Origin of the sequence: Enterobacter chengduensis (assembly GCF_001984825.2) — a bacterium.
Taxonomy (GTDB): Bacteria; Pseudomonadota; Gammaproteobacteria; order Enterobacterales; family Enterobacteriaceae; genus Enterobacter; species Enterobacter chengduensis.
Map to the genome: position 1 here is coordinate 4,003,074 of NZ_CP043318.1, position 115,343 is coordinate 4,118,416.

The 115,343-nt window shown below is 53.4% G+C and carries 102 protein-coding genes and 2 tRNA genes (2 of these 104 cut by a window edge); 34 read left to right on the forward strand and 70 right to left on the reverse strand.

Annotation, left to right across the window (positions count from 1 at the left end; genetic code table 11):
• Positions 1-377 carry the 5' portion of a putative holin gene (locus FY206_RS19345; RefSeq protein WP_125371957.1) on the reverse strand. It extends 13 nt beyond the left edge of the window, so the window shows 377 of its 390 coding nt (coding positions 1-377); it begins with the start codon at positions 375-377; its stop codon lies beyond the left edge, outside the window.
• Positions 378-632: 255 nt separating this feature from the next.
• Between FY206_RS19345 and FY206_RS19350 the strand changes: the two genes are divergently transcribed.
• The 5 genes from FY206_RS19350 (at position 633) to FY206_RS19375 (ending at position 5,189) form a co-directional block, all read left to right on the forward strand.
• On the forward strand, positions 633-1,487 hold the full coding sequence (locus FY206_RS19350) for a LysR family transcriptional regulator (protein WP_077064216.1): 855 nt from the start codon (positions 633-635) through the stop codon (positions 1,485-1,487).
• A 203-nt stretch (positions 1,488-1,690) separates the two neighbouring features.
• Positions 1,691-1,912, forward strand: a complete 222-nt coding sequence (locus FY206_RS19355) for a SymE family type I addiction module toxin (RefSeq protein WP_077064215.1) — start codon at positions 1,691-1,693, stop codon at positions 1,910-1,912.
• Between the two features lie 653 nt (positions 1,913-2,565).
• Complete coding sequence (locus FY206_RS19360; protein WP_167513854.1) at positions 2,566-3,474, forward strand: DUF2971 domain-containing protein; 909 nt, start codon at positions 2,566-2,568, stop codon at positions 3,472-3,474.
• A 37-nt stretch (positions 3,475-3,511) separates the two neighbouring features.
• Entirely contained in the window at positions 3,512-3,955 is a 444-nt protein-coding gene (locus FY206_RS19365) for a hypothetical protein (protein ID WP_131729090.1), read from the forward strand.
• 493 nt (positions 3,956-4,448) lie between these two features.
• Entirely contained in the window at positions 4,449-5,189 is a 741-nt protein-coding gene (locus tag FY206_RS19375; RefSeq protein WP_077064212.1) for a hypothetical protein, read from the forward strand.
• A gap of 25 nt (positions 5,190-5,214) precedes the next feature.
• Here the strand turns inward: FY206_RS19375 and FY206_RS19380 are convergent, their stop codons facing one another.
• Positions 5,215-5,823, reverse strand: coding sequence for a TIR domain-containing protein (locus tag FY206_RS19380; RefSeq protein WP_001549591.1), 609 nt, complete (start codon positions 5,821-5,823; stop codon positions 5,215-5,217).
• Positions 5,824-6,021: 198 nt separating this feature from the next.
• On the opposite strand from FY206_RS19380, the gene FY206_RS19385 reads away from it, so the two are divergent.
• The 4 genes from FY206_RS19385 (at position 6,022) to FY206_RS19400 (ending at position 8,518) form a co-directional block, all read left to right on the forward strand.
• Entirely contained in the window at positions 6,022-6,411 is a 390-nt protein-coding gene (locus FY206_RS19385) for a hypothetical protein (RefSeq protein ID WP_024203959.1), read from the forward strand.
• Between the two features lie 7 nt (positions 6,412-6,418).
• On the forward strand, positions 6,419-7,654 hold the full coding sequence (locus tag FY206_RS19390; protein ID WP_149067767.1) for a relaxase/mobilization nuclease domain-containing protein: 1,236 nt from the start codon (positions 6,419-6,421) through the stop codon (positions 7,652-7,654).
• A 252-nt stretch (positions 7,655-7,906) separates the two neighbouring features.
• Entirely contained in the window at positions 7,907-8,185 is a 279-nt protein-coding gene (locus tag FY206_RS19395; RefSeq protein WP_077064210.1) for a hypothetical protein, read from the forward strand.
• Positions 8,186-8,203: 18 nt separating this feature from the next.
• On the forward strand, positions 8,204-8,518 hold the full coding sequence (locus tag FY206_RS19400) for a cell wall-binding protein (RefSeq protein WP_077064209.1): 315 nt from the start codon (positions 8,204-8,206) through the stop codon (positions 8,516-8,518).
• 49 nt (positions 8,519-8,567) lie between these two features.
• Here the strand turns inward: FY206_RS19400 and FY206_RS19405 are convergent, their stop codons facing one another.
• From FY206_RS19405 to FY206_RS25655, 6 genes are all read right to left on the reverse strand, one after another.
• Positions 8,568-8,993, reverse strand: coding sequence for a hypothetical protein (locus FY206_RS19405; RefSeq protein ID WP_060612227.1), 426 nt, complete (start codon positions 8,991-8,993; stop codon positions 8,568-8,570).
• A gap of 102 nt (positions 8,994-9,095) precedes the next feature.
• Positions 9,096-9,479, reverse strand: coding sequence for a hypothetical protein (locus FY206_RS19410; protein WP_077064208.1), 384 nt, complete (start codon positions 9,477-9,479; stop codon positions 9,096-9,098).
• A complete protein-coding gene (locus FY206_RS19415) occupies positions 9,472-11,118 on the reverse strand; it encodes a hypothetical protein (RefSeq protein WP_077064207.1) in 1,647 nt (548 codons plus the stop codon). Before FY206_RS19415 ends, FY206_RS19410 begins: the two co-directional genes overlap by 8 nt.
• The gene (locus FY206_RS19420) at positions 11,105-12,475 is read right to left on the reverse strand and encodes a site-specific integrase (protein ID WP_077064206.1); all 1,371 of its coding nucleotides are present in this window, start codon (positions 12,473-12,475) and stop codon (positions 11,105-11,107) included. Before FY206_RS19420 ends, FY206_RS19415 begins: the two co-directional genes overlap by 14 nt.
• A complete protein-coding gene (locus tag FY206_RS25650; protein ID WP_243144144.1) occupies positions 12,426-13,211 on the reverse strand; it encodes a site-specific integrase in 786 nt (261 codons plus the stop codon). Before FY206_RS25650 ends, FY206_RS19420 begins: the two co-directional genes overlap by 50 nt.
• Positions 13,212-13,265: 54 nt before the next feature.
• A complete protein-coding gene (locus tag FY206_RS25655; RefSeq protein WP_243144145.1) occupies positions 13,266-13,709 on the reverse strand; it encodes a hypothetical protein in 444 nt (147 codons plus the stop codon).
• 347 nt (positions 13,710-14,056) lie between these two features.
• On the opposite strand from FY206_RS25655, the gene FY206_RS19430 reads away from it, so the two are divergent.
• Positions 14,057-14,632, forward strand: coding sequence for a hypothetical protein (locus FY206_RS19430; protein WP_077064205.1), 576 nt, complete (start codon positions 14,057-14,059; stop codon positions 14,630-14,632).
• 32 nt (positions 14,633-14,664) lie between these two features.
• Here the strand turns inward: FY206_RS19430 and FY206_RS19435 are convergent, their stop codons facing one another.
• From FY206_RS19435 to FY206_RS19450, 4 genes are read right to left on the reverse strand one after another with little or no spacing between them, the layout of a single operon-like run.
• Positions 14,665-16,512, reverse strand: coding sequence for a UvrD-helicase domain-containing protein (locus tag FY206_RS19435; protein WP_077064204.1), 1,848 nt, complete (start codon positions 16,510-16,512; stop codon positions 14,665-14,667).
• Positions 16,512-18,491, reverse strand: a complete 1,980-nt coding sequence (locus FY206_RS19440) for an ATP-dependent nuclease (RefSeq protein ID WP_001549608.1) — start codon at positions 18,489-18,491, stop codon at positions 16,512-16,514. Before FY206_RS19440 ends, FY206_RS19435 begins: the two co-directional genes overlap by 1 nt.
• A gap of 2 nt (positions 18,492-18,493) precedes the next feature.
• Positions 18,494-19,138 (reverse strand): hypothetical protein, encoded by a 645-nt coding sequence (locus tag FY206_RS19445; RefSeq protein ID WP_077064203.1) that lies wholly within the window; start codon positions 19,136-19,138, stop codon positions 18,494-18,496.
• A 2-nt stretch (positions 19,139-19,140) separates the two neighbouring features.
• A complete protein-coding gene (locus tag FY206_RS19450) occupies positions 19,141-20,604 on the reverse strand; it encodes a tyrosine-type recombinase/integrase (protein WP_077064202.1) in 1,464 nt (487 codons plus the stop codon).
• A gap of 147 nt (positions 20,605-20,751) precedes the next feature.
• Between FY206_RS19450 and mutS the strand changes: the two genes are divergently transcribed.
• Positions 20,752-23,319 (forward strand): DNA mismatch repair protein MutS, encoded by a 2,568-nt coding sequence (mutS, locus tag FY206_RS19455; RefSeq protein ID WP_032643073.1) that lies wholly within the window; start codon positions 20,752-20,754, stop codon positions 23,317-23,319.
• Between the two features lie 121 nt (positions 23,320-23,440).
• Here the strand turns inward: mutS and FY206_RS19465 are convergent, their stop codons facing one another.
• The 3 genes from FY206_RS19465 to FY206_RS19475 are packed head-to-tail and all read right to left on the reverse strand — an operon-like array spanning position 23,441 to position 25,692.
• Complete coding sequence (locus FY206_RS19465) at positions 23,441-23,662, reverse strand: non-oxidative hydroxyarylic acid decarboxylases subunit D (protein WP_003862116.1); 222 nt, start codon at positions 23,660-23,662, stop codon at positions 23,441-23,443.
• A 10-nt stretch (positions 23,663-23,672) separates the two neighbouring features.
• The gene (locus tag FY206_RS19470; RefSeq protein ID WP_032643075.1) at positions 23,673-25,100 is read right to left on the reverse strand and encodes a non-oxidative hydroxyarylic acid decarboxylases subunit C; all 1,428 of its coding nucleotides are present in this window, start codon (positions 25,098-25,100) and stop codon (positions 23,673-23,675) included.
• A complete protein-coding gene (locus FY206_RS19475; RefSeq protein ID WP_008499595.1) occupies positions 25,090-25,692 on the reverse strand; it encodes a non-oxidative hydroxyarylic acid decarboxylases subunit B in 603 nt (200 codons plus the stop codon). Before FY206_RS19475 ends, FY206_RS19470 begins: the two co-directional genes overlap by 11 nt.
• A gap of 172 nt (positions 25,693-25,864) precedes the next feature.
• Between FY206_RS19475 and FY206_RS19480 the strand changes: the two genes are divergently transcribed.
• On the forward strand, positions 25,865-26,272 hold the full coding sequence (locus FY206_RS19480) for a MarR family winged helix-turn-helix transcriptional regulator (RefSeq protein ID WP_032643077.1): 408 nt from the start codon (positions 25,865-25,867) through the stop codon (positions 26,270-26,272).
• On the opposite strand, the gene FY206_RS19485 is transcribed toward FY206_RS19480, so the two are convergent.
• Positions 26,269-27,156, reverse strand: coding sequence for a LysR family transcriptional regulator (locus FY206_RS19485; protein ID WP_032643079.1), 888 nt, complete (start codon positions 27,154-27,156; stop codon positions 26,269-26,271). The genes FY206_RS19480 and FY206_RS19485 overlap by 4 nt on opposite strands.
• Positions 27,157-27,263: 107 nt before the next feature.
• On the opposite strand from FY206_RS19485, the gene FY206_RS19490 reads away from it, so the two are divergent.
• Both FY206_RS19490 and FY206_RS19495 read left to right on the forward strand, forming a co-directional pair.
• Positions 27,264-28,466, forward strand: coding sequence for an MFS transporter (locus FY206_RS19490; RefSeq protein WP_032643082.1), 1,203 nt, complete (start codon positions 27,264-27,266; stop codon positions 28,464-28,466).
• On the forward strand, positions 28,463-28,840 hold the full coding sequence (locus tag FY206_RS19495; protein ID WP_032643084.1) for a DUF4440 domain-containing protein: 378 nt from the start codon (positions 28,463-28,465) through the stop codon (positions 28,838-28,840). The genes FY206_RS19490 and FY206_RS19495 overlap by 4 nt, the downstream gene beginning before the upstream one ends.
• A 52-nt stretch (positions 28,841-28,892) precedes the next feature.
• On the opposite strand, the gene rpoS is transcribed toward FY206_RS19495, so the two are convergent.
• The 13 genes from rpoS to cysG all read right to left on the reverse strand — a co-directional run bounded on the left by rpoS (position 28,893) and on the right by cysG (position 39,972).
• A complete protein-coding gene (gene rpoS / locus FY206_RS19500) occupies positions 28,893-29,885 on the reverse strand; it encodes an RNA polymerase sigma factor RpoS (RefSeq protein ID WP_008499600.1) in 993 nt (330 codons plus the stop codon).
• A gap of 59 nt (positions 29,886-29,944) precedes the next feature.
• A complete protein-coding gene (gene nlpD, locus FY206_RS19505) occupies positions 29,945-31,069 on the reverse strand; it encodes a murein hydrolase activator NlpD (RefSeq protein WP_032643085.1) in 1,125 nt (374 codons plus the stop codon).
• A gap of 116 nt (positions 31,070-31,185) precedes the next feature.
• Complete coding sequence (locus tag FY206_RS19510) at positions 31,186-31,812, reverse strand: protein-L-isoaspartate(D-aspartate) O-methyltransferase (RefSeq protein WP_032643087.1); 627 nt, start codon at positions 31,810-31,812, stop codon at positions 31,186-31,188.
• The gene (gene surE / locus FY206_RS19515; protein WP_032643089.1) at positions 31,806-32,567 is read right to left on the reverse strand and encodes a 5'/3'-nucleotidase SurE; all 762 of its coding nucleotides are present in this window, start codon (positions 32,565-32,567) and stop codon (positions 31,806-31,808) included. Before surE ends, FY206_RS19510 begins: the two co-directional genes overlap by 7 nt.
• Positions 32,548-33,597 (reverse strand): tRNA pseudouridine(13) synthase TruD, encoded by a 1,050-nt coding sequence (gene truD / locus FY206_RS19520; RefSeq protein ID WP_032643091.1) that lies wholly within the window; start codon positions 33,595-33,597, stop codon positions 32,548-32,550. Before truD ends, surE begins: the two co-directional genes overlap by 20 nt.
• A complete protein-coding gene (gene ispF / locus FY206_RS19525; RefSeq protein WP_029741541.1) occupies positions 33,594-34,073 on the reverse strand; it encodes a 2-C-methyl-D-erythritol 2,4-cyclodiphosphate synthase in 480 nt (159 codons plus the stop codon). Before ispF ends, truD begins: the two co-directional genes overlap by 4 nt.
• Positions 34,073-34,783, reverse strand: coding sequence for a 2-C-methyl-D-erythritol 4-phosphate cytidylyltransferase (gene ispD, locus FY206_RS19530; protein ID WP_032643093.1), 711 nt, complete (start codon positions 34,781-34,783; stop codon positions 34,073-34,075). Before ispD ends, ispF begins: the two co-directional genes overlap by 1 nt.
• Positions 34,784-34,802: 19 nt before the next feature.
• Positions 34,803-35,114 carry a cell division protein FtsB gene (gene ftsB / locus FY206_RS19535; protein ID WP_008499609.1) on the reverse strand — a complete coding sequence of 104 codons (312 nt, stop codon included), beginning with the start codon at positions 35,112-35,114 and terminating at the stop codon, positions 34,803-34,805.
• Positions 35,115-35,280: 166 nt separating this feature from the next.
• Entirely contained in the window at positions 35,281-35,607 is a 327-nt protein-coding gene (locus tag FY206_RS19540; RefSeq protein ID WP_032643095.1) for a DUF3561 family protein, read from the reverse strand.
• Between the two features lie 58 nt (positions 35,608-35,665).
• A complete protein-coding gene (cysC, locus tag FY206_RS19545) occupies positions 35,666-36,271 on the reverse strand; it encodes an adenylyl-sulfate kinase (RefSeq protein WP_032643097.1) in 606 nt (201 codons plus the stop codon).
• Entirely contained in the window at positions 36,271-37,695 is a 1,425-nt protein-coding gene (gene cysN, locus FY206_RS19550) for a sulfate adenylyltransferase subunit CysN (protein WP_032643099.1), read from the reverse strand. The genes cysC and cysN overlap by 1 nt, the downstream gene beginning before the upstream one ends.
• A gap of 9 nt (positions 37,696-37,704) precedes the next feature.
• Positions 37,705-38,613: a sulfate adenylyltransferase subunit CysD gene (gene cysD / locus FY206_RS19555; protein WP_006811770.1), complete on the reverse strand. Its 909-nt coding sequence runs from the start codon at positions 38,611-38,613 to the stop codon at positions 37,705-37,707.
• Positions 38,614-38,622: 9 nt separating this feature from the next.
• Positions 38,623-39,972 carry a siroheme synthase CysG gene (gene cysG, locus FY206_RS19560; RefSeq protein ID WP_167513863.1) on the reverse strand — a complete coding sequence of 450 codons (1,350 nt, stop codon included), beginning with the start codon at positions 39,970-39,972 and terminating at the stop codon, positions 38,623-38,625.
• Between the two features lie 246 nt (positions 39,973-40,218).
• On the opposite strand from cysG, the gene FY206_RS19565 reads away from it, so the two are divergent.
• Positions 40,219-41,262, forward strand: a complete 1,044-nt coding sequence (locus tag FY206_RS19565; protein WP_077064200.1) for an aminopeptidase — start codon at positions 40,219-40,221, stop codon at positions 41,260-41,262.
• A 117-nt stretch (positions 41,263-41,379) separates the two neighbouring features.
• Here FY206_RS19565 and cysH read toward each other — a convergent pair whose 3' ends face one another.
• Genes cysH through cysJ form a run of 3 tightly spaced genes read right to left on the reverse strand, consistent with a single transcriptional unit; the run spans position 41,380 to position 45,647 of the window.
• Positions 41,380-42,114, reverse strand: a complete 735-nt coding sequence (cysH, locus tag FY206_RS19570; protein ID WP_032643105.1) for a phosphoadenosine phosphosulfate reductase — start codon at positions 42,112-42,114, stop codon at positions 41,380-41,382.
• A 15-nt stretch (positions 42,115-42,129) separates the two neighbouring features.
• The gene (cysI, locus tag FY206_RS19575; RefSeq protein WP_032643107.1) at positions 42,130-43,842 is read right to left on the reverse strand and encodes an assimilatory sulfite reductase (NADPH) hemoprotein subunit; all 1,713 of its coding nucleotides are present in this window, start codon (positions 43,840-43,842) and stop codon (positions 42,130-42,132) included.
• Positions 43,842-45,647 (reverse strand): NADPH-dependent assimilatory sulfite reductase flavoprotein subunit, encoded by a 1,806-nt coding sequence (gene cysJ / locus FY206_RS19580; protein ID WP_032643109.1) that lies wholly within the window; start codon positions 45,645-45,647, stop codon positions 43,842-43,844. The genes cysI and cysJ overlap by 1 nt, the downstream gene beginning before the upstream one ends.
• A gap of 306 nt (positions 45,648-45,953) precedes the next feature.
• Here cysJ and queD point away from each other — a divergent pair, with 306 nt between their 5' ends.
• Positions 45,954-46,316 (forward strand): 6-carboxytetrahydropterin synthase QueD, encoded by a 363-nt coding sequence (queD, locus tag FY206_RS19585; protein WP_032643111.1) that lies wholly within the window; start codon positions 45,954-45,956, stop codon positions 46,314-46,316.
• Positions 46,317-46,404: 88 nt separating this feature from the next.
• On the opposite strand, the gene queE is transcribed toward queD, so the two are convergent.
• The 3 genes from queE to FY206_RS19600 are packed head-to-tail and all read right to left on the reverse strand — an operon-like array spanning position 46,405 to position 49,397.
• Positions 46,405-47,076 carry a 7-carboxy-7-deazaguanine synthase QueE gene (gene queE, locus FY206_RS19590; RefSeq protein ID WP_032643113.1) on the reverse strand — a complete coding sequence of 224 codons (672 nt, stop codon included), beginning with the start codon at positions 47,074-47,076 and terminating at the stop codon, positions 46,405-46,407.
• A 54-nt stretch (positions 47,077-47,130) separates the two neighbouring features.
• Positions 47,131-47,838 carry an N-acetylmannosamine-6-phosphate 2-epimerase gene (locus FY206_RS19595; RefSeq protein ID WP_032643115.1) on the reverse strand — a complete coding sequence of 236 codons (708 nt, stop codon included), beginning with the start codon at positions 47,836-47,838 and terminating at the stop codon, positions 47,131-47,133.
• Positions 47,838-49,397 (reverse strand): PTS transporter subunit EIIC, encoded by a 1,560-nt coding sequence (locus tag FY206_RS19600; protein ID WP_077064199.1) that lies wholly within the window; start codon positions 49,395-49,397, stop codon positions 47,838-47,840. The genes FY206_RS19595 and FY206_RS19600 overlap by 1 nt, the downstream gene beginning before the upstream one ends.
• Before the next feature lie 165 nt (positions 49,398-49,562).
• Here FY206_RS19600 and FY206_RS19605 point away from each other — a divergent pair, with 165 nt between their 5' ends.
• Together FY206_RS19605 and FY206_RS19610 are read left to right on the forward strand one after the other, a co-directional pair.
• Positions 49,563-50,387 (forward strand): MurR/RpiR family transcriptional regulator, encoded by an 825-nt coding sequence (locus FY206_RS19605; protein WP_032643119.1) that lies wholly within the window; start codon positions 49,563-49,565, stop codon positions 50,385-50,387.
• Between the two features lie 361 nt (positions 50,388-50,748).
• Positions 50,749-51,858, forward strand: coding sequence for an SDR family oxidoreductase (locus FY206_RS19610; protein WP_032643121.1), 1,110 nt, complete (start codon positions 50,749-50,751; stop codon positions 51,856-51,858).
• Between the two features lie 53 nt (positions 51,859-51,911).
• On the opposite strand, the gene eno is transcribed toward FY206_RS19610, so the two are convergent.
• From eno to rlmD, 5 genes are all read right to left on the reverse strand, one after another.
• The gene (gene eno, locus FY206_RS19615; protein WP_014885045.1) at positions 51,912-53,210 is read right to left on the reverse strand and encodes a phosphopyruvate hydratase; all 1,299 of its coding nucleotides are present in this window, start codon (positions 53,208-53,210) and stop codon (positions 51,912-51,914) included.
• An 82-nt stretch (positions 53,211-53,292) separates the two neighbouring features.
• A complete protein-coding gene (pyrG, locus tag FY206_RS19620) occupies positions 53,293-54,930 on the reverse strand; it encodes a glutamine hydrolyzing CTP synthase (RefSeq protein ID WP_032643123.1) in 1,638 nt (545 codons plus the stop codon).
• A 223-nt stretch (positions 54,931-55,153) separates the two neighbouring features.
• Entirely contained in the window at positions 55,154-55,945 is a 792-nt protein-coding gene (mazG, locus tag FY206_RS19625; protein ID WP_032643125.1) for a nucleoside triphosphate pyrophosphohydrolase, read from the reverse strand.
• A 66-nt stretch (positions 55,946-56,011) separates the two neighbouring features.
• The gene (gene relA / locus FY206_RS19630; RefSeq protein WP_032643126.1) at positions 56,012-58,243 is read right to left on the reverse strand and encodes a GTP diphosphokinase; all 2,232 of its coding nucleotides are present in this window, start codon (positions 58,241-58,243) and stop codon (positions 56,012-56,014) included.
• Positions 58,244-58,294: 51 nt separating this feature from the next.
• Positions 58,295-59,593, reverse strand: a complete 1,299-nt coding sequence (gene rlmD, locus FY206_RS19635) for a 23S rRNA (uracil(1939)-C(5))-methyltransferase RlmD (protein WP_032643671.1) — start codon at positions 59,591-59,593, stop codon at positions 58,295-58,297.
• 57 nt (positions 59,594-59,650) lie between these two features.
• Between rlmD and barA the strand changes: the two genes are divergently transcribed.
• On the forward strand, positions 59,651-62,410 hold the full coding sequence (gene barA, locus FY206_RS19640) for a two-component sensor histidine kinase BarA (RefSeq protein WP_032643128.1): 2,760 nt from the start codon (positions 59,651-59,653) through the stop codon (positions 62,408-62,410).
• A 97-nt stretch (positions 62,411-62,507) separates the two neighbouring features.
• On the opposite strand, the gene FY206_RS19645 is transcribed toward barA, so the two are convergent.
• From FY206_RS19645 to syd, 8 genes are all read right to left on the reverse strand, one after another.
• Positions 62,508-63,647: a glycerate kinase gene (locus FY206_RS19645; RefSeq protein WP_032643131.1), complete on the reverse strand. Its 1,140-nt coding sequence runs from the start codon at positions 63,645-63,647 to the stop codon at positions 62,508-62,510.
• 77 nt (positions 63,648-63,724) lie between these two features.
• Positions 63,725-65,062 carry a glucarate dehydratase gene (gudD, locus tag FY206_RS19650; RefSeq protein ID WP_032643133.1) on the reverse strand — a complete coding sequence of 446 codons (1,338 nt, stop codon included), beginning with the start codon at positions 65,060-65,062 and terminating at the stop codon, positions 63,725-63,727.
• A gap of 15 nt (positions 65,063-65,077) precedes the next feature.
• Positions 65,078-66,418 carry an enolase C-terminal domain-like protein gene (locus FY206_RS19655; RefSeq protein WP_032643673.1) on the reverse strand — a complete coding sequence of 447 codons (1,341 nt, stop codon included), beginning with the start codon at positions 66,416-66,418 and terminating at the stop codon, positions 65,078-65,080.
• Entirely contained in the window at positions 66,418-67,773 is a 1,356-nt protein-coding gene (gudP, locus tag FY206_RS19660; protein WP_032643134.1) for a galactarate/glucarate/glycerate transporter GudP, read from the reverse strand. Before gudP ends, FY206_RS19655 begins: the two co-directional genes overlap by 1 nt.
• 308 nt (positions 67,774-68,081) lie before the next feature.
• The gene (locus FY206_RS19670; RefSeq protein WP_032643137.1) at positions 68,082-68,531 is read right to left on the reverse strand and encodes a flavodoxin; all 450 of its coding nucleotides are present in this window, start codon (positions 68,529-68,531) and stop codon (positions 68,082-68,084) included.
• A 24-nt stretch (positions 68,532-68,555) separates the two neighbouring features.
• Entirely contained in the window at positions 68,556-69,332 is a 777-nt protein-coding gene (gene truC / locus FY206_RS19675; protein ID WP_032643139.1) for a tRNA pseudouridine(65) synthase TruC, read from the reverse strand.
• Positions 69,329-69,658, reverse strand: coding sequence for a YqcC family protein (locus tag FY206_RS19680; protein WP_032643141.1), 330 nt, complete (start codon positions 69,656-69,658; stop codon positions 69,329-69,331). The genes truC and FY206_RS19680 overlap by 4 nt, the downstream gene beginning before the upstream one ends.
• A gap of 631 nt (positions 69,659-70,289) precedes the next feature.
• The gene (syd, locus tag FY206_RS19685; RefSeq protein WP_077064198.1) at positions 70,290-70,835 is read right to left on the reverse strand and encodes a SecY-interacting protein; all 546 of its coding nucleotides are present in this window, start codon (positions 70,833-70,835) and stop codon (positions 70,290-70,292) included.
• Between the two features lie 69 nt (positions 70,836-70,904).
• On the opposite strand from syd, the gene queF reads away from it, so the two are divergent.
• The 6 genes from queF (at position 70,905) to FY206_RS19715 (ending at position 78,640) form a co-directional block, all read left to right on the forward strand.
• Positions 70,905-71,747 carry an NADPH-dependent 7-cyano-7-deazaguanine reductase QueF gene (gene queF / locus FY206_RS19690; RefSeq protein ID WP_032643145.1) on the forward strand — a complete coding sequence of 281 codons (843 nt, stop codon included), beginning with the start codon at positions 70,905-70,907 and terminating at the stop codon, positions 71,745-71,747.
• Between the two features lie 116 nt (positions 71,748-71,863).
• Complete coding sequence (ppnN, locus tag FY206_RS19695; protein WP_032643146.1) at positions 71,864-73,228, forward strand: nucleotide 5'-monophosphate nucleosidase PpnN; 1,365 nt, start codon at positions 71,864-71,866, stop codon at positions 73,226-73,228.
• A 513-nt stretch (positions 73,229-73,741) separates the two neighbouring features.
• Positions 73,742-75,031 (forward strand): HAAAP family serine/threonine permease, encoded by a 1,290-nt coding sequence (locus tag FY206_RS19700; RefSeq protein WP_032643148.1) that lies wholly within the window; start codon positions 73,742-73,744, stop codon positions 75,029-75,031.
• Between the two features lie 63 nt (positions 75,032-75,094).
• Positions 75,095-76,462 carry an L-serine ammonia-lyase gene (locus tag FY206_RS19705; protein ID WP_032643150.1) on the forward strand — a complete coding sequence of 456 codons (1,368 nt, stop codon included), beginning with the start codon at positions 75,095-75,097 and terminating at the stop codon, positions 76,460-76,462.
• 112 nt (positions 76,463-76,574) lie between these two features.
• Positions 76,575-77,330: a flap endonuclease Xni gene (gene xni, locus FY206_RS19710; protein ID WP_032643152.1), complete on the forward strand. Its 756-nt coding sequence runs from the start codon at positions 76,575-76,577 to the stop codon at positions 77,328-77,330.
• Between the two features lie 167 nt (positions 77,331-77,497).
• Positions 77,498-78,640 (forward strand): IS481 family transposase, encoded by a 1,143-nt coding sequence (locus tag FY206_RS19715; RefSeq protein WP_032644041.1) that lies wholly within the window; start codon positions 77,498-77,500, stop codon positions 78,638-78,640.
• A gap of 88 nt (positions 78,641-78,728) precedes the next feature.
• On the opposite strand, the gene rlmM is transcribed toward FY206_RS19715, so the two are convergent.
• From rlmM to FY206_RS19735, 4 genes are all read right to left on the reverse strand, one after another.
• Positions 78,729-79,829: a 23S rRNA (cytidine(2498)-2'-O)-methyltransferase RlmM gene (gene rlmM / locus FY206_RS19720; RefSeq protein WP_032643154.1), complete on the reverse strand. Its 1,101-nt coding sequence runs from the start codon at positions 79,827-79,829 to the stop codon at positions 78,729-78,731.
• Positions 79,822-80,217 (reverse strand): DUF423 domain-containing protein, encoded by a 396-nt coding sequence (locus FY206_RS19725; protein WP_023309031.1) that lies wholly within the window; start codon positions 80,215-80,217, stop codon positions 79,822-79,824. The genes rlmM and FY206_RS19725 overlap by 8 nt, the downstream gene beginning before the upstream one ends.
• Before the next feature lie 39 nt (positions 80,218-80,256).
• A complete protein-coding gene (gene gcvA, locus FY206_RS19730; RefSeq protein ID WP_032643156.1) occupies positions 80,257-81,174 on the reverse strand; it encodes a glycine cleavage system transcriptional regulator GcvA in 918 nt (305 codons plus the stop codon).
• Between the two features lie 349 nt (positions 81,175-81,523).
• On the reverse strand, positions 81,524-81,751 hold the full coding sequence (locus FY206_RS19735) for a YgdI/YgdR family lipoprotein (RefSeq protein WP_032643159.1): 228 nt from the start codon (positions 81,749-81,751) through the stop codon (positions 81,524-81,526).
• A 192-nt stretch (positions 81,752-81,943) separates the two neighbouring features.
• Here FY206_RS19735 and csdA point away from each other — a divergent pair, with 192 nt between their 5' ends.
• Positions 81,944-83,149, forward strand: a complete 1,206-nt coding sequence (csdA, locus tag FY206_RS19740; protein WP_032643161.1) for a cysteine desulfurase CsdA — start codon at positions 81,944-81,946, stop codon at positions 83,147-83,149.
• Complete coding sequence (gene csdE, locus FY206_RS19745; protein WP_032643164.1) at positions 83,149-83,595, forward strand: cysteine desulfurase sulfur acceptor subunit CsdE; 447 nt, start codon at positions 83,149-83,151, stop codon at positions 83,593-83,595. Before csdA ends, csdE begins: the two co-directional genes overlap by 1 nt.
• Here the strand turns inward: csdE and tcdA are convergent.
• Together tcdA and mltA are read right to left on the reverse strand one after the other, a co-directional pair.
• Positions 83,586-84,392, reverse strand: coding sequence for a tRNA cyclic N6-threonylcarbamoyladenosine(37) synthase TcdA (gene tcdA, locus FY206_RS19750; RefSeq protein WP_032643167.1), 807 nt, complete (start codon positions 84,390-84,392; stop codon positions 83,586-83,588). The two genes, csdE and tcdA, sit on opposite strands and share 10 nt — an antisense overlap.
• Positions 84,393-84,467: 75 nt before the next feature.
• Complete coding sequence (mltA, locus tag FY206_RS19755; protein WP_023309035.1) at positions 84,468-85,565, reverse strand: murein transglycosylase A; 1,098 nt, start codon at positions 85,563-85,565, stop codon at positions 84,468-84,470.
• 208 nt (positions 85,566-85,773) lie between these two features.
• Between mltA and FY206_RS19760 the strand changes: the two genes are divergently transcribed.
• Together FY206_RS19760 and FY206_RS19765 are read left to right on the forward strand one after the other, a co-directional pair.
• Positions 85,774-85,850: transfer RNA gene (locus tag FY206_RS19760), tRNA-Met, on the forward strand.
• A gap of 33 nt (positions 85,851-85,883) precedes the next feature.
• Positions 85,884-85,960 (forward strand) — tRNA-Met (locus FY206_RS19765).
• Between the two features lie 88 nt (positions 85,961-86,048).
• On the opposite strand, the gene amiC is transcribed toward FY206_RS19765, so the two are convergent.
• Positions 86,049-87,302: an N-acetylmuramoyl-L-alanine amidase AmiC gene (gene amiC / locus FY206_RS19770; protein WP_023309036.1), complete on the reverse strand. Its 1,254-nt coding sequence runs from the start codon at positions 87,300-87,302 to the stop codon at positions 86,049-86,051.
• A gap of 227 nt (positions 87,303-87,529) precedes the next feature.
• Here amiC and argA point away from each other — a divergent pair, with 227 nt between their 5' ends.
• Positions 87,530-88,861, forward strand: a complete 1,332-nt coding sequence (gene argA, locus FY206_RS19775) for an amino-acid N-acetyltransferase (protein ID WP_014885072.1) — start codon at positions 87,530-87,532, stop codon at positions 88,859-88,861.
• A gap of 34 nt (positions 88,862-88,895) precedes the next feature.
• Here argA and recD read toward each other — a convergent pair whose 3' ends face one another.
• The 12 genes from recD to rppH all read right to left on the reverse strand — a co-directional run bounded on the left by recD (position 88,896) and on the right by rppH (position 107,212).
• On the reverse strand, positions 88,896-90,716 hold the full coding sequence (gene recD, locus FY206_RS19780; protein ID WP_077064450.1) for an exodeoxyribonuclease V subunit alpha: 1,821 nt from the start codon (positions 90,714-90,716) through the stop codon (positions 88,896-88,898).
• Positions 90,713-94,255 (reverse strand): exodeoxyribonuclease V subunit beta, encoded by a 3,543-nt coding sequence (gene recB, locus FY206_RS19785; RefSeq protein ID WP_032643173.1) that lies wholly within the window; start codon positions 94,253-94,255, stop codon positions 90,713-90,715. The genes recD and recB overlap by 4 nt, the downstream gene beginning before the upstream one ends.
• Positions 94,252-97,119 carry a pitrilysin gene (gene ptrA / locus FY206_RS19790; RefSeq protein WP_032643175.1) on the reverse strand — a complete coding sequence of 956 codons (2,868 nt, stop codon included), beginning with the start codon at positions 97,117-97,119 and terminating at the stop codon, positions 94,252-94,254. The genes recB and ptrA overlap by 4 nt, the downstream gene beginning before the upstream one ends.
• 140 nt (positions 97,120-97,259) lie before the next feature.
• Positions 97,260-100,634 carry an exodeoxyribonuclease V subunit gamma gene (gene recC, locus FY206_RS19795; protein WP_032643177.1) on the reverse strand — a complete coding sequence of 1,125 codons (3,375 nt, stop codon included), beginning with the start codon at positions 100,632-100,634 and terminating at the stop codon, positions 97,260-97,262.
• A gap of 12 nt (positions 100,635-100,646) precedes the next feature.
• On the reverse strand, positions 100,647-100,970 hold the full coding sequence (locus FY206_RS19800; protein WP_032643179.1) for a prepilin-type N-terminal cleavage/methylation domain-containing protein: 324 nt from the start codon (positions 100,968-100,970) through the stop codon (positions 100,647-100,649).
• A complete protein-coding gene (locus tag FY206_RS19805) occupies positions 100,955-101,356 on the reverse strand; it encodes a DUF2509 family protein (protein ID WP_032643181.1) in 402 nt (133 codons plus the stop codon). The genes FY206_RS19800 and FY206_RS19805 overlap by 16 nt, the downstream gene beginning before the upstream one ends.
• Positions 101,353-101,913 (reverse strand): prepilin peptidase-dependent protein, encoded by a 561-nt coding sequence (locus FY206_RS19810; RefSeq protein WP_032643183.1) that lies wholly within the window; start codon positions 101,911-101,913, stop codon positions 101,353-101,355. The genes FY206_RS19805 and FY206_RS19810 overlap by 4 nt, the downstream gene beginning before the upstream one ends.
• Positions 101,907-102,368, reverse strand: coding sequence for a prepilin peptidase-dependent protein (locus tag FY206_RS19815; protein WP_032643674.1), 462 nt, complete (start codon positions 102,366-102,368; stop codon positions 101,907-101,909). Before FY206_RS19815 ends, FY206_RS19810 begins: the two co-directional genes overlap by 7 nt.
• A 184-nt stretch (positions 102,369-102,552) precedes the next feature.
• A complete protein-coding gene (thyA, locus tag FY206_RS19820) occupies positions 102,553-103,347 on the reverse strand; it encodes a thymidylate synthase (protein ID WP_014885081.1) in 795 nt (264 codons plus the stop codon).
• A 6-nt stretch (positions 103,348-103,353) separates the two neighbouring features.
• Positions 103,354-104,229: a prolipoprotein diacylglyceryl transferase gene (lgt, locus tag FY206_RS19825; protein WP_032643185.1), complete on the reverse strand. Its 876-nt coding sequence runs from the start codon at positions 104,227-104,229 to the stop codon at positions 103,354-103,356.
• 193 nt (positions 104,230-104,422) lie between these two features.
• Complete coding sequence (gene ptsP / locus FY206_RS19830; RefSeq protein WP_032643187.1) at positions 104,423-106,669, reverse strand: phosphoenolpyruvate--protein phosphotransferase; 2,247 nt, start codon at positions 106,667-106,669, stop codon at positions 104,423-104,425.
• 12 nt (positions 106,670-106,681) lie between these two features.
• Complete coding sequence (gene rppH, locus FY206_RS19835; protein WP_013098553.1) at positions 106,682-107,212, reverse strand: RNA pyrophosphohydrolase; 531 nt, start codon at positions 107,210-107,212, stop codon at positions 106,682-106,684.
• Between the two features lie 683 nt (positions 107,213-107,895).
• Between rppH and mutH the strand changes: the two genes are divergently transcribed.
• The 3 genes from mutH to FY206_RS19850 all read left to right on the forward strand — a co-directional run bounded on the left by mutH (position 107,896) and on the right by FY206_RS19850 (position 110,106).
• Positions 107,896-108,588 carry a DNA mismatch repair endonuclease MutH gene (gene mutH, locus FY206_RS19840; RefSeq protein WP_032643189.1) on the forward strand — a complete coding sequence of 231 codons (693 nt, stop codon included), beginning with the start codon at positions 107,896-107,898 and terminating at the stop codon, positions 108,586-108,588.
• 127 nt (positions 108,589-108,715) lie between these two features.
• A complete protein-coding gene (locus tag FY206_RS19845) occupies positions 108,716-108,934 on the forward strand; it encodes a YgdI/YgdR family lipoprotein (RefSeq protein WP_032643191.1) in 219 nt (72 codons plus the stop codon).
• Positions 108,935-109,065: 131 nt separating this feature from the next.
• Positions 109,066-110,106 (forward strand): NADP(H)-dependent aldo-keto reductase, encoded by a 1,041-nt coding sequence (locus FY206_RS19850; RefSeq protein ID WP_032643193.1) that lies wholly within the window; start codon positions 109,066-109,068, stop codon positions 110,104-110,106.
• Positions 110,107-110,198: 92 nt separating this feature from the next.
• Here the strand turns inward: FY206_RS19850 and lplT are convergent, their stop codons facing one another.
• Positions 110,199-111,392, reverse strand: a complete 1,194-nt coding sequence (gene lplT / locus FY206_RS19855; RefSeq protein ID WP_032643195.1) for a lysophospholipid transporter LplT — start codon at positions 111,390-111,392, stop codon at positions 110,199-110,201.
• Positions 111,385-113,544: a bifunctional acyl-ACP--phospholipid O-acyltransferase/long-chain-fatty-acid--ACP ligase gene (aas, locus tag FY206_RS19860; RefSeq protein WP_032643198.1), complete on the reverse strand. Its 2,160-nt coding sequence runs from the start codon at positions 113,542-113,544 to the stop codon at positions 111,385-111,387. Before aas ends, lplT begins: the two co-directional genes overlap by 8 nt.
• Positions 113,545-113,969: 425 nt before the next feature.
• On the opposite strand from aas, the gene galR reads away from it, so the two are divergent.
• Positions 113,970-114,986 carry an HTH-type transcriptional regulator GalR gene (gene galR / locus FY206_RS19865; protein ID WP_032643202.1) on the forward strand — a complete coding sequence of 339 codons (1,017 nt, stop codon included), beginning with the start codon at positions 113,970-113,972 and terminating at the stop codon, positions 114,984-114,986.
• Here the strand turns inward: galR and FY206_RS19870 are convergent.
• Positions 114,947-115,343 carry the 3' portion of a GNAT family N-acetyltransferase gene (locus FY206_RS19870; RefSeq protein WP_032643204.1) on the reverse strand. Its footprint extends 89 nt past the window's final position, so only the last 397 of its 486 coding nucleotides appear in the window; its start codon lies off the right edge, out of view; the stop codon is at positions 114,947-114,949. The genes galR and FY206_RS19870 overlap by 40 nt on opposite strands.

Consider the following 115,343-nt stretch of genomic DNA (forward strand, 5'->3'; position numbering starts at 1 on the left):
TCTCTTTTAAATCGATTTAGCGCTGTTAATGTCCTTGCGGGATAGATGCTCAAATACTTCAATAATCTGACAGATGCGGCAGCAGCAAGCGTTGCCCCTACCGGTGCTGGCGTAATTACCGAATGTTGAAGAAGTTTACTGAGTACAGAGGAAAGCAGCGACGCGGCGAATTCTGCCGAGGTAATCCCGGTAAGCATCGATGCTGTGAATAAAATCACCCTCGCCCATATCGCTTTATTACTCGCTGATACCGCAAAAATCAGGCTGCCAGCAAATGCCCCAATAATAATTCCAGATTCATGATGGCTGAGCCCCAAAATGCCTGCAATCAGCAATGCTGCCGTTTTCTCTGTATGTTCGGTAACAGGCATTGCCATAATGTCCTCTCTCACATTAACCCTTACCTATTGAACGCAAATCATACACAGCGAGGGGGTTTACATTATTCATAAAATGATACAGGGTTAGCTAAAAAAGATACCTGACGGGTTGTCGTTTTAACGTTTTATAACAGGAGGTTAAACATCACGAGATATTCATACACAATCCATTGAGGTGAACATAAATCCACAATGCCAATGATTCGTAAAATTTTAGCTATGTCTTATTTTGAATGACTACAAGGAATAAAAATGGGGACGTTTTTAGCAAAAAAAATGCATTACTTTATGGTTACAATGGAAGAACGTAACTTCACAAAGGCTGCGGAAAAATTGTGCATCACTCGCTCACCGCTGAGTAAAGTTATTTGTGAGCTGGAAGAAAGCCTTGGTGGGAAATTATTTCAAAGAACCTACAGCACCTTACAACCAACAGAGCTCGCCTTTGAATATTACAGCAAATGTAAAAACATTTATGATGAATTAATTAATATGGAATCTGAAATTCGGTGCAAAGATCCCTCTCCCGTGCATACATTAACATTCGATATTAGCGTACCGGAGCTTCTTTATCGAACCATCATCATGGGCCTGTCCGCTGAGAAGGTTAACATTATTCATCAACGCAAAATCGTTAACTATGAAGATATGAATAAACTCCTTAGCAGTCGTGATAACTACATTTTCTCTTTACGTGAGCTAAACAATAGCATGTGGGATTCTACGGACAAATGGCGAGGAGACGACATTGTCTTATTGTCCCCTAAGGGAATAGACCTGGCGTCGTCTTCTTTTCCACTGTTTATCTGGAATGATTCGCTATTAGATTATACCAAGAAAAAGTTCCTGAAGATTATCAACAAGCCTAATAGTGATATTACGTTTATTCCGCATAATTTTGATCTGTCAACTTTGTGTTACAATATTCATATTGGTCATGGGAGTGCATTAATGACCCGCAAATTAGCCTGTTTATATAAAATAGATGGGGTTGACATTCTGGAAACCCCGAACAATGCCCTGAACATTTATTTCTACCATGCAAAAAATGTCAAAACAAATAATACATTCTTAAACATAAAGAAGATTATCAATAAATTCATCTAAAACATCACGCTGAAATGTATTTATGTACCCAATGCGATACCTGCCACAAATGTATCGCATTATTTATTCTATTCGCCACCTCATCTCTGCATTGTTGTATTTAAAATTTGCGGCCCTCCTTCCAGTTTTTAATTCGCACCCGTGACATTTGATAATGACATGATTAACGTTGCCCACATGATTACCTGGAGCAACAGCCCGTTATGACAACTGCAAAAACTCACCGCTATTTAAAAGTTGGCTATTTCAGAAAGCGTCACGAAATTCGCAACACCAAGGTCCCTAAACGCTATAGCCTGCACGCCGCGCTTAGCCTCAAAGGCAACTGGCTCGAAGAGGCCGGGTTTACCACACATTCGCAGGTTTGCGTGCACGTAGAGCACGGAAAATTATTGATTGAGTTGATGGAACCCCGCGTGGATTAACGCCGGGGCTTTTTACACCACCCTGTTTTAGAACCCCAATCACGCTAAGCTCACCGGAAGATACTCTTCGCTGGATTACCTCTGTTTTTTTCGTCAAACTTACCTGACCCCGAAACCCGCTGGAGCTTCCCTGTGGTCATCGAAAACAACTTTTCCAGAGCTAATGCGTACAGACGTAATCCTTTACGCTTAACTCATTGATAATAAAAGTCTCTCTGAGAGTTATTTTCAACGAACCACCTTTGTTTGTAGCCCGAGAATGATGAGAAGAGCATTTACATTCTCCCGCTACACGTGAGCGACAAATTTGCGGGTTCATGTGAGTTTAACAGGGGTTTAAATGGGGCCGCATGAATACCTGAAAGGTTAAAAAAACGAGTAAAATCAATATGAATGAAGACATAGATAAGGACTTCTCCAGCCATACGCCCATGATGCAGCAGTATTATATAAATACAACAACACAATGATTTTTAATGATTTTATTTATAGAAAAGAACTATAGAATACAATTGGCATACTTATCAGGGAGCCTTCCCCTACAAAAAGTGGTATATCGGATTTTCATGCACCAGTCTTTAGATTAGACACTCAAAGTGATAACATATGGCTATATGAGGTTTATTAAAAATAAATAAAAGATGGTTGATATAATGGAAACACCATACAGTTTTTTGAAATTCGTTACACAAGATAGAATTGATATTTTAAAAGATGGATATATTAGATTCACTCCCCCTAAAGACTTGAATGACCCATTCGAAGTTAACCCTGTAGTAATTCCTCATGACCCTTACAATATTCAACTGATAGAATCCGAGTATGATTTTCAAAATCATGAATTCACAGAAAGTGATCATGAGTTTTCCTGGAAACGATTCAATAAAATTGGACACTATAAAACTGAATATTCAAAGTTCTGTAATAAATATGGAATTCTTTCTCTTTCCAGTTCTAACGATATGTGCTCAATACCATCAGTAGCAATTTTTAGTGAAGAAGATCCAAGACGTAATTTATTAATGTGGTCCCATTACACAGACGAACACAGAGGTTTTATTATTGAATTCCATCGTGACTTTATTGATGACACTGAAATATCAAAAATAACATACTGTCATGAAAGGCCAATGGTCACACAAGAAGACATAGAATCAGGAGTCATTTTTCCTTTTTTTGTTAAAGGTAAGAAATGGTGTTATGAAAAAGAGTGGAGGATCATAAAACCTTTGGAACAAGCTGATAAAATAGTACATTTGGACAATGGCAATACCATACATCTATTTAAAATAAAAAAGTCTCAAATTCGCTCTATAACTACAGGCTGTAACATGGACACGAATAAAATAGAAGAACTAAAAAAAATTGTATTCACTGATCCAGAATTAAAAAACTGTGTATTTTATGTTTCAAAAATAGACAATGAGGGGTTCGCTTTGGATTTCAGATCATATTCAGCCAATGGTTGGACTAATGATGATGTGTTTGGATTCCCAATGATATCCAGACATCCCTTATTGATAAACCCTGAGAATGTAAAAAACAAGTACAAGAATAATTAAAAAACACCTAAGAGCTAACTTAAGGATATTAATCGTTATGTTACATAAATTAATGAATATGAATGGTTTTTTATTTTGGGGTTATTTGATCAGCATATTAATGTCATCATTAATTTTGTTCTGGGTCTACTTCCAGCCCCTTAATTACATTATTTGGCTGTTTGTTCCACTAATTGTACCTATATTATTCTCTATTTGCATAATAATAACACGAAATAAGGAGCAACGTGATTTAATAAAATCCTTAAATGATTCAACATTGTTTTCAATTAGTGCTATTACAACAGCTTTGGTGATTATTAAAACTATAGATTTAACCCCATTAGATGCTTTTGACTTACTGATGAAAAACAGAGTCGGATATATTCTGATATGTGGGCACACGATTTTATATACAATAAAAGCCACCATAGCTATGTGTGAAACTTATGAAAACTGGATTAAAATATCAAAAGCAAAATATTTTATTTTTTTAGCATGACGGCAAAAAAAACAATCACAAGCGGAGTTGTGAAAAAAGAGACTATTATAGCACTATAAATTGCTATATATATTTCAGAAGCCCCCTCAACATTAAATATGTTAAACTCACTTGCATTGCACAATATAATAACAAAAAACATTATTAATATAAAATAAATTGCCACCATGGTTGCTACGATTATTTTATTTTTCATCTCTCTCTCTCTTTAACCTTATAATATATACATATCAATTATAATCTTGCTGTCAATAGCATTTGAGCATGTTAATATGCAAGGTATGACTAAGAGAAGCGGAGCTTCTCTTGTCCCTTGTTTTTCGCCCTTCGGTTGAAAAAAATGAAGCTAAAAACATTTTTATACGATGTGTATTCCCACAAAAATAACATCGTAGTATACTGACGGAGTAAAAATTGTGCAGACGGCTTGCATACAACTCTACGTTACATCGGCAATGAAATTTCAATGATTAGTTAAATACACTGGAATGTAATGATGAATATTGAAAGAATAAAAAGTAGCAAACCCTTTATTTACTTTTTATCAAAAAAAGAGATATTTTGGACACTTATTGTTTGTGTTTTCATAATAAGCCTACCATTCTATGACTGGTCTTGGTTGATTACCGAAAAACTAAAAAGTAACCTCCCAGTAATAATCACATTATTAACTTTTTTAATTGGTGTGTTTATAGTTTGGTTTGTAGTTAGGTCTATTATAGGAAAACGATACTCGTTAAAAATAGAAAAGCTTACTTTTGGCGGGATGAACATTCTTTTTAACACTACAAGCACATTATATATTAATAGTGTACTAAGTTTTCTTGATACTAAAAGAAGTTTATTTATTATCCGTGAAGAATATGACAATTTCTCTGAGGTTTTAGATTCTTATTATCAAACATACACATTCTTTCGACAAGAAATGAAAATACTAGATCCCATTAGAGATAAAGAGCTTTACGATTTTACTAATGATCTTCTAATGATAATTAACAAATTCCTAACCAAGCACCAAAATAATTACAGAAGATGGTATAAATTCATTTCAGAATCCAAAAATCCTTTACCTAATGAAGATGGTAAATACTTTTACGATACTCCAATAGGGTCAGTCCAGAAGTTATACTATGATTATGAAGTTATAATTAGTGGATTCAAAGAGGTTAATAATTTTTTTTCGGATCAAGTAAAAACAAAATTCAATGTGAATATTGAAAAGTGGGACTGGTAGTTCAATCCCACTCTAAATTTTATCCCTACCTATTTTTGGACATCATTGGTAGGGATAAATCATATTTGTTTTTTGCTCTATCATGGAAAGCACAATCTATCAGTGCATAAAGTTTTGCTGGGTTATCAACAATTTTATCCCACGGAATAACGGAGATATAAGCCTCAGGATTCCTCAGATTAGCGAGAATTCTGGCTGGCATGTTTGCAAAAACTTCACCATAACTTTCAGTAGCATTTACCCAAGAAGATATATCAGTATGAATTTTTTCTTTCTCTTCACTTCCATGTCCAGCATGGGTACGATTCATACCAGACTCAGGTAATGTAATAACCAATATTCCCGATTGTTTATTGACTTTTCCATTATACATGCTGGAATAAATTTCCCAGTCTATATGCTTTCGGTTTTTTGTTTCAGAACCAACTAATAGAATCAAAACAGAAGTATCTTTAAGGTAATTATCTCTAATTTCTTCGCGGATTTCTTGTGAAGGTAAGTCTTCGTCAATATCTCCTGTACCAACGGACATATCAATAAACAATCCGAACCTTTTGTTTATTGTAAGTAATTCTTCCTTAGCCCACTGATCATTATCATGATGATAACTGATAAACACTTTATGTTTTTCCATTTTAACCTTCTTACTGTTAGAGCAAACAGCTCTATTATTGTTAGTGTATTTTATCATAGAAACGAATCAAAAAAACAATGTTTGATCACACAATTATTTGACTTATAAATAATTTCAAATATAACTATAGTGAGAGTGTTGCAAAGGAATTGCTCACTATAAGCGAATACAAACATACACATATGAAAAGGAGTTTCTATGAGTAATACAATAACCTTATCCTATACAAATGATTTTAAACCAATCAACAATCATATCCCCACTGATCAATCTTTGCGAATACACTGTGTCAGTGTTCGATTTAATAAAGAAGAATTGGATATTCTCAATAAAAACAGAGGTGACAAAAGCAAAGGCGAATGGCTTCGTTTAACTTCCCTTGATAGGCTTCCTCCTGTTATCCCCTCCATTAACCTGGAGGCCTGGAAATCACTTTCTGACATAGCCCAAAAGCTAAACAAACTAATAAATCATCTTGACGCCAAAAGCAGCAATAGTGAGTTAACTAAAACAGAGATCTTTGCAGTCAAGAAACAGATCAAAGAGCTTCGTTTGTGTCTGACAGCTTCTGAATTACCTACCAGGTAATTTTTGCATGAAAGGAATGCAACGGATAAAGAGGCATAAGAACTTTATCAATGTCGTGAAGTATGTATTGAAGCCTGTTTCTCACCATAGAAGCACCCCAACGGTTATTGGGGGTAACATGACTGGTGATCGTGCAAAGGAACTTATAGCAGAGTTTGACACAGCAAGTAAGCTCAGAACTGACATTGCAAAACCAACCTGGCATAACTCGCTTCGCCTCCCTAAAGGTGAAGAGCTTACAAACGAACAATGGAACCTGATAGCTGACGATTACATGGATCAAATGGGGTTCAGTGACACTCATCTTCGTTGTTATGTATTACACGACGACAGTATGGGTCAGCACATACACATCATTGCTAATAGAGTCGATGCCGTGTCTGGTAAAGTTCATCTTGGTCGGCATGAGAGTTTAGTCAGTGGCCGAATAATTCAGGAACTTGAAATCGCTCATGGCCTTACTCAAACCCCAGCAGTAAGAGTACAACCGAAACAAACAAAGCGTAAGCTTTCACGTAATGAAGAGATGCTTTCTCAACGGACAGGCTTGCCCTGCCCCAAGAAATCCCTGCAACAGATCATTGATAAATGTTTGAAGGATAAACCCAATCTAGAAACTTTTATCAAAAGAATCAGAGAAGCTCAGGTTTCATGGACGGCGAATGTCTCAAAAACAGGAAAGATGAATGGATTCTCGTTCGAATATCAAAACATCGCATTTAAAGCCTCCCAGCTTGGGAAGATGTATTCATGGGCGAATCTTCAAAAGATCCTCAACTACGAACCTGAACGCGACAACCCACTTCTACTAAATGCCAAGTCAGTTGCTCCTGTTCCTGTTCCTGTTCCTGTTCCTGTTCCTGTTCCTGTTCCTGTTCCTGTTCCTGTTCCTGTTCCTGTTCCTGTTCCTGTTCCTGTTCCTGTTCCTGTTCCTGTTCCTGTTCCTGTTCCTGCAACAGTTTTAAAAACCACTGAGAGAAAGGAAAGTATCAGTGAAAAACTTGCTGAACTCGAACTGCAACTCCGAGAAGGCAAACGAAACGAGATTGTAGAAAAGATTCTTCAAAAGAATGCAGTACAACGGCAAAAGCATCACAGACTCAGTAGATGGGTTCCTTTATTACAACGGCTCATAGAGCTTCTCAGAAGTTATGGGAAGAGCATCCTTCATAAGACTCCTACAAACTTCTTAGAAGTCTATTCAGCACATCATCTTAAACCTGCAAGAAAAATTCATTTATAAACAGTCAATTACAAATGAATTCTGTAACCGCACTTTGCCTTCTAGTGAACAATTTGTGTTTAGTCAAGAAAATATTGATCGTTATTACAGATCGATATTGAGAGTATGATAGCCTATACCTATCACTACTTAGACATCGATCGGTACAAGTGATTTTACTAAAGATAATTATTCATCGAGAATCCCTGAAAAGAGCCTGATGATTTTTAAGCAATAGCAGTATCAGGAACCGATTGTAAAAATGGAGTTAATATGAATAACGAAACCATTAAGTGTCCGTTCTGCTTCAAAGAGAGCCAGTTTGGTGTCCGTGTTTGTACCGGCTGTCATTCAACCATCAAATATGGCGAGGTCTCACCTTGGTTATCTTTACTAATAGGATTTATTTTATTAGCCATTGCTTACATTATACTTTATATAAGTCAAAGTTTTTTAGTAGCTATCGTTATTTTGTTAACATTAATGATTTCTACAAGATTATATATTCGTAAAAAATTTTCACACAGAGCAGTTTTCACTCATCAACATTAAGAACAAAAGGGATTTAACATGAAAGCATATGCTATGCTAACGATCATTCTTTCTACTTTTCTATTAACAGCCTGTAATAGCGAACCATCAGAAAAAGATATTTATAATGCTTTCAAAAGTGTTGTGGATAGATCAAATGCAAGTATGAAAGCTCTTGACTCAAGAATTCCAGAAAAATATCTTTTAAGAATAGATTATGTGAAGAAAGTTAGCTGTTCAAAAGAAGCAAATAATGTATATAACTGCATTGTAGATGCTTCTATTCGCAACAATAAACAGACAAAGCCAATTAAATTAGTTAAAGCTGATGGTGTATGGAAAGAAGTTCAGTAACAGTCGCAACCAAACACTCTCTGTTAGCCCCTACTTAGGGGCTATTTTACTACAGCCTAACGGTTCTTACGCGAACCTCATGAGTCAACTCTTTCTCGATTATTTTCATTTCATATTGTGCTCTGACCGTAGCATAGATTTCTTCTGCTCGTTCTTGATTATTATCAATATAGTTAACGAGAGAGTTTAACTCACGAAGAACAGCTTCTTTATTATTTAATTGCCTTAATAAACCACTCGTCAGAGATTTATACACAGAACTAAACATCGTCATAATGTTATCTATATTACGATTTGACCGCGTATATTGTCTTCTGGGGTAAAAGTATTTTAAATGATAACCGACAAATATTAGGTAGAGTTGATGAGAGAAACTTTTATCGTGCGACAGGTACCGTCTTGATATGTATTTATCTACGATGACAACAAGCTGTTCTTCAAGTGTCATTACTGAATTAAAATTGTTTTTGTTCATAAGTTGCATCCTTGCAAAATTTGATTTTGTCTTCCTGACAATACATATATAATTACCACACATTTAAAAAATATCAATAGACAAAACCTATTAATATTAAAATTATTTTTTATTTTGGGAAAAAATTTGATCTTCTCTAAGACCTTTGCTGTATGCGACCATCTGAAGGTCTCTAACCATAATAAGAAGTCTATTATTCTCATTTAGTAATCTCGCATTTTCTTTTTCTAATTTATTTATTTTATTCGAAGCATAGGCAAGACTTTGAGCACTTTTAATATGCTTAACAGTTTCACCTTTAATTCTCTTTTTCTGCTGATATGCATAAGCTATTACTGTATGTCTTGAAAGAGCCTGTCTCGTTGGTTTTTTACCGAAATGTTCCTCTACGGAATCACAAAGACTAACCCAGGTTAAATCACCTTCCCAGCCATTTATTTTATCGAGAACGAATTCAATATCTTCCTTGTTAAACTTTTTACTCATTATGTTCTCCTCTAAGATAATAACTAACAATATGATTTATAATTCTACCAACTTCTTGAATTTCTCTTTCAACATAGTTTGCTTTCTGTGAATTATATTGGCTTCTGTATAAATTGTTTTTTTCTTCAAGCGTTTTTAAATGGTCCTTAAGTTTGCAAATGATTTCTTCCTTACTTCCTCCACCTAACTCCGAAATCATTTCATCAGCAAACAATACTCTTCGTTCGTTTTGTCTCAACTCCTCCCAAGTTCGGTTGTCATACACATTATTTTGTTCAACATTTTTCCTCCCTGACCAAAAAGCTATTTCTATATCAGAAAGCATAGCTCTTTGAGCAAGAGTATTTAAAAGGTGTCTTGGCTGATGACTACTAAAAATCTCTTTCATACCATTAGGATGTAATGCCTTGTGCCGTTGAAAAAAATTTAAAGTAGTCTCCTTTCCTGACCTTTTTTTAAAGTCAGAATAAAATATCTTATCACTTGTGGGCAAGATACAGAATAAATCGACTCCTTTTTTCAAATGTAATTGGTCTTTATTTAGGAGTAATAATCTATTACTAAGTTTTATCGTTTTTGAAAATATATCCCAGGGTTTAGTTTTATCATTATAATTAAAAACTTCATTCCAAAACTCCTTTGCACTAAGGACCCCACTCTCAACCCGCATTAAAATATTTTTGGTTTTAGCATTGAAGCACTTCTTACTATCTATATTTAAAAGTTCATACAACTTTTCATGAAAATATCTTCCATTCTCTTCAGTATCTAAACTATTATAGAACTCCAACTCCCCTTTTTCTCGTATGCTTGCTATACACCTTGCCATCCTTGATAATACCTTTAATCTTTGAATGGATAATTTTGCTATTGAGTGCATATTCCTTGGAACCCACTTGATATTTTCTCCATAGCCTTTTGCACTATGATAACGAATGCCATAGGTTCCTTTCCCCTCTTTATCTTTCCCTTCTACTTCACAATCAACTTCAAGGCTCAATACCTCAGATATTCGTGTTGGAGCACAAAGAAGCAGTGCGATGATAGATGTAGTAAATATATCTCTTTGACTTTTATCATTAGAACTAAAAACCCTACCAACAAGATCTATCACTTTATCTTCTGGTAATTTATTTTTAACTCTATTTTGTTCTGGAATATCTCTGATAGCTTTATTTCTATTTTTTCTCACTCTGGAGTTAAACTTACTAAGCTTTGGATTCACTATGTTATTGATAGCCAATACATCTAAAATATTTTTTAATGCTTTCTCAATAGCCCCTGCCCGATCATTTGAGAATTTCTTTTCACCTTGAAGTATTATATCGTTAATAATGTCTGGGTTAATATTGACAATGTGTGGCTCTATTTTCATATTAATAAATGAATATTCCATTATTTTTATTGTTGCTAAATAAAGCAAAGATTTGCCCACATTAGGGAAGCATTCTCTGTATATAATAACTTTAGATAATTGTTGAAAATGCTCTCCCATTTCGTTGTATCTTTTTATGTGATTGTTATTTTTAAATGAAACCCCTTTACCCCATGACAAATCATCCCAATTTATAATATTTTCTTTTTTTGCCTGTGTCTTTACTTCATTAGCTAAGACTTCATAATTCTTATAATAACTCATTATTCATGCCCTCCCAGTTGAGCAATTCAACTATTTTATTTATTTTGCATTCTAAGATTGAGGAAAAGTCCGTTAGAATTTCAAACTCTGCTTGCTTCGTATAACCTGCTATTAATTCTTTAGTAAGCTCTTTTATGATTATCAAATCGTCAACCAACCCAAGTGTAATGTCGTCACTTTTTTTTGAAAATGAAGCGATATAAGGACTTACTGAATCATTTATCGCCTGATCAATTCTGAATGAAAACTCTTCATTGTTTTTTGCATATGACAATACTGATTTCAAATTGCTATGATCTAAAGCTTTTGCTATCGTTCCTAATCCATAACCTTTAAGTGCAAGCCTTGTGGCTAATGTAACCCTAAGTTGACGAGAGTTAATTTTTTTATTTTTATCTTTACTTACTCTCTTGCAAACGGCCTGAACCCTACGGGTTATTCTCTTAGAACTCATATGCAAATTGAAGAAATTGTTTTCATATAATTCATCAAGCTTGTAAGCCGAATTAAAAAAACAAGGATCAATAAAGAGGGGTAAATTGTTTAATTCCTCTTCAGTTAATATATCTCCTACCTCACTCTGCACAAAAACTTTAACTACTGATTTTAGTTCTGATAGTGAATTGAACAAATTATCCCCTATACACAATTCGGAAAATTCTGTTCTGAAACTATCTCCTTGCTTTAATCTGGGTATGTTTAAATAATTACCATTTTTTTTGACATAGAGATCCTTCCTTTTTAATTGGGCTATCTGCATTGGTCTTCTACCTGAATATATCATTAGCATGACTAAAAGGTAGTCATTCATAGTCATACTTCCCTCCTTGTATTCCTTTGTCATACACCCGATTAGATTCTTCAATTCATACTCTGATAATGGTCTTAACGACTCTTTACGCTCAATATAGGCAGTTGTCTTGTTGGGCTTAGTTACTTTCCATTTGGAAATCAAATCCAGCATTTCTAGATCTAAGAATTCATCATTTAGCTCATAATGTTTTATTAAAAAGTACTTTAAACTTTCAACATGTGTATAACTTATTTTGTAATACGCATTGTAAAATCTATTTAGTAACCCATAATCAAATTTGTCCAACTTCCCTTGATTAAAAACAACAAGTTTCTTTATAGAAAAGAAAAACTTTCTGGCATAAGCTGAACTAAAATTAACAGCAGTATATGCAAGTGTATCTTTTATAGATGCTAATAAGTTAGCATTAATGTTGCTTTCAAAATATGAGAAATTTAATTTAACATCTTTGCTCAGAAACCAAACACTGTCATTTAAACTAAAATTATTTCTGCTATCTTTTGCTTTTAATACCAAGTAATTTTCTAACATTAATGCTTTCATCTATTTCTCCTTCAATTTTATTTATGATTTTATTATTTACCAAGTCTGCCTCTTCAAAAGCTTTTAAAGTTTCTTCGCTAATATAACGATTATTGTAAATCAAAGCCGTTTTGGAGTTCATTTTCCACCCCATTCTTATGCATCTGATTCTATCTAATTGGGTCAATCTGTATTGATCAGTGACCCCTATGTATTTCAAACTGTAAATATAGTTCCATGTATGCCGTAGACAATGCCCTGTGAAATTTTGAAAAGATACTCCATTGAATTCAATTCTACTTATTTGCTTAATTACCTTATGATATGCACTTATTGATAGAGGAAACCCTTCCGTAGGACCAGATTTTTGAGTAATAAATAAGTAATTATGATTTAAGCTTTTCGAATACAAAGACCTATCATTGTCTATATATGAAGAGATTTGCATAGACAATTTTTTGCTAATATTTAATTCTCGTTCAAATGTTTTAACAAGTGGTTGAAAAACCCTTGGATCTGCTGGGTCATTCACTCTTTTACAAACTTTAAGATATCTTTTCTCCTTGTTAAAATCAGAAATTTTCAAGTTCAATAGCTCACCCCCTCGCATTCCAGTTTCCTGAAGAATGAGGATTATGAGTTGATTTCTTTTACGGCAACTGATATCGACAAATGGATTGTATTGGCTTTCAGGTTCTAAACATTGCAATAAAATGTCTAAGCTCTCTTTTTCTAATGATTTAAAATCATTATTCAAATAGAGTTGAGAGTTTAATTTAGGTTTATGTTTACGAAAAAGTAAATTAACACTTTATAATATAATGTTTGTCTCATATATTGTAGTGCTAAAATATGATTCATAAATCCAAGAAATGTAGGAACTAATTACTGTCAATCTATAATGAAGATTTTCTTGATTGATCTTTTTATACTCTTTTATATCTATAACTTTTTGTTTTTTATTTTTAACTCTAAGTTGTTCTGACAATGAATAGATTTCAGTAAAGCTAAGGAAGGTCTTAGATTTAATTCTTTCGATAAGATTTATATTTGATTCTATTAGATAATTTTCAAAAGCAATCAAAGTGTAAGCATTTCTCAATACTGTATTAAATGACTTATTCTTTTGCTTATATAGCAAACCAAGATATATATTTTGATAATACAATGGCAAACCGTTTTTTGAATCCAAAATCATACAAAATCTGCTTCCATCACTCGCCATTAACTTCTTTACTGAATATCTCCTATTCATTATTACCCCACAATTTATTTTTTTATTTATAGGTAACATAATTTTTTAGCAAGTTACAAATTTATTTTCTATTATTTTCAATGACCTTATTACTCGTGGCTTTAATAAAGCAATCGGCCATATATTCACCTTAAGGTGAATATATAACCCCCTATATTTACTTTAGTTAGTAACTCATTGATATAAAATGAATAATAGAAAAGTGTAATTTGTTTTGTAAAGCACAAACAAGAAATTAGCAAATATTTAAATGTACAGTGTACGAAAACTTAACCAACTATGTTAATGGCAACTGTATGATGATAAAATTACTCATCTTACGATCTATATTATATGAGTAATGTTTCATGGTACGAAAAATCTCTGCCTTTTTAAAGATAATAGGAGTTATAGGTTCTTTATGCGGGATTATTGCGACAGTATTCGCAATCTATGCGTACTACAACCCGACCTCCCCTTCTACTCAGAGATATGACAGTATTGTAGGAAGCTGGCTATCTGATTACTCTTACACCGTAAAAGGGAATACCGTTAGGGTTAATGGAAAAACTACCTTCTTCTCTAATGGAAAATACAACTTTCATGGCAGTATCTCTATTAACTCTAATGCTCCAGGTGACCATATATTAATAGACTATCTTTCTGATGGTGCTGGTGATTGGGAACTATATGATAATGAGTTAATTACATCATTAAATAGCCTAAAAACAAAACCTATGAAGCTGGCTTTAAATAACGAAGATCTTGATCCACTGAAAATAGAGGTGATAAACAATAAAAAGTTACCAACTATTGAGGAGAATATGGCTGATGGGAAAAACCAATCCTATAAAATAATAAAATCTTCAAAAAGCCAGTTAACATTGGAGGTTATTAACGAAATCGGAAGCAATTTCAACTTTACTATGCAAAAAACAAAATAGAAATGATGGCGATCTGAAATCGCCATCATTTTTCAACCTTGATAATCTTCAGCCTCGATACCACAATAAGTTATCATGTTTGTTATTAACGGTATATCATTACAATTCTGCTTGAAAGACCTGCCATAACTATTGTTTCTTATTTTACAACGAGTCATTAATACTTCTTCAATGGCTCTTGAAAATGCCACAAAGACTGTTTTTTGATTTTCTATTTGCTCTTCTTCTTTACCAAAATAGGCACCAGGTTCAAGACCCACAACGATGACCTTCCTGAACTCTAACCCTTTACTTTTATGGATGGTCATAAGAGGTATTGTTTTATTGCCAAGTAATAAATCAATGGCTTCTGATGTGTTTTCTTTTACATCTAACTTATCGAGGTGGCGAGAAAGTAATTCTATGCTATATTCTAAACCATTCCCACTCATATACTGCGGAAAGTAAGACTTTATTTTATCGACACCAAATATACTTAATAATGAATATAAATAATCGACAATTTCTCCTTTAATTACCCGATGAGATTTAATAAACTGGCTAAGTTCTTTTTCTAACCGTGTAACATCACCTCTTTTACTTACTCCTCTTATATTACATAGAAGCTCCATTGTAGTGGCCCAGCTTTCTATGGATTTTCTATTACAGACAAACATTAGCATTTGTAAAAGTAACTGTACTACAGCTTCATTTAAAAGATCCTGATACTCGTTCTCAAGGCGACATTGTATTTTCAAATATTGCAATGCTGAAATGATATCGTCTGTATATTGTTTAGCCGGGTTTCTTAGCAGTATACATATATCTCTTTCATTTACTCCTTCAATAATCCATTGCTGGATACATAATGCTATATATGCCCCTTCAATACTACTTTCGTCAAATTGTAGTAACTTAGCTGAACCTTCATTTTCAATCAACATCATATCAGGCTTTATATCAGCATGATTCATAAAAGCTTCCATCATGCGTTGATAATTTATGAGGTTTTTTAATGACCTTCTATTGCTAACTAATTCATTAGGTTGTTCGATTCCAAAATCTTTTTTAAACACATCAAAAGCATTGTGCATTGCACCTGCCCAACCCATTATTCTTTGTTTTGTATCACCGACTGCTGTTATTTTTATTTTTTTACCCAAGAAAATGCTCTTAAAAATCTCATATTGCCTATATGTTGTGTCCTGAAACTCATCGATAAAAGCATAGTCATATGTTGAATTTATAGCATTAGATAAATATTGATTCCTACTAATAATATAATTAGCAAGAAAATTAATCATCTTGAATGAAAGCCTTGATTTTGGTTTTAATAAGTGTAACCACACAAACCGTCTTATCCTGCCATCAACAGAATGTTCTAATGCTTTATTATAAGGAGTTACTATATAATTCTCTTCAAAATTATAAGGTTGTAATTTATTTAATTCTTCAGATGTTAATCCTTCAAAGCCTACGGCCTCTCTTTTAATTTCTTCAACTAAATCATTATTATTTGGAAAGATTATTTCATAGTCATTTGATGGACGATAAGATTCCGGAATAGTGCTTTTAAAGCGATCAACAATACTTTTACAGAATGCATCAAATGTTGTTGATTCAAATTTGTGTCTATATTTTGTATCAAGCCGTGAGTTTACTCTATCTTGAAGATTTTTGGCCGCATCCTTTTTGAAAGATAATGCAATTATTTTTTTGCTTCTACACTTTCCTGTTTCAATTAAAAAACATGCTTTCTGAGCTAATAATTCTGTCTTACCAGCACCAGGTCCAGCAAGAACGAGGTTATGTTCTGTGCTATTTCGAATTACCTTCATAGCCTCGTCTTCAACTTCTTGGATATCCTTTAAAACCCAATCTGCATCTTTAATAGTCGGCATTAAAGTAATCCTCTAACAGTTTCGATAAGCTCATTAAGAACTTCAGGACTATTATCTCTTAACCTATCGTCTTCCATTTTGGATAGAACATAATTATGCGATAATGGCTTACCTCTTCCTAAAAATAAGTAGCGATACCAAAAGTATTTTTCAAAGTCATCGAACTTCTTAATATCAATGTCTTTTTCTTCTTTTTTCAAAACTGAAGCTATTGCTGCTTCCACTTTCTTGTTATATTCAGGGTCATCATCCTTTGGCAATCTTGGGCCTCCATTTACTGGAACAAATGTCTTATAATCCTCAAAGAATTTATTAAGCATTATCCAATCTAAATCATAGGGATAGGAAAAATAAACATTATAATCTTTCAGACACTCTATCCATCCCGATTCACTATCTGGATTCTCATCCCATGTATGCATTTCTTCAAGTTCTTCATCGCTTAAAGTTCCTGAAGTGACTCTTAATAATTCATTTTTATCCGCACCAATAGAAATTAATTGTTTGACTGCATATTTAATTCTTCCCCATCCACCACCGCCTCTTCTGAAATCGTAATCAAGAAGAGTTACATGAGGAATTGAAAGCTCATTTAAAAGTTTCCAAAAATGATTAACATATCGCCCACCTAATGGCGCAAATGTTATCAATGAAGTATCAAGCTCTATCCCATTTACTTGTGCTATTTTAGGTATTACAATTTCTTCGCTATCCCCTTCACCAAGTATGACAACTTTTGCAAAATATATTTCTGGATATGCTTTTACGGCCTCCTTAACATATGTGAAGGTATCAACATTTTCTGCATCACCTTCACCTTTGCTTGGTAATAATATTTCCTTGACTACTGTATTTTTATTATCATTAAGACGGAAATATCTTATATTCTCAGGTTCTACCCGATTAAGTAAAGATGGTGCATGTGTTGTTAAAACAACTTGTGCTCGATCATTTTCTGATATCTCTTCACACAGCTTAACTATTCTTCCTAAGTATTGTGGTGAAAGGTGGTTTTCGGGTTCTTCTATTAATATTATCGTTAAATTTGGAGGATCTAATGCTTCTACTGATATCGATAAATGTTTGCCCTCAGAATTTATTATCTCATCTTCAATATCAAATGCAGATTTAACTAAAGATAAATAAAATAATGATTTCATACCATCACTCAATCTTTCAGTTGGTAATGGTTGAGTATCTGGACTGGGTAAAAATACAGTATCGATATGTTTTAATACATCATCAATTCCATTCACTACTGGCTTGATTTGAAGTTCTTCGAAGTAACCACCAGTGAAAAGAGATTTCCAATTTCTGCCTAATGAAGATGTTATTGTCTGGACTCCAACTTCTTCTTGGAATTGATTTCCGATTGAAACAGCAACCTCATCAACTGTTGCCCCCATTTGTTCAGACCATTCGACTGCATTTATCAAACGGTGCATGATGGTTCCGGCTGTTTGCTTCAGTTGTTGGGCAGGATCTCGGTAAGCAGGGACATAGTGGACATGAATTTTTGATCTTTCATATGCCGTTATATTTTTTTCAGACTCCCCTATTTCCCATACCAGATCGCTTTCTATATCGCCTTCAGCAAGATTAGTCTTTGTCCATTTTGCTTTTAATTTTGCTATACAGAATGGGATCTCTCCTGCTTCACTTGAAATTAAATGCTTAAAGAAATCTGCAACCGAGTCGTCCTCACCGTCTTTTAGGTCTGCAAATTCGAATTTTACACGAACTGATAGCTCTCTTTCATCTTGAGTATCAATTTCATCTCCAGGAGGAACATAAAAATCATCAACTTGAATAATTCTATCTGAGCTTTTGACACCAAACATCCTTGTCAATGCGAGGAGAACAGCCGTTTTACCTGTTCCATTCCCTCCAATTAAGCTGGTGAATGAATTTATATTTATAGTTTGCCCTACATTATCAAAGCTCTTAAAGCCTTTGATCTCCATTTCAGTAATTTTCATTATCACCTCAATTGCTGTTTTAAAAAATTATAATCACTAATTACTTCTGCATTTGTAATGATTTCTTGTGAGCACTGCTTAAAACATTCTAAAAATATATTTTTATTATCGTTATGTTCCCAATGTTTTTTCAAAGCTTCTTCAATTGAAATCCAAATAACTTGCAAGTCGTTATTAGATATTTGGCTTGTTAAAACTGTTTCTTCCACACAGAGGATATGCCCTAAGATGACATCATCGTATATCTCAGTATCTGAATCTCTAACTCCTAACCTTTTTATTTTCCTTTTTTGGATGATTTTATTTTTAACAATAAAAGGTTGTTCTTCTATAAAATCGGTCAATGATGTAAAAGCCAAACCACGAACCTGAGCACCATGCATTGAACTACTTACTTTATGGATATCTCTCCAAACTCGCAGATCACCTAATACATAGAGAACCCGCTGATTTCTCGCTTTCGTATCTTCTGCTTGGTATTGGATATAAGGTGGTCCTCCCCCATTTTGTCTATATCGGGCAAGGGTTTTGATGCTTATGCCAAGAAAGGCAGAAGCAAGCTCACTATTTACAGTGGCAGAATCAGGCATTTGACCAAATAGTTTCCATACCTCTGAATACTCCCGCAAAACTTCCACCACACTCATCTTCACTCCCTCGTTTCAGGTAATGGAGGATACTTAGCCGAAGCAAGTAACACATTGTATAATTTAGGAGCAGTCATAAGCATATGCAACTCAATCCTTTGTAATGCTTCAAAAATCCGTTCTTGATCAGGTTCTGCATACCTTTCTGTTGGATCTGTTGTATTTCTGTGATTGAGCAGTCTCTTAACGACGGCATATGAAACAAGTTCTTCAGCAACCCTACCAAATGTCCTTCGTAGATCGTGCATACCAAGCTTCAGGATTCCCGCCTCTTGGCAGATATATTCCCTTAGACTTTTGCTATCGGAATAGTGACCAACTTTACTTCGAGAAGAACGGGCCGGGAAAACCCACTTCTGTTTGTCCTTCCGGGTTACCGTATCGTTTACTATGTCTCTTCTATCTTCCAAAATTCTTTTGACGGCATCACAAATCGGAAGCTCGTGATCGTTTCGATTCTTAGTGTCGTAAAAACGGATAGTTCTGTTACTCAGGTCAACATAGCTTGTCGTTTTTGCTTCTTCATTGGTGAGGGCTTCCCTCCAACATAAAGATGCTGTTTCTTCCTTACGAGCACCTAAGAGAATGGTGAGTAGCAGATAATCGCACCCAAGGCGGTTGAAGCTTCTCTTATTGTGTAATGCAGTCAAGAACCGACCAAGTGTATCTTTCGGAGAAAGTGGGTTTCGAACACCTTTCGCACGATAGCTATCCTCAAGCTCAGAACGAGTCCTAAACTTCTTCTGAACTTTCAAGATAGAGAATGGATTGTAGGACAAGGAGGGTTGTCGTTGCTGGGTCTGGGCATTGCTGGCTTCAATTTCGATTGCATGTCTGACAGCAACATTGGCCCAACGGAAGGTTTGTTCAGCAGCGGTTCTTGCTCTAATTGCGATTTCATCAAACTTACTAAGAATTTCATTACCGGTTAAATCCTTCACTCGAAGCCCTGACCATTCAGAAAGCCTGTTTTCTGCTTTGTTCAGGACATTAAGTGTGTTGGGTTTAGCTGGTTTAGACCTGCCAAGAAGGTGTTGACGATATTGAGCAAACACTTCACTGATAGTGAGCTCAGAAGCATCGGACTCCCGTTTTATATTGTTAGGGTTCCTTTTGGTCAACTTCATGGTTTGAACTAAATTGCGAGCAACCTCGCGGGCTTGATCGATGTTAGCGAAATCAGAGACATTGCCAATTGTAGACCTGATAACCTCCGATGGAGATTTCCCCCCTGTCTTTGGGCGATTGCCGGGAGAAGACACTCGTCGCTGAACGATATAGGTCTTTTTCGTTGCACTGATTTTGACACCGAAACCGACTGGTGAATCACGATGGCTGTCAGTGATAAGATAAGGTTTTCTATCTATGTTGGGTAAGTACACTACTCGCCCATCTTGATCGAGACCTGGTTTGACGTCGATAGATAACTTATTGATTATAATCGACTGATTGAGTGTCATTTTCATCGATGTATACCAGCAGTTCAAGTGTGTATACCAGATAGTAGCTAGAATACTTCTGGTATACAAATTTAACGATTCACATGGGTTTTAAAGGGTTTCACATGGGGTCACCTGAGTACCTAAAAGACTTAAAAAACGAGTAAAATCAATATGAATGAGTCTATTGACAAGGATCTATCTGACCATACGCCAATGATGCAGCAGTATCTGAAGCTGAAAGCACAGCATCCTGAGATCCTGCTGTTTTACCGTATGGGCGATTTTTACGAGCTGTTCTATGACGATGCCAGGCGTGCATCGCAGCTGCTCGACATCTCCCTGACCAAACGTGGCGCATCGGCAGGGGAACCCATTCCCATGGCAGGTATTCCGCACCACGCGGTGGAGAACTACCTGGCGAAACTGGTGAATCAGGGTGAGTCCGTCGCCATTTGCGAGCAGATCGGCGATCCGGCGACCTCAAAAGGCCCGGTGGAACGCAAAGTCGTGCGCATCGTCACGCCGGGCACCATCAGTGATGAAGCCCTGCTTCAGGAGCGCCAGGATAACCTGCTGGCCGCGCTGTGGCAGGACGGCAAAGGGTTTGGCTACGCCACGCTGGACATCAGCTCCGGGCGTTTTCGCTTGAGTGAACCGGCTGACCGGGAAACGATGGCGGCCGAATTGCAGCGCACCAACCCGGCCGAGCTGCTCTATGCCGAAGATTTCGCCGAAATGGCGCTGATTGAAGGCCGTCGTGGCTTACGCCGCCGCCCGCTGTGGGAATTCGAAATTGATACCGCGCGCCAGCAGCTAAATCTGCAGTTTGGCACCCGCGACCTGATCGGTTTTGGCGTCGAAAATGCGCCGCTCGGGCTGTGTGCGGCAGGCTGTCTCCTTCAGTACGTGAAAGATACCCAGCGCACCGCCCTGCCGCATATCCGCTCTATCACCATGGAGCGCCAGCAGGACAGCATCATCATGGATGCCGCCACGCGCCGTAACCTGGAGATTACGCAGAACCTGGCGGGCGGCGTCGAAAATACGCTCGCGTCGGTCCTCGACAGTACGGTGACGCCAATGGGCAGCCGCATGCTGAAACGCTGGCTGCATATGCCGATTCGCGATACCGGTACGCTGGTTTGCCGTCAGCAGACAATTGCGGCGTTGCAGGATCGCTATACCGAACTGCAGCCGGTTCTGCGTCAGGTGGGCGATCTGGAGCGTATCCTTGCCCGTCTGGCGCTGCGCACGGCGCGCCCACGCGACCTCGCGCGGATGCGCCATGCTTTCCAGCAGCTGCCGGAGCTGCGTGCGCAGCTGAGCGGCGTTGAAAGCGCGCCGGTACAGAAACTCCGTGAAACCATGGGCGAATTCGCCGAACTTCGCGAACTGCTGGAGCGCGCCATCATCGATGCGCCTCCGGTTCTGGTGCGCGACGGCGGCGTGATTGCCCCCGGCTACAATGAGGAGCTGGACGAGTGGCGCGCGCTGGCCGACGGCGCAACGGACTATCTTGATAAGCTGGAGATCCGCGAGCGCGAGCGTCTTGGGCTCGACACCCTGAAAGTGGGGTATAACGCGGTACACGGTTACTATATTCAGATCAGCCGCGGGCAGAGCCACCTGGCGCCGATTCACTACGTGCGTCGCCAGACGCTGAAAAACGCCGAACGCTATATTATTCCCGAGCTGAAAGAGTACGAGGACAAAGTTCTTACCTCGAAAGGCAAAGCGCTGGCGCTGGAAAAACAGCTTTATGACGAGCTGTTCGACATGCTGATGCCGCACCTGGCCGACCTGCAGCTGAGCGCCAGCGCGCTGGCGGAGCTGGACGTGCTGGTGAACCTGGCAGAACGCGCGGAAACCCTGAACTACAGCTGCCCGACCTTTACCGACAAGCCGGGCATTCGCATCACTGAAGGTCGTCACCCGGTGGTCGAGCAGGTGCTGAACGAACCGTTCATCGCCAACCCGCTGAGCCTGTCGCCGCAGAGAAGAATGCTGATCATTACCGGTCCGAACATGGGCGGTAAGAGTACCTATATGCGACAGACGGCGCTGATTGCGCTGCTCGCGTATATCGGCAGCTACGTTCCGGCGCAAAACGTGGAGATTGGCCCCATCGACCGCATCTTTACCCGCGTCGGGGCGGCGGACGATCTGGCGAGCGGTCGCTCAACCTTCATGGTCGAAATGACCGAAACGGCAAACATTCTGCATAACGCGACGGAGCACAGCCTGGTGCTGATGGACGAAGTCGGGCGCGGCACGTCAACCTACGACGGCCTGTCGCTGGCGTGGGCGTGTGCGGAGAGCCTCGCGAACAAAATCAAGGCCATGACGCTGTTCGCCACCCACTACTTCGAGCTGACGCAGCTGCCGGAGAAAATGGAGGGGGTAGCAAACGTCCACCTTGATGCGCTGGAGCACGGCGATACCATCGCCTTCATGCATACGGTGCAGGATGGCGCAGCGAGCAAGAGCTATGGTCTGGCCGTTGCGGCGCTGGCAGGCGTGCCGAAAGAGGTGATCAAGCGCGCGCGTCAGAAACTGCGTGAGCTGGAAAGCCTGTCACCGAATGCGGCGGCGACGCAGATTGATGGCACGCAGATGTCGCTGCTGGTGCCTGCGGAAGAGACGTCGCCAGCGGTGGAAGCGCTGGAAAACCTCGACCCGGACTCCCTGACGCCGCGTCAGGCGCTGGAGTGGATTTATCGGTTGAAAAGCCTGGTTTAGTTCTCTGCGGTCTTTTGCCCGGTGGCGCTGCGCTTACCGGGCCTACGGGTTTTGTAGGCCGGGTAAGGCGAAGCCGCCACCCGGCAAAACAAAGCGCACGATATTATCTACCGGGCATTTTTTACAACAGCGGCGGGATCGTCGGCACCTGCGGCGCCTCGTCAATATCCTTCTGCGTCATGCGGAACGCTTCCGGGTAATGCTCCCGGCTGGTCCGGCGCAGCGGTTCGGTATCGCGCCAGGTATACAAACAGTGCTGGCACTGGTAAACCGTCCAGACGCCTTTTACCGGCGACGTCGCCATCACTTCAATATGCTCATCGGCACAACGTGGACAAATCATCTTTTCCTCCTTATTGACGTGCTGCCAGCATCGCGGTCAGCTTTTCAGCCCAGGCTTTGGTTTCAGGCAGATCCTGTACCGGCTGGCTGTAGTGGCCCCGGGTATCCGGCGCGACGGGCGTAGTGGCATCGATAATCAGCTTGTCGGTAATGCCCGCCGGGCTGGATCCCGGGTCGAGTTCAAGCACCGACATGTTCGGCAGCTGCACCAGATCCCCTGCCGGGTTCACTTTCGACGACAGCGCCCACATCACCTGCGGGAGGTTGAACGGATCGACATCCTCGTCCACTACGATCACCATCTTCACGTAGCCCAGACCGTGCGGCGTGGTCATGGCACGCAAGCCGACCGCGCGGGCAAAACCGCCGTAGCGTTTTTTGGTGGAGATAATTGCCAGCAGACCGTGGGTGTACATCGCGTTCACCGCCTGCACTTCCGGGAATTCCGCTTTCAGCTGCTGGTAGAGCGGCACGCAGGTGGCTGGCCCCATCAGATAGTCAATCTCGGTCCACGGCATGCCGAGATAAAGGGATTCGAAAATCGGTTTGGTGCGATAGGAAACCTTGTCGATGCGGACAACCGTCATGTTACGGCCACCGGAATAGTGTCCGGTAAACTCGCCGAACGGCCCCTCGATTTCACGCTTGCGGCCTTCAATCACCCCTTCCAGGATCACTTCTGAACCCCACGGCACGTCGAAACCCGTCAGCGGCGCGGTGGCAATCGGGTACGGGCTTTCACGCAGCGCGCCGGCCATTTCATACTCGGACTGATCGTACTTCAGCGGCGTGGCGCCCATCAGGGTGATGATCGGATCGTTGCCGAGGGTGATCGCAATCGGCAGATCCTCGCCGCGCTCTTCCGCTTTGTGCAGGTGCAGGGCGATATCGTGCATCGGAACAGGCTGCAGGCCAAGCTTGCGCTTGCCCTTCACTTCCATACGGTAGATGCCGACGTTCTGCTTGCCGAAATTCTCCGGATCGAGCGGATCGCGCGAGACGACGCACGCTTTATCAAGATAAAACCCGCCGTCGCCGTCGTTCAGACGGAAAAGCGGCAGGATATCGAACAGGTTAATGTCGTCACCGTCGACCGTATTCTGCGCCCAGGCCGGATTGGCGCGGCGCTCCGGTGCAATCGGAAATGTATCCCAACGGCGAATAAATTCGTCGATCTGCTTTTTCACCGGCGTATTAGCAGGCAGCCCCATCGAAATGGCGTGGTTCTGCCAGGAGCCGATGGTGTTCATCACCACGCGGGCATCGGTAAAGCCACGAATATTGTCGAACCACAGCGCGGGCGCGCCGTCGCCAATGCGGCCGGTAGCGTTGGCTGCCGCCGCCAGATCCGGCTCGGCGTTGACCTCTTCCTCAATTTTCAGCAGTTGCCCTTGCTCATCGAGCGCCTGCAGGAAGCTTCTCAAATCATCAAATGCCATCTTTATTCTCCTGTGAAAAATGTTTCGCCTCCCGCAGCCCGTTCCAGCGGCGCGCTTTTTTATGCTCCAGACCGAACTGGTCAAGCACGCGGGTCACGATATGCTGGGTAATGTCATCGGCGGTTTGCGGGTGGTTGTAATACGCAGGCATGGGCGGCACCATCGCCACGCCCATGCGGGAAAGCGCCAGCATGTTCTCCAGATGAATGGTGCTGAGCGGCGTTTCGCGCGGAACCAACACCAGCTTGCGCCCCTCTTTCAGGACCACATCCGCCGCACGGCCCACCAGCCCTTCGGCGTAGCCCGCGCGGATCCCCGCCAGCGTTTTCATGCTGCAGGGAATGACGATCATGCCGTCGGTGCGAAACGAGCCGGAGGAGATAGTGGCGGCCTGATCGGCCGGGCTGTGGACAACGTCAGCCAGCGCGGCAACGTCCTGCGCGGTGTAGGGCGTTTCCAGCTCGATGGTGGTTTTTGCCCACTTAGACATGACCAGATGCGTCTCCACCTCCGGCATTTCCCGCAGCGCCTGCAGCAGCGCCACGCCCAGCGGAGCACCCGTTGCCCCCGTCATTCCGACTATCAATCTCATTCATCACCTCTATTAATTTGTTCGTGTACGAACATTGTAGATAAACTACTCCCGGATCGATTTTCTGACAAGATCGTTCGCACACGATCACACGAATGGCTAAAAAAAGCCGCGTTATCATCCTGCGCGTTAGCGGCTATCATAGGGAGAGATTTTTTCTGTCGGAGTGTTCATGGAACTAAGACAAGAGGCGTTCCACCTGTTACGTCAGCTTTTTCAACAGCATACCGCGCAGTGGCAACATGCCTTACCGGAACTGACCAAGCCGCAGTATGCGGTTATGCGCTCCATTGCCGAGCATCCGGGCATTGAACAGGTGGCATTGACCGAAGTGGCGGTCAGCACCAAAGCGACCCTGGCGGAGATGCTCAGCCGGATGGAGGCGCGCGGGCTGGTCAAACGCGAGCACGATCCGGCCGACAAGCGCCGCCGGTTTGTCTTCCTGACGCCGGAAGGGGAAGCCCTGCTTGCAGGCTGTCAACCGGTTGGCAACGAGGTGGATGAGGCGTTTTTAGGCCGTCTTAGCAAGGCCGAGCGGGAGCAGTTCTCTGCGCTCATCAAAAAGATGATGCACGATTAATTCACCCTGGTGCGCATAAAATCGATAAAGGTGCGCACTTTCGCTGACACATGCCGGGCATCGGGATAAACCGCATAGATGCCCTGCCGCGCAAAGGTATATTCCGGTAAAACCGGGACCAGTTTTCCCCCATCAAGCGCATCGCGCGCCAGCCATTCCGGCAGTAACGCCACGCCACCGCCTCCGATCGCAAAGGCCATCAGGGCCTGAGCGCTGTCGGCAAACAGGCGCGGCGCTTTTTTTATCTCCAGCGTTTCCGGCGCACCGCCGGCATCTTGCACCTGCCAGCGCAGCGGCGAGGCCAGGCGCTCGTGAATAATCCAGTCCGCGTGGGCCAGCTGCGCAAGCGTTTCAACAGGATGGTTAGCGAGCCACCCGGGCGTCGCGACCGGGAGAATCGAGAAGTGCGAAATCAGCGCGGCGTGGTTGCGCGAATCGGCAAGCGTCCCTAGCCGGATGGCCACGTCAAAGCGCTCCGAGATAAGGTCCGCGTGCAGGGATGACGAAACATGCCGCACGCGAAGATCCGGATGCTGCTGGCTGAACTCGGCCAGCAGCGGCACCACCACCCGTGCGCCATATTCGGGCGTGGTCGTGATCCGCAGTTCACCGGTGAGCCCCGCATGGTTGGCGCGGACATCATCCTGCAGCCGTTCTGCGTCCTTCAGTAGCGCCACGCTGCGCTGATGAAAAAGCGCGCCCGCCTCGGTTAACGTCAGGCGACGGGTGGAGCGCAGCAGCAGCGTAACGCCCAGCTCATCTTCAAGCTGGCGAATATTGAAGCTGACCACGGCTTTCGTCAGCCCCATAGCCTCGGCCGCGGCAGTGAAACTGCCGGTATCGGCCACCGCGACAAACATCTGCGCCCGCTGGAGGTTAATCATCTTACGCCTTTAACTGTCAAAATATTTTTGACAGTATATCGCGCTTTGCCAGGTTTATCCGTGCCTCCCGGATCGATACGATACGCCACCTCACCGGAGGATCCACCATGACGTATCGCAGCAAAGTCGCCGCTGTTTATCTGCTGGGCTTTTTTCTTGATTTGATCAACATGTTTATTGCCAGCGTCGCCTTCCCGGCAATGGCTCACGCCTTTAACACCACGCCTTCAGCGCTTGCCTGGGTCAGTAACGGGTACATTGCCGGCCTGACGCTGGTGATCCCGTTCAGCAGCATCCTCACGCGCCGCATCGGACCAAAGCGCGTCATCCTGCTCTCGCTTTTTCTGTTCAGCGCAGCCTCTGCGGCGGCGGGCCTGTCTGCTACGCTTGAAGGTCTGATCGCCTGGCGCGTACTCCAGGGCGTGGGAGGTGGGTTATTGATCCCCGTAGGACAGGCGCTGACCTGGCAACAGTTTAAACCTCACGAGCGCGCCAAGCTCTCCTCGGCGGTGATGCTGGTCGCGTTGCTTGCCCCCGCCTGCTCCCCTGCTATCGGGGGCCTGCTGGTGCAGGCGCTAAGCTGGCGGTGGATATTTTTCGCCACGCTACCGGTTGCTGTCGCGACCTTTGTGCTGGCCTGCCTGTGGCTTAAACACGAAATGCCCGCGATGAAAACGGCCAGACTGCTAAACCTGCCGTTGCTTGCGAACCCGCTTTTGCGCTTCTCTATGCTGGTCTATATCTGCGTACCCGGCATGTTTATTGGGGTGAACGTTACGGGGATGTTTTATCTTCAGCAGGTGGCGCACATGAGTCCGGCCGCGACGGGGATGCTCATGCTGCCGTGGTCCGTGGCATCTTTTGTCGCCATCACGGCAACGGGACGCTATTTTAACCGTATCGGCCCCCGGCCGCTGATCGTCTTCGGCTGCCTGCTGCAGGCGACGGGTATTCTGCTTTTGGTTAACGTCAGTTCAGCTACGCTGCTCCCTGCCGTTGCGTTTACCCTGATGGGCGCGGGGGGAAGCCTGTGCAGCAGTACGGCTCAGAGCAGCGCGTTTCTGACGACGCGCCCGGAAGAGATGCCGGATGCCAGCGCGCTGTGGAACCTTAATCGTCAGCTGAGCTTTTTTGGCGGAGCCCTGCTGCTGGCGCAGGCGCTGAACCTGGCACAGACCTGGCTAACGCCGCTCGCCGCATGGCACGGGATGTTTATTTTTGCCGCAGGCATGACCTTGCTGCCTGTACTGTATGCTTTTCGTCTTAACAATACGCAGGTGCTGAGCCAGCTGCGACAGGAGAATGCATGACGCCTTTCGAACACGACATTATCGACCTCCACATTGCGCTTGAAGAGTGGTTAGGCAAAGGGGAAGGCGACCCCGATGCCCTGCTCGCCCGCTTCGGTCCAGATTTTCTGATGATCCCGCCGGGCGGTGCTCATATCGACTATAGCGGCCTGGCCAGCTTTCTGGAAAACCAGCGCGGAAGCCGTCCCGGACTGAAGATCGTCATTGATGAACTCTCCACGATCCAGCGCTGGGAGGGGGGCGCGGTGCTTCACTACCGGGAGACGCAAACCCGGCCAGAGCTGCCCGTCAACGTGCGCTGGTCAACCGCGGTGCTCAGTCAGGAAGGCGATCGGATAGTTTGGCGTCTACTGCACGAAACGGCCCAGCCGTAACGCAAAAGAAAAAGGCCCGTCTCACGACGGGCCTTTTTTGACGAAAGGTTGCTTATTCGCGGAACAGCGCTTCGATATTCAGACCTTGCCCCTGCAGGATTTCACGCAGGCGGCGCAGACCTTCAACCTGAATCTGACGAACACGTTCACGGGTCAGGCCAATTTCACGGCCGACGTCTTCCAGTGTCGCAGCTTCATACCCCAGTAAACCGAAACGACGTGCCAGCACTTCACGCTGTTTGGCGTTCAGTTCGAACAGCCATTTGACGATGCTCTGCTTCATGTCATCGTCCTGCGTGGTGTCTTCCGGACCGTTGTCTTTTTCATCGGCCAGGATGTCCAGCAGCGCTTTTTCGGAATCGCCACCCAGCGGTGTGTCAACCGAGGTAATGCGCTCGTTGAGACGCAGCATACGGCTTACGTCATCAACCGGTTTATCGAGTTGTTCGGCAATTTCTTCTGCGCTTGGCTCGTGGTCCAGCTTATGGGACAACTCGCGCGCGGTACGCAGATACACGTTCAACTCTTTGACGATGTGGATCGGCAGGCGGATCGTACGGGTCTGGTTCATAATAGCCCGTTCGATGGTCTGACGAATCCACCAGGTCGCGTAGGTTGAGAAACGGAACCCGCGTTCCGGGTCAAACTTCTCAACTGCGCGGATGAGGCCTAAGTTACCCTCTTCAATCAGGTCCAGCAGGGCCAGACCACGATTGCCGTAACGGCGGGCAATTTTCACGACCAGTCGCAGGTTACTTTCAATCATGCGACGACGCGAGGCAACATCACCACGCAAAGCACGACGTGCGAAATAGACTTCTTCTTCGGCCGTTAGCAGTGGGGAGTAACCAATCTCCCCAAGGTAAAGCTGAGTCGCGTCCAGTACACGCTGTGTGGCGCCCTGCGATAACAGCTCTTCTTCAGCCAAATCGTTATCACTGGGTTCCTCTTCTACTAAGGCTTTTTCGTCAAAAGCCTCTACTCCGTTCTCATCAAATTCCGCGTCTTCATTTAAATCATGAACTTTCAGCGTATTCTGACTCATAAGGTGGCTCCTACCCGTGATCCCTGAACGAGACACCCCGGCTGGCATGCCCCGTCAAATTATCGCTGCGGCAAGTACTGCAGCGGGTTTACGGATTTCCCCTTGTAACGAATTTCAAAATGCAAGCGTGTAGAACTGGTTCCGGTGCTACCCATGGTAGCGATTTTTTGCCCCGCCTTAACTTCTTGTTGTTCCCGGACCAGCATTGTGTCGTTATGGGCGTAGGCACTCAGGTAATCATCGTTATGTTTGATGATAATAAGATTACCGTAACCGCGCAGAGCGTTACCGGCATACACAACGCGCCCGTCTGCGGTCGCGATGATAGCCTGTCCTTTACTCCCTGCGATATCGATCCCTTTATTTCCCCCTTCGGAGGAAGAGAAGTTCTCGATAACCTTGCCGTCAGTTGGCCAGCGCCATGCAGAGATTGGCGAACTGGAGGTCATACTGCTGGCAGTCGGTTCAGTAGAGCTAACCACAGGTGCCGTTACCGGTGCTGTGACAGTAGTCGCAGTCCCTTTATTATTCGGCAACATTTTGTTAGCAGTCTGATCACCTGAGTCCTCAGAATACGTAATTACAGGTTGTGAAGCAACCACCGTGGTGGATTTTTGTGCAGGCTTAACGCTGTTATTTTGAGCCGTTACGTCGGCCGCTGAAACGGTGTTGCCAGGCGTCAGCGGCGTGCCCGTCGCGTTGCCTACCTGGAGCGTTTGCCCGACTTCCAGACCGTATGGGGCCTGGACGTTATTGCGCTGTGCGAGGTCGCGGAAATCGTTCCCGGTGATCCACGCAATGTAGAACAGCGTATCGCCGCGTTTCACGGTATAGGTGCTGCCGCCGGTGTAGCTGCCTTTCGGAATGTTCCCATACTGGCGGTTATAGACTATGCGGCCATTTTGGGTCTGAACAGGTTGTTCAACTGGCTGAACCTGCATTGGCTGTGTAACAGGATGTTGCACAGGCTGAATCTGTGGTGTTTGCTGCGGCGCAGCGGTACCCATTTTAGGCGGCGGCGTGATTAACATTCCGCTGGACGTGTTACCGGAGCCGCTGTTTCCACCGACGGAACTGACCGGCGCAGGCGCGTTGTTAGAACTTGTACAGCCTGCCAGCCAGAGTGAAACCAGTGATAATGCCGCAACACGGCTGATGGTGAATTTAGGGCTTCCCGCGCTCATTTATCCCCCAGGAATGTGTTAACTACCAGTGACTTAAAATTTACCGTGATGGCACGAATCTTTCGCGCCACACCATACGCTGAATTTGCCTTAATAACCCTGGATAAATCCGAGTCTCAGGCCAACTCCCCCTTCACCAGAGGCACAAAGCGCACGGCTTCCACGGTGTCGATAATAAACTCGCCGCCGCGCCGACGAACGCGCTTCAAAAGCTGCTGCTCATCTCCGACGGGCAGAACAAGAATGCCCCCTTCATCCAGCTGCGACAACAGGGCTGCTGGAATTTCAGGCGGGGCCGCCGTCACGATGATCGCGTCAAACGGGGCCCGAGCCTTCCAACCCTGCCATCCATCACCGTGTCGTGTCGAAACATTATGTAAATCCAGTTGTTTCAGGCGGCGACGCGCCTGCCACTGTAACCCTTTTATCCGCTCAACGGAGCAGACGTGATGAACCAGATGCGCCAGGATTGCGGTTTGATACCCCGAGCCGGTGCCGATCTCCAGCACGCGGGAGTCGGGCGTCAGCTCCAGCAGCTCGGTCATGCGCGCCACCATGTAAGGCTGCGAAATCGTCTGGCCTTGCCCAATAGGCAGCGCCACGTTTTCCCACGCTTTGTGCTCAAACGCCTCGTCTACAAATTTCTCACGCGGAACCTGGGCAAGCGCTTCAAGCACGTGCTCGTCGCGGATCCCCTGTGCGCGAAGTTGTTCCAGAAGAGTTTGTACACGTTTGCTTACCATTGCGCGTTCACTCCTGCGCGTTCCAGCCAGCCAGACACCACATCATGCGCGCTATACGCGGTTAAATCTACGTGCAGCGGGGTAACCGAAACATAGCCTTCATCCACGGCGGCAAAGTCGGTATCCGGACCCGCATCGCATTTATCGCCAGGAGGGCCGATCCAGTAAAGCGTGTTGCCGCGAGGATCCTGCTGCGGGATCACCTGATCGGCCGGATGACGGCTGCCGCACCGCGTGACGCGGATGCCTTTAATGTCATCCAGCGGGAGATCCGGCACGTTGATATTGAGAATCCGCCCGGTACGCAGCGGCTCGCGGCCGAGCGCCCGCAGGATCGAACAGGTCACCGCGGCGGCGGTGTCGTAGTGCGTGTGGCCGTTTAATGAAACCGCCAGCGCCGGGAACCCCAGATGGCGACCTTCCATTGCGGCCGCCACGGTACCGGAATAAATCACGTCGTCGCCCAGGTTAGGCCCGGCGTTAATGCCGGAGACGACGATATCCGGACGCGGTCGCATCAGCGCGTTCACGCCCAGAAAAACGCAGTCGGTTGGCGTACCCATCTGCACGGCAATATCGCCATTTTCAAAGGTAAAGGTGCGAAGCGACGACTCCAGCGTCAGAGAGTTAGACGCTCCACTGCGGTTACGATCGGGCGCCACGACCTGCACATCCGCAAATTCACGGAGGTGTTTTGCCAGGGTCTGAATGCCCGGCGCGTGGATCCCGTCATCGTTACTCAGCAATATTCGCATAATCACCCGAGGTGTTGATAAGTTCCCTGACAACGCTGGTGGCAAAGCTACCTGCCGGCAGCCAGAAGCGTAACTCGACGGTTATGTCATCCCACCAGTTCCAGCTTAGCTGCTGCGGGTAGAGCAGCATCGCGCGGCGTGCCGCGTCGACTTTTTCCCGCACCAGCAAGGATTGCAGTTCTGGCGCATCCGCTACGGCTGACTGCTCGGCGGCGAGGGCGTCGCCCTGCGTTCCCCAGTCGCCCGTACCGGGCAACGCGGCGGTGATCATCAGCGCTTTTGCGTCCACGCGCGACTGCACATCGGCCATCTCTTCGGCCGTTGCCACAAACCAGCTTCCGCGTCCCGCTAATTGTAGCGCATCGCCAACAACAACTTGATTCGCGTCCGGTTTTTTCAGCCTTTCGCTCACAATCTGATTAAACAACGCGCTGCGGGCCGCCGACAACCAAAAACTGCGTTTATTCCTGTCCCGCACCGGCGCATCGCTTTGCGCCCAGCGCAGTGCGCCCTGCAGGTTATTGCCGCCAATGCCAAAGCGCTGTGCGCCAAAGTAGTTCGGCACGCCGCGTTCATTGATAGCGTTTAGCCGTTTTTCAACGTCGTCACGGTTTGTCACTTCGCGCAGCACGAGGGTAAACGCGTTACCTTTCAACGCGCCCAGTCGCAGCTTGCGCTTGTGGCGGGCAAACTCCAGTACCTTACAGCCCTCAAGCTCAAATTTGCTTAAATCAGGCATCGTATTGCCGGGAACGCGCGCGCAGAGCCACTGTTCAGTGACGGCGTGTTTATCTTTTTGCCCGGCAAAGCTCACTTCGCGGGCATGAATTTTGAGGAATTTTGCCAGCGCGTCGGCCACAAAGCGGGTATTGCAGCCATTTTTCAGAATACGCACCAGGATATGTTCGCCTTCGCCATCCGGCTCAAAGCCCAGGTCCTCGACCACGAGGAAATCTTCAGGGCTGGCTTTCAGCACGCCGTTCCCCTGCGGTTTGCCGTGCAGGTACGTCAGGTTGTCGAAGTCCGTCATTTGCTCGCCTTCAGCAGCAGCGCCACGGCTTCACAGGCAATCCCTTCGCCGCGCCCGGTAAAGCCCAGCTTTTCGGTCGTTGTCGCTTTGACGTTCACGTCGTCCATATGGCAGCCCAGATCTTCTGCAATAAACACGCGCATCTGCGGAATGTGCGGCAGCATTTTCGGCGCCTGGGCAATAATCGTCACGTCGACGTTGCCGAGGGTGTAGCCTTTCGCCTGAATGCGGCGCCACGCTTCGCGCAGCAGCTCGCGGCTGTCTGCGCCTTTAAATGCCGGGTCGGTGTCCGGGAACAGCTTGCCGATATCCCCCAGCGCGGCCGCGCCAAGCAGGGCGTCGGTCAGCGCATGCAGCGCCACGTCGCCATCAGAATGCGCCAGCAGACCCTTTTCATAAGGAATACGCACGCCGCCAATGATAATTGGGCCTTCTCCGCCAAAGGCGTGTACATCAAAACCGTGTCCAATTCGCATTATGCCTTCTCCTGATGGGTCGAACGGGTAAGATAGAATTCCGCGAGCTGTAAATCTTCCGGACGCGTCACTTTAATATTATCAGCACGTCCTTCAACAAGCGTTGGGTGGAAGCCGCAATACTCCAGCGCAGAGGCTTCGTCCGTAATGGTCGCACCTTCTTTAAGCGCTCGCGTTAAGCAGTCGTGGAGTAGTTCGCGGGGGAAAAACTGGGGCGTCAGCGCGTGCCATAAATCGACGCGATCGACGGTGTGGGCAATAGCCTGTTTGCCCGGCTCGGCACGCTTCATGGTGTCGCGCACCGGCGCGGCTAGAATCCCGCCAACCTTGCTGGTTTCGCTCAGCGCCAGCAGGCGCGCAAGGTCGTCCTGATGCAGGCACGGACGCGCCGCGTCATGCACCAGTACCCAGGGCGCGTTTCCGGCAGCCTGGATGCCCGCCAAAACGGAATCGGCGCGCTCGGCGCCACCGTCAACGACGGTAATCTGTGGATGATTTGCCAGCGGTAGCTGCGCGAACCGCGCATCGCCAGGGCTGATAGCGATGATCACACGCGTCACCCGTGGGTGCGCCAACAGCGCGGCCACGGCGTGCTCGAGGATCGTTTTATCGCCAATAGAGAGGTATTGCTTGGGACATTCTGTCTGCATGCGCCGGCCAAAACCTGCGGCTGGCACCACGGCGCATACGTCCGAAAAAGTTACTGCCATGTCGTAATCCTGGGCCTGATTATCGATTGTTTTGTGCTGAGCCCTGATTGCGTTTAGACGCATCCGGTACCAGACGATAAAAGGTTTCGCCCGGCTTAGTCATACTGAGTTCATTGCGTGCGCGTTCCTCAATCGCCTCTTGCCCGCCATTGAGGTCATCAATTTCAGCAAAGAGTTGATCGTTTCGCGCCTTAAGTTTGGCGTTTGTTGCCTGCTGAGCCGCAACGTCATCGCTCACCCGGCTGTAGTCGTGCAGTCCGTTCTTACCGAACCACAGCGAATATTGCAGCCAGATTAGCAAAGCCAGCAACAGCAGCGTTAGTTTACCCATCCTGCCCCCTGAAAAACGGCATCATCATCCCAAGACTTCCCCAGAGCACTACGCCGGGGTAACAGAGATGCCGCAACATCGCGGGCAAATGTACCACATTTTTTCCGCAGAATCGTCCTGCACAATATCGTTACACAGTTGGTTACGGTTTGAATTATGGCTGAAGTTAGCCCATGAGCCACAAAAATAACAGACCAAACATCAGAACCACCGTCACAATCGTGACCACGGTGCTGTACAGGATCTTACCATTGAGCAGCGAATGAAGCGCAATGCCGACGACAACCGCCACGGGCATCAGCGCCAGAAAGAAAGGCCAGGTGTAGAGAAAGAAGAACAGCGTGTTGCCGCCGTAGATAAGAAACGGAATGCCCAGCGCCAGCAACCATGAGACGAACCCGATGATGGCCCCAGGAAATGACCAGGTCGTTTCGTCGTCGGTCGCGAGCGGTTCCGACCCGGTGGTGGTGATGTAATGTTCACTGTTGCGCATAGCTAATCCTGTGACCGTGACTCATCGTTCGGGAAGACAGCTCCCGAACGATACCGTCTCAGGATCTGATAATATCGTCCCGTCTGAGCAGGTCTAATAATTGGCTTACTAAATTTGTTACCAATTGTTGACCTTCCAGGTGAATTTCAGGCGATTCAGGCGCTTCGTACACCGCGTCAATGCCGGTGAAGTTGCGCAGTTCTCCGGCCCGCGCTTTTTTGTACAGCCCTTTCGGGTCGCGCGCTTCACAAATTTCCAGCGGCGTATCGACAAACACCTCGATAAAGCGATCCTGGCCCACGCGTTCGCGCACCGTCTGGCGCTCGGCGCGGTGCGGAGAGATAAACGCGGTCAGCACCACCAGCCCGGCGTCAGCCATCAGGCTGGCGACTTCGCCCACCCGACGGATGTTCTCTTTGCGGTCGTCGTCGCTAAACCCTAAATCGCTGCACAGGCCGTGACGCACGTTGTCGCCATCCAGCAGGTAGGTGCTTACGCCCTGCTGATGCAACGCCTCTTCCAGCGCGCCCGCCACCGTTGATTTACCCGAGCCGGACAGCCCGGTAAACCACAGCACCACCCCACGGTGACCGTGGAGCTGTTCGCGCTGCGCGACGGTGACCGGATGAGGATGCCAGACGACGTTCTCATCATGAGCGGCCATTATTTGCCTCCCAGCAGATCGCGCGCGCCCCAGTGCGGGAAGTGTTTACGCACCAGCGCGTTCAGCTCCAGCTCGAAGGCGCTGAATTCAGAAGCAACGGTCGCCTGCTCGTTTGGTTCACGAACCATCCCCGCGCCGACGGTAACGTTAGTCAGACGGTCGATAAAAATCAGCCCGCCCGTAACCGGGTTCTGCTGATACGGGTCCAGCACCAGCGGTTCGTCGAAGGTGAGATCGACCAGACCAATACCGTTCAGCGGGAGCTCGCTCACGTCACGGTGGGTCAGGTTGTTGATGTCCACCTGGAACTGAATGCCGTCCACGCGGGCGCGGGTTTTCTTGCCCGCAATTTTGATGTCGTAGCTTTGGCCTGCGGTCAGGGGCTGTTCCGCCATCCACACCACGTCCACGGACGCACCCTGCACGGCCGCCAGCGTTTCCTGCGCGTCGACCAGCAGGTCGCCCCGACTGATATCAATTTCGTCTTTAAGCACCAGCGTAACCGCTTCACCGGCACCCGCTTCCTGCAGGTCACCGTCGAAGGTGACGATGCGCGCGATGGTGGATTCCACGCCGGACGGCAGCACCTTAACGCGCTGGCCGACCTTCACGGAGCCTGACGCGAGGGTGCCCGAGAAGCCGCGGAAATCGAGGTTTGGACGATTCACGTACTGCACCGGGAAGCGCATCGGCTGAGTGTCGACCACGCGCTGAATCTCAACGGTTTCCAGCACCTCCAGCAGCGTCGGACCGCTGTACCACGGCATGTTCGCGCTCTGGGAGGCGACGTTATCCCCTTCCAGCGCCGAGAGCGGCACAAAGCGAATGTCCAGGTTGCCCGGCAGCTGTTCGGCAAAGGTCAGGTAGCTCTGGCGGATCTCCTCGAACGTCTCTTCGCTGAAGTTCACCAGATCCATCTTGTTGACCGCCACCACCAGGTGTTTGATCCCCAGCAGCGTCGAGATAAAGCTGTGACGACGGGTCTGATCCAGCACGCCTTTACGCGCGTCCATCAGCAGGATCGCCAGGTCGCAGGTGGATGCGCCGGTCGCCATGTTACGGGTGTACTGCTCGTGCCCCGGGGTGTCGGCGATAATAAATTTGCGCTTCTCGGTGGAGAAGTAGCGGTAGGCCACGTCGATGGTGATGCCCTGCTCGCGCTCCGCCTGCAGGCCGTCCACCAGCAGGGCCAGGTCGAGCTTTTCACCCTGGGTACCGTGACGCTTGCTGTCGTTGTGCAGAGAAGAGAGCTGATCTTCGTAAATCTGGCGCGTATCGTGCAGCAGGCGGCCAATCAGGGTACTTTTCCCGTCATCCACGCTGCCGCAGGTCAGAAAACGCAGCAGGCTTTTGTGTTGTTGCGCGTGCAGGTACGCTTCCACGCCGCCTTCGTTGGCAATTTGTTCAGCAATAGTGGTGTTCATGGCGGCTCCTTAGAAATAACCCTGACGTTTCTTCAGCTCCATGGAGCCTGCCTGGTCGCGGTCAATCACGCGCCCCTGTCGCTCGCTGGTGGTGGACACCAGCATCTCTTCAATGATCTCCGGCAGCGTCTGCGCGCTGGATTCCACCGCGCCGGTCAACGGCCAGCAGCCGAGAGTACGGAAACGCACCATCTGTTTTTTAATCACTTCGCCCGGCTGCAGGTCGATGCGATCGTCGTCGATCATCATCAGCATGCCGTCGCGCTCCAGCACCGGACGCTCCGCGGCCAGGTACAGCGGAACGATTTCGATGTTTTCCAGATAGATGTACTGCCAGATATCCAGCTCGGTCCAGTTGGAGAGCGGGAAGACGCGGATGCTTTCGCCCTTGTTAATCTGGCCGTTGTAGTTGTGCCACAGCTCCGGACGCTGGTTTTTCGGATCCCAGCGGTGGAAGCGGTCGCGGAAGGAGTAGATACGCTCCTTGGCACGCGATTTCTCTTCGTCACGGCGCGCGCCGCCGAAGGCCGCGTCAAAACCGTATTTATTCAGCGCCTGCTTCAGCCCTTCGGTTTTCATGATATCGGTGTGCTTGGCGCTGCCGTGCACGAACGGGTTAATACCCATCGCCACCCCTTCCGGGTTTTTATGCACCAGCAGCTCGCAGCCGTAGGCTTTCGCGGTACGGTCGCGGAATTCGTACATTTCGCGGAATTTCCAGCCGGTGTCCACGTGCAGCAGCGGGAACGGCAGCGTACCCGGATAAAACGCTTTACGCGCCAGATGCAGCATGACGCTGGAATCTTTACCGATGGAGTACATCATCACCGGGTTAGAAAACTCGGCGGCCACTTCGCGGATAATATGGATACTCTCCGCTTCGAGCTGCCGCAGGTGTGTAAGACGTTTTTGGTCCATAACCGTTCCTTAAGCCAAATTTACGACAGAAGAGCCAAAGCCTTCTGCATCGGTTGTGTGCTGAAACCAGGCGAGCGTGCTGTGCAGCTGCACCACTTCACCCACCACGATAAGGGCGGGCATCGGGGCGTCTTTCGCCAGGGTTGCAAGATGCTCCAGGGTCCCCGTCGCAACGTGCTGATCGACGCGGGTGCCGCGAGAAATAACGGCAACGGGCGTCGTCGCCTCGCGGCCGTGCTGAATAAGCTGTTCGCTGATGTCTGCCGCCTTCATGGTGCCCATGTATATCGCCAGCGTCTGGCGGCTCTGGGCGAGATGCGACCAGTCAAACGGCGTGCTGTCGGCCTTGTAGTGGCCGGTCACAAAGGTGACGCTCTGGGCGTAATCGCGGTGGGTGAGCGGGATACCGGCATAGGCCGTTACCGCAGAGGCCGCCGTAATGCCGGGCACCACCTGGAACGGTACGCCCGCTTCGGCTGCCGCCTGCAGCTCTTCGCCGCCGCGACCGAAAATAAACGGATCGCCCCCCTTCAGGCGCACCACGGTTTTACCGGCTTTGGCGGCGTCAACCAGCATCCGGTTGGTGTCGTGCTGCGGCACAGAGTGCTCGCCCGCCCGCTTGCCGACGCAGATTTGCTCCGCGTCGCGTCGGATCAGCTCGCGCACGCCGTCGGTGACCAGATGATCGTAAAACACCACGTCCGCGTCCTGCAGCACCTGCAGGCCGCGCAGCGTCAGGAGCCCGGCATCGCCAGGCCCCGCGCCCACCAGAATGATTTCCCCGCCCGTGCTGCCGGGGTTATCCAGTTCGTCTTCGAGAATTTTCTGCGCCGCGGTCTCATTGCCGGCCTGCATCAGGCTGGCAAAGCGGCCGCGAAACACGCGCTCCCAGAAGCGACGGCGTTCCGTCACGCTGGTCAGGCGGGTTTTCAGGTGGTTGCGCCAGTAGCTGGCCTTCTCCGCCATGCGCCCGAGGCTGGTCGGCAGTAGCGCTTCGATTTTTTCCCGCAGCACGCGCGCCAGCACCGGTGCGGTACCGCCGGAGGAGATCGCCACCAGCAGCGGCGAACGGTCAACGATCGACGGGAAAATAAACGAGCATAAAGGCTGATCGTCCACCACGTTCACCAGGCGGTAACGGGCCTGAGCGGCGTCGGAGATCCGCCGGTTCAGTTCGCGGTCTTCGGTCGCCGCAATCACCAGCACGACGCTGTCGATCTGTGATTCGTCAAAATCCGCTCCTGCAACTACCCGCACCTGCGCCCCTGCGCGATGAAGAAACGCGATTTTGCGATCGGCGATTTCACCCGTGCCAACAACCAGCACCGGCTTCTCTTTTATCGCAGCAAATAAGGGCAGATAGTCCACAAGCAACAACTCACTAACAACGAGGAATAAAGGGACTATAGGGGGCGGCTTAGACCGAATGAAATTACGAATTGGAATGAGTAGTTACTCAATGGAATAACGCCGTGAAAATGCTAATACCAAAAAGTGCTTAACACGCGACATTTCGGGCATTTAAGAACAATTCAAATTGTGTATGGACGATCACAGTTTCATACTAGACGGGTTATTATTTTGCTCTGTTTTTAAGGACTCACTATGTTTTCCGCAATGCGCCACCGTATTGCTGCCCTGGCGCTCGGCGTTTGCTTTATTCTTCCCGCTCAGGCAAAAAACCCACCTTATGGTGAAATCGCCAATATGCAGGCTCGGCATATTGCCACGGTCTTCCCTGGCCGCATGACCGGCTCGCCTGCGGAAATGCTCTCCGCCGACTATCTTCGCCAGCAGTTTGCCGACATGGGTTACCAGAGCGATATCCGGTCGTTTCACAGCCGCTACGTTTATACCTCACGAAATAAAACGAAAAACTGGCATAACGTGACCGGCAGTACGGTGATTGCGGCACACGAAGGCAGCGCAAAAGAGCAAATTATTATTATGGCGCACCTTGATACTTACGCCCCGATGAGCGATGCCGACACGGATAACAATCTCAGCGGGCTGACGCTGCAGGGCATGGACGACAACGCTGCAGGCCTGGGCGTGATGCTTGAACTGGCCGAGCGGATGAAAGATATCCCCACCCGGTATGGCATTCGTTTTGTGGCCACCAGCGGTGAAGAAGAGGGCAAACTCGGCGCTGAGAATCTCCTTAAGCGCATGAGCGCTGAGGAGAAGAAAAATACGCTGCTGGTGATCAATCTCGATAACCTGATCGTCGGCGACAAGCTCTATTTCAACAGCGGGCAGAGTACGCCGGGTACCGTGCGGAAACTGACGCGCGACCGGGCGCTGGCTATTGCCCGCAGCCATGGCGTATATGCCACCAGCAATCCCGGCGGGAACCCGGATTATCCGCGAGGCACCGGCTGCTGCAACGACGGCGAAGTGTTCGATAAGGCAGGCATTCCGGTGCTGTACGTGGAAGCGACAAACTGGGCGCTGGGCAAGAAAGATGGCTATCAGCAGCGGGCGAAAACGAAAGCCTTCCCGGACGGGACAAGCTGGCACAACGTGATGCTGGATAATCAGCAGCACATTGACAGCGCGCTGCCGCAGCGGATTGAGCACCGCAGCCGGGACGTGGTGAAGGTGATGCTGCCGCTGGTGAAGGAGCTGGCGAAAGCGGGGAAAGCCTAGTACTTATTTTCCCCTCGCCCCTGCCCTCTCCCCAAAGGGGCGAGGGAGAAAAGACGGCTCCGAGCAATCCCCTCTCTCCTTTGGGGAGAGAGTTAGGGTGAGGGGGAGGTTAAGGAATTACCCTTCGTGCAATCCGCACTCGCGCTTCAGCCCAAAGAATCGCGTCTCTTCTTCCGCCATTCCCGGTTCCCATTTGCGCGTGGTGTGGGTGTCGCCCACCGACAGGTAGCCCTGGTCCCACAGCGGATGGTACTTCAGCCCGTGTTTTTGCAGGTACTGATACACCGTCCGGTTATCCCAGTCGATTATCGGCAGCACCTTAAAGACCCCGCGCTGAACCGCCAGCACGGGCAGCGTGGCCCGGCTGCCGGACTGCTCGCGGCGCAGGCCCGCAAACCACGTCTGCGCGTTAAGCTCTTTCAGCGCCCGGTTCATCGGCTCGACTTTGTTGATCTCATTGTATTTCTCAATGCCCTCAACGCCCTGCTCCCACAGCTTGCCGTAGCGCGCCTCCTGCCAGGCCGCGCTTTCCGTCGCGCGGTAGACTTTCAGGTTCAGCCCGAGCCTGTCCGTCAGCTCGTCAATAAACTGGTAGGTTTCCGGGAACAGGTAGCCGGTGTCGGTGAGGATCACCGGAATGTCCGGACGGATCTGATTCACCAGATGCAGGCTGACCGCCGCCTGAATACCAAAGCTCGACGAGAGCACATAGTCTCCCGGCAGGTTTTCCAGCGCCCAGGCCACGCGCCCTTCGGCGTCCAGCTTTTCAAGGTGGGCGTTGGTTTCTGCCAGTGCCAGAATGCGTTCGACTTTTGGCAGGTCATTAAGGGCGTTTAGATCGAGTACGGACATAATTACCTCTCGTGGTTACTCCCAGAAATCCCTTGCGGGATCGAGCACCGGGCGAATGATGCCCGCACGCACCGTAAAGTCGCCGAAGCCTTCACCCGCTTCGCGCTCTTTCGCCCAGCGCCCGACAAGCTCGTCGATGGAATCAAGAATTTCCGGCTCGGTGATGTTCTCACGGAACATGCGCGGAATGCGCGTGCCGATACGGTTACCGCCCAGGTGCAGGTTATAGCGACCCGGCGCTTTCCCCACCAGCCCCAGCTCGGCCAGCATCGCGCGGCCGCAGCCGTTCGGACAGCCCGTCACGCGCATAACAATATGCTCGTCCGGAATGCCGTGTTTTTCCAGAATCGCTTCCACCTTGTCGGTAAATGACGGCAGGAAACGTTCCGCTTCGGCCATCGCCAGCGGGCAGGTCGGGAACGACACGCAGGCCATGGAGTTTTCACGCTGCGGTTTAACCGCATCCATCAACCCATGATCGCGCGCCAGCTTCTCGATTTTCGCCTTCTGGCTCTCCGGCACGCCGGCAACGATCAGGTTCTGGTTGGCGGTAATGCGGAACTCGCCCTTGTGGATTTTCGCGATTTCCAGCAGGCCGGTTTTCAGCGGACGGTCCGGATAATCCAGAATACGGCCGTTTTCGATAAACAGCGTCAGGTGCCATTTATTGTCGATGCCTTTCACCCAGCCAATGCGATCGCCGCGGCCGGTGAATTCGTAAGGGCGGATCGGCTCAAACTTGATGCCCGCGCGACGCTCAACTTCTTCTTTGAACGTCTCGACGCCCACGCGCTCCAGAGTGTATTTGGTTTTCGCGTTTTTACGGTCGGTGCGGTTGCCCCAGTCGCGCTGGGTCGTCACCACCGCTTCCGCCACGGCCAGCGTGTGCTCCAGCGGCAGGAAGCCGAACTCGCTCGCAGTGCGGGCGTAGGTTTTCTTGTTACCGTGCTCGATGGACAGACCCCCGCCCACCAGCAGGTTAAAGCCGACCAGCTTGCCGTTTTCGGCAATCGCCACGAAGTTCATGTCGTTGGCGTGCAGGTCGATATCGTTTTGCGGCGGGATCACGACCGTGGTTTTAAACTTACGCGGCAGATAGGTCTGGCCGAGAATCGGCTCTTCGTCGGTGGTCGCGACTTTCTCCTGATCGAGCCAGATCTCCGCATAGGCGCGGGTGCGCGGCAGCAGGTGCTCGGAGATCTTCTTCGCCCACTCGTACGCTTCGGCGTGCAGCTCGGACTCGTACGGGTTCGAGGTGCAGAGCACGTTACGGTTCATGTCGTTGGCGGTCGCCAGCGCGTCCAGCCCGACGGAGTGCAGCATCTGGTGCACCGGCTTGACGTTCTTCTTCAGAATGCCGTGGAACTGGAAGGTCTGACGGTTGGTCAGGCGGATGCTGCCGTAAATCGTGTTTTCACCCGCGAACTTGTCGATGGCTTGCCACTGTTTAGTGGTGATCACCCCGCCCGGCAGGCGGCAGCGCAGCAGCATCGCGTGACGCGGCTCCAGCTTCTGTTCGGCGCGCTCGGCGCGGATATCGCGGTCGTCCTGCTGGTACATACCGTGGAAACGGATCAGCAGGAAGTTGTCGCCTTTGAAGCCGCCGGTGAGACCGTCATTCAGATCTTCAGCAATGGTGCCGCGCAGGTAGTTGCTCTCTACCTTCATGCGCTCGGCGTCTGTCAGTTTACCTTCGACCACCAGTGGCCCTGGATGTTTTTCGCTCATTAGTAGACATCTCGCTGATAACGGCGCTCAACGCGCAGCTCACTTAAAAATTCATCCGCCGTTTCGGCATCCATACCGCCGAATTCGGCAATCACTTCCAGCAGTGCCTGCTCAACGTCTTTCGCCATGCGATTGGCGTCGCCGCAGACATAAATGTGGGCACCGTCATTGATCCAGCGCCACAGCTCTGCGCCCTGTTCGCGCAGTTTGTCTTGTACGTATACTTTTTCTTTCTGGTCGCGGGACCAGGCCAGATCGATGCGGGTCAGCACGCCTTCTTTCACATAGCGCTGCCACTCAACCTGGTAGAGGAAATCTTCGGTGAAGTGCGGGTTGCCGAAGAACAGCCAGTTTTTACCCGGCGCCTCGTCTGCCGCGCGCTGCTGCATAAAGGCGCGGAACGGCGCAATGCCGGTGCCCGGGCCGATCATGATCACCGGAGTTTCCGGGTTCGCCGGCAGGCGGAAGTTGTCGTTGTGCTCGATAAACACGCGCACTTCACCCTCTTCCTCCACGCGGTCCGCCAGGAAACTTGATGCCCCACCCGCACGGGCGCGGCCTTCGATGTCGTAGCGCACCACGCCGACGGTAACATGCACTTCACTCTCCACTTCGGCCTGGGATGAAGCAATGGAGTAGAGGCGCGGGGTCAGCGGACGCAGCAGGCCGATCAGCGCATCGGCATCCAGCTGTGCCGGAGAGAAGCGCACCATGTCGACAATCGGCGTCGTCGCGGCGTAATGCTGCAGCTTCGCTTTGTCGCCCACCAGCGGCAGCAGGGATTCACTGCGCGTGAGGGTGGCATAATTCTCGACGATGTTCGGGGTGTTGACCGTCAGTTCAAAGTGCCACTGCAGGGCGTCGGAAAGCGGCTGGGTTTTGCCGTCAACGGTGACGGGCTCGTCGCCCTTAAGCCACAGCAGCTCAACCAGCTCTTTCACCAGCGCCGGATCGTTCTGATACCAGACGCCCAGCGCATCGCCAGGCTGGTAGCGCAGACCGGAATCGCCCAGATCGATTTCGATATGACGGACGTCTTTTTCCGAGTCGCGGCCGGTAATTTTCTGGTTCACCGACAGGCTTGCCGTCAGCGGCGCCTCTTTGGTGTACGGGCTGGTGTGGATGTCGTTAACGGCTCCCGTCGCGGTGAACGCGGCCTGCGCCGACGTCTCTTTCGGCACGCGCGCTTTTAGCACCTCAACGATGCGCGCACGCCATTCATCGGCGGCGGCCTGGTATTCGACATCCGCGTCAACGCGGTCCAGCAGGCGCTCCGCGCCCAGCTCCGCCAGCCTGCTGTCGAAGTCTTTGCCGGACTGGCAGAAGAATTCATAGGAGGTATCGCCCAGGCCAAATACGGCAAACGCCGTACCGTCCAGCTTCGGCGCTTTTTTCGAGAACAGGAACTTATGCAGCGCCACCGCTTCTTCAGCGGGTTCACCTTCACCCTGCGTGGAGGCAACCACCACCAGCAGTTTTTCCGACGCGATTTGCTTGAATTTATAATCCCCGGCGTTGACCAGGTTCACGTTCAGCTTGGCAGCGAGCAGGTCGTCGCGAAGCCGCTCGGCCACGCGGCGGGCGTTGCCCGTCTGCGAGGCGGAAATCAGCGTAATAGCGGGAATTTCCACAGCCGTTGCCGGTGCGCCCGCGACAGCGCCAGGCTGCTGATTAAGCATTCCCCAGAAATAACCGGAGACCCAGGCAAGCTGAGTGGGAGAAAAATCAGAGGTGGCAGCCTGAAGGCGCGCCAGTTGCTCCGGGTTCAGGGGAAGCAGATTTGAAGGTGGGGCCTGTGTTGTCATGCGTCGTTATGTTCCAGTAGCCAAGCGGACTTTAAGCGAATAAATCCAAACTGAAGATAAGGTTAACGGCGAGGATAATAACAATTAAAGAAGGGATGGAAATAATAAATAACCAAATGGACTAACCTGTTTTGGTTGTCACGCTTAGCGATAAAAACGATTAATTAACCCACTGAAAAACATCGATAAAAACAACAAAAAACGCCTGTTAACGAGACGCCAGGCTTCAGAGCCGTTTTAGTTAATGCTAAAAATTGTGCTTTCCGGTACTATGCGGCGGTTTTTTCCGCATTACTGAGAGCGATCATGTCCACCACACTGTTTAAAGATTTCACCTTCGAAGCCGCCCACCACCTTCCACACGTTCCTGCCGGACACAAATGTGGCCGTCTGCACGGGCATTCGTTCATGGTGCGTCTTGAGATCACCGGTGAAGTTGATCCGCATACCGGTTGGATCATGGATTTTGCCGAGCTGAAGGCGGCGTTTAAGCCGACCTACGATCGTCTGGATCACTACTACCTGAATGAGATCCCGGGCCTTGAAAACCCGACCAGCGAAGTGCTGGCAAAATGGATTTGGGATCAGATGAAGCCGCTGGTACCGCTGCTGAGCGCGGTGATGATCAAAGAGACCTGTACCGCTGGCTGTATCTATCGCGGGGAGTGATGCTTGCCGGGTGGCGGCTTCGCCTTACCCGGCCTACAAAAGCCTCGAACCGTAGGCCCGGTAAGCGCTAGCGCCACCGGGCTTTTTTTTAGGCAATATTCAGGTACTTGTGCGTCTGCATCGACAGACGCCAGTTGCGCGCAATACAGGTTTCAATGCACAGGCGCGTCGCATCCTCTTTCTGGCTGATAGGCTGCAGGGCAATCACCCGCTGCTTTTCATCCGTCAGCGTGGCCAGCAGTTCATCCAGCGCTTCAATATCGCGCACGCGCCCTACCGGGTGCTTAATCTCATCCGCGCGCTCCAGCGCCTGAGACAGCACGTCATACCCGCCGCGCATATTCACTTTTGGCGATACCGTCACCCAGGTCGCGTGCGAACAGCGCACTTCGTGGGTGCCGCTGGTTTCAATCTGGCAGCTGTAGCCGTTCTTTTCGAGCAGCTCGGTCAGCGGCGTCAGATCGTGGATGCAGGGTTCACCGCCGGTGATCACGACGTGGCGCGCCGTCCAGCCCTGACGACCAATAATGGCCAGCAGATCTTCTGAACTGCCCGCGCCCCACTTATCGCTCTCTTTGGTTTTCGCCAGAATGCTAAACAGCGACACTTCCCGATCTGCGAGCTTATCCCACGTATGTTTGGTATCACACCAGGCACAGCCAACCGGGCATCCCTGTAAGCGAATGAAAATAGCGGGAACGCCGGTAAAGTAACCCTCGCCTTGCAGGGTCTGGAACATCTCGTTAATCGGGTACTGCATAGTCATCTCAGTTAAGGGGATAAACGATAAGTATCGCAGATCCCCGCCGGATGGTCATGCTCCATCGGTGCTTTGCGCGCCAATCGCCGCCATAAAGCGTTCAGTGATTTGCTGCGGACGGGTGATTGCGCCGCCGACAACAACCGTATGCGCACCCAGCGCAAGGCATCTGGCCGCGCGTTCAGGCGTATCGACGTTGCCTTCGGCCACCACGGGCACCGTCACGGCAGCGAGGACTGCCTTCAGGAACGCGCAGTCATTGTCGGGAAGCGAATGGCCCGCCGTTTCGGCCGTATAGCCGTAAAGCGTGGTGCCGACGCAGTCAAAGCCCAGCGCCTGCGCCGTCACGGCCTCTTCGACCGTGGCAATATCCGCCATCAGCAATACCGCGGGATAGCGCGAGCGGATGCGCGTGACCAGCGCTTCCAGGGAATCCCCACCGGGACGCTCCCTCGCCGTGGCATCAAGGGCAATGATTTCCGGCGCAACCGTCATGAGCTCATCCACCTCTTTCATCGTCGCGGTAATGAACACGTCGCTACCGGGATAGTCACGCTTGATGATGCCGATAACCGGCAAAGAGACCTGCTCCTTAATGGCTACAATATCCACCACGCTGTTAGCGCGGATAGCCGCCGCCCCGCCCTGCGCGGCAGCGAGCGCCATCCGCGACATAATAAACGGGCTGTGCAGCGGTTCATGTTCCAGCGCCTGACAGGAGACGACCAGTTTTCCCTTCAGGTTATCCAGTACAGTTTTCATTACGATAAGCTCTCTTCCACTTCATTTTTGATAATGGTGACGTGCGGGCCATAAATGACCTGAACGCCGTTGCCGCGCACGATAACGCCGCGCGCGCCGGTGGCTTTCAGCGCCGCCTCATTCACCTTGCTGCCGTCTTTGACCGTAACGCGAAGGCGCGTGGCGCAGCAGTCGACCTCGTCCAGATTGTCCTTTCCGCCTAACCCGGCGATCACCGCCGCAGCGCGCTCGCTTTGCGGGAGGCTCACTTCATCAACCGTCGCCGCCTTTTCACGGCCCGGCGTGGCGAAATCAAAGCGGTTAATCAGGTAGCGGAAGGTGAAGTAGTAAAGGAAGAACCACGGCACGCCGACCAGCGGAACGAACATCCAGTGGGTTTTGGCCTCCCCCTGCAAAATGCCGAACAGCACGAAGTCGATGAAGCCGCCGGAGAAGGTTTGTCCGATCGTGATATGCAGCATGTGCGCAAGCATGAAGGCCAGCCCATCAAACAGCGCATGAATGACGTAAAGCACCGGCGCAATAAACAGGAAGGAGAACTCGATAGGCTCGGTAATCCCGGTCAGGAACGAGGTTAACGCCGCAGAGAGCAGCAGCCCGGCAACGCGCTTTTTGTTTTCAGGCCTGGCGGTGTGGTACATCGCCAGGCACGCGCCGAGCAGGCCAAACATCATCGTAATAAAGCGCCCGGACATGAAGCGCGACGTGCCTTCATAAAACTGACGCGTGGTCGGATCGGCCAACTGGGCGAAGAAGATCCGCTGCGTGCCCTCCACCAGATGACCATTGACGATCTCGCTGCCGCCGAGCGCGGTGGTCCAGAACGGCAGATAGAAGATGTGGTGCAAACCAAACGGCCCCAGCATGCGCAAGATGAAGCCGTACAGCAGGGTGCCCAGATAGCCGGTGGCGTCCACCAGCCCACCGAGGCCAAAGATCAGCGTCTGAAAATGCGGCCAGACCACGGTCATGAGCGCGCCGACGAGGATCGCCGCCAGCGAGCTGATAATCGGGACAAAGCGCGAGCCGCCAAAGAACCCGAGGAACTGCGGAAGCGCAATTTTATTAAACCGATGATGGAGCGCGCAGGTCACCAGCCCAATCACCACGCCGCCAAAGACGCCGGTTTCCAGCGTCTGAATGCCCAGCGTCATGCCCTGCCCCACGGCGCCCGGGCTCTCGTGCGCCAGTTTGCCGGTGAGGATCAGCAGCGCGTTGATGGTGGCATTCATCACCAGAAACGCGAGGAGCGCCGCCAGCCCGGCCGTGCCCTTGTCGCTTTTTGCCAGCCCGACGGCAACCCCCACCGCAAACAGCACCGAGAGGTTCGCAAACACGATCGAACCCGCGCTGCTCATGATGGTGAAAATGGCCTGCAGCCAGCCCACGTCTAAAAACGGATAAGCCGCCAGCGTATTGGGATTGGATAACGCGCCGCCTATCCCCAGCAGCAGACCCGCCGCAGGCAGCACGGCGATGGGCAACATAAAGGATTTGCCAAAGCGCTGCGCTTTTTCAAACCATCCCCCCGAAGAAGCCCCACTGAATATTTGCATCATTTTTTCATCTCCCCATTATTAGATGAAAATTTTTACCATATAAATATTTAATAGTGAAAATTATCATCAATAACCAGGACGACGATCATACTTTTTCAAAATGACTGGCATCTCTCCCCCGCTTTCCGCCACACTAGTCGCAGAGAAACGCATTAAGGATCGAGCATGTCAGACAATGAAAACCTGCTGCTGAAGCTACGCCAGGAGGCTTCCGGGTATAGCCCGACGCAACAAAAACTCGGTGAGTTTGTCCTCAGCGATCCAGCCCGGGTGCTCTACCTGACGATCACCGAGCTGGCGCGCGAGAGCCACACCAGCGAGGCCAGCGTGACGCGTCTTTGCCGCACGCTGGGCTGCAAAGGCTATAACGAATTTAAAATGGCGCTTGCGCTGGATATTCAGCAGGGTCAGCCCGTCCGCCAGGCGGGGGATGAGATTGATAGCGTAGTGGATGAGTCGGTGCAGGCTTTGCAGGATACCGCCCGGCTCCTCGACCGCACGCTGCTTGAAAAGGCCGCACTGGCGCTGCATCAGGCGCAGTCGGTGCAGATTTATGGCGTTGCGGCCAGCGCGATCCTCGGGGAATATCTGCACTATAAGCTGTTGCGTCTGGGTAAGCCTGCCCAGCTGTTTAGCGATATGCACCGCGCGGCCATGAATGCGACAACGCTTTCAAAAGAGACCCTGGTCGTGGCTATCTCCAGTTCCGGTTCAACGCGGGATTTACTCCACGTAGTGAAGCTTGCCCGCAAGCGCGGCGTGAAGGTTCTGGCGCTCAGCAATACGCCCCGCAGCCCGCTGGCGTCCCTGAGCGACATGCAGCTGGTTGCCGCCAAACCCGAGGGGCCGCTTAGCGCGGGCGCGCTCAATGCTAAGGTTGGAGTCATGCTGCTGGTCGAGCTGCTGACCACCTCCATGATTGCGCTGGACGGTCATTACGGCGACGTTAGCCAGCAAACAGCCAGCGCCACGCTTCCCCTGTTACTTTAAAAAAAACCGTCGCAGGCTAAATAAATTAGCCTGCGACGTATGTCGTCTGATTTTCGTTAAGTCAGGTTTAACGCATTTATTTGGTAAATGTTTGGTGTAACAAATTATTATATTTATTACACTTTGAATTACGTTACCCACCAGGGGTGAATCCCAGTAAAAATCATTATTTTCAAGTAGTTAAAATTTAAATTTTAATAGAGTGAATTTTTACCCTTCCGGTAATGTCCAATATTTCCACCTAATTTCCTTTCCTTAAAATAAGCTTAAGATGCTGTCTGGAACGGCGATTTATTATTTAAATGCCGTTTACTTTTGCGCGCCTACAATCCGCCTCATCAATCATAATGAGACGGTATTAATGAAGATGCTATTGATTACAGGCGTGACTGGGTTTCTGGGCGGTGCAGTACTTGAAAAAATCCTGACCAACGATCGATCCGTAGAACTCCTTTTGCTCGCGCGTGCCGGCGATCCGCAAAGCGGGCTGGAGCGCGTGCTGGAAAACATGCGTAAGTTCAACGTTCCCGAGGACAAACTGGCCTCCCTGAACGTGGATAATATATTGATTGGCGACCTTAGCCATCCTGAAGGCTTCCTGAACGATCCCCGCCTGGATCGGGTTACGCATGTCCTGAACTGCGCGGCCGTTGCCTCATTTGGTAATAACCCGCTGATCTGGAAGGTCAACGTCGAGGGTACGCTCGCGCTGGCGCGCCGCATGGAGCAGGTCACAGGGCTTCAGCGTTTCCTCCACGTCGGTACCGCAATGTCATGCACGCCTGAGCAGGATTCCCTGGTCGCCGAAAGCGCAGAGTTCAGAGAGAATGCTGAACACCTGGTGGAATACACGTTTTCGAAGTCAACCATCGAACAGCTGATGCGCCTGGAATGTCCGAACCTGCCGCTGCTCATCGCCCGCCCGTCCATCGTTGTCGGCCATACCCGCCACGGCTGCACGCCGTCGAGCAGCATTTTCTGGGTCTTTAGCATGGGCCTGATGCTGCAGAAGTTTATGTGCTCCATGGAAGACAGGATCGACGTTGTTCCGGTGGATTATTGCGCCGATGCGCTATTGATGCTGCTGAACAGCAACGCGCGTCCGGGGGAAGTGGTACACATTTCTGCCGGTGAAGAGAACAGCGTTCGCTTTGCGGATATCGATCAGGCCATGGCGCAGGCGCTGGAGAAAGCCCCCGTTGGGGATAAGTATGCGCAGGTCAGCTATGAAACGCTGGTCAGAATGCGCCGCGAGCTGAAGCATATTTTTGGCCCGTGCAACGAGCGTCTGATGCTGAAGGCCATGCGGTTATACGGTGCGTTTGCCACGCTGAACGTGCGCTTCAGCAACGATAAGCTGCTGAGCATGGGGATGCCGAAGCCACCCCGGTTTACGGATTATATCGCCCGCTGCGTGCAAACCACCCAGGGGCTGACCATTCCGGAGCAAATGGCGGTCGATTTTAAATAGCCAAAAAAAATGCCAGTCTTTCGACTGGCATTTTCATTTCAAGGCTTAGGCAATTATGCCTGGCCTTTGATCTCTTTACGACCGTTGTATGGAGCTTTTTCGCCCAGCGCTTCTTCGATACGAATCAGCTGGTTGTATTTAGCAACACGGTCAGAACGGCTCATAGAACCGGTTTTGATCTGGCCTGCAGCGGTACCCACAGCCAGGTCGGCAATGGTAGCGTCTTCAGTTTCGCCAGAACGGTGAGAGATAACCGCAGTATAGCCAGCGTCTTTCGCCATTTTGATCGCAGCCAGGGTTTCGGTCAGAGAACCGATCTGGTTGAATTTGATCAGGATGGAGTTAACGATGCCTTTTTCGATACCTTCTTTCAGGATCTTGGTGTTGGTTACGAACAGGTCGTCACCCACCAGCTGGATTTTGTCGCCCAGTACTTTAGTCTGGTATGCGAAGCCATCCCAGTCAGACTCGTCCAGACCGTCTTCGATAGACACGATTGGGTACTGTTTGGTCAGGTCTTCCAGGAAGTGAGTGAACTCTTCGGAGGTGAATGCTTTGTTGCCTTCGCCAGCCAGAACGTATTTACCGTCTTTGTAGAATTCAGATGCTGCACAGTCCATCGCCAGGGTGATGTCTTTGCCCAGCTCGTAGCCCGCAGCTTTTACCGCTTCAGCGATAACAGCCAGCGCTTCTGCGTTAGAACCCAGGTTTGGCGCATAGCCACCTTCGTCACCCACAGCAGTGTTCATACCTTTAGCTTTCAGAACTTTAGCCAGGTTGTGGAACACTTCAGAACCCATACGAACCGCTTCTTTCAGGGATTTCGCGCCAACTGGCTGAATCATGAATTCCTGAATATCAACGTTGTTGTCCGCGTGCTCACCACCGTTGATGATGTTCATCATCGGTACAGGCATGGAGTATTTGCCCGGGGTGCCGTTCAGTTCAGCGATGTGCTCGAACAGTGGCATACCTTTCGCAGCCGCTGCTGCTTTGGCGTTCGCCAGGGAAACCGCCAGGATTGCGTTCGCACCGAAGTTAGATTTGTTTTCAGTACCGTCCAGATCGATCATGATCTTGTCGATGCCAGCCTGGTCTTTAGCGTCTTTGCCAATGATGGCCTGAGCAATAGGACCGTTTACAGCGCCAACCGCTTTCAGTACGCCTTTGCCCATGAAGCGAGATTTGTCGCCATCGCGCAGTTCCAGCGCTTCGCGGGAACCTGTAGAAGCACCTGATGGAGCAGCTGCCATACCGACGAAACCACCTTCCAGATGAACTTCGGCTTCAACGGTCGGGTTACCACGGGAGTCGATGATTTCACGACCGATGACTTTAACGATTTTGGACATTAGATTTTCCTCAGTACAAGTTAAACTAAAACTCCAGACAAACAACGCGTACCCAGGGTACGCGTTGCCGTTCTAACTTTTTTTACTTCGCCTGACGCTTCTGGTACTCGCTGGCGGCCTTCACGAAGCCTGCAAACAGCGGATGCCCGTCACGCGGCGTTGAAGTAAATTCCGGGTGGAACTGGCAGGCAACAAACCACGGATGGTTTGGCACTTCAATGATCTCGACTAACTGATCATCCCCGGAGCGGCCCGCAACGCGCAGGCCCGCAGCTTCAATTTGTTTCAACAGCATGTTGTTGACTTCATAGCGGTGACGATGGCGCTCGGTGATGATCGGCTCGCCATACAGCTTGCGAACCACGCTATCGTCGGACAGCTGGCAGGCCTGTGCGCCAAGACGCATGGTGCCACCCAGATCGCTCTTCTCGGTACGGACTTCGACGTTGCCTTCTTCGTCACGCCATTCCGTAATCAGCGCCACTACAGGGTACTTACAGTCTGGCACAAATTCCGTAGAGTTCGCGTTTTCCATCCCCGCTACGTTGCGCGCAAATTCGATCAGCGCAACCTGCATACCCAGACAGATGCCGAGGTATGGAATATTGTTTTCACGCGCATAGCGCGCGGTGGCGATCTTGCCTTCAACACCGCGGTAGCCGAAGCCGCCAGGGATGAGGATAGCATCCAGATCTTTCAGAATTTCCACGCCACGCGTTTCGACATCCTGCGAATCAATCAGCTTGATGTTCACGGAGACGCGGTTCTTCAGACCACCGTGTTTCAACGCTTCGATCACTGACTTATAGGCATCCGGCAGCTCAATGTACTTGCCGACCATGCCGATAGTCACTTCGCCTGCCGGGTTGGCTTCTTCGTAAATAACCTGTTCCCATTCAGACAGGTTAGCTTCCGGACAGTTCAAGCTGAATCGTTTACAAATATAATCGTCCAGGCCCTGCGATTTCAACAGGCCCGGGATTTTATAAATGGAATCGACATCTTTCATTGAAATAACGGCTTTTTCAGGCACGTTACAGAACAATGCAATTTTCGCACGTTCGTTCGCCGGAATGGCGCGATCGGAGCGGCAAACCAGGATGTCAGGCTGAATACCGATAGAGAGAAGCTCTTTAACGGAGTGCTGAGTCGGTTTAGTTTTCACTTCACCTGCAGCCGCCATGTACGGCACCAGCGTCAGGTGCATGAACAGGGCGTGTTCACGACCAATGTCTACCGCCAGCTGACGAATCGCTTCGAGGAACGGCAGGGATTCGATATCACCCACGGTACCGCCGATTTCAACCAGCACCACGTCATGCCCTTCGCCACCGGCAAGGACGCGCTCTTTGATGGCGTTAGTGATGTGTGGGATAACCTGAACGGTCGCGCCCAGGTAGTCACCGCGGCGTTCTTTACGCAGAACGTCAGAGTAAATGCGGCCAGTCGTAAAGTTGTTGCGACGGGTCATTTTGGTGCGGATGAAACGCTCGTAGTGGCCAAGATCCAGATCGGTTTCAGCGCCGTCTTCAGTAACGAACACTTCCCCGTGTTGGGTTGGGCTCATGGTGCCAGGATCGACGTTGATGTACGGATCCAGTTTCATCATGGTCACATTGAGGCCACGGGCTTCAAGAATGGCTGCGAGGGAGGCTGCGGCAATGCCTTTACCCAGAGAGGATACGACCCCGCCGGTCACAAAAATATAGTTCGTTGTCATGCTGAACCTGAGAAGTTAGGGTGAAACGATGGAATAACCAGGACGGGAAAGTAGTATACCCGAACACGGCGAGCGCCACAAACTTTCATTCTCCGTCTCCATTCCAGGCCATGACAAACATAAGGAGTGAGAAAATAGCCCCTTTTGGGTAAATGTTTTTGACGCAAATCAAGCGCTTGTCATTTAAAAAATCACACAAATTGCGCTTGATCGCAAAATCTCGTTAGAGATCAGATTCCTGGCGCTTTACTTCCTGCCAGACGTCTTCCATTGCCTCGAGGTCAATTCCGGTCATATCCAGGCCTCGCGAGGCGACAATCCGCTCAACTTCGCGAAAGCGTCGTTCGAATTTAATGTTGGCTTTTTGCAGGGCCGTTTCCGCTTTTACACCCAGGTGGCGAGAAAGGTTGACGGTCGCAAACAGCAGGTCGCCCATCTCTTCCTCAAGCTTCGCTTCATCCACCACCGCCTGCTGCGCTTCGTGCATCACTTCGTCAATCTCTTCGTGCACTTTATCCAGCACCGGGCCGAGGGAGGTCCAGTCAAACCCCACCGCGGAGCAGCGTTTCTGGATTTTATGCGCGCGCATCAGCGCGGGCAGGCTCATCGGAATGTCGTCCAGCGCGGAGTGCTGAGATTTCTCTGCCCGCTCGGCGCTTTTGATCTGCTCCCAGCGGGTCAGCACCTCCGCGCTGTTGCCCGCAGTGGCATCGCCGAAGATATGGGGATGGCGGCGCTCGAGCTTGTCGCTGATGGCAGCGCAGATATCGTCAAAGTTAAAGCGCCCTTCTTCCTGCGCCATCTGCGCATAGAACACCACCTGGAACAGCAGGTCGCCCAGCTCGCCGCGCAGGTCGTCGAAATCCTCGCGGGAAATAGCGTCGAGCACCTCATAGGTCTCTTCAAGGGTGTACGGGGCGATGGTCGCGAAAGTCTGCTCTTTGTCCCACGGGCAGCCGTTTTCGGGGTCGCGCAGGCGCTTCATGATGCCGAGCAGGCGGTCGATTTGAGTCATAGTGTTTTCCATTAAAAAACAAGCCGGGTGGCGGCAAAGCCTTACCCGGCCTACAGAAGAGTGTATTTATCCGCCGTGCAGACGACGCGCGTCAATCACATCCGGCACCTGGTTCAGCTTACCGAGCACGCGGCCCAGCACCTGCAGGTTGTAGATTTCGATAGTCATATCGATGGTGGCAAGCTGCTCGCGGGTATCGCTGCGGCTGGCGACGCCCAGCACGTTAACCTTCTCGTTGGCGAGAATAGTCGTGATGTCGCGCAGCAGGCCGCTGCGGTCGTTAGCGGTGACGCGCACCACCAGCGAGTAGCCAGCGGAATAGCTCTCACCCCAGACCGCTTCCACGATGCGCTCCGGCGCATGGGACTGAAGCTCGGCAAGCTGGTCGCAGTCGGAACGGTGAATCGAAATCCCGCGTCCCTGGGTGATAAATCCGACGATATCGTCGCCCGGAATAGGCTGGCAGCAGCGGGCGATGTGGTGCATCAGATTGCCCACGCCCTCGACCACCACGCGGCCGTTGTCTTTGCTGCGCTGCTGCGGCGCGTAGGTTTTCTGCTGCAGCTGCTTCAGCGCCGCCGCATCCTGCTCTTCCGCGCTTGGCTTATTGAACTGCGCCTGCAGGAAGTTCACCATCTGATTCAGGCGGATATCTCCGCCGCCGATGGCCGCCAGCAGCTCGTCAAGCTCGTTGAAGTTATAGCGCGGCAGCAGGAATTTCTCGGCCTCTTTCAGGCTGATCCCGATATGTTCCAGCTCGTCGTCGAGGATTTGACGACCGGCAAGGATATTCTTGTCCCGATCCTGCTTGCGGAACCAGGCGTGAATTTTCGAGCGCCCGCGGCTGGTGGTGACGTAGCCCAGGTTCGGGTTAAGCCAGTCGCGGCTCGGGTTGGGCTGTTTCTGGGTAATGATTTCAATCTGGTCACCCATCTGCAGCTGATAGGTGAACGGTACAATACGCCCGCCAATTTTCGCCCCAATGCAGCGGTGCCCCACATCGCTGTGGATGTGGTAGGCAAAATCGAGCGGCGTAGAGCCCGCTGGCAGGTCAACAACGTCGCCTTTCGGGGTAAAGACATAGACCCGATCGTCAAAGACCTGGCTGCGCACTTCGTCGAGCATCTCGCCCGAGTCGGCCATCTCTTCCTGCCACGCAATCAGCTTGCGCAGCCAGGCGATGCGGTCTTCGTGACCAGAACGCGCCCCGCCGGAGGTGCCTTCCTTGTATTTCCAGTGCGCGGCGACGCCCAGCTCGGCGTCTTCGTGCATCTGTTTGGTGCGGATCTGAATCTCAACCGTTTTGCCGCCGGGGCCCAGCACCACGGTATGAATAGACTGATATCCGTTCGGTTTCGGGTTGGCGACATAGTCATCGAACTCATCCGGCAGATGGCGGAAGTGCGTGTGCACTATACCCAGCGCGGCGTAGCAGTCCTGCAGACGCTCCGCCACGATGCGCACGGCGCGCACGTCAAACAGCTCGTCAAAGGCGAGGTGTTTCTTCTGCATCTTGCGCCAGATGCTGTAGATGTGCTTGGGTCGACCGTAGACTTCGGCGCGCACGTTCTCTTCTTTCATCGCCTGGCGCAGGCCGCCGACGAACTCATCGATATAGTGCTCGCGGTCGATACGGCGCTCGTGCAGGAGTTTGGCAATGCGCTTATATTCCGCCGGGTGCAGATAACGGAAGCAGTAATCTTCAAGCTCCCATTTCAGCTGGCCAATCCCCAAGCGGTTCGCCAGCGGCGCATAGATGTTTGTACACTCTTTTGCAGCCAGCACGCGCTCGTCTTCCGGCGCATCCTTCACCTCACGCAGGTGGGCAATACGCTCGGCCAGCTTGATGACCACGCAGCGGAAATCATCCACCATGGCCAGCAGCATCCGGCGAACGTTATCGACCTGTTCTGAGGAGACGGAATCGGTGTGCGCGGCTTTAAGCTGACGAATGGCCGCCATATCGCGCACGCCGTGGATCAGCGCGACGACGGATTTACCGACGCTCTCACGCAGCACGTCTTCGCTGACCACGTCTGCATCCGCCAGAGGGAAAAGAAGCGCGGCCTGCAGCGTTTCGATATCCATGTTCAGCATGGATAAGATTTCCACCATCTCCACGCCGCGCCACAGGAGAAGATCGGCATCGGGATGCCCCTGCGTGGTGCGCAGACAATAGGCCCAGGTTTCGGTTAAGCGTTCACACGACTGCTGGCTGGAAATTCCCAGACTTGCGATCCATTTTTGTGGGTCAAACTCCCCAGCTTTATTGAGATGTGCACTTCTTACCGCAACCATTGTCCTCTCCTTTAGGGACCAGGGCCTGTCGAAGTCGACAAGCCAAACAAATTAGATGTGCTCGAACAACACCATTGATTCCAGATGCCCAGTGTGCGGGAACATGTCCAGCATTGCCAGACGCTGAATCTGGTAACCCGCGCTGAGTAATGCCTCGCTGTCACGGGCAAGCGTCGCCGGGTTACAGGAAACATAGACCACGCGCTTCGGCGCGAGTTTAATAATATGTGCCATCACGCCCGGCGCGCCGGCACGCGCCGGGTCGAGCAGGATTTTGTCGAAACCCTGCTGTGCCCACGGCTGTTGAGTGACATCTTCCTCAAGATTTTGATGAAAGAATGTCACATTTTGCAAGCCGTTCTGCCGCGCGTTCTCCTGCCCTTTCGCTACCAGCGCCTCAACGCCTTCCACGCCGACGACGCTGGCCGCTTCTCGCGCCAGCGGCAGCGTGAAGTTGCCCATTCCGCAGAACAGATCCAGCACCCGATCGCTTTGCTGAACGTCCAGCCATGCCATCGCTTTCGCGACCATCTGCTGGTTAACGCCATCATTCACCTGAATGAAATCCCGCGGGCTGAACGTTAAGCGTAGCCCGTTTGACGCATACCAGGGCGCCTCACCGGTAACCTGTTCAAGTATCTCGCTTTGTGGCGCGAGGAAAAGCGCCAGGTCGTGGGAATGCGAAAAGCGTTCCAGTTTTTCGCGATCTTTTTTCGACAGCGGCGCGGTATGGCGCAGGACCATCAGCGGACCATTGTTGGCCATGACCAGTTCGACATGTCCGAGGTGGCGAACGCCGTCCAGCCCGGAGAGGCAGGAGCGCACGTCAGGAAGCAACGCCTCAAGTTGGGGCACCAAAATGGGGCACTGCTTCACATCGACGATATCGCTTGAACCGGCCTTGCGAAAACCCATCTCCAGCCGCGCCGTTTTGGGCTGATAGCTGAGGCTCAGGCGCGCGCGGCGGCGATAGCCCCAGGGCTCATCGGCGACAATTTCGTTAACGTCATGCTTAAGCAGCCGCGCCAGGGCGCTGCTTTTGCTTTTTTGCTGTAATTCTGTGCTCGCATGCTGTTGCTGGCAGCCCCCGCAAACGCCAAAATGCGGGCAGCGAGGCGCCACGCGCTCCGGGCTATCGTTGAGGCGACGCTTAACCTGCCCGCGCGCGAACTGGCGTTTATCGTCCGTCAGCGTAATTTCTGCTCGTTCTGCTGGCAGCAAACCTGTTATAAACAGAGCCTTACCGTTGTGACGCGCCACCCCCTGACCAAACGGATCCAGGTCCGTGGCTTCAACGGTTATGATTTGACGCGTCGTCACGCGTCGCTTTGCAGAGTAGAATTGCGCCATCGCCGAGATTTTTCTCATATAAACATAATTAGCCTAATTGTCCCATAACGGAACGCCATGACCAACTACAGCCTGCGCGCGCGCATGATGATTTTGATCCTCGCCCCCACCGTTCTCATCGGTTTGCTGCTGAGTATCTTCTTTGTGGTGCACCGCTATAACGATTTGCAGCGACAGCTGGAAGATGCAGGCGCCAGCATTATTGAACCGCTCGCCGTCTCCAGCGAGTACGGCATGAACCTGCAAAACCGCGAATCTATTGGTCAGTTAATCAGCGTGCTTCACCGGCGGCATTCGGACATCGTGCGCGCCATCTCCGTTTACGACGAACATAACCGCCTGTTTGTTACCTCGAATTTTCATCTCGATCCGGCGGCCCTGAAGATCCCCGACGGTACGCCCTTCCCGCGCCACCTCACCGTACTGCGGCGCGGCGATCTCATGATCCTGCGCACGCCGATCGTGTCGGAGAGCTATTCTCCCGACGAATCTGCACAATCTGACGCCAAATCCAGCAACAACATGCTGGGATACGTGGCTCTGGAGCTGGATCTCAAGTCGGTCCGGCTTCAGCAGTACAAAGAAATTTTTATCTCCGGCGTGATGATGCTGTTCTGCATTGGCATTGCGCTGATCTTCGGCTGGCGCCTGATGCGTGACGTGACGGGCCCCATCCGCAACATGGTCAACACGGTTGACCGCATCCGACGGGGGCAGCTCGACAGCCGGGTCGAAGGCTTTATGCTGGGCGAGCTGGATATGCTGAAGAACGGCATTAACTCGATGGCAATGTCGCTGGCGGCGTATCACGAAGAGATGCAGCACAACGTTGACCAGGCGACGTCCGACCTGCGCGAAACGCTGGAGCAGATGGAGATCCAGAACGTTGAGCTGGATCTGGCGAAAAAGCGCGCCCAGGAAGCGGCGCGTATTAAGTCGGAATTCCTGGCCAATATGTCGCACGAGCTGCGCACGCCGCTCAATGGCGTGATCGGCTTTACCCGCCTGACCCTGAAAAGCGAGCTTAACCCCACTCAGCGCGATCACCTGCACACTATTGAACGCTCGGCTAACAACCTGCTGGCGATCATCAACGACGTGCTGGACTTCTCCAAGCTGGAGGCGGGCAAGCTGATCCTGGAAAGCATTCCCTTCCCGCTGCGCAGCACGCTGGATGAGGTCGTAACCCTGCTCGCGCACTCGTCGCACGACAAGGGCCTTGAGCTGACGCTCAACATTAAGAACGACGTGCCGGATAACGTCATTGGCGATCCGCTGCGCCTGCAGCAGGTCATCACCAACCTTGTCGGGAACGCCATTAAATTTACCGAAAGCGGTAATATCGACGTCCTGGTAGAGAAACGCTCGATCAGCAGCAATAAGGTCCAGATTGAAGTTCAGATCCGCGATACCGGCATCGGCATTCCGGAGCGGGATCAGTCGCGTCTGTTCCAGGCGTTCCGCCAGGCGGACGCCAGCATCTCCCGCCGTCACGGCGGTACCGGCCTGGGGCTGGTGATCACGCAGCGCCTGGTGAACGAGATGGGCGGGGATATCTCTTTCCACAGCCAGCCGAACCGCGGTTCTACCTTCTGGTTCCACATTAACCTGGATCTCAATCCTAACGTTCTGACCGATGGCCCGGTGACGGACTGCCTGAAGGGCAAGCGTCTGGCCTACGTCGAACCGAACGCGGCGGCCGCGCAGTGTACGCTCGATATTCTGAGCACCACGCCGCTGGAGGTGGTCTACAGCCCGACCTTCTCAGCCCTTGCCGTTGAGCACTACGACATTTTGCTGATGGGTATTCCGGTCACCTTTACCGGCGAACTGACCATGCAGCAGGAGCGGCTGGCGAAAGCCGCGTCGATGACGGACTATCTGCTGCTGGCGCTGCCCTGCCATGCTCAGCTCAATGCTGAAGAGTTAAAAAACGACGGGGCCGCCGCGTGTCTGCTGAAACCGCTCACCGCGACCCGCCTGCTGCCCGCCCTCACGGAATATTGCCGTCTTAGCCAGCATGCTCTCCCGCTGATTAACGATGAGCAAAAGCTGCCGATGAGTGTGATGGCGGTGGATGATAATCCGGCCAACCTGAAGCTGATTGGCGTATTGCTGGAAGACCAGGTTCAGCATGTGGAGCTGTGCACCAGCGGCGCGCAGGCGGTTGAACAGGCTAAGCAGATGCAGTTCGATTTAATCCTGATGGATATTCAGATGCCGGGCATGGATGGCATTCGGGCCTGCGAGCTGATCCACCAGCTGCCGCATCAGCAGCAAACCCCGGTCATTGCGGTAACCGCCCATGCGATGGCCGGTCAGAAAGAGAAGCTGCTAAGCGCCGGAATGAATGACTATCTGGCGAAGCCCATTGATGAAGAGAAACTGCATAACCTGCTGTTGCGCTACAAGCCGGGCCATATTGGCGGCACGTACACGGTGTCCAGCGAGCCGGTTGAAATCAGCGTTAACCAGAACGCCACCTTTGACTGGCAGCTTGCCCTGCGCCAGGCGGCCGGTAAACCCGATTTGGCACGGGACATGCTGCAAATGCTGGTCGCGTTTCTGCCGGAAATTCGTAATAAGGTGGAAGAGCAGCTGGTGGGTGAAAACCCGGAAGCGCTGCTGGAGGCCATCCACAAGCTGCACGGCAGCTGCGGGTACAGCGGCGTACCGCGGCTGAAAAACCTCTGCCAGCTGCTGGAGCAGCAGCTGCGCGCCGGTACGCCGGAATCGGAGCTTGAGCCGGAGTTTCTGGAGCTGCTGGATGAAATGGATAACGTCACGCGGGAAGCGATGAAGGTGTTGGGAAACTGAGATAAAAAGCCCGGTGGCGGCTTCGCCTTACCGGGCCTACGGTTGCGGGTGCGGCCTGATGCCTTCACCCCGCCCCTCTCCCACGGGTGAGGGAGAACTACATCCCCTGCCCCACTTTCAGCACCGCCGCGATATTTCTGGCGGCCATCCTGACGTTCTCGCTGGCATTTTCCAGCGCATCTTCCAGCGAGCAGATGGTATAGATCACGCTAAACACCGCATCAATGCCGCGATCGTGCACGACGCCAACGTCCGCCGTCAGGCTTCCTGCAATGCCGATGACGGGTTTGTTAAAGCGCTTCGCCACTTTCGCCACGCCTACCGGCACTTTGCCGTGGATCGTCTGGCTGTCGATGCGGCCTTCGCCGGTGATAACCAGATCCGCATCGGCCACCTGGTCGGCCAGGTGTAGTGCATCGGTCACAATCTCAATGCCCTGGCGCAACTGCGCGCCGCAGAAGGCGTACAGCGCCGCGCCCATGCCCCCCGCCGCACCGCCGCCAGCAAGGTTTAGCACATCCATATCCAGATCCCGGGCAATGATCCGAGCATAATGAGCAAGCGCGTTGTCCAGAGTGACGATCATCTCAGGAGTGGCCCCCTTTTGCGGACCAAACACGGCTGACGCGCCATCCTTGCCGGTGAGCGGGTTGGTCACATCGCAGGCGACCTCTATCCGGCACTCCGCCAGACGTCCGTCCAGCCCGCTCAGGTCGATACGCGCGAGTTTTCCCAACTCGCCTCCGCCCTGCCCCAGCGGCTGCTCGCTGGCGTCGAGTAGCTTCGCTCCCAGCGCCTGTACCATCCCTGCGCCACCGTCATTGGTTGCGCTGCCGCCGATGCCAATGATGATATGCTTAACGCCCGCATCAAGCGCGTGACGAATCAGTTCGCCCGTTCCCCAGGAGGTGGTCTTCAGGGGATTACGCTGCGACGGGACGACCAGCTCCAGGCCGCTTGCCGCCGCCATTTCAATAAAGGCGCTCTGCTCGTCGCCGGATAAGCCATAAAAGCCTTCCACGCGCTCGCCCAGCGGGCCGGTCACCGGAACCTGCACAATGCGTCCCTGCGTGGCCGCGATCATCGCTTCAACCGTCCCTTCGCCACCGTCCGCAACCGGCAGCTTGACGTAAACCGCCTCGGGAAAGATCTCGCGAAAACCACGTTCTATCGCTGTCGCAACCTCAAGCGCACTCAAACTTTCCTTATACGAGTCCGGTGCGATAACAATTTTCATAAGCCATCCTTACGCATAGTTGTTACGTTAAGCATACACCACGTAAAAGACCACTCATGGGAGCGGTCCCAATGCGTTTATCGTACCATGCACGGGCGTTTATTGTCGAATGTCCAGTCAGGGATCAGATACTGCATCGCCATTGCGTCGTCGCGCGCGCCCAGACCGTGTTTCTGATACAGCTCATGAGCCTTCATGACCTGGTCCATGTCCAGTTCAACGCCGAGTCCCGGGGTAGATGGCACCTGCACCATGCCCCCTTTGATCTCAAACGGCTGCCTGGTCAGACGCTGATTACCTTCCTGCCAGATCCAGTGCGTGTCGATAGCGGTAATGGTGCCCGGTGCGGCGGCGGCAACGTGCGTGAACATTGCCAGCGAGATATCGAAATGGTTGTTAGAGTGCGAGCCCCAGGTCAGGCCAAACTCATGGCACATCTGCGCCACGCGCACCGACCCCTGCATCGTCCAGAAGTGCGGGTCCGCCAGCGGAATGTCGACAGACTGTAATGACAGGGTGTGTCCCATCTGACGCCAGTCGGTAGCAATCATATTGGTCGCGGTCGGCAGCCCCGTCGCGCGACGGAATTCCGCCATCACTTCGCGTCCGGAGAAGCCTTGTTCAGCCCCGCAGGGATCTTCCGCATACGCCAGCACGCCTTTCAGCTGTTTACCTATTTTGATCGCTTCATCAAGCGACCATGCGCCGTTCGGATCCAGCGTCACGCGCGCCTGCGGGAATCGTTTTGCCAGCGCGGTGACGGCTTGTGCCTCTTCCTCACCGGCCAGCACGCCGCCCTTCAGTTTGAAATCATTAAAGCCATATTTTTCGTAAGCGGCCTCGGCCAGGCGCACCACCGCATCCGGGGTCATCGCCGCGTCGTGGCGGAGCCGATACCAGTCGCATTGTTCATCCGGCTGGCTCTGATACGGAAGCGGCGTCAGCCTGCGGTCGCCGACAAAGAACAGATAGCCCAGCATTTCCACTTCGCTACGCTGCTGACCTTCTCCCAGCAGCGAGGCAACGTTAACGCCCAGATGCTGACCCAGCAGATCCAGCATCGCGGATTCAATCCCGGTCACCACGTGGATGGTGGTGCGCAGGTCGAAGGTCTGCAGGCCACGACCGCCAGCATCGCGATCGGCAAAGGTGTTGCGCACGGCGTTGAGAACATTTTTGTACTCACCCAGCGTTTTGCCCACCACCAGCGGAATGGCATCTTCCAGCGTCTTGCGGATCTTCTCCCCGCCCGGAATTTCGCCCACCCCCGTATGGCCGGAGTTGTCTTTGATAATGACAATGTTGCGGGTAAAGAATGGCGCGTGTGCGCCGCTCAGGTTCATCAACATGCTGTCATGGCCTGCGACCGGAACGATCTGCATGGAAGTGACGACAGGGGTAGTAAAAGTACTCATCGTGTAATCCTTTTATCAGTGACGTCCAAAAACAGGGCGCTTACGGTCAAATGTCCAGCCGGGAATCAGGTACTGCATCGGGCCCGCGTCATTACGCGCGCCGCCCGGTAGTTTTTTATACGCCTCATGGGCTTTATGGATCTGATCCCAGTCAATCTCCACGCCCAGACCCGGCGCATCCGGTACGGCAATCTTGCCATTTTTGATTTCCAGCGGGCTTTTCGTCAGGCGGGCTTCGCCCTCCTGCCAAATCCAGTGGGTGTCGATAGCGGTCGGGTTACCCGGAGCCGCCGCGCCAACGTGGGTAAACATCGCCAGCGAAATATCAAAGTGGTTGTTCGAGTGGCAGCCCCACGTCAGCCCCCAGTCATCGCACAGCTGCGCGACGCGCACCGCGCCCGAGAGCGTCCAGAAGTGCGGGTCCGCCAGCGGAATATCGACGGCGTTTAGCATGACCGCGTGACCCATTTCACGCCAGTTGGTGGCGATCATATTGGTCGCGACCGGTAGCCCGGTGGCGCGACGGAACTCCGCCATGACTTCACGGCCCGAGAAGCCCTGCTCCGCGCCGCAGGGGTCTTCTGCGTAGGTCAGCACGTCTCCCAGACCTTTGCACAGGCTTATGGCTTCATCCAGCAGCCAGGCACCGTTAGGGTCAACGGTGATTCGCGCATCCGGAAAGCGTTTTTTCAGCGCCCTGGCGGTTTCAATCTCCTGCTCGCCGGGCAGCACGCCGCCCTTCAGCTTGAAATCCTTAAAGCCGTAGCGATCCTGCGCCGCCTCGGCCAGGCGCACCACCGCGTCGCGGGAGAGCGCTTCCTGGTGGCGCAGGTGATACCAGTCGTGGTCGCCCGTGGTTCTCGCCAGATACGGGAGATCGGTTTTATTGCGATCGCCCACATAGAACAGATAGCCCAGCACGGTGACCGCATCGCGCTGTTTGCCGGGGCCCAGCAGCTCGCACACCGGAACACGGAGCGCCTTACCCAGTAAATCGAGCAGGGCGGCCTCCAGCGCGGCCACCGCGTTGACGCGCAGTTCGAACGTCCAGGCGCCTTTACCGAAGGTATCAAAGTCTGCCGACTGATTACCCTTGTGCACCCGCTGAACCACCTTGTTCAGACGGGCGATCTCCTGGCCCACCACCTGCGGAATGGCGTCGACCAGCGTCTGGTAAATCACCTCTCCGCCAGGGGCTTCGCCCACGCCGGTATGCCCTGCGCTGTCTTTCAGCACGACGATATTGCGGGTAAACCAGGCGTTATGCGCACCGCCAATATTGAGCAGCATGCTGTCCTGCCCGGCGACCGGGATGACCTGCATCTCGGTGACGGTTGGGCTTGATTGCGTTGTCATCATCCACGCTCCGCAACGGGTTTAAGCTCGACGCGCTTGATATCTCCCACCAGCACCAGGTAACTCAGTACCGCCACCAGCGCATGTACCCCCACGTAGATCAGCGCGCCGTTGAACGATCCGGTCGTGCCGACGATGTAGCCAATAGCGATGGGCGTCACAATCCCGGAGATGTTGCCGAACATGTTGAACAGACCGCCGCTCAGGCCGCTGATCTCTTTCGGCGCCGTATCCGCCATCACTGCCCAGCCCAGCGCGCCAATGCCTTTGCCGAAGAAGGCCATCGCCATAAAGCCGATGATCATCCATTCGGCATTGACGTAGTTACAGAACACCATGGTCATGGAGAGCAGCATGCCGAGCACAATCGGCGTTTTACGCGCGATGTTCAGCGAGCCCGTGCGGCGCATCAGCCAGTCGGAAATCACCCCGCCGAGCACGCCGCCAACGAAGCCGCAGATGGCCGGGACCGACGCGACAAATCCCGCTTTCAGAATCGACATGCCGCGAGCCTGCACCAGATAGACCGGGAACCAGGTGATGAAAAAGTAGGTTAAGGCGTTGATGCAGTACTGGCCCAGATAGATCCCGATCATCATGCGCGAGCCGACGAGCTGCCTGATCTGCGCCCATTTCTGGCTGAACGGGACTTTTGCCGCCGTAGATTTCTGATCCATATTGATCAGCGCGCCGCCTTCCGCAATGTACTCCAGCTCTTTTTTGTTCACGCCAGGGTGCTGGTTGGGTTCGTGGATCACTTTCAGCCAGACGAAGCTGATGACGATCCCCAGCCCGCCCATGAAGAAGAAGACGTGCGACCAGCCCACCTCATGCGTCAGCCAGCCCATGATGGGCGCGAAGATGACCGTTGCGAAGTACTGCGCGGAGTTGAAAATCGCCACCGCCGTTCCCCTCTCCTGCGCCGGGAACCATGCCGCCACGATGCGGCTGTTGCCCGGGAAGGACGGCGCTTCCGCTAGCCCCACCAGGAAGCGCAGCGTGAAGAGCGCCACGATAATGCCGAAGCCGCTGAAGATATCGACGAAACCCTGCAGGAGGGTAAACGCGGACCAGATAAAGATGGACCAGAAATAGACGCGTTTAGAGCCAAAACGGTCCAGCAGCCAGCCGCCCGGAATTTGCCCGATGACGTAGGCCCATGAGAATGCGGAGAAAACGTAACCCATGCCCACGGGGTCAAGGCCGATATCTTTTGCCATTTCCGAACCGGCAATCGACAGCGTAGCGCGGTCACCATAGTTAAAGGACGTGACGATAAACAGCATCACCACTATCCAGTAGCGGGCGTTGGTGCGCTTTTCGGCGCTGCTCGCTGCGTGGCTTAATGTACTCATTGTTGCACTCCTGAAACATAGCTTTCGCCTGGTTCATTCTGTACAGCACCGGTAGGGTAATCAGAATGAGATTAGTTTTTGTCGTTTTGGTACGGCGTAAGGCCGTTTTATCGTGACCGGAAAAGTATATGAAGGAGTGACAGGTTCTCTCACCGTGCAGAAACACAGTATTAAAGGGTGTGAGGGAGGTTGTTTAGGGCATAAGCCCAGAGGAGTGGAAGGTGGTTCACGGAAATGGCGTTTGGTGCGGGGTGTAATGCCGGGTGGCGGCTACGCCTGACCCGGCCTACCATTGGTATCGCGCAGGGTTATTTAAGCAGCGTTGCCCAGTGTTCGACCCACGGGTTTGATTCGCTTTCCGGCTCCGGATGCTCGCCGGCATCAATCAGCAGCATTTCGCCGACGCGCTGGGCGCTCTGCTCCTGCAGGAGCGCATCGAACTGCTTGCCGCCGCCGCAGAAGTTGGCGTAAGAACTGTCGCCCAGGGCAATGATGCCGTAATGCACGTCAGGCTGATAGCCAAGCTGGTCTTTTATGCCCTGGAACAGCGGCACGATGCTGTCCGGCAGATCGCCCTGACCGGTGGTTGAGGTCACCACCAGAATGTATTTATCTTTATACTTTTCCCAGTCCGCCAGCTCCGGGTCTTCATAGACCGTGGCCTTATGGCCCTCGCGGGCGAGTATTGCCTCAGCCTCTTCCGCTACCAGCAGCGAGTTGCCGTACATAGTGCCGACAAAAATGCCTACTTCAGCCATGCTATTTTCCCATAATGAATGCGTTTACCGTTCATCCTGAACGTTGCCCGAGACAAACTCAACCCTTTCATTTTCGGGGAGTTGTCCCAGCCAGCCAAACTGTGACAGCGCCTGCATCCAGACGTCGTCCAGCCCCGCACGGATAGTCAGCTGCTCGCCGGTAAACGGGTGCGTCAGGCTCAGCTCGCTGGCGTGCAGCATCAGACGATGGCAGCCAAAGTGTTCGGCCGCGCTGCGGTTCTGGCGCAGATCGCCGTGCTTGCTGTCGCCAATAATCGGATGGCGCAGGTGCGCAAGATGGCGTCGCAGCTGGTGCTTACGCCCGGTTTTGGGCAATAGCTCAACCAGACTGTAGCGCGTGGTGGGAAATTTGCTGGTTGCCACCGGCATTTCCGTGGTGGCCATGCCGCGATAATCCGTCACCGCAGGCTGAGGGCCTTTGTCATCGCGGGCAAATTTATCGGCGATTTTGTCCAGCTCCTCCACCAGCGGATAGTCGAGCGTGGCGGCTTCCGTCAGCCAGCCGCGCACGATCGCGTGGTAGCGCTTTTGCATCTGATGCTGTTCAAACTGCTGCGACAGCAGACGGCCCGCCTCGCTGGAAAGCCCCATCAGCAGCACGCCGGAAGTCGGCCTGTCGAGACGGTGGGCGGTAAAAACGTGCTGACCAATCTGGTCGCGCACGGTCTGCATCACCACCACTTTCTCGTCGCGATCCAGCCAGCTGCGGTGTACCAGCCAGCCTGACGGTTTGTTTACCGCCACCAGCCACTCGTCCTGATAGAGGATCTCAAGCGTCATGCATCATCACCGGCAAACAGGGCATCCAGTTTTTCCAGTTCGACCAGCATCACGTCGCGCGCGGGGTGCGTCGCTTCAAGCGCCATTTCATAATAGGGAGAGACGGCAAAGGCCTGCGGCAGCGGGTGACCGCCCTCAAGCAGGGCGTGCATGCGCGGAATTAACACCCACTGCAGCCACTCAAACGGGGCCAGCGTATCCAGGCAGAAGGGCTGGGTGCTCGCGAACGCCTCTGGCTGCGGCGCGGTCTCCTGCCACAGCTGATGTTGGCGCAAAAGGGCTTCGATGGCGTGCAACTGCGCACGAACGCTATCGTGTTGCGTCATAGTAACCTCAACTGAAAAAATGAACGGCGCGCAGCATAGCATTGCGGAAGGCAGAAATAAAAAAAGGGAGCACTGTAAAAACAGTGCTCCCGGTTCGTTTCGCAGCATTCCAGCTACAATTCGTGCTCCCTGCTCATCCGTGACAACTTTTCCTGAAGCCCGAAGGCCTGGTCATCCGTAAACCGATTCATCCTGCACACATCGTCCTGACGTGTTTGTTTCATCCTGAAACGTCCTGGCCTTCCTGACCCACCGACCATCCTGACCGGCTCTCGTTCTCCTTCCTGGAGGTGTCCCTTACGCATCCTGCGTTATCCACTTTGCTTCATCCTGAAGCCTTCCTGCAGCGCCATCCTGACGTGTCCTGAGTAAGAAACGCCATCATCCTGATGTTCGTTTCTCGTGTCGGCGTCCTGTCGACGGAGATAGAATCCGCTATTCCGCCTCGTCTTACAACCCACCCTGTCAGAGTTATAAGATGTGAGATATCCCTATATACAGTACGATAAACGAGTAATACGTTGAAAAATAGAGTGATATTAATCTGAAGTCATTGAGGTAATACTGAATGTTCCAGCGATCTCTCACAAACCTTGTAAGAGATCTCTCACACGCGCTATAGCATCATGGATTACAGAAGTGGCTCAAGTCGGGTAAGGAAATCCGCAAGAGAGGGGGCGAGAGTTTCGCGATTGCGGGTGCCGATAGTTTCTTTAACCACTTCACCTGACAGGTTACAGACGGAGATAACGTCCAGTTCACTGTCCAGCGTGGCAATAAAGAGCGTCGGAGAAAGCTTAAGGCGTTTTTGCGTGACCAGATGACCAATCAGGTTTTCCTGAACACGCTGCAGATCGTCTTCGCTCCAGGTCTGCAACAGCGTCAGCGTAAAATCAGCAAAGCGCGCGGGCATATCCCCTGCGAACTGCGTGGTGTAAAACGCGTGAACCGCTGGTTGTACCACGATGTCCATTGCCCGTTCAACCGCATTTACATTTTGCTCGCCGCTGAAAGGTTTTGGCTGCCAGGTAACGTAATCCTCAAGCGAAGAGATAATGCACGGTGAGGGTACGCAATATAAATCAGCACTTTGCGGCCACGAACCCTGCTTTTCATGCCAGGCATCGCAATAGCGGGTCGTGAAGGTAGTGAGGGCATTTGCCGTTTCGATGTCCACCGATTTCTCTCTTCTTGTCAGACAGGATAAACTCAGGGCATAAGTGTACCTGTAAAGTGGCTATGAAACATGTCTTACGAAAATCATCAGGCGTTAACCGGCTTAACGCTCGGTAAATCCACCGATTACCGCGATACCTACGATGCAAGCCTTCTGCAGGGCGTGCCGCGCAGTCTGAATCGCGATCCTTTGGGCCTGCACGCGGACGCGCTGCCGTTTGTCGGCGGCGATATCTGGACGCTGTACGAACTCTCGTGGCTCAACGCGCGCGGCCTGCCGCAGGTGGCGGTGGGCCACGTTGAGCTGGACTACGCCAGCGTGAATCTCGTCGAGTCCAAAAGCTTTAAGCTCTATCTCAACAGCTTTAACCAGACAAAATTCAACAGCTGGGACGATGTTCAGCACACCCTGGAACGTGATTTAAGCGCCTGCGCGCAGGGAAAAGTGGGCGTTTCACTGTATCGCCTGAACGAGTTTGAAGGACAGCCAGTCGCCCACTTCAACGGGACCTGCATCGACGATCAGGATATCGAGGTGGAGAATTATGAATTCAGCGCGGACTACCTCGAGAACGCGGCGAGCGGAAAGGTGGTCGAAGAAACGCTGGTCAGCCATCTGCTGAAATCCAACTGCCTGATCACCCACCAGCCGGACTGGGGCTCGGTGCAGATCCAGTACCGCGGCCCGACAATTGACCGGGAAAAATTGCTGCGCTACCTGGTGTCGTTCCGCCATCACAACGAATTCCACGAGCAGTGCGTGGAGCGCATTTTTAGCGATATTCAGCGTTTCTGCCAGCCAGAGAAGCTAAGCGTTTACGCACGCTATACCCGCCGCGGCGGGCTGGACATTAACCCGTGGCGCACCAATACCGATTTTGTGCCCGCAACGGGACGGCTGGTGCGCCAGTAAGATAAATATTTTCACAATATGCGCGGTATCTTCCGCGCTTTAGGTTGTGAAACGTCACGCGGCAGGGCTATTGTAATCAACAGGGAAAGACGATAATCGTCCCGTAAGGAGCTCACTTGATTACACATATTAGCCCGCTTGGCTCAATGGATATGTTGTCGCAGCTAGAAGTGGACATGCTTAAGCGCACGGCCAGCAGCGATCTTTATCAACTGTTTCGTAACTGTTCACTTGCCGTTCTGAACTCCGGAAGCCTGACAGATAACAGTAAAGAACTGCTGTCCCGCTTCGAAAGCTTTGATATCAACGTGCTGCGCCGCGAGCGCGGCGTGAAGCTTGAAGTCATCAACCCGCCGGAAGAGGCCTTTGTCGACGGGCGCATCATTCGTTCACTTCAGGCTAACCTGTTTGCCGTGCTGCGTGACATCCTGTTTGTTAACGGACAGATCCACAACGCAGGCCGCTTCCAGCATCTCGACCTGGAAAGCTCGGTCCATATCACCAACCTGGTATTCTCTATTTTGCGTAACGCCCGTGCCCTGCACGTTGGCGAAGCGCCGAACATGGTCGTCTGCTGGGGCGGCCACTCCATTAACGAAACCGAATATCTCTATGCCCGCCGGGTGGGAACGCAGCTTGGCCTGCGCGAGCTGAACATCTGTACCGGCTGCGGTCCAGGGGCGATGGAAGCGCCGATGAAGGGTGCGGCGGTGGGACACGCGCAGCAGCGTTACAAAGAGGGGCGGTTTATCGGCATGACCGAGCCGTCCATCATCGCCGCTGAGCCGCCTAACCCGCTGGTTAACGAGCTGATCATCATGCCGGATATCGAGAAACGCCTTGAGGCGTTTGTCCGTATCGCCCACGGCATTATCATCTTCCCGGGCGGCGTGGGCACCGCGGAAGAGCTGCTCTATCTGCTGGGTATTCTGATGAACCCGGCAAACAAAGATCAGGTTCTGCCGCTGATCCTGACCGGGCCAAAAGAGAGCGCCGACTACTTCCGCGTGCTGGACGAGTTTATCGTACACACCCTGGGTGAAGCCGCGCGTCGTCACTATCGCATCATCATTGACGATGCCGCAGAAGTGGCGCGCCAGATGAAAAAAGCGATGCCGCTGGTGAAAGAGAACCGCCGTGACACCGGAGATGCCTACAGCTTTAACTGGTCAATCCGCATCGCGCCGGACCTGCAGATCCCGTTTGAGCCAACGCATGAGAATATGGCTAACCTGAAGCTCTACCCGGACCAGCCGGTAGAAGTCCTCGCGGCCGATCTGCGTCGCGCCTTCTCCGGGATTGTGGCGGGCAACGTGAAAGAGATGGGCATCCGCGCCATTGAACAGCATGGTCCGTACAAGATCCACGGCGACCCGGAGATGATGCGCCGCATGGACGACATGCTGCAGGGCTTCGTTGCTCAGCACCGCATGAAGCTGCCGGGCTCCGCCTACATTCCTTGCTATGAAATCTGCACATAACGCTTAGCAGCGTCTCATCAAAACCGGGTCGCCCCGTAACGCGTCCCGGTTTTTTTTTACCGAAGCAATTCATAGGCATTACTTATCTCTTTTTCAAACTCTCCACAAACGCAAACGATTACCTCTTTTTTACAACCGTAAGTTATCAGCCTTAATCCAAATTACTCGCCAGAAAATCCTAAAAACCCATTTTTTTACAGCTAAAGACACCTATATCACGGGTCAGACTTTCGGCACACATGTCGTTGGTGGTAGCCTTCGCGCCCGTAAATTCTCTTTGATGTTTTTTTAACAGATAAATGGTCTAAAGATGCCCACATCATAAGTGGATTATTGCATTTGAGATCGCGATCACTGATAGATTCATAACTAGAATGTATCTTTCCGCCCGCCAATAGTTACGGGCAAAAATTATTAAAAAACCGTCACTGAACGAATTTCATATTACCGTCAGGCACTTTTTCATCGGATTTGACTAAAAACCTGACAATTCGCTTCCTCCAGGAGATATAGATGGAAACCACTCAAACCAGCACCGTTGCTTCGATTGAATCCCGAAGTGGTTGGCGCAAAACGGATACCATGTGGATGCTTGGCCTTTACGGAACGGCAATCGGCGCTGGTGTACTGTTTCTTCCTATCAACGCAGGCGTCGGCGGCCTGATCCCGCTGATCATTATGGCTATCATCGCTTTCCCGATGACCTTCTTTGCACACCGCGGCCTGACCCGCTTCGTGCTGTCCGGTAAAAACCCGGGCGAAGACATCACGGAAGTGGTTGAAGAGCATTTCGGCGTTGGCGCGGGTAAACTGATCACCCTGCTCTACTTCTTCGCGATTTACCCTATTCTGCTGGTCTACAGCGTGGCGATCACCAACACCGTTGAAAGCTTCATGATGCACCAGCTGCAGATGACGCCGCCTCCACGTGCGATCCTGTCTCTGATCCTGATTGTGGGCATGATGACCATCGTGCGCTTCGGTGAGCAGATGATTGTGAAAGCGATGAGCGTACTGGTCTTCCCGTTCGTGATTGCACTGATGGTGCTGGCCTGCTACCTGATCCCACAGTGGAACGGCGCAGCGCTGGAAACCCTCTCCCTGAGCAGCGCATCGGCTACCGGTAACGGCCTGCTGATGACCCTCTGGCTGGCAATTCCGGTGATGGTGTTCTCTTTCAACCACTCCCCAATCATCTCCTCTTTCGCCGTGGCGAAACGTGAAGAGTACGGTAATGGCGCAGAGAAGAAGTGCTCCAGCATCCTGGCACGCGCACACATCATGATGGTGCTGACCGTGATGTTCTTCGTCTTCAGCTGCGTGCTGAGCCTCTCCCCGGCGGACCTGGCGGCAGCGAAAGAGCAGAACATCTCTATTCTGTCTTACCTGGCGAACCACTTTAACGCACCTGTCATTGCGTGGATGGCGCCTATCATCGCGATTATCGCCATCACCAAATCCTTCCTGGGCCACTACCTCGGCGCGCGCGAAGGCTTCAACGGTATGGTGATTAAATCTCTGCGCGGTAAAGGCAAGAGCATTGAAATCAACAAGCTGAACAAAATCACTGCCCTGTTCATGCTGCTCACCACCTGGGCGGTCGCTACGCTGAACCCAAGCATCCTGGGCATGATTGAAACCCTGGGCGGCCCGGTCATCGCGATGATTCTGTTCCTGATGCCGATGTACGCGATTCAGAAAGTGCCTGCGATGCGTAAATACAGCGGCCATATCAGCAACGCGTTTGTTGTGATTATGGGCCTGATTGCCATCTCCGCTATTTTCTACTCGCTGTTCAGCTAATACCTCCTGCGCCGTCCCCGGACGGCGCACTCCTCCCCTCTGACTGAAAGCAATGGACGCATCATGATTAGCGTATTCGATATCTTCAAAATCGGTATTGGACCTTCCAGCTCTCACACCGTCGGACCAATGAAAGCCGGTAAGCAGTTCACGGACGACTTGATTGCACGCGGCATCCTGCACGACGTTACCCGCGTGGTTGTCGATGTATACGGTTCCCTTTCTCTGACCGGGAAAGGCCACCATACCGATATCGCCATTATCATGGGCCTGGCGGGAAACCTGCCGGATACCGTTGATATTGATGCGATCCCTGGATTCATCCAGGATGTGAACACCCACGGACGCCTGCTGCTGGCAAACGGCGAACACGAAGTGGAATTCCCGGTTGACCATTGCATGAATTTCCATGCGGACAACCTGTCGCTGCACGAAAACGGCATGCGCATTACCGCGCTGGCCGGCGACAAAGCGGTATACAGCCAGACGTATTACTCTATCGGCGGCGGTTTTATCGTCGACGAAGACCACTTTGGTCAAACCAGCACCTCGTCTGTCGAGGTGCCGTATCCGTACAAAACGGCGGCGGATCTTCAGCGTCACTGCCAGGAGACGGGCCTTTCCCTCTCCGGCCTGATGATGAAAAACGAGCTGGCGCTCCACAGCAAAGAAGAGCTTGAACAGCACTTCACCAGCGTCTGGGAAGTGATGCGCGGCGGCATTGAGCGCGGGATCACCACCGAAGGCGTTCTGCCGGGCAAGCTTCGCGTCCCGCGTCGTGCGGCGGCGCTGCGCCGTATGCTGGTGAGCACCGATAAAACGACTACCGACCCGATGGCCGTCGTAGACTGGATCAACATGTTCGCCCTGGCGGTGAACGAAGAGAACGCCGCCGGAGGCCGCGTGGTCACCGCGCCGACTAACGGTGCCTGCGGTATCGTTCCGGCGGTGCTGGCCTACTACGACAAGTTTATCCGTGAAGTGAACGCTAACTCTCTGGCGCGCTACCTGCTGGTCGCCAGCGCGATTGGTTCGCTGTATAAGATGAACGCGTCGATTTCCGGTGCGGAAGTAGGCTGTCAGGGCGAAGTCGGCGTGGCCTGCTCCATGGCGGCGGCGGGTCTGGCCGAACTGTTGGGTGCCAGCCCGACGCAGGTGTGCATTGCGGCGGAAATCGGCATGGAGCATAACCTGGGGCTGACCTGCGACCCCGTTGCCGGGCAGGTACAGGTACCGTGCATCGAGCGTAACGCGATTGCCTCCGTGAAGGCGGTGAACGCGGCACGCATGGCGCTGCGCCGCACCAGCGAACCGCGCGTCTGTCTCGATAAGGTTATCGAAACCATGTACGAAACCGGTAAAGATATGAACGCCAAATACCGTGAAACCTCTCGCGGCGGCCTGGCGATGAAGATCGTGACCTGCGATTAAGCCACTCAGGAAGCCTCGTTTTGCGAGGCTTCTTCCTGTTTTTCCCACCATTCATAGTTTCACGCTGCTGACAGTGTTACCCTTCACGCATGAGATAGAAGGGAGATTATCTGTGGCCGTTCATTTACTTATCGTCGATGCTCTTAACCTGATTCGCCGTATCCATGCGGTACAGGGGACGCCTTGTAAAGACACCTGCCTGCACGCGCTGGAACAGCTTATCCGCCACAGTGAGCCCACCCACGCGGTCGCGGTATTTGATGACGAAGCCCGCAATACGGGCTGGCGACACCAGCGCCTGCCGGACTACAAAGCCGGACGCGCGCCGATGCCGGACGACCTTCACGCCGAATTACCCATGCTGCGCGCCGCATTTGAACAGCGGGGCGTCCCCTGCTGGGGCGCGCAGGGAAATGAAGCTGACGATCTTGCAGCCACCCTGGCCGTAAAGGTGGCGGGAGCCGGGCATCAGGCCACGATCGTTTCAACGGACAAAGGCTACTGCCAGCTGCTCTCCCCGACTATCCGCATCCGCGACTACTTTCAAAAACGCTGGCTGGACGCGCCGTTCATCGCCAGCGAGTTTGGCGTATCGCCTGAGCAGCTGCCGGATTACTGGGGGCTGGCGGGCATCAGCAGTTCAAAGGTTCCGGGCGTCGCCGGTATTGGACCGAAGAGCGCCGCGCAGCTGCTGACCGATTTTCAGAATCTGGAAGGAATTTACGCCCGTCTCGATGAGGTGCCGGAAAAGTGGCGCAAAAAGCTGAAGGCGCATAAAGAGATGGCGTTTATCTGCCGTGAAATCGCAACGCTACAGACGGATTTACGGCTGGACGGGAATTTGCAGCAGCTGCGTCTAGAACGTTAATACCCCCTCACCCTAACCCTCTCCCCATAGGGGAGAGGGAACTCTCGGTGCGGTCTTTTCCCCCTCGCCCCTTTGGGGTGTACAGTCCGGGGACATAGTGAACACTTGTTCGGGGACATGGTAGACACTTACAACTAAGGCATAAGAACCCGCTTATGGAGTCGCTTATGCCCTGGGATGCGAGAGATACCATGTCATTACGTACCGAGTTTGTTTTGTTCGCCTCGCAGGACGGGGCGAACATCCGTTCCCTCTGCCGTCGCTTCGGCATTTCACCTGCTACCGGCTACAAGTGGCTTCAGCGCTGGGCTGTCGAGGGCGAACCCGGCCTGCAGGACCGCCCCCGCACGCCGCATCATTCCCCCAACCGCTCGTCTGACGACGTCACCGCCCTGCTGCGCATGGCCCATGACCGTCATGAACGCTGGGGCGCCCGCAAGATTAAGCGCTGGCTGGAAGACCAGGGCCACCGTATGCCTGCCTTCAGCACTGTCCATAACCTGATGGCCCGTCACGGCCTGCTGCCCGGCACGGCTCCGGGTATTCCGGCCACCGGACGGTTCGAACATGACGCCCCGAACCGGCTCTGGCAGATGGATTTTAAGGGGCACTTCCCCTTTGGCGGCGGCCGTTGCCATCCGCTCACCCTGCTCGACGACCACTCCCGTTTTTCCCTGTGCCTCACACACTGTACCGATGAACGGCGTGAGACCGTGCAGCAACAGCTGGTCAGCGTCTTTGAACGCTACGGCCTGCCGGACCGGATGACGATGGATAACGGCTCACCGTGGGGCGACACAACCGGCACCTGGACGGCGCTGGAGCTGTGGCTGATGCGCCACGGTATCCGGGTGGGCCATTCCCGGCCTTATCATCCGCAGACGCAGGGCAAGCTGGAGCGTTTTCACCGCAGCCTGAAGGCGGAAGTGCTGCAGGGGAAATGGTTCGCGGACAGCGGCGAGCTGCAGCGTGCCTTTGACCACTGGCGGACGGTCTATAACCTTGAACGCCCGCACGAGGCGCTGGATATGGCGGTCCCGGCCTCACGCTATCAGCCGTCTGGGCGGCAGTACAGCGGCAGCGTGACGCCCCCGGAATACGATGAAGGTGTGCTGGTCAGGAAAGTGGATATCAGCGGGAAGCTGAGCTTACAGGGAGCCAGTCTGAATGCAGGAAAGGCGTTCAGGGGAGAACGGGTGGGGCTGAAGGAGACGCAGGAGGATGGCTGCTATGAAGTGTGGTGGTACAGCACGAAAGTGGGGGTGATCGACCTGAAGAAAAAGTCGATCACCATGGGTAAAGGATGTTAAAAAGTGTTCACCATGTCCCCGAACACCTGTCTACCATGTCCCCGGACCGTACATGGGGAGAGGGCCGGGGTGAGGGGCAATCAGCGCACTATCGCTCGTCGCGACGCCCGCCCACCGCTGCCCACCAGCGACGAATATGCACCGTCACCTCTTCGCGGTCGTGATAGAGCTGACGCGCCTGGATCTCCACGTTAATCCCGTGTTCATCCATCTGCTCCTGAATGTACGCCAGGTTCTGCGACACCTCCTCATAGCGCTTTTTCATCGGCAGCTTGAGATTGAAAATGGTCTCACGGCACCAGCCGTTCACCAGCCAGGAGGCCATCAGCGCGGCCACTTTTGCCGGCTTTTCGACCATGTCGCACACCATCCAGGAGATGTTGTTACGGTTCGGACGATAGCGGAAGCCGTCCTCGCGCAGCCAGGTAACCTGCCCGGTGTCCATCAGGCTTTGCGCCATTGGGCCATTATCAACGGACGATACCCACATGTTGCGTTTCACCAGCTGATAGGTCCAGCCGCCCGGGCACGCGCCAAGGTCGACGGCGTACATGCCGTTTGCCAGACGCTCGTCCCACTCGTCCGCCGGAATGAAGACGTGGAACGCCTCTTCCAGCTTCAGCGTGGAACGGCTTGGCGCATCGGCCGGGAAGCGCAAACGCGGGATGCCCATAAAGAAAGGAGAGTTGTTGGTGGTGTACGAATAGCCCGTATAGCAGCAGCCCGGCGCGATGAAGAAGATATGCACCACCGGACGCTTCGGCGTTTCGTAGTTCGTCAGCACGCCCGCATCACGCAGCGCCGCGCGCAGCGGCACGGTGAACTTACGGCAGAACTTCATCAGCTCTTTACTTTCGTTGGTATCCGCTACCTCAACGCGCAGATCGCCGCCCTTCTCCACCACGCCCTGCAGCATGCCGACGATGGGCGTGATGCGGTCTTCCGGTGGCAGATCCTTCAGCAGCTCACCCGCGACAAACATCTGGCGAGCAAAGATCAGCGAACTGAACGGCAGCTCGCGCGCCAGCCTGTCTGCATCTTCAGGCTGATAGCACTCGAAGACCACATAGCCCGCGTTCTCTTTTACGCGGGCAAAGCCGAAGACCTCGCGCTTCGCCGCTTTATCGGTAATTTCCGCGGCGCACTCTTTCTCAAACCCCGGGCGACAATATAAAACAACCTTATTCATGAACAACGCCCTTGCGTTTCAGACGGATAGCTCCGATAAACATTAATACCCACCCCGCCAGGAAGCTGAAGCCGCCGACAGGTGTAACGAACGCCCACAGGCGCAAATGCGAGAGCGCAAGGCAGTACAGGCTACCGCTAAACAACACGGTACCCAGCGCCATAAACACGCTGCTCCAGTAAAACCAGATACTGATACGGCGCTGCATCGCCACCGCCAGCCCAAAAATAGCCAGCGTATGGAATGCCTGATACTCAAGGCCGGTCTGGATCCAGCCCATCTCTACTGCGCCCAAAGACTTGCTTAATACATGTGCGCCAAAGGCGCCCAGTGCGACAAAAATAAAGCCACTTACCGCGGCAAAAATCAGCATGAATCGGCTGGTCATGTTTACGTCCTGAATTGATGCGTGCCCGGCACACAAACGTTATTGTTCATACCTGAAGCGGAATTTTTCTTGCTCGGTTGCCGCTTTCGCCAGTATCCACTGCCGGAAGGCGGCTATTTTACCCAGTTCTGCCTGACTGTCATGACAAACCAGATAAAATGCATTCTTGCTGACCAGAACATCATTAAAAGGGCAAACCAGGCGGCCTGCCTCAATTTCGGACTGCGCCATGACGTTGTTCGCCAACGCCACGCCCTGCCCGTGAATGGCAGCCTGTAACACCATTGCACTGTGGCTAAAAATGGGTCCCTGCTGCACGTTTATATGTGTAAGACCTAATTGACGGGTATAAGTTTGCCAGTCGCGGCGAGAGGCATCATGCAAAAGCGTATGCTGAGCCAGGTCAGCGGGTGACTTCAGCGCCTTATCTCCCGTTAACAGCAGAGGAGAACAGACCGGCAGGAGATATTCTGCGTATAATTTTTCAACGCGCAAGCCCGGCCAGTTACCGCGACCATAAAAAATGGCGACATCGACATCATCGGCAAGCTTGTCCTCCTGACGGTCGACCGCCTGGATTCGAACGTCGATCCCCGGATAAGCTGAGTTAAAGCTTGAGAGTCTGGGAACCAGCCATTGAATGGCAAAACTGGGCAATAAACTGACGGTCAGAGCACCTTTTGCACTGCGAGCCTGTAGCTTACGCGTGGCTTCCGTAAGCTGGGAAAAAATCTCTTTAATATCCTGAAAATAGCTCTGCCCCTCTTCGGTCAACAGCAACGAACGATTGCGTCGACGAAACAGCTTAAGGCCCAGAAAATCCTCCAGAGACTTGATTTGGTGACTTACTGCGGCCTGTGTCACAAAAAGCTCATCTGCTGCGCGGGTAAAGCTCAGGTGACGTGCTGCTGCATCAAAAACACGTAATGCATTGAGGGGTGGCAATCGCTTTGACATGGTTATCTGGCTTAGATGTTAACGGATTTTAACAAACAGGAAACAACGTTTAACCTATTAGTTTTTTTTATCTGAGCCATTATAATTTGTCCGTTGAGGAACTACCAGCAAATACCTATAGTGGCGGCACTTCCTGAGCCGGAACGAAGAGCTTTTTTCGGAATGCGTGTTCTGAAGGGCTTTTGGCTTACGGTTGTGATGTTGTGTTGTTGTGTTTGCAATTGGTCTGCGATTCAGACCACGGTAGCAACGCTACCAATTTTTCACTTCCTGTACATTTACCCTGTCTGTCCATAGTGATTAATGTAGCACCGCCAATTTGCGGTGCTTTTTTTTCGCTTACGATCTGTTAATGCGCGATCTCTTTCATCTCTTTCACGTCCGTGCGGTTGATCTGCTGCTTGTTCCCGTTAGCATCTTTATACGAAATCATCCCGGTATCATTATCGGTAGTCGGTTTCCCTTCCGAAACGATAGAACGACCATCGTTAGTGTGCATCACGTAGTTGTTACCAGAACAGGCGCTCAGGGCAAAGGTAAACGCACAGGCAGAAATGATTGCAGCTGTCTTATTCATGATTATTCTCCTTTAGCAATTAATGCTATTCAAACCTCGATTTATAACAGGCTAAAACATCCGCCTAACACTATTTAGCATAACCTGCTTTTTTGAGGTCGTAAGGATAAACAGACAATTCTGATAGATATCAACCTCCTTGCCCTGCCGCGGAAATTGCGCGACGATCGCTATATTGACATGAGGAATCCCATGAACGCTTTCAGTCCCGCGCAGTTCCGCGCACAGTTTCCGGCACTGGCAGATGCCGGTATTTACCTGGATAGTGCCGCCACCGCCCTGAAGCCGCAGGCGGTGATTGAGGCTACCCAGCAGTTCTACAGCCTGAGCGCCGGGAACGTGCATCGCAGCCAGTTCGCCGAAGCGCAGCGGTTAACCGCGCGCTATGAAGCCGCACGCGATCGGGTGGCGCAGCTGATCAACGCCGAAAGCGGAAAAAATATCGTCTGGACGCGCGGCACGACCGAGGCCATCAATATGGTGGCCCAGTGCTACGCGCGCCCGCTGCTGCAGCCGGGCGATGAGATCGTCGTCAGCGAAGCGGAGCATCACGCTAACCTGGTGCCGTGGCTGATGGTGGCCGAACAGACGGGTGCGCGCGTGGTGAAGCTCCCGCTGGGCGCAGACCTGCTGCCCGACGTGGCGCGTTTACCCGAGCTGATTACCCCCCGCAGCCGCATTCTGGCGCTCGGACAGATGTCGAACGTCACGGGAGGTTGCCCGGATCTGGTTCAGGCTATTCGTATAGCCCATGCCAGCGGGATGGTGGTGATGGTTGACGGCGCGCAGGGCGTGGTGCACTTCCCCGCCGACGTGCAGGCGCTGGATATCGACTTCTATGCCTTCTCAGGACATAAGCTCTACGGGCCAACCGGCATAGGGGCGCTGTACGGTAAGCCGGAACTGCTGGCAAAAATGACGCCATGGCTCGGTGGCGGCAAGATGATTACCGAAGTGTCGTTCGATGGCTTCAAAACGCAGGATGTCCCCTATCGCCTGGAAGCCGGTACGCCGAACGTGGCGGGGGTGATTGGCCTGAGCGCGGCGCTGGAGTGGCTGGCTGAGACAGACATTGTTCAGGCTGAAAGCTGGAGCCGGGGGCTGGCGACGCTGGCAGAGGAAGAACTCAAAAAGCGCCCCGGCTTTCGCTCGTTCCGCGTTCAGGACTCCAGCCTGCTCGCCTTTGATTTTGCGGGCGTGCACCATAGCGACATGGTGACGCTGCTGGCCGGGTATGGCATCGCCCTGCGTGCCGGACAGCACTGCGCCCAGCCGCTGCTGGCGGCGCTCGGCGTGAGCGGTACGCTGCGCGCCTCGTTTGCGCCGTACAATAACCAAAGCGACGTTGACGCGCTGGTGAGCGCCGTTGACCGCGCCCTTGAAATACTGGTGGATTAATGACTCACGCTGCTTTAGCCGGACATCCGTTTGGCACGGTCATCACGGAAGAGACCTTAAAACAGACCTTCGCCCCGCTCTCGCAGTGGGAAGATAAATATCGCCAGCTGATCCTGCTGGGTAAACAGCTCCCTGCCCTTTCAGACGATCTCAAAGCGCAGGCGAGAGAAATCGCGGGCTGTGAAAACCGCGTCTGGCTCGGGTTTAGCGTATCCGGGAAGAAGCTGCACTTCTTCGGCGACAGCGAAGGCCGCATCGTCCGGGGCCTGCTGGCCGTATTGTTGACCGCGGTTGAAGGGAAAAGCGCGGCGGAGCTGCTGGCGCATTCGCCGCTGGCGTTATTTGACGAGCTTGGGCTGCGCGCGCAGCTCAGCGCCTCGCGCGGTCAGGGGCTGATCGCGCTTAGCGAAGCGGTACTGGACGCCGCACGGCACGCTCAGGCCTGACGTTCCGCCTTCGCCATCATCTTCTTCAGGGCGTGAGATACCGCCACAAAGCCAAAGGAGGCGGTCACCATGGTGGCCGCCCCAAACCCGGAGGTGCAATCCATTCTCTTTGGCCCTTCCGCCGTACTCTTCATTGCACACACAGAGCCATCCGCCTGCGGGTAGACCAGCGCTTCGGTCGAGAACACGCAGTCGACGCCCAGCTTGCCTTTGCTGTTCTTCACCACGTTGAAGTCGCTTTTCAGGCGTTCGCGCAGCTTGGCCGCCAGCGGATCCTGAATGGTTTTCGCCAGATCGGCCACCTGGATCTGCGTCGGATCGATTTGCCCGCCCGCGCCGCCCGTCGTGACCAGCGGCACCTTGTAGCGACGGCAGTATGCGATCAGCGCCGCTTTTGGCCGCACGCTGTCGATGGCGTCAATCACGTAGCTGTAGCCTTTGCTCATGTACTCCGCGACGTTATCTGCCGTCACAAAGTCGTCGATCACCGTAACCTGACATTCCGGGTTGATCAGGCGGATGCGCTCCGCCATGACCTCAGACTTCGCCAGGCCGACGCTATCGCGCAGGGCATGGATCTGACGGTTGGTATTGGTGACGCAGACGTCATCCATGTCAATCAGCGTGATTGCGCCAATACCGGTTCTCGCCAGCGCCTCAGCCGCCCACGACCCGACACCACCAATGCCCACGACGCAGACGTGCGCATCCGCAAACAGCTGCAGGGCTTTTTCACCATATAAACGTGCCGTACCGCCAAAACGCTGGCGCCAGGCGTCGCTGATTACCACAGACATAAAACCTCAGATGTAAAAAGGGTGAGGTTTTCCTCACCCTGAACAGTAATCCGTATTGCGCTCAGAATACCACAATCAGCCGCTGAATACGTTTCCGGCACCCGGTGCCGCCTTCAGTACCCACACGCGTCCGTAGTGGTTATACCAGCCCGCGCGATGGCCCGCGTCAGGACCGATACCCTGATAGATATCGAAGTGCTGGCCTTTAATCGCCCCACCGACGTCCAGCGCTACCATCAGACGCAGCTCGTACTGGCCGTTAAACTTGCCGTTGTTGTCCAGCAGAGGCACTTCCGCCAGCAGCGTGGTACCCGCAGGGATAATAGAACGATCCGATGCCACCGACGCGCGGCCAATCAGCGGTACCGCACTCGCCCCTTTCACCGGCGCAAAGTTTTGCGGTTTGAAGAAGACGAACGAGGGGTTCTGCTCAAGCAGCTCACGCACCTCGGCTTCGCTGTGCTTCTCGCCCCACTCGCGGATCGCCTGCATCGACATGTCTTCTTTCTTCACTTCGCCGCGGTCGATCAGCACCTTGCCAATACTGCGGTAGGCGTGGCCGTTTTTACCGGAATAACTAAAGAAGTTAAGCGGTGAGCCGTCGCCAAAATCAATGTACCCGCTGCCCTGAACGTCCATGATGAAGTTATCCATCAGGGAGTTGCTGTAGGCCAGAACGTAGTTTTCGCTCAGCGCCCCGGCGTAGATCTCGGCACGAGACGGCAGACGACCGCGTTTCGGCGGCATGCGGTAGATAGGATACTGGAACTCGCCCTGACGCGAGTGTCGCGCCTGGATAACCGGAGTGTAATAGCCGGTAAACTGGACGTTACCGTAGTTATCGGCCCCTTCCATCTGCCAGGCGTCAATACCAAACTGGCGCATATTGCGCGTATCGCCGCCCGCTTTCAGCCAGTCCTGGACCGCGTTATACACGCTACTCTGGGTACCATACAGACGCGGCGACGCGTTGCGGATCTGGTAGACCTGCTCGGAGAAATCACCGGCATTAATCGGTGCGCCGACGGCATCAGGCTGATTAACTAAAGAGAAAGGCTGGGATAACTTCCCGTCTTTATACTGTTGACCGCGATCGGTCGGTTTGGAAGAACAGGCCGCAAGAATCGCTACCATTGCGCCCGCCATCAGATACTTCGCCCAACGTCCTTTCATTCTATCTCGTCTTTAAGTTGCCCATTTCCGCATGATGAAGATAACAAACCGCCAGGGCTAATGAAATGCGATCGCATGCCCTTTGGCAAATTTTGCGCAAAAAATAGTCCAAACAGGGCCATGTCGTTCAATTTGCATACAAAATCATGATTTATGTGAAAAAGGGGTTGCATCACAAACCTAACCGAGTATAGTGCGCATCCACGGACGCGGGGTGGAGCAGCCTGGTAGCTCGTCGGGCTCATAACCCGAAGGTCGTCGGTTCAAATCCGGCCCCCGCAACCAATACAATGTGAAGAAGTAAAAGCAGTACGGTGACGCGGGGTGGAGCAGCCTGGTAGCTCGTCGGGCTCATAACCCGAAGGTCGTCGGTTCAAATCCGGCCCCCGCAACCAACACTTCTGAAAACACTAAACACCCTCAAGGGTGTTTTTTTGTATCTGTCGTTTGTGAATGTGCCGGGCAATGACCCGGCAAAAAGATTTACCCGCGTCGCGCCAGCGTCGCCCCGTCAGAGAAATACGCCCGAATCCCCGCCAGAATCGACTCCGCCACTTCCTGCTGGAATTTAGCGGTCTTCAGCTTGCGCTCCTCTTCCACGTTACTGATAAACGCGGTTTCAACCAGGATGGACGGGATGTCCGGCGCCTTCAGCACCGCAAATCCGGCCTGCTCAACGCTGTTTTTATGCAGCTTATTGATGTTGCCGAGCTTGCCCAGCACCGCTTTACCAAACTTCAGGCTGTCGTTGATGGTCAGCGACTGCACCATATCAAACATGGTGTGGTCGACGTAGCGGTCGCCGCTTTTGCTTACGCCACCGATCAGGTCCGAGGCGTTCTGGGTATCCGCGAGGTATCTGGCGGCGGTACTGGTCGCACCTTTGGTTGAGAGCGCAAATACCGACGAGCCGCTTGGCTGGCGGCTGGTAAAGGCATCCGCATGGATCGAGACGAATAAATCGGCGCGCTGCTTCTGCGCTTTCGCCACCCGGACCTTCAGCGGAATAAAGATATCCTCATTGCGCGTCATATAGGCGCGCATATTGCCCTCTTTATCAATCAACGCCTTCAGGCGACGGGCGATTTGCAGCACCACGTCTTTTTCACGCGTGCGGTATTTCCCCACCGCGCCGGAGTCTTCGCCGCCGTGACCGGGATCGAGCATGATCACAATCGGACGATCCCGCCCTGCTTTTCCGGGCTGCGGACCACTTTGCGCAGGCGGCACCTGACGCTGAAGATCGCCCTTGTTGTAGTCCTCCAGCAGGGCGAGCAGCGGATCCTGAATATCCGTTGCATTGGCCGGATAGAGATCCATCACCAGACGCTCTTTAAACGTCGCAACGGGCGCGAGGGCAAACAGCTGCGGCTTCACGTTCTGCTTAAGCTCAAACACCATGCGCACGGTTTGCGGATCGAACTGCCCGACGCGCGCCGACTTAATAAACGGATCGTCACCGCGGATCTGCGCCGCCATTCCCTTCAGCACGGAGTTGAGGTTAACGCCTTCGAGATCCACCACCACGCGTTCAGGGTTACTGAGGGCAAATTGCTTATATTTCAGCACGCGATTGGATTCTACCGTCACGCGCGTATAGGTCGACGACGGCCAGACGCGCACCGCCACGACCTGGCTGGTGGCGGCAAGACCGACCTGACTGACGCTAAGCAACCACATTGCCCCGGCCCCTTTTAACAAACGGCGGCGGCTTATTGCTGAATTGGATCCCGACATGCTTCTCCCGAGCAAGAACACTGACTGATATACAAAATGTCCAGATTGACCGAAAACTTTAACGAATGACGCATAAACTGTCATCTATAAAAGGGTAAACAATCATACGCTAACGCACGGATTACTTATCAATTTCTGTGGGCCGCGGAAAATTTGCGCTTGCACACGCGGCCACAATCGAATAAAAATACAGAAATTACGAATAAACATTCATTAAGGGTTGTGCCATGGTGAAGGAACGTAGAACCGAACTGGTCCAGGGATTCCGCCATTCTGTTCCCTATATCAACGCCCATCGGGGAAAAACGTTTGTCATCATGCTTGGCGGCGAAGCCATTGAGCATGAAAATTTTTCCAGCATCGTCAATGACATTGGCCTGCTGCACAGCCTCGGTATCCGCCTGGTGGTGGTGTATGGCGCGCGTCCGCAGATCGACGCCAACCTGGCCGCTCATCACCACGAGCCTATCTACCATAAGCATACCCGCGTGACTGATGCGAAAACCCTGGAGCTGGTAAAACAGGCGGCGGGTCTGCTGCAGCTGGATATTACCGCTCGCCTCTCCATGAGCCTGAACAATACGCCGCTGCAGGGGGCGCATATCAACGTCGTGAGCGGCAACTTTATCATTGCCCAGCCGCTGGGCGTGGACGACGGCGTGGATTACTGCCACAGCGGCCGCATTCGTCGCATTGATGAAGAGGCCATACACCGCCAGCTGGACAGCGGCGCCATCGTGCTGATGGGCCCGGTTGCCGTTTCCGTCACCGGCGAAAGCTTTAACCTGACGTCCGAAGAGATTGCCACGCAGCTGGCGATCAAGCTGAAGGCAGAAAAAATGATTGGGTTTTGCTCCTCCCAGGGCGTCGTAAACGATGAAGGTGTGATTGTGCCGGAACTCTTCCCGAATGAAGCCCAGGCTCGCGTGGAGGCGCTGGAAGCCGAAGGGGATTACCACTCCGGCACCGTGCGTTTTCTGCGTGGCGCGGTGAAGGCCTGCCGCAGCGGCGTACGCCGTAGCCACCTGATCAGCTATCAGGAAGACGGCGCCCTGCTGCAGGAGCTGTTCTCCCGCGACGGTATCGGTACGCAGATTGTGATGGAGAGCGCGGAGCAGATCCGCCGCGCCACCATCAACGACATCGGCGGTATTCTGGAGCTGATCCGCCCGCTGGAACAACAGGGCATTCTGGTGCGTCGCTCGCGCGAGCAGCTGGAGATGGAGATCGACAAATTCACCATTATTCAGCGCGATAACCTGACCATCGCCTGCGCCGCGCTCTATCCCTTCCCGGAAGAGAAGATTGGTGAAATGGCCTGCGTGGCGGTGCATCCTGATTACCGCAGCTCTTCCCGCGGCGAAATGCTGCTGGAGCGCGTAGCGGCACAGGCGCGCCAGATGGGACTGAGCAAGCTGTTCGTGCTGACGACGCGCAGCATTCACTGGTTCCAGGAGCGCGGGTTCACGCCGGTGGATATCGATTCTCTGCCTGAAACGAAGAAAGAGATGTACAACTATCAGCGTCGTTCAAAAGTGCTGATGGCGGACCTGGGATGATACGATGCCCTCACCGTCCGGCGAGGGCTTTCATTCAGAGAGATTCAAATATCGCGCCCAGCCCGCTTCGGCGTTCCGTTCGGGTGGCAATCGCCTGCACCAGCACGCGTTCATCGGCATACAGCGACAGGCGCTGACGCGCGCGCGTAATGGCGGTATAGATCAGCTCGCGGGTAATGACGGGTGAAAGCTGCGTGGGCAGGACCAGCGCCGCGTGGTTAAACTCGGAGCCCTGGGATTTATGCACCGTCATCGCCCAGGCGGTTTCATGCTCGGGCAAACGGCTGGGCTGGAAGGACTTCACGCTCCCGTCCGGCATATGGAACCAGACGCGCAGCCCCTGGCCGCAGTCGAGCGCAATCCCGATATCCCCGTTAAACAGCCCCAGCGCGCTGTCGTTGCGGGAAATCATCACCGGTCGCCCCTCATACCAGCGCGAGTGCGGGTTACGGTTAATTTTGCGTTTTTGCGCCAGCAGCTGTTCCAGCCTGTCGTTCAGCCCCCGAACGCCAAAAGGCCCTTCCCTCAGCGCACAGAGCAGCTGATATTCGCCAAACGCGGCAATGACCTGCTCCGGCGAACTGTGCTGATGTACGTCCGTCAGAAAGCGCTGGTACCCCTGCAGGGCATCAGCGAGCATCGCCTGATAGGCTTCCCCGCTTTGCAGGGATTTTTTCTCAATATCGGTGTAGGTACCGTCAAATACCGCCGCAGTAGTGCGCCGATCCCCGCGATTCACGGCCGCCGCAAGCTGGCCGATGCCGGAGTCGCTGCCGAAACGGTAGCTTTTTTGCAGCAGACACAGGCTGTCGCGCAGCGCCCCGGCAAGCGAATGGTTTTCAGACGTGAGCGAACATCCGGTGAGACGGGCAAGCTCCTGCGCGCGTTCCGCGGTATATCCCAGGCTGGCATACGTGCAAATATCACCCAGCACGGCCCCCGCCTCTACGGAGGCAAGCTGGTCACGATCGCCGAGAAAAATGACGCGCGCGTGCGGCGGGAGCGCATCGATCAACCGCGACATCATCGTCAGGTCAATCATCGACGCTTCATCTACCACCAGCACGTCAAGGTGTAAGGGGTTACCGGCATGATAGCGCAGGCGCTGGCTACCCGGCTGAGCGCCCAGTAGCCGGTGCAGGGTACTGGCTTCATTCGGGAAGAGCGCAAGCTGCTCTCCGGTGAGCGGCAGCTTTTGCAGCGCGCCGCCTAGCGATTCCGTCAGGCGTGCCGCCGCTTTGCCGGTGGGGGCCGCCAGGCGAATACGGCACTTTTGCTCCCCCGATAGCTGAATCAGCGCGGCAAGCAGTTTTGCCACGGTGGTCGTTTTTCCGGTGCCCGGGCCGCCCGATATCACCGAAATCCGTCGCGTTAGCGCCACGGCAGCCGCTACTTTTTGCCAGTCCGTCGCCTCGTCAGAGGTAAACAGCGCATCCAGCACCTGCCGAAGCTGCGCTTCATCGCAGGGAAGCGGCGCGTTGGTCTCGCTGAAGAAGCGCGCTACCGTCAGTTCGTTACGCCACAGCCGGTTAAGATACAAACGCTCGCCGACCAGGATCATCGGCGTCCCGCTATCGGCTCCGCTCACGGCAGGCGAGCGGAGTAATGTCGCCTGCCAGTCCACCGCGTCACCCAGCAGCGCGAAACACGCCTGTAAAGCCGGAGGCATTTTCTCATCCACCGTCAGACGCGACAGCGGCAGACACACGTGCCCCTCCCCCGCGTCTTTGCTCAGAATAGCGGCGGCAAGCATGACGGCAGGCTCTTCGCCTGCCACCATCATGGCAAACTGCACGTCCAGGTGGCGCAGTAATCGTTGTTCAACCGCCTCCAGCAGTAGCGCCTGAATCGTCATGCCACTTCCTCCGTGCCTGCAGCAAACAGGCTATCCATTTTTTCAATCAGTTCCGCAGCCGGACGGGTGCTAAAGACGCCGGAACGCGGGTCGTTGGCGTCCACACCGCGCAGGAACAGGTAAATAACGCCGCCAAAGTGGTCTTCGTAGCGGTAATTGGCCATGCGGTGACGCAGGTAACGGTGCAGCGCCAGGGTATAGAGCTGATACTGCAAATCGTAGCGATGCATTTGCATCGCCGAGGCCATCGCCTGCTGGGTATAGGCTGTGCTGTCTTCACCCAGCCAGTTCGATTTGTAATCGAGCAGGTAGTAGCGCCCTTCGTGGCGGAACACCAGGTCGATAAAGCCCTTGAGCATCCCCTGCACCTGGCGGAAGTTCAGCGGCGGGCACCCCGCGGATAACGGATCGAACTCGCGGACCAGCGCGTCAAGCGCCTCGGCCCTGAGCGGGCTGGCGATGGGGAGATAAAACTCCATCTCCACCTGCTTATCTTTTGCGGTCAACTGGCTAAGCGAGATCCCCTGCGTCGTGAGCGGCGCGTGCAGTACCGCGCGGATCCAGTCGGTGAGAACCGGCTGCCACTGTGCGTCGTAGCCACCGCTTTGTAACATCTTCAGCACCCACTCTTCGGAAACCGGCTGGGTAAAATCCAGCTCTTCAAACAGGCTGTGCAAAAACGTGCCGGGCGATGCGCCGCGCGGAAACTGGTGCGGCGTTAGCAGCGGCTCCACGGGCACGCTACCGGCACCTGCGGCATCCACGTCCAGCTTTGGCATGAGATCCTGCGCAATACTCTGCCCATGCTGCTGTAAACCGGAGTAGCTGGTGACGCGCCAGTCGTCGGCAATGGTACGCACAACCTGGCGGGCATGGAGCGCTGACTCGCGCAGGTCCGGCATCTGCCAGCGGCTGTTGTCGGGCTGCGACGGAATATGCAGGGCAATATGCTCCGCGCAAAGCGATTCGATGCACTTGCGCAGGCCCGCCGCGTCTTTGGGTTCCCCCTGCTGAACAAGCCGCCCCAGCGCGCTCAGGTGAAAATCGGTCTCCCCGCTCTTTTCGCCCCGACGGCGGAACAGCGGCGCAACGCCCAGGCTACAGTGCCAGACCGAGCGGGTCAGCGCCACGTAGAGCAGGCGTAAATCTTCCGCCAGACGTTCGGCCTCTGCCAGCTCTACGCTGGACTCCGCGTTGCTGAGATCGAGCACCGCTTCGAACGACTCGCGATCGTGGTAAAAAGCCTGATCCTGCACGCGGTAATTAGCGATAAACGGCAGCCAGACCAGCGGGTATTCCAGGCCTTTCGACTTGTGGATGGTGACGATCTGCACCAGATGCTTATCGCTCTCAAGGCGCATCTGCTGGCTGGACGAATTGCTGTTCGGATCGGCAATCTGCTGCGCCAGCCAGCGCACCAGGGCGTGTTCGCTCTCCAGCTGGGTCCCCGCTTCCTGCAAGAGTTCGCCAATGTGCAGAATATCGGTTAGCCGCCGCTCGCCGCCTGCGGTAGCCAGCATATTCTCCGCAATGTGCCGCTGTGCCATAAGCTCGCGCACCATCGCCATCACGCCGCGCTTCTGCCACCTTTCACGGTAGCGAACAAACTCTTCTACCACGGCATCCCACGCGGCTTCGTCATGGTTGAGCGCATCAATGTCCCGCGCGTTCAGCCCGAGCATCGCGCTCGCCAGGGCGCTGCGCAGCGTGCTTTCCCGCTCGGGAGCCAGCACAGCCTGCAGCAGCCATAGCATCTCCTGGGCTTCCAGCGTTTCAAAGACGCTGTCGCGGTTCGAGAGGTAGACGGAGGGGATATTCAGTAACGTCAGGGCGTCGCGAATGAGCGCGGCCTCCTGACGGCTGCGCACCAGCACCGTAATATCAGACGCCTTTACCGTGGCAGGTTTATCTCCCTTAAACAGCAGCGCCTCACCCCGCGCGCCCGCGCTGAGCCAGTCCCGAATTTGCGCGGCACAGTGCTGGGCCATGGCATTTTGATAGTCGGCAACGCCGCAGCCTTCACCGTCCAGCAGCCAGAAGTTCATGGCAGGCTGCGTCTCGCCGTTAAACTCGAAGCGCAACGAGGCATTTTTCTCGGCGAATTTTACCGGCTGAAACGGGATCTCCCGGAACATAAACGCCGTATCCATGCGGCTGAAGAGCGCGTTGACGCTTTCCACCATGCCGGGGGAAGAGCGCCAGTTGGTGTCGAGCGTGTAGTGCGCGTCAACCTCGCTGCGGGCTTTCATGTAGGTGAAAATATCCGCACCGCGGAAGGCGTAAATGGCCTGTTTCGGGTCGCCGATGAGCAGCAGCGCGGTGTCGGGCTGCTGGCGCCAGATGCGGCGGAAAATCCGGTACTGCTGAGGGTCGGTATCCTGAAATTCGTCAATCATCGCCACCGGGAAACGGGTGCGAATCGCGGCGGCAAGCGCTTCACCATTTTCACTGCACAGCGCGGCGTCGAGGCGGCTCAGCATATCGTCAAAGCCCAGTTCCCCCCGGCGGCGTTTCTCACGCGCGACGGCTTCGCGAATTTCCGTCATGGCGCGGGTAATCATCAGATCGTTGAGCGTGAGGGGTTCCGCCAGCAGGGCTTCAATCGCCTCAAACAGGGGATGCTCAGGCACAATGCCGTCGGCTTTGGTTCGCTCAACCAGGAAACGCCGGGAGAATTTCTCCAGCGCGTCCGGGAGCTGATAGCCTCGCGTCTCCTCCTGCGCCCAGGCGCTGATCTTGTCGATCCATTTCCCCTGATTGCCGCGGTTGAACTTGCGTCGGTCAATCCCGGAATTTTCGATGATGCCGTCAATCTCGCCGACTGACGCCAACCATTTTTGCTTGATCCCGGCAATTTTCGCGACAATTTTTTCATGCCGAGAAGCCAGCGTTTCATCCGCAGGCGGCGGGGATTTGATGACCGGCGCTTCCCCCTGCAGATAGCGATCGATAGCCCTCAGCAGCGCCTCTGGCCCCTTCCACAACGCATGTACCGCCTCGGCGATATCGCGCGGTAACGGGTAGCAGTGGCGACGCCAGAAATCCGCGCAGGCCTGATAGCGCAGCACGGATTCATCTTCAATAAGCTGCTGTTCAAACAGCATGCCGGATTCAAACGCATTCAGGCTCAGCATGCGCTGGCAAAAACCGTGGATGGTAAAGACGGACGCTTCGTCCATCTGCCGTTCAGCGAGCAGCAGCCACTGGGCTGCCTGTTGCTTATCGGCAATTTCTTCAAGAAGGCTCGCGTAAAGGGGGTTATCCGTGCTCTGACGCAGACAGGCGATGCGCAGCTCGTGGATGTTAGTACGAATACGGCCCCGCAGCTCTGCGGTGGCGGCCTCGGTGAAGGTCACCACCAGCAGCTCTTCCACGCTCAAAGGGCGAGGAAAAGCGGCGCTGCCGCCAAGCCCTAACAGCAGGCGCAGATAGAGGGCGGCAATGGTGAAGGTTTTTCCCGTTCCCGCTGAGGCTTCAATCAATCGTTCACCCTGCAGAGGTAAACGTAAGGGATCAAGGGACTCAGCGGTGTCGGTCATTCTTTCTTACTCCAGGGCATAGATTGCTGCAGCGCGCTGACGCTCTTCCAGACTTTCCAGCCTTTCGGGTTCACGTACTCCGTTTTCCCGTTCTGGCTACCAGAAACCTGAGACAGGATGGTAATCCCCTGCGGCTTAATGACCGCCTGATGGAAGAAGTCGGCAACCTTCTGCGGCGTCAGCTGTTTTATCTCGGCCACTACTTTATCACGCGAATCAAATTTCAGATTACCGCGATCGAAATCTTTGCTCAGCTGCGAGGCTTCTTCACCCAGCGTCTGCGGCGGCTGCATCACCTGCGCGATGACGGCCTGCTGGATCTGGGCGAACTCTTCCGGCTTCATGGCGCGCAGTTTAGCTTCCACCTGGGGGAAGAAGGCCTGGTAACGCTGCCAGAGATACGCCGGCTGTTTATCGCTGCTTTGCAGCAGGAAGCCCAGCCCCCACTGACGACCAACGTTCATGGAGAAGGCAAACACCGCGTAGCCGAGCTGCTCCTCCGTGCGTAACTGGTTATAGAACCACGGCTGAATAATCTGTCCCAGCACGGCACTTTGCGCTGAACTGGCGAATTCATCGTAGCCCGTTGGCACAAATACCGCGGCCAGCGCGGAATCCGTGCTGTTACCCGTCTTTTCAAAAATCACATTCTGTTTTTTCTCAACCAGCACGTCCTGGTTGCGGCACCACTCGTCGCCTTTTGATCCGAGCTGAGTGCGCACGTTCTCCGCCAGGATTTTAGCCTGTTCCTCACTCATGTTGCCGACGATAAGGAACTCCGGGCGCGTGTTGGTTTTCAGCGCGTCGCGGTACGCCAGCACGTCTTTTAAGGTGATCGAAGGCAGCAGCGCGCGGCGGTCTTCTCGCTGGAAATAAGGCACCTGCGACAGCATTTGCGCGGGCATCAGCGCCAGATCGTAAGCTTTGCCTTTCTCCGCAGAATCCATCATCTGCGCATACCACGATTTGGCCTGTTCAAGCTGCTCTTCTGTCGGCGTATAGCTGAAATAACCCTCCAGCAGGGCCTGGAACAGCTGAGGCAAACGCTGGGTATAGCCGTTTGCATTGAGCATCAAACCGTTGTTGGCGTTGGTGGAGAAGGTGATCCCGCCTACGGCCGCCTGGTTGCTGAGCTGATCGAGCGCAATTCCGGCGAGATAGTCATTGAGCGCGAACATCACCTGATTTTTAGCGCTGTTCATCGCTTTCGGGTTGCGCAGCACCACGCTGACATCGGCCTTAGGCTCGCTTGCGAAGTAGCGGCTTGGGGTATACACCACGCGCAGCGTCGGCTCATCAATGATGAGTTCAGGGTGCGGGTAATCTTTCGTCGTTTTGATAAGCGAGAAGTCGTCCGGAATATAGGGGTTCAGCTCCGGCAGCTTCAACGCAATCTCCCCCGCCTTCTTCTGCCAGTCGGCGAAGGCCTGCGCGCTAATTTTATCCACCTGATAAGGGGCATCAACAAAATAGGCCGTCTTGTTATGCGGTTCGTCCGGGCTGATGTACCAGATGCGGGCATTCTCCGGCGTCATCATCGCCAGGCGGGCCTTTAACGCCTCGGCATCATACCGGTCGGCGATATTGACCGCGTCGAGCGTGTGCTCCACCGGCACGCGGATCATGGTATCCGCCAGCCACTCCACGTAATCCATGTCGCGGGTAATGGACGGATAACGGAAATCGAGATCAAGCACGTGGGCAAGTTCGTCAAAATAACGCTTATCGACGCCCTTCTCACGGAGTAATGAAAGGTAGCTGAAGATCGCCGCCACCACTTCATCACGGTTTGCCAGCCCTTTGTCGGTCAACGTGGCGGAGATCGCCAGCACGCCGCTGTTGCCGTTCACAACCGGATCGGAGTCGGCGCGAATACCTTCCACCAGCCCCTGCTTTTGCAGCCAGTCCGACAGCGTCCCCGGGCTTCGGTTACCTATCAGGTAGGTCACCAGCTCATCGGTTTTACTGCGAAACTGTGCCGTGTTGTTATCGATGCGGAATTCCACGCGCAGCACTTTGCGCGGCATGGCAGGGACGTAGTGGATCACGATACCTTTTTGCGCATCCGTGACCACTGGAACGGAGATTTCCGGCAGGTCGATATTTTTATTCGGCACCCGGCCAAACGTTTTGGCCGCCATACCTGCCAGCTCTGGTAAGGGTTTATTGCTGTAGATGACCGCTTTCATCAGGTTAGCGGAATAGTATTTATCGCGAAACGCGTGCAGGGCCTCAAGCACCGGACTGTTCGGCTTGTCGCTCAGGGTTTCCAGGTTACCGCCGGAGAAGCGCGAACCGGGGTGTGCGGGGTTGATGGTTTCGGCGCTGACCTGCGCCATGCGCATACCGTCTCGCGTGCGGGCCATGGTTAGCTCGGCATTCACCGCATTACGTTCACGATCGGCGTATTTTTTATCGAGCAGCGGCGCGGCAATAGCATCGGCAAGACGATCGACAGCCCCTTCGAGCGCATCATTTTCGACTTCGAGATAAAAGGCCGTGCGGTACGGTGCCGTGCTGGCATTGTGGCTGCCGCCATGCATCTTCAGAAATTCGGACAGGCTATCTGGCTGCGGGTATTTTTTTGACCCCATCAGCGTCATATGTTCCAGATAGTGTGCAAGCCCAGGATGCGCGTCAGGGTCTTCCAGCGATCCAACCGGCACCACTAATGCCGACAGGGATTTCACCGCCTGCGGGTCGGAAACCAGCAGCACGGTCATCCCGTTATCAAGACGAATAGCCTGATATTGGCGGGTATCTTTTTCGCTTTTACGAATAGTTTCCTGGACGGGTTGCCAACCGGAGTCTGCCTGAGTGACAGGTACCCAGAGGGCGAAAAACAACACAAACGCTTTAAACAAGGTGCTACCTCTTTATCACGGCTACATCATTAACACACTGCGTGCTGGACACGCCAACATCTCTTTATTGGGTACATCAGTCCGTGATAAGAGGTGCATCATAAATGAACACCTCTGACTGCGCAATTTTTATACAGCACTCAGGACTGATTAAATCTAAACAACGGCAGCAGGTAGCGCTGCGCCTCTTCCGTGATAGCGTCGAAGTATTCTGGCTCAAGCGTTCGCCACAAGCGCTGATACCACACATCTTCACCTTCACCACGCACCATCATGTTACCTTCGTAGGCCTGCATAAATTTGCTGCGCGCTTTCTGCAGCGAAGACTCATCCGTTAACATCGCATCATTCTGCGCGTCATAACAGGCTTTTATCCACGCACCGCCACTTTCAGGTAGTAACAGAAGCGGTTTGTTGATTCCCTGGCCGTAGCCCTCAATATACAAAGACAGATACCGTAACGCCTGTTCAGACTCCATCGGCGGGAAGCGCCACTCGCCCTCTTTGCGCACGAAGATCCGGCTTTCACCTTGATGACCCAACGCACTGTAGACAAGATGTTCCAGCCAGAGTTGCAATCCCTGGGAAACGCTAAGCATTGAGGGCCGCCAGCGCAGCAGCCCGTCAGGCTGAACCTGGGTTAACCAGCCAGTGAGCTGTACACCGTTGCAGCTGAGATCGATTTCAATACTTTTTCCTGGCTGTCGGCACGCTCTCACGCGCTCTGCCAGGGCGGTCATCTCCTGACACTGCGCCTCCCAGACGATCTCCCCGAACGCGCCGTAGGGCAGCTGCCCTGCGGCACGGTAGCGGCGGTAAAGCTTGTCCGCATCCTCCTCTTCAACCAGCGCGTTCAGCAATTGCAGGTTTAACTGGTAGCGCTCCAGCCCTTCCAGCGTAAAGGGCTCTGCATCAGGAATTTCACTCTCTTCAGAACGGAAGTTGACCTGTAGTCGCTGCTGGAAGAAGGCGCGCACCGGATGCGCCCAAAACCGCTGAAGCTGTTCAAAGGTCAGGGTGTCGACAGGCCGTGGGTCAAGCTCCTGAATGAAATCGGTATGTGCTCTCCCCTCTTTTTTTGCCGCGGGTAGCCACTCCTGAGCATAGCTCTGGCGCTCGCTGGCAACGTAATTCACAGGGTCAAACGGCATGCGGCTGTGGTAACAGGTGATATGGGCTTTCACCCTCTGCTCGCTTTCATCACAGTTGCGTTCTTCATCCCCCGGCAGATAGTGACTTTGGCCGATATAGTCCACCAGCTCCTGCACCAGAACGGAAGGGAAACGCTCGCTGTTGTCCTGGATGGAACGACCAATATAGCTGATATAGAGCTTACTCTGGGCGGAGATGAGCGCCTCAAGGAAAAGGTAGCGGTCATCATCACGGCGGCTACGGTCGCCCCGTTTTGGATTTGCGCTCATCAAATCGAACCCCAGCGGCGCCAGCGCGCGGGGATACACGCCGTCGTTCATGCCGAGCAGGCAGACCACTTTAAACGGGATAGAACGCATGGGCATCAGGGTGCAGATATTGATGGGACCGGCCAGGAAACGCTGGCTGATTCGCTCCTGGTCAAGCCGCTGCGTCAACTCATCCCTCAACAGCGACAACGGAATGGCTTCCTGATAGTGGGAATTCACGCCTTCGTCGATAATGGCCTGCCACTGTGTTTCAATGAGCGCCATTGCCGCTTCGGTGTCGCTGTCCGGCAGGAAGAAATCATTGAGCAACGCCCTGCACACCGGAAGCCACGCTTCAAGCGTTCGCGGCTGGAGCAGCTCGTGTCGCCAGCGGTTAAGCTGCATCAGCAGCGACGCTAAATGCCCCACCAGCTCAGCAATCAACCCGCTGGATTCATCGTAAGGCAGCACCTCGTTCCACTCGCCCTGGCTGCTCTCCATGGCGTAGCCCAGCAGCATACGCGTCAGACCAAATCGCCACGTGTGCTGCCCGGTTGGAGGAAGTTCGAACTCCTGCACGTTATCGTCATCGATCCCCCAGCGCACCCCAGACTCATTCACCCACTGGCGAAGGTAGCGCAGCCCCTCTTCATTGATGTTGAAGCGTGCGGCCAGCACGGGAACATCCAGTAACGCCAGAACATCTTCCGAGATGAACCGGCTATCCGACAGTGACAGCAGAGTGATAAAGGCCTGCAATAGCGGATGCGACTGGCGGGCACGACGGTCAGAGATAGCGTAAGGCAGGTATCGCTCACCCGTCGCGCTGCCAAAGACGGCCTGAATAAAGGGGCTGTAGCTGTCGATATCCGCCACCATCACCACGATGTCGCGCGGCGTCAGGTCGGGGTCCTCCTGCAGCATCGCCAGCAGCTGGTCGTGAAGCACTTCGACCTCGCGCTGCGGGCTGTGGCAAACGTGGAACGTGACGCTGCGATCGTCGGGATCCAGTTTTCGCTTACTGTCGCTGCGTTCGAACTCGTTCGCCGTCACGCCCATCACGACGCGGTTTTCCAGGTCCAGAATGTCTAACTGAATGTTATGCAGCAGGCTGTCCGGGGCTATCTCCACAAAGGCATCCACGTCACCTTCACCTGAGGACGTGATGTCTGAAAGCATATGAATGTAGTCACGCCCCAGCTTACCCCATGAGGCAAGCAGCGGATTGGGCAGGTTCTGGATCCCCTCTTCATCAAAAAGCTGCCCGACAGCCGAAACGTCTTTAAACAGAGGCACCGTTCGCTCTTCAAAAAGGCGCTTTCTTTGACGGGTCACCAGCCGTGCAAGCCAGCGTTCGTCAAGGATATCCCCCCAATACTGCCGGCAGGGGTTGGTAAACAAAATATGGATATCAATATGCTTACCCAGCGCATGCAACGCCTTCAGATAAATGGGGGGTAATGCGGATATCCCGCAGATAAAGACGCGTGACGGCAGCCGTGCCGGGCGCTCCGACGCATTTTCAAGTATCGAGATAAACCGATCGTACAGATTGGCACGGTGCCACTTAGGCTGGCCAAGTTTCTCCGTATGATCCACCAGCGCTTTCCACAGCGGTGCCTGCCATACCTGCGCCTCCGGCAGCCCGTCGACCAGCTCGCCCGCTTCCCAACGGATTAACCAGTCAGAACGGTAAACCAGGTATTGGTCGTAGAGATCGGCGGTGCGCGACGCCAGCTGGAACAGCTTGCGCTTATCGGTGTCATCGTTGAGGTAGTGACGCAGCATGGCAAATTCATCGCGCTGCAGCATTTCCGGCAGTAGCGCCATCAGCTTCCAGCTCATCGCCTGCTTGTTGAATGCGCTCTGCTCTGGAATATCCGGCAACACGCGCACGAACATGTCCCAGATAAAGCTCGCGGGCAGCGGGAAATCGATGTTCGCGGCTATGCCAAACTTGCGGGAAAGGGACATTTGCAGCCACTGTGCCATACCGGTGCTCTGCACCAGCACCATTTCGGGCTCAAACGGATCGTCAAGCCGCTCGCGCTCAACGATAAACTCCATCAGCGCTTCCAGCACATCCAGACGATTTGAGTGGTAGACCCTTAACATAGACGCTCCCGACTACTGGCTAACCGGGCAATGCAGACGCGTTATCTCACCGCGCCGCCCCAGAGGAGAAATAAGTGTAACCGTGATGCTGACACATCCTGCGTGCGTTGTCTGCACCCGACTGGCCTGCCAGCCTGCGGGGAGAACATTTGTTGAGAGCTGAGACTGGTTCCAGGCATGGTGCCAGAGCTGGCGATACTGATTGAGCACGGTAAAGCGCGCCGCCAGCGCCCGGTGATAGCCCGACAGCGCCGTCACGACGATCGTCAGCAGCACCATCGCCAGCAGGACCTCAACCATGCTAAACCCCTTTTCTCTGCTTACGGCAGTTGACATAACCCGCTCTCCTTAAGGGGGCAAAAATCGCTCCAGCCGTGAGGCGAAAAGCGAACTTTCCCATCGACAATCTCTCCTGCGCGCCAGAATAGCAGGTCACGGTCTCCGGCAATCAGCAACACGCGCGCCTCGCTCAGCGGGCGCAAACACACCTGCCACGCCGATGTGTTTTTGCACTGAACCTGTGGCTCTGACGACCAGCTCTGAACCCGTCCCCACTCAAGCGCGGATTGTATCTTCGCCTGCTGTTGAAGTGAGCGGCTCTCATCGCCCACGAGCGTGCTAAACGTGGTGAGCTGCTGATTGAGCCCTGTGAGGATCAGGGTACCGAGCACCAGTAAAAGCAGAACCAGCGCCAGCGAAGACATTCCGCGTTGACGATTCACAGGTTGTACCCTGTGACCGTATACCGCGCCTGCCAGGGCTCCCCCTGCTCGCCTTTACGCATCGCGGCCAGTTCGATATTCACCTCTGGCGCAAAACCGGCATGTTCCACTTTCCGCACGACAAAATGCGCGATCGTAAGCCTGTCCGGGTCGGTAAGCTTTTCCCATCCTTTCCCTTCACACGACGTCGCCCCTCGCTGAGTTTCCAGCGCGCCCGCTTCCAGACGAAAACCGGTGCTGTCATTTTCTGATGCCGTGTTGTCCCAGCTGCCGTTACCGTTGGCATCCCACCGCACAATGGCGCAACCTCCTTGCCTCGCGATCGTCAGCGCCTGTCCCTGACAGCTTCCCGCGCAGTACCCCGCACGCTGAAGCTGTTTGCCAAGGGCAAACAGCTGTTGCCAGACCTCTTCCTCCAGCTCTCTCTGGCCGGACTGCAGTAAGACCGCCCGCTGCAATCCGGGTAAAAAACGCGATGCGCTCATCAGCAAAAGGCTGCTAATCGCCATGGCAATCAGAACTTCAGTCAGTGAGAAACCGCGCTGCCTCATCAACATGAACCTCCCTCAGAAACTTGACACATCCTGATGCGCCCCCCATTTGAGACAATAATCAGCCACTCTCCCGCACGGCTTTGAACGCGTATTCTCCCCGCCCAAGCCGTATCCCGTAATCCATAGAACCCGAGTGACGGCGTGACCTCGCCGATCGCAACCTCAGGCCAGAGTGGGATCAGTACAAAGGGACTGCCCTTCTCACAGCCTTGCACGGCAGAGCTCGCCAGACAGTCCCGGTCACCCATCCGCTGACGGGAAATTTGATGGTCGCGGTTGTGGCGGTTGGCATGGTTGCGCAGAAACAGCAGGTAATCTCGCACCTGGCTGGCGGTTTGCCACAGCCGCTGCTGCCGTTGCCAGCTGTCCCAGCCGTACAGGCCAGAGGCGCTCAGGATAACAACAAGCGAAATCGCGACCAGCGTTTCGATAAGCGTAAAACCGTTCTCTTTTTTCATAACGGGAGTGTGGCGAAGCGGCGCGTACATGACGAGCGTCGGATCCTCGTTTTACGAGGCGTTATCCGGAGAATTGGAAGAGTTGCAGCGCGTTGCAGGCTTTCTGGATAGCGCTTCGGGAAAGGGAATAAAGGCGAAAAAAAACCGGCGCTAAACAGCACCGGTTGTGTCAGGCTTTACCGCATCAGATAGCGACGGGCGCCTTGATGCCGGGGTGCGGGTCGTAGCCCTCAATCTCGAAATCATCAAAGCGGTAGTCGAAGATTGACGCCGGTTTACGTTTGATAATCAGCTTCGGCAGCGCACGCGGTTCGCGGGTCAGCTGGAGATGCGTCTGTTCCATGTGGTTGCTGTAAAGGTGAGTATCGCCACCTGTCCAGACAAAATCGCCCACTTCCAGGTCGCACTGCTGCGCCATCATGTGGACTAACAGCGCATAGCTGGCGATGTTAAACGGCAGGCCGAGGAACACGTCACAGGAGCGCTGATAGAGCTGGCAGGAGAGCTTTCCATCCGCCACATAGAACTGGAAGAACGCGTGGCACGGCGCCAGCGCCATTTTGTCCAGCTCGCCGACGTTCCAGGCGGAAACGATTATGCGGCGCGAGTCCGGATCGTTTTTCAGCTGGTTCATCACGGTGGTGATCTGGTCAATATGGCGGCCATCGGGCGTTGGCCAGGCGCGCCACTGCTTGCCGTAAACCGGGCCCAGGTTGCCGTTCTCGTCTGCCCATTCGTCCCAGATTGAAACGTTATTTTCGTGCAGATACGCAACGTTGGTATCGCCTTGCAGGAACCAGAGCAGTTCATGAATGATCGAGCGCAGGTGGCAGCGCTTTGTCGTCACCAGCGGGAAGCCTTCTTGCAGATTGAAGCGCATCTGGTGGCCAAAAATGGAGAGCGTACCGGTGCCGGTGCGGTCGTTTTTCGGCGTGCCCTCATCGAGCACTTTTTTCATCAATTCAAGATACTGTTTCATGGTTCCTCAGGAAAGTTGTTGCTGTGGACGACGACGATACGCCCAAATCATCATAATGGCACCCGCGACGATCATCGGAATGGAGAGGATCTGCCCCATGCTGATGTACTGTACCCACTCGCCGGTAAACTGTGCGTCCGGCTGGCGGAAGAACTCGACGATGATACGGAATGCGCCGTAGCCAATCAGGAACAGGCCGGATACAGCCCCCATCGGGCGCGGTTTGCGGATAAACAGGTTGAGGATGATAAACAGCACCACGCCTTCCAGCGCCAGCTCGTACAGCTGAGACATATGGCGCGGCAGCACGCCGTAGGTATCGAAAATGGACTGCCACTCCGGGTGGGATGGCAACAGCGCGATATCTTCCGCGCGCGAGCCCGGGAAGAGCATAGTATATGGCACGCTTGGGTCGACGCGGCCCCACAGCTCACCGTTGATGAAGTTGCCCAGACGGCCAGCGCCCAGACCAAACGGGATCAGCGGTGCGATAAAATCTGACACCTGGAAGAAGTTGCGTTTGGTGCGCTTGGCAAAAATCACCATCACCAGGATCACCCCAATCAGGCCGCCGTGGAAGGACATGCCGCCATCCCAGACGCGAAATAAATAGAGGGGATCGTTCAGGAATACCGGGAGGTTGTAGAACAGCACATACCCAATACGGCCACCGAGGAACACGCCGAGGAAGCCCGCGTACAGCAGGTTTTCCACTTCGTTTTTGGTCCAGCCGCTGCCGGGACGGCTGGCGCGACGACCAGCAAGCCACATGGCAAAAATGAAGCCCACCAGGTACATCAAACCGTACCAGTGAAGCGAAACAGGTCCTACTGAGAAAATGACCGGATCAAATTCCGGAAAATGCAGATAACCACTGTTCATCTGTCACCACAAGATGTTGTTATTCCGCTGAAAGTGGACAGCGGTAGAAATGCGATTCTGCTGTAAGCAGAGGCTCCAAAGTTGCGAATCATAGCATAAGGCGGACGCGGAGGATGCGCCAGAGATGTAAAAGATGTGTATAGGGTTTTATGCGCGCTGGCGCCCTCACCCACAGGGAGAGGGCGAAAAACGATTAGCGGCCGCCGCGGATCAGGCCGCCCATACCCCGTCGTTCCATAAACGCCGCAACCTGATGACGAACCTCAGCAGCCAGCTGCGCCTCAAGGCTGCGTTCAGCCAGCTCGCGGGCATCATCGATATCGATATGCCGCAACAGGTATTTCACGCGGGCAACGGCGCGACCGTTCATCGACAGATGGCGGTATCCCAGACCAATCAGGATCGCAACGCACATGGAATCCCCCGCCATTTCACCGCACAGGCGTAAATCAATGCCGTACTGCTCCGCCTCACGAGCAATCATCGCCAACGCGCGAATGATCGCCGGATGCAGGCTGTCGTAGATACTGGCGACGCGGGTGTTGTTACGATCGACGGCCAGAATATATTGCGTCAGGTCGTTCGTGCCGACAGAGATAAAATCAACGCGGTTCGCCAGCTGCGGCAGCATGAAGACCATCGACGGCACTTCAAGCATCACTCCTATCCGCGGTTTCGGGATCGCATAGCCGATCATCTCTTCCACTTCACGACCAGCACGTTCGATCAGCCGCCGTGACTCGTCGATCTCATCAATGCTGGTGACCATCGGCAGCAGGATGCTGAGGTTGCCCGTCGCCGCGTTGGCGCGCAGCATGGCGCGCACCTGGATCAGGAAGATCTCTGGCTGATCGAGCGTGATGCGGATCCCGCGCCAGCCCAGGCACGGGTTCTCTTCGCTGATCGGCATATACGGTAGCTGTTTATCCGCACCGACGTCCAGGGTTCGCAGCGTAACAGGCTTGTCGTTGAACATCTGCAGCATGCCCTGATACTGCGCCACCTGCTCCTCTTCGGAGGGGAAACCGCTCTGCAGCATGAACGGAATTTCAGTACGGTACAAGCCAATACCGTCGATGCGGCTGCCGAGCTTCTCTTCGTGCTCGGGGCTTAAGCCCGCGTTGAGCATGACTTTGATCCGTTCGCCGCTCTTGAGCTGTGCGGGCAGGTTAACGTCATCTTCCGCCAGCTTGCTTAATTCATTCTCTTCGCTGATAAGACGCTGGTATTCCTGGAGCAGAACCGGCTCAGGATCGACCAGCAGCTCACCGCGATAGCCGTCGACCACCAGCGTGCGGCGGTGCAGCACCGACGGCTGGATATCCGCGCCCATAACGGTTGGAATACCCAGCGCGCGCACCATGATGGCGGCGTGTGAGTTGGCGGCACCATCGCGCACCACCACACCGGCCAGCCTGTCCTGCGGCAGTTCAGCCAGCGTCGTTGCCGAGAGTTCATCGGCAACAAGAACAAACCGTTTTGGCCAGGCATTCGGCCCCTGAATGGTGTCATCAAGATGGAACAGCAGCCGCTGTCCCAGAGCGCGGAGATCGCCTGCCCGCTCTTTCAGGTAACCATCGGTCAATGCCGCAAATTGATCGGCAAATTTTTCGATAACCTTCTTAACCGCCCACTCCGCGACCGACCCTTTATCCACTTCGGCAAAAAGCTCGCGGCGCAGGCGCGCATCGGAGAGCAGGTGCGAATAGAGGTCGAAGATGGCCGCCGTCTCTTTTTGCGCGCCTGCGGCAAAGCGCTTGCTGTAGCGGCGAAACTCATTTGCCGCCTCTTCCAGCGCGGCGGTAAGACGCTCGCGCTCAAGCGCTTCATCGAGCGTTGAGGCTTCGTAAACCTGCTCCATCAACGGCAGCGTGGCGTCCATCCAGCCTTCCGCTATCGCCACGCCTGGCGAGGCCGGAAGGGCACGAATGCGCGTATGGCGATACTGACCAAAGAGCGCGGCAAGCTGAGACTGGGAGAGGATAGCCGCCATCTGCGTGGCCAGCGTAACGAGGAATGACTCTTCGCTTTCATCGTACTGACGCAGCTCACGCTGCTGAACGACCAGCACGCCGAGCAGCTGGCGACGCTGGATAATCGGTACGCCAAGAAAAGCGCGGAAGCGTTCTTCTTTTACGGAAGGAATGTATTTGAAGCTGGGGTGTTTTTGCGCGTCGGCCAGGTTGATGGGCTCAGCCAGCCGCCCGACCAGACCCACGATACCTTCATCAAATGCGAGCGTGACGGTGCGTCCACGCGGTTTTTTTAAACCACGGGTTGCCATCAGGTAATAGCAGCGCCGATCGTGGTCGGCCAGATACACCGAACAGACCTCGGTCTCCATCGCAAGACAGATGTCGGTGACCAGAATATTCAGCGCCTCGTTCAGACGCGGCGCGCTGGCCACCTTCTCGACTATTTCTCGCAAGCGGGTGAGCATGATTTGCGTAGCTTAACCTCTTTTACGTCGCCAGGCAGGTGCGCTCTGCGGCTTAGGCGGGATCTCCTGAAGCTGCATTACCACACTTGCAAACTCTTTCATCACCCTACGGTAAACATCGCGTTTAAATGACACGACCTGACGAACAGGATACCAATAGCTCACCCAGCGCCAGCCATCGAACTCCGGCGTACTGCTGGTTTGCATATTGATGTCTGAATCGTTGCCCACCAACTGCAACAGAAACCACTTCTGTTTCTGGCCGATACAAACCGGCTTTGTGTCCCAACGCACCAAACGTTTCGGTAACTTGTAACGCAACCAGTTGCGGGTCGAAGCCAGGATGCGAACATCTTTTCGGCTTAAACCGACCTCTTCAAAAAGCTCCCGGTACATCGCTTGTTCTGGGGACTCTCCCGGATTGATCCCGCCCTGCGGGAACTGCCAGGAGTGCTGACCATATCGCCGGGCCCACATTACCTGGCCCTGACGATTACAAATTACTATTCCTACGTTCGGGCGGTAGCCATCGTCATCAATCACCGGACTACCCCAAACTAAACCTTATATATGAATGATTGTTTCACACTACAGGGAGGCGGTAAACCACTCTCTTACAGGGCTGCAACCTAATAACATTTGAATAACTCACAAATTAGCGCTGAGTTATAAACAGATGAGCGACGGCAAAGGGAATTTTATTCACCTTTTCTGTGGATATAGTTGTGAAGAAGTGTCTGATTACCGATGAACAACCTCAGACGCTGTCGTGCGCCTCTTGTGAGCTCAATTATATAATTAGATAACTTTCAATCAGTTAAATGTATTTTCATGATCGCAAAACAGAATAGCGTGACGATCGTCACACCAGGGATCGTCGTGCTGATGAAAGATCGAACAGCGTCGGTTTTATCCACAGATTGTGCCAATAAGTTAGTCACAAATTGTCTGAAAATTCGATTTTCATCGCACGTCAAGGCTGTAAATTGAAACAGTAGTTAGGGTTATGCCCAGTTATCCCATTTTTCTGTGGATAACATGGTGTAAGATCCTGTTCATTGTCAGTGACCAGATTTGAACAACCGGGTTTATGACGCCGGTGAAACGATTTCAAACCAATAAAAAAACCTATAAATCATACACATGGAATATTGGTACAGAAATAGTTAAACTCTATCCACAGGGGACAATTTCTTCGTTTATTTTTTAATCAAAAGGTTACCTTCATGCATCCGCTTACACCCTTGCTCTCACCGCCGTCCAGCGAGAGCCAGCTTCTACAGCAGGCGCAGCGTCTTGCAGGCTTTTCGCTTGGCGAGCTGGCGGCGATGGCAGGTTTGCCGATCCCGAAGGATCTGAAACGGGATAAAGGCTGGATCGGCATGCTGCTTGAACTGTGGCTGGGTGCCAGCGCAGGGAGCAAACCAGAGCAGGATTTTGCCGCACTGGGCGTGGAGTTAAAAACCATCCCCATAGACAGCCTGGGCAAGCCGCTTGAAACCACCTTTGTTTGCGTTGCGCCATTAACCGGCAACACCGGCGTGACGTGGGAAACCAGCCACGTTCGCCATAAGCTGAAGCGCGTATTGTGGGTGCCGGTTGAAGGCGAGCGACAGCTCCCCCTCGCTGAGCGTCGCGTTGGCGCGCCGCTGCTCTGGAGCCCGAGCGAGGATGAGGATCATCAGCTGCGTCTGGACTGGGAGGAGCTGATGGACATGATTGTGCTTGGGCAGGTAGAGCGCATCACCGCCCGCCACGGGGAGGTATTACAGCTGCGCCCAAAAGCGGCCAACAGTAAAGCGCTTACCGAGGCAATTGGCGCGAAGGGTCAGCCCATACTGACGTTGCCGCGCGGTTTTTATCTCAAAAAGAATTTCACCGGCGCACTCCTTGCCCGTCATTTCCTGTTAACAACATAGTTTTTTACTTATTTTGCGAGCTCTCAAACATAATCGACTGCTTTTTAAGATTTTACCGCTTCCTCAAGTCGCCATATCGGGTTAATACTAGATGATATTTGATACGCGCCAGATGAGGACGATAACGATGAAAAAATGGGCAGTGTTAGTGTCAGCAGTCGGTTTAGCGTTTGCCGTATCCGGATGTAGCAGCGATTACGTTATGGCGACAAAGGATGGACGAATGATCCTGACCGACGGCAAACCCGAAGTCGATGATGATACCGGCCTGGTGAGCTACCGCGATCAGCAAGGCAATAAAATGCAGATCAATCGCGACGAAGTGTCGCAAATTATCGAGCGATAAACAGAAAGGGGTCAGTAGCTTGCTGGCCTTTTTGATTTTTTTCTTCCCCTTTTGCTTCCCCTCTGCCATGTTTATATTCCTTTGTCGGGTACGCCCTGACGCGGTCTATAAGTCTACTGAGGAAGCCGGCTATGCATTATCACCGTATCCCCCACAGCGCTCTCGAAGTCAGCCAACTGGGGTTGGGCACGATGACATTTGGTGAACAAAACAGCGAAGCCGATGCCCATGCACAACTCGATTACGCCGTCAGCCAGGGCATTAACCTGATTGATGTCGCAGAGATGTACCCTGTTCCCCCCCGCCCTGAAACGCAAGGGCTGACCGAAACCTACGTCGGTAACTGGCTGGCAACACGCGGCAACCGTGAAAAGCTGGTGATTGCCTCAAAGGTTAGCGGCCCCTCGCGCAACAACGATGCCGGGATCCGCCCGAACCAGATCCTCGATCGCAAGAATATCCGCGCCGCGCTGGACGCCAGCCTGAAGCGCCTACAAACCGACTATATCGACCTTTATCAGGTGCACTGGCCGCAGCGTCCCACCAACTGCTTTGGTAAGCTCGGCTACAGCTGGAATGAAAGTGCCCCCGCCGTCACGCTGCTGGAAACGCTGGAAGCGCTGACCGAATGCCAGCGTGCGGGAAAAATCCGCTACATCGGCGTCTCTAACGAAACGGCGTTTGGGGTCATGCGCTATCTGCATCTGGCAGATAAACACGATCTGCCGCGTATCGTGACTATCCAGAACCCGTACAGCCTGCTTAACCGCAGCTATGAGGTGGGTTTGGCCGAGGTGACGCAGTATGAAGAGGTGGAGCTGCTCGCCTACTCCTGTCTCGGTTTCGGCACGCTGACGGGGAAATACCTGAACGGTGCGAAACCGGCCGGGGCGCGTAATACCCTCTTTAGCCGCTTTACCCGCTACAGCGGCGAGCAGACGCAAAAAGCCGTTGCAGCCTATGTGGATATCGCAAAGCGCCACGGTCTTGACCCTGCGCAGATGGCGCTGGCCTTCGTGCGCCGTCAGCCGTTTGTCGCCAGCACCCTGCTGGGCGCGACCACGATGGAACAGCTGAAAACCAATATTGAGAGTTTCCACCTGAACCTGAGTGAAGAGGTGTTAGCGGAGATTGAAGCGGTGCATCAGGTCTATACTTATCCAGCACCGTAGCCTGATGCTTTTGCCCGGTGGCGCTTCGCTTACCGGGCCTACAGGCTGGACGTTTTTGCCGGGTGGCGGCTTCGCCTGACCGGGCAAAGCGCTCAACGGCGACGCTGCCAAACCCATAATACAGCAATTGCAATCGCAAACAGTCCGCCAAAGCCGACGCCAATCCCCACCACCGGCACGCCCGCCTTCACCGCCAGCGAGTAGAGCCCGAGCATTAACAGCATCGCCAGGTTTTCACCGAGGTTTTGTACCGCAATGGCGTTCCCCGCACCGACCGTCTGCTTGCCCCGCTCCTGAAGCAACGCGTTGAGCGGTACCACGAAGAACCCGCCCAGAATACCAATCAGGATCAGCAGAGCATAAGCGGGCAATAACGCATGCTGCAGCGAGAAAATAAGCACCACCACGCCAATCAGGATCCCCGCGGGCATGCAGCGCGCCACCGTTTCGAGCGTCACCAGCTTCGCCGCCGCACCTGCCCCCACCACAATGCCGATGGCCACCATCGCATTAAGATAGGTTGGCGTCGCGTTGTCGGTAATGCCCAGCGCCACCGGCACCCACAGCACCAGCAGGAAGCGCAGCGTGACGCCTGCGCCCCAGAACATGCTGGTCCCCATCAGGGAGAAACGCGTCTCTCCGTTACGCCACAGCACGCGACAGGCGGTAAAGAAACTGCCGGTCATCGGCTTAAAGCGCCAGGACTGCCCCGGACGAGCCACCGGCAGCTTAGGAATAAACAGGTTCGCCACGACCGCGCCGCCGTAGACCACCGCGCAGACGCCCAGCGCCGCCAGGACATGCCAGTCGGCCAGCACGCCGCCCGCGACGGATCCGAGCAGGATAGCGGCAATGGTGGATGACTCCATCAGGCCGTTGGCTTTCACCAGCTTATCGCCCGTGGTCAGCTCGCCGAGAATGCCATACTTCGCCGGGGAGTAGGCGGCAGCGCCAATGCCCACCAGCGTGTAGCCAATAAACGGGTTGAAGCCAAAGCAAATGCTGGCCGCACCCAGCAGCTTGAGACCGTTGGCAAACATCATCACCCGGCCTTTGGGGAAACTGTCCGCCACCTGACCGACGAACGGTGCAAAGATAATGTAAGCGCCCACAAACACCATTTGCAGGATCGGCTGGCTCCAGTCGGGGTAAAACTCGGCTTTTAGCAGCGCCAGGGTGGCAAACAGCAGCGCGTTATCGCCGAACGCAGAGAGAAACTGCGCGGCGATAACGGCCATCATGCCTTTCGACCGGAGCGATGTGTTAGTGTGTACTGACTCACGCATTTTGCTGTTCCGCCTCTTCAACCATGCCTTTCAGGGTCACGAAATCGGGCTTCCCGCTACCAAGCACCGGAAGCTGCTTCAGGCAGCGGATATCGCGCGGCACGGCCAGTTCAGGGATACCGTGTTCACGCGCGTAGCTCAGTAACCGGTCGCGCTTCAGCTCAGCGTCGGTGGTAAACAGCACCAGCGCCTCGCCTTTGCTGGCATCGCTCTTCACCACCGTCGCATGCATTTTATCCGCAGAGACGGCCGTCGCCAGCTGCTCAACCATTTCCAGAGAGACCATTTCACCGGCGATTTTGGCGAAGCGTTTCGCGCGCCCCTGAATCTGGACAAAGCCTTGTTCATCAAAACGGACAATATCCCCGGTGTCGTACCAGCCGGTTTCAACCTCGCCGTTGACGTTTTCCGCCGTCGGCACTTCCAGCACGCCCGGATTTTCCACGCGCAGATAACCGTTCATCACGTTTGGCCCCTTCAGCTGCAGGCGGCCACCGTCCTCAATGCCCGGCACGGCCAGCAGGCGCGCGTCCATTCCCGGCAGAATGCGGCCTACCGTGCCCGGCTTCGCCGCCATCGGCACGTTAATCGAGACCACGGGCGCACACTCGGTAACGCCATAGCCTTCGAGAATGCGCAGGCCAAACTTGTCCTGCCAGATCTGACGGGTGCTCTCCTGCAGTTTTTCCGCACCGGCCACCACATACCGCACGCGATAGAAATCATACGGATTGGCGAAACGCGCATAGTTCCCCAGGAAGGTCGAGGTGCCGAACAGGACGGTGCAGTTACGGTCATACACCAGCTCCGGCACGATGCGGTAATGCAGCGGGCTCGGGTAGAGGAAGACTTCTGCGCCGGTCAGCAGCGGCGTAAACAGCCCCACCGTCAGGCCAAAGGAGTGGAACAGCGGCAGCGCCGACATAAAGCGGTCGTTTGCGGTAAAGTCGGCGATGCTTTTGATCTGCTCGACGTTCGCCAGAATGCTCTTGTGGCTGTGGACGACACCTTTCGGGTTGCCCTCCGAGCCCGAGGTGAAGAGGATAATCGCGTCATCTTCCGGTTGCTGCTTGACCTGCGCCAGACGCGGCATCAGCAGGTGAGCAAAAATCCACAGCTTGTCGCCGGTGGTGACGTCCGCTTTCAGATCTTCCAGGAAGACCCAGCGCACCTGGGTCAGCTGCTCGGGAAGATGCCAGAGCTTGCCTTTGTCCAGGAACTGGCGGGAGGTAAATAGGGTATTGATTTGCGCAGCGGTTATCGCGCTGGTCAACCCCTTCACGCCCGCCGTGTAGTTCATCATCGCCGGAATACGCCCGCGGGAGACCGCACCAAAAATCACCGCCGCGCTGATGCCTGCGTTAGGCAGCATCAGGCCAATCTTCTCGCCCTTCTTGCTGTACTTCTCCAGAATGCGGCCCACAAACAGGGTCTTGGTCAGCAGCTTACGGTAGGTATCCGGGGTAAAGTTGATGTCTTCGATGCAGTTTTTCTTCGCGCCATAGCGGTACTGCGCGGAAAGCAGAGATTCGTACAGCGTTTCGCGCGGGCGCACGGCCATGCGCGCTTCCATCATAATCTGATGCAGCATTTCCCCGGCGATTTTACGGCGATCGCGGGCGCGCGGCGCTTCCGGCATGGGCAGTGACGTTGGCGGCAGAATGTGCAGTGTGATTTTTGGGAACAGACGCTGCTTCACCAGCCCTTTCAGGCGGCTGAAATGGGTCAGCTCTGCGCCCTCAATGCGCAGCGGCACCACGGTCGCTTTTGACTTCGCCGCGACAAACCCCGCGCCGTCGTAGATTTTCATCAGCGAACCGGTCACCGAAATACGCCCTTCCGGGAAAATAACCACCGGACGCCCCTGCTCAACCAGGCGAACCAGATGCTTAATCATCATCGGCTTGGTCGGGTCGAGCGGCACGAAATCAATTAGCGGCGTGAGCCAGCGCATGTACCACTGCTGGCTGATGGAGGTATAGACCGCAAACACCGGACGCACGGGTAAAAACAGCGCCAGCAGGATGCCGTCTATGAAGGAGACATGGTTTGGTGTGATGAGAACGCGTTCGCCGCGAAGCGCCTGGGCATCGCCAGTGATGCGAATGCGAAAAAGAATACGGAACAGAGTACGGAAGAACCCAAATAGCATCTCAACTCCTTTTGCCAGCCAGCGTGGAGGGGTGGAAGTAAATGGTGGCAGATTACACGAGAAGTAATAGAGGAGCGACAGCAAAAGTGGAGGCGAAAAAAAACCTGCGCATCCGCGCAGGTTGGTGCAAGAGATGAGTACGAAACCGTACTAAGAATTCTCACCAATCAATACCTCTGGGATCTCGACTGTATCAATCTCTTTAACATCCTCGCCATCGGACAATCGCAACAGCCTGAGGCAAAGTGTAACTAAAGGTTCAGATTGACATTATTCAGACATGACTGCGCGTGTAACGATTACACTACCGGGGGTGTGCTGCGTCACGTTTGTGGCGTAGGGGAAATCGCTCCCCTTGAATGCACGCCGCTTTTCCGCAACACTATTTGGTGTGTAAACGCTTACCCCCAATAAGAAGGTAATGAATGGCGACAATAAAGGATGTGGCCCGTCTGGCTGGCGTGTCGGTGGCAACCGTCTCGCGCGTGATTAATGATTCACCCAAAGCCAGTGACGCATCACGTCAGGCGGTACAGAGCGCCATGGAATCCCTGAATTATCATCCCAACGCCAACGCCCGCGCGCTCGCGCAGCAGTCCACAGAAACCATTGGTCTGGTGGTGGGCGATGTCTCCGATCCCTTTTTCGGCGCCATGGTGAAAGCCGTTGAGCAGGTTTCTTATCAGACAGGCAATTTTTTGCTGATCGGCAATGGCTATCATAATGAACAAAAAGAACGCCAGGCCATCGAACAGCTGATCCGCCACCGCTGCGCGGCGCTGGTGGTTCACGCCAAAATGATCCCGGATGCCGAACTGATTCATCTGATGAAGCAGATCCCCGGAATGGTCATCATCAACCGCACTATTCCCGGGTTTGAAAAACGCTGCGTGGCGCTCGACGACCGTTACGGCGCGTGGCTTGCGACCCGCCATCTGATTCAACAGGGCCACACCCGGATTGGCTATCTCTGCTCCAATCATCCGATTTCTGATGCGGAAGACCGCCTGCAGGGCTATTACGATGCCCTGCGCGAGAACGGGCTGCCGTGTAATGACCGTCTGGTAGCCTACGGCGAACCGGATGAGAGCGGCGGTGAGCAGGCCATGACCGAGCTGCTGGGCCGCGGACGAAACTTCACGGCGGTGGCCAGCTATAACGACTCCATGGCCGCAGGCGCGATGGGGGTGCTGAACGACAACGGGATTGAGGTACCGGCAGAGATCTCACTGATTGGCTTTGATGACGTGCTGGTCTCTCGCTACGTGCGCCCGCGCCTGACCACCGTGCGCTACCCGATCGTTACCATGGCAACGCAGGCCGCCGAGCTGGCGTTAGCCCTGGCGGAGCAGCGCCAGCCGCCGGATATTACCCATCTCTTCAGCCCAACCCTGGTGCGCCGTCACTCCGTTGCGTCCCCGTCAGAAGCGCAGAGCGAATAGCGGTAAAGGTGTACCGTCTTGTTCGGGTATTCGAGCGCATCGCCAACGTACCGCCAGCCGTAACGTTCGTAAAAGTCGCGGCAGGCGGACCAAAGGTGCAGCTCTTCATATCCCGCCCGCGCGGCCCAGCTGATGACATGCTGCTGTAGCTTTCCTGCCAGGCCCTTGCCTCGCGCCGCGTCGTCAACGTAGAGCGCCGCCAGCCACGGAAAGAGATCCTGACGGGCGATCAAATCGCAGCGCCAGAGCCCTACCGTGCCGAGAATCCGTTCGTCTTCTACGGCGATAAAGGTCAGCGGTAATGCGCCCGGCGCCTGGCTGTGCTCAATAATGCTGTGGAAAAATTCCCGGGGCAGC

Bases quoted from the DNA above. Each gene is read 5' to 3' on its own strand.
- FY206_RS19350 (WP_077064216.1), top strand. From the start codon at position 633: ATGGGGACGTTTTTAGCAAAAAAAATGCATTACTTTATGGTTACAATG.
- FY206_RS19355 (WP_077064215.1), top strand. From the start codon at position 1,691: ATGACAACTGCAAAAACTCACCGCTATTTAAAAGTTGGCTATTTCAGA.
- FY206_RS19360 (WP_167513854.1), top strand. From the start codon at position 2,566: ATGGAAACACCATACAGTTTTTTGAAATTCGTTACACAAGATAGAATT.
- FY206_RS19365 (WP_131729090.1), top strand. From the start codon at position 3,512: ATGTTACATAAATTAATGAATATGAATGGTTTTTTATTTTGGGGTTAT.
- FY206_RS19375 (WP_077064212.1), top strand. From the start codon at position 4,449: ATGATGAATATTGAAAGAATAAAAAGTAGCAAACCCTTTATTTACTTT.
- FY206_RS19380 (WP_001549591.1), bottom strand. From the start codon at position 5,823: ATGGAAAAACATAAAGTGTTTATCAGTTATCATCATGATAATGATCAG.
- FY206_RS19385 (WP_024203959.1), top strand. From the start codon at position 6,022: ATGAGTAATACAATAACCTTATCCTATACAAATGATTTTAAACCAATC.
- FY206_RS19390 (WP_149067767.1), top strand. From the start codon at position 6,419: ATGAAAGGAATGCAACGGATAAAGAGGCATAAGAACTTTATCAATGTC.
- FY206_RS19395 (WP_077064210.1), top strand. From the start codon at position 7,907: ATGAATAACGAAACCATTAAGTGTCCGTTCTGCTTCAAAGAGAGCCAG.
- FY206_RS19400 (WP_077064209.1), top strand. From the start codon at position 8,204: ATGAAAGCATATGCTATGCTAACGATCATTCTTTCTACTTTTCTATTA.
- FY206_RS19405 (WP_060612227.1), bottom strand. From the start codon at position 8,993: ATGAACAAAAACAATTTTAATTCAGTAATGACACTTGAAGAACAGCTT.
- FY206_RS19410 (WP_077064208.1), bottom strand. From the start codon at position 9,479: ATGAGTAAAAAGTTTAACAAGGAAGATATTGAATTCGTTCTCGATAAA.
- FY206_RS19415 (WP_077064207.1), bottom strand. From the start codon at position 11,118: ATGAGTTATTATAAGAATTATGAAGTCTTAGCTAATGAAGTAAAGACA.
- FY206_RS19420 (WP_077064206.1), bottom strand. From the start codon at position 12,475: ATGAAAGCATTAATGTTAGAAAATTACTTGGTATTAAAAGCAAAAGAT.
- FY206_RS25655 (WP_243144145.1), bottom strand. From the start codon at position 13,709: ATGAATAGGAGATATTCAGTAAAGAAGTTAATGGCGAGTGATGGAAGC.
- FY206_RS19430 (WP_077064205.1), top strand. From the start codon at position 14,057: ATGGTACGAAAAATCTCTGCCTTTTTAAAGATAATAGGAGTTATAGGT.
- FY206_RS19435 (WP_077064204.1), bottom strand. From the start codon at position 16,512: ATGCCGACTATTAAAGATGCAGATTGGGTTTTAAAGGATATCCAAGAA.
- FY206_RS19440 (WP_001549608.1), bottom strand. From the start codon at position 18,491: ATGAAAATTACTGAAATGGAGATCAAAGGCTTTAAGAGCTTTGATAAT.
- FY206_RS19445 (WP_077064203.1), bottom strand. From the start codon at position 19,138: ATGAGTGTGGTGGAAGTTTTGCGGGAGTATTCAGAGGTATGGAAACTA.
- FY206_RS19450 (WP_077064202.1), bottom strand. From the start codon at position 20,604: ATGAAAATGACACTCAATCAGTCGATTATAATCAATAAGTTATCTATC.
- mutS (WP_032643073.1), top strand. From the start codon at position 20,752: ATGAATGAGTCTATTGACAAGGATCTATCTGACCATACGCCAATGATG.
- FY206_RS19465 (WP_003862116.1), bottom strand. From the start codon at position 23,662: ATGATTTGTCCACGTTGTGCCGATGAGCATATTGAAGTGATGGCGACG.
- FY206_RS19470 (WP_032643075.1), bottom strand. From the start codon at position 25,100: ATGGCATTTGATGATTTGAGAAGCTTCCTGCAGGCGCTCGATGAGCAA.
- FY206_RS19475 (WP_008499595.1), bottom strand. From the start codon at position 25,692: ATGAGATTGATAGTCGGAATGACGGGGGCAACGGGTGCTCCGCTGGGC.
- FY206_RS19480 (WP_032643077.1), top strand. From the start codon at position 25,865: ATGGAACTAAGACAAGAGGCGTTCCACCTGTTACGTCAGCTTTTTCAA.
- FY206_RS19485 (WP_032643079.1), bottom strand. From the start codon at position 27,156: ATGATTAACCTCCAGCGGGCGCAGATGTTTGTCGCGGTGGCCGATACC.
- FY206_RS19490 (WP_032643082.1), top strand. From the start codon at position 27,264: ATGACGTATCGCAGCAAAGTCGCCGCTGTTTATCTGCTGGGCTTTTTT.
- FY206_RS19495 (WP_032643084.1), top strand. From the start codon at position 28,463: ATGACGCCTTTCGAACACGACATTATCGACCTCCACATTGCGCTTGAA.
- rpoS (WP_008499600.1), bottom strand. From the start codon at position 29,885: ATGAGTCAGAATACGCTGAAAGTTCATGATTTAAATGAAGACGCGGAA.
- nlpD (WP_032643085.1), bottom strand. From the start codon at position 31,069: ATGAGCGCGGGAAGCCCTAAATTCACCATCAGCCGTGTTGCGGCATTA.
- FY206_RS19510 (WP_032643087.1), bottom strand. From the start codon at position 31,812: ATGGTAAGCAAACGTGTACAAACTCTTCTGGAACAACTTCGCGCACAG.
- surE (WP_032643089.1), bottom strand. From the start codon at position 32,567: ATGCGAATATTGCTGAGTAACGATGACGGGATCCACGCGCCGGGCATT.
- truD (WP_032643091.1), bottom strand. From the start codon at position 33,597: ATGACGGACTTCGACAACCTGACGTACCTGCACGGCAAACCGCAGGGG.
- ispF (WP_029741541.1), bottom strand. From the start codon at position 34,073: ATGCGAATTGGACACGGTTTTGATGTACACGCCTTTGGCGGAGAAGGC.
- ispD (WP_032643093.1), bottom strand. From the start codon at position 34,783: ATGGCAGTAACTTTTTCGGACGTATGCGCCGTGGTGCCAGCCGCAGGT.
- ftsB (WP_008499609.1), bottom strand. From the start codon at position 35,114: ATGGGTAAACTAACGCTGCTGTTGCTGGCTTTGCTAATCTGGCTGCAA.
- FY206_RS19540 (WP_032643095.1), bottom strand. From the start codon at position 35,607: ATGCGCAACAGTGAACATTACATCACCACCACCGGGTCGGAACCGCTC.
- cysC (WP_032643097.1), bottom strand. From the start codon at position 36,271: ATGGCCGCTCATGATGAGAACGTCGTCTGGCATCCTCATCCGGTCACC.
- cysN (WP_032643099.1), bottom strand. From the start codon at position 37,695: ATGAACACCACTATTGCTGAACAAATTGCCAACGAAGGCGGCGTGGAA.
- cysD (WP_006811770.1), bottom strand. From the start codon at position 38,613: ATGGACCAAAAACGTCTTACACACCTGCGGCAGCTCGAAGCGGAGAGT.
- FY206_RS19565 (WP_077064200.1), top strand. From the start codon at position 40,219: ATGTTTTCCGCAATGCGCCACCGTATTGCTGCCCTGGCGCTCGGCGTT.
- cysH (WP_032643105.1), bottom strand. From the start codon at position 42,114: ATGTCCGTACTCGATCTAAACGCCCTTAATGACCTGCCAAAAGTCGAA.
- cysI (WP_032643107.1), bottom strand. From the start codon at position 43,842: ATGAGCGAAAAACATCCAGGGCCACTGGTGGTCGAAGGTAAACTGACA.
- cysJ (WP_032643109.1), bottom strand. From the start codon at position 45,647: ATGACAACACAGGCCCCACCTTCAAATCTGCTTCCCCTGAACCCGGAG.
- queD (WP_032643111.1), top strand. From the start codon at position 45,954: ATGTCCACCACACTGTTTAAAGATTTCACCTTCGAAGCCGCCCACCAC.
- queE (WP_032643113.1), bottom strand. From the start codon at position 47,076: ATGCAGTACCCGATTAACGAGATGTTCCAGACCCTGCAAGGCGAGGGT.
- FY206_RS19595 (WP_032643115.1), bottom strand. From the start codon at position 47,838: ATGAAAACTGTACTGGATAACCTGAAGGGAAAACTGGTCGTCTCCTGT.
- FY206_RS19600 (WP_077064199.1), bottom strand. From the start codon at position 49,397: ATGATGCAAATATTCAGTGGGGCTTCTTCGGGGGGATGGTTTGAAAAA.
- FY206_RS19605 (WP_032643119.1), top strand. From the start codon at position 49,563: ATGTCAGACAATGAAAACCTGCTGCTGAAGCTACGCCAGGAGGCTTCC.
- FY206_RS19610 (WP_032643121.1), top strand. From the start codon at position 50,749: ATGAAGATGCTATTGATTACAGGCGTGACTGGGTTTCTGGGCGGTGCA.
- eno (WP_014885045.1), bottom strand. From the start codon at position 53,210: ATGTCCAAAATCGTTAAAGTCATCGGTCGTGAAATCATCGACTCCCGT.
- pyrG (WP_032643123.1), bottom strand. From the start codon at position 54,930: ATGACAACGAACTATATTTTTGTGACCGGCGGGGTCGTATCCTCTCTG.
- mazG (WP_032643125.1), bottom strand. From the start codon at position 55,945: ATGACTCAAATCGACCGCCTGCTCGGCATCATGAAGCGCCTGCGCGAC.
- relA (WP_032643126.1), bottom strand. From the start codon at position 58,243: ATGGTTGCGGTAAGAAGTGCACATCTCAATAAAGCTGGGGAGTTTGAC.
- rlmD (WP_032643671.1), bottom strand. From the start codon at position 59,593: ATGGCGCAATTCTACTCTGCAAAGCGACGCGTGACGACGCGTCAAATC.
- barA (WP_032643128.1), top strand. From the start codon at position 59,651: ATGACCAACTACAGCCTGCGCGCGCGCATGATGATTTTGATCCTCGCC.
- FY206_RS19645 (WP_032643131.1), bottom strand. From the start codon at position 63,647: ATGAAAATTGTTATCGCACCGGACTCGTATAAGGAAAGTTTGAGTGCG.
- gudD (WP_032643133.1), bottom strand. From the start codon at position 65,062: ATGAGTACTTTTACTACCCCTGTCGTCACTTCCATGCAGATCGTTCCG.
- FY206_RS19655 (WP_032643673.1), bottom strand. From the start codon at position 66,418: ATGACAACGCAATCAAGCCCAACCGTCACCGAGATGCAGGTCATCCCG.
- gudP (WP_032643134.1), bottom strand. From the start codon at position 67,773: ATGAGTACATTAAGCCACGCAGCGAGCAGCGCCGAAAAGCGCACCAAC.
- FY206_RS19670 (WP_032643137.1), bottom strand. From the start codon at position 68,531: ATGGCTGAAGTAGGCATTTTTGTCGGCACTATGTACGGCAACTCGCTG.
- truC (WP_032643139.1), bottom strand. From the start codon at position 69,332: ATGACGCTTGAGATCCTCTATCAGGACGAGTGGCTGGTGGCGGTAAAC.
- FY206_RS19680 (WP_032643141.1), bottom strand. From the start codon at position 69,658: ATGACGCAACACGATAGCGTTCGTGCGCAGTTGCACGCCATCGAAGCC.
- queF (WP_032643145.1), top strand. From the start codon at position 70,905: ATGTCTTACGAAAATCATCAGGCGTTAACCGGCTTAACGCTCGGTAAA.
- FY206_RS19700 (WP_032643148.1), top strand. From the start codon at position 73,742: ATGGAAACCACTCAAACCAGCACCGTTGCTTCGATTGAATCCCGAAGT.
- FY206_RS19705 (WP_032643150.1), top strand. From the start codon at position 75,095: ATGATTAGCGTATTCGATATCTTCAAAATCGGTATTGGACCTTCCAGC.
- FY206_RS19715 (WP_032644041.1), top strand. From the start codon at position 77,498: ATGCCCTGGGATGCGAGAGATACCATGTCATTACGTACCGAGTTTGTT.
- rlmM (WP_032643154.1), bottom strand. From the start codon at position 79,829: ATGAATAAGGTTGTTTTATATTGTCGCCCGGGGTTTGAGAAAGAGTGC.
- FY206_RS19725 (WP_023309031.1), bottom strand. From the start codon at position 80,217: ATGACCAGCCGATTCATGCTGATTTTTGCCGCGGTAAGTGGCTTTATT.
- gcvA (WP_032643156.1), bottom strand. From the start codon at position 81,174: ATGTCAAAGCGATTGCCACCCCTCAATGCATTACGTGTTTTTGATGCA.
- FY206_RS19735 (WP_032643159.1), bottom strand. From the start codon at position 81,751: ATGAATAAGACAGCTGCAATCATTTCTGCCTGTGCGTTTACCTTTGCC.
- csdA (WP_032643161.1), top strand. From the start codon at position 81,944: ATGAACGCTTTCAGTCCCGCGCAGTTCCGCGCACAGTTTCCGGCACTG.
- csdE (WP_032643164.1), top strand. From the start codon at position 83,149: ATGACTCACGCTGCTTTAGCCGGACATCCGTTTGGCACGGTCATCACG.
- tcdA (WP_032643167.1), bottom strand. From the start codon at position 84,392: ATGTCTGTGGTAATCAGCGACGCCTGGCGCCAGCGTTTTGGCGGTACG.
- mltA (WP_023309035.1), bottom strand. From the start codon at position 85,565: ATGAAAGGACGTTGGGCGAAGTATCTGATGGCGGGCGCAATGGTAGCG.
- amiC (WP_023309036.1), bottom strand. From the start codon at position 87,302: ATGTCGGGATCCAATTCAGCAATAAGCCGCCGCCGTTTGTTAAAAGGG.
- argA (WP_014885072.1), top strand. From the start codon at position 87,530: ATGGTGAAGGAACGTAGAACCGAACTGGTCCAGGGATTCCGCCATTCT.
- recD (WP_077064450.1), bottom strand. From the start codon at position 90,716: ATGACGATTCAGGCGCTACTGCTGGAGGCGGTTGAACAACGATTACTG.
- recB (WP_032643173.1), bottom strand. From the start codon at position 94,255: ATGACCGACACCGCTGAGTCCCTTGATCCCTTACGTTTACCTCTGCAG.
- recC (WP_032643177.1), bottom strand. From the start codon at position 100,634: ATGTTAAGGGTCTACCACTCAAATCGTCTGGATGTGCTGGAAGCGCTG.
- FY206_RS19800 (WP_032643179.1), bottom strand. From the start codon at position 100,970: ATGTCAACTGCCGTAAGCAGAGAAAAGGGGTTTAGCATGGTTGAGGTC.
- FY206_RS19810 (WP_032643183.1), bottom strand. From the start codon at position 101,913: ATGTTGATGAGGCAGCGCGGTTTCTCACTGACTGAAGTTCTGATTGCC.
- FY206_RS19815 (WP_032643674.1), bottom strand. From the start codon at position 102,368: ATGAAAAAAGAGAACGGTTTTACGCTTATCGAAACGCTGGTCGCGATT.
- thyA (WP_014885081.1), bottom strand. From the start codon at position 103,347: ATGAAACAGTATCTTGAATTGATGAAAAAAGTGCTCGATGAGGGCACG.
- lgt (WP_032643185.1), bottom strand. From the start codon at position 104,229: ATGAACAGTGGTTATCTGCATTTTCCGGAATTTGATCCGGTCATTTTC.
- ptsP (WP_032643187.1), bottom strand. From the start codon at position 106,669: ATGCTCACCCGCTTGCGAGAAATAGTCGAGAAGGTGGCCAGCGCGCCG.
- mutH (WP_032643189.1), top strand. From the start codon at position 107,896: ATGCATCCGCTTACACCCTTGCTCTCACCGCCGTCCAGCGAGAGCCAG.
- FY206_RS19845 (WP_032643191.1), top strand. From the start codon at position 108,716: ATGAAAAAATGGGCAGTGTTAGTGTCAGCAGTCGGTTTAGCGTTTGCC.
- FY206_RS19850 (WP_032643193.1), top strand. From the start codon at position 109,066: ATGCATTATCACCGTATCCCCCACAGCGCTCTCGAAGTCAGCCAACTG.
- lplT (WP_032643195.1), bottom strand. From the start codon at position 111,392: ATGCGTGAGTCAGTACACACTAACACATCGCTCCGGTCGAAAGGCATG.
- aas (WP_032643198.1), bottom strand. From the start codon at position 113,544: ATGCTATTTGGGTTCTTCCGTACTCTGTTCCGTATTCTTTTTCGCATT.
- galR (WP_032643202.1), top strand. From the start codon at position 113,970: ATGGCGACAATAAAGGATGTGGCCCGTCTGGCTGGCGTGTCGGTGGCA.